The sequence below is a fragment of the Microbispora sp. H10830 genome (assembly GCF_014161375.1).
GTDB classification, from domain to species: domain Bacteria; phylum Actinomycetota; class Actinomycetes; order Streptosporangiales; family Streptosporangiaceae; genus Microbispora; species Microbispora catharanthi.
Genome location: NZ_JABBWX010000003.1, coordinates 1 through 113,054 on the forward strand (window position 1 = coordinate 1; position 113,054 = coordinate 113,054).

The following is a 113,054-nucleotide window of genomic DNA, read 5'->3' on the forward strand; positions in this document are numbered from 1 at the left end:
ACATCGAGGAGCACGAGGTCGACGCCCGCGACACCAAGCTGGGCCCCGAGGAGATCACCCGGGACATCCCGAACGCCTCCGAGGACGCCCTGGCCGACCTGGACGAGCGGGGCATCATCCGGATCGGTGCCGAGGTGGTGACCGGTGACATCCTGGTGGGGAAGGTCACGCCCAAGGGTGAGACGGAGCTGACTCCTGAGGAGCGGCTGCTGCGTGCGATCTTCGGTGAGAAGGCGCGTGAGGTCCGTGACACCTCGTTGAAGGTGCCGCACGGTGAGTCCGGCAAGGTCATCGGGGTGCGGGTGTTCAGCCGGGAGGAGGGCGACGAGCTTCCTCCGGGTGTCAACGAGCTGGTGCGCGTGTATGTGGCGCAGAAGCGCAAGATCACCGATGGTGACAAGCTCGCCGGCCGTCACGGCAACAAGGGCGTCATCTCCAAGATCCTGCCGGTGGAGGACATGCCGTTCCTTGAGGACGGCACGCCGGTCGACATCGTCCTCAACCCGCTGGGTGTGCCCGGCCGGATGAACGTCGGCCAGGTGCTGGAGACCCATCTCGGGTGGATCGCCGCCCGCGGATGGGACGTCAGCGGCCTCGAGGAGGCCTGGGCCGAGCGCCTGCGCGACAAGGGCATGGACAGGGTCGAGCCCTGGACCAAGGTCGCCACGCCGGTGTTCGACGGCGCCCACGAGGAGGAGATCGTCGGCCTGCTCGACAACACCCTGCTCAACAGGGACGGCTCCCGCATGGTGGGGGAGAACGGCAAGGCGCGGCTGTTCGACGGCCGCTCCGGCGAGCCGTTCCCGCACCCGATCTCGGTGGGCTACATCTACATCCTGAAGCTGCTGCACCTGGTCGACGACAAGATCCACGCTCGCTCGACCGGTCCGTACTCGATGATCACCCAGCAGCCGCTGGGTGGTAAGGCGCAGTTCGGCGGCCAGCGCTTCGGCGAGATGGAGGTGTGGGCGCTGGAGGCCTACGGCGCGGCGTACGCGCTGCAGGAGCTGCTGACGATCAAGTCCGACGACGTGCTGGGCCGAGTGAAGGTCTACGAGGCCATCGTCAAGGGCGAGAACATCCCCGAGGCGGGCATTCCCGAGTCCTTCAAGGTCCTCATCAAGGAGATGCAGTCGCTCTGTCTGAACGTCGAGGTTCTCTCCAGCGACGGCATGTCGATCGAGATGAGGGACACCGACGAGGACGTCTTCCGCGCGGCGGAGGAGCTCGGCATCGACCTGTCCCGGCGTCCCCACGAGGGCGCGATGACCGTCGACGAGGTCTGATTCAAAAGGGGATTATCTAGTGCTCGACGTCAACTTCTTCGACGAGCTGCGCATCGGCCTCGCGACCGCCGACGACATCAGGCAGTGGTCGCACGGCGAGGTGAAGAAGCCGGAGACCATCAACTACCGGACCCTCAAGCCGGAAAAGGACGGGCTCTTCTGCGAGAAGATCTTCGGTCCGACCCGGGACTGGGAGTGCTACTGCGGCAAGTACAAGCGCGTCCGCTTCAAGGGCATCATCTGTGAGCGCTGTGGCGTCGAGGTCACGCGCGCCAAGGTGCGCCGCGAGCGGATGGGCCACATCGAGCTTGCCGCTCCGGTCACCCACATCTGGTACTTCAAGGGCGTCCCGTCGCGCCTCGGTTACCTGCTCGACCTGGCCCCGAAGGACCTGGAGAAGGTCATCTACTTCGCGGCGTACATGATCACGCATGTCGACACCGAGATGCGTGACCGCGACCTGCCGTCGCTGGAGGCGAAGATCTCCGTCGAGCGGCAGCACATCGAGCAGCGCCGCGACGCCGACATCGAGGCCCGCCAGAAGAAGCTCGAGGCCGACCTGGCCGAGCTGGAGGCCGCCGGCGCCAAGGGCGACGCCCGCCGCAAGGTGCGTGAGGGCGCCGACCGTGAGATGCGCCAGCTCCGCGACCGGGCCCAGCGCGAGCTGGACCGGCTCGAGGAGGTCTGGAGCCGCTTCAAGAACCTCAAGGTCCAGGACCTGGAGGGCGACGAGCTGCTCTACCGCGAGATGCGCGACCGGTTCGGCCGCTACTTCCGCGGCGGCATGGGCGCCCAGGCCATCCAGGAGCGGCTGACCGGCTTCGACCTGGAGGCCGAGGCGGAGAACCTGCGGGAGACCATCCGCAGCGGCAAGGGCCAGAAGAAGGCCCGCGCCCTCAAGCGGCTCAAGGTCGTCGCGGCGTTCCTCAACACCCGCAACTCGCCGAGCGGCATGGTCCTCGACTGCATCCCGGTGATCCCGCCGGACCTGCGGCCGATGGTCCAGCTCGACGGTGGCCGCTTCGCCACCTCGGACCTGAACGACCTGTACCGCCGGGTCATCAACCGGAACAACCGCCTCAAGCGTCTGCTCGACCTCGGCGCGCCCGAGATCATCGTGAACAACGAGAAGCGGATGCTTCAGGAGGCCGTCGACGCCCTGTTCGACAACGGCCGCCGCGGCCGCCCGGTCACGGGCCCCGGCAACCGTCCGCTGAAGTCCCTCAGCGACATGCTGAAGGGTAAGCAGGGTCGTTTCCGGCAGAACCTGCTCGGCAAGCGCGTCGACTACTCCGGCCGTTCGGTCATCGTCGTCGGCCCGCAGCTCAAGCTCCACCAGTGCGGCCTGCCCAAGCAGATGGCGCTGGAGCTGTTCAAGCCGTTCGTGATGAAGCGCCTGGTCGATCTCAACCACGCGCAGAACATCAAGTCCGCCAAGCGGATGGTCGAGCGGTCCAAGCCGGTCGTGTGGGACGTGCTCGAAGAGGTCATCACCGAGCACCCGGTGCTGCTCAACCGCGCGCCCACCCTGCACCGCCTGGGCATCCAGGCCTTCGAGCCGCAGCTCGTCGAGGGCAAGGCCATCCAGATCCACCCGCTCGTCTGCACCGCGTTCAACGCGGACTTCGACGGCGACCAGATGGCGGTGCACCTGCCGCTGTCGGCCGAGGCCCAGGCCGAGGCCCGGATCCTGATGCTGTCCACGAACAACATCCTCAAGCCGGCGGACGGCAAGCCGGTGACGATGCCCACCCAGGACATGGTCATCGGTCTGTACTGGCTGACCACCCAGAAGGAGGGCGGCGTCGGCGAGGGCCGGGTGTTCGCCACGGTGTCGGAGGCTCTCATGGCCTTCGACCGCCACGAGCTGGACATCCAGGCCAAGGTCCACGTGCGGCTCAAGGACGTCCCGCCGCCGCGCGGCTGGGAGGCCCCCGAGGGCTGGGAGTCCGGCGACCCGATTCGGCTGGAGACCACGCTGGGCCGGTGCCTGTTCAACCAGACGCTGCCCGCCAACTACCCCTTCGTGAACTACCAGGTCGGCAAGAAGCAGCTCTCGGCGATCGTCAACGAGCTGGCCGAGCGGTACCCGAAGGTGGAGGTGGCCAACGCGCTCGACTCGCTGAAGGACGCCGGCTTCTACTGGGCGACCCGCGCCGGTGTCACGATCTCCATCGAGGACGTCGTGGCGCCGCCGAACAAGGCCGAGATCATGGAGTCGTACGAGAGGCGGGCCGACAAGGTCCAGCGGGAGTACGACCGCGGTCTGATCACCGACGAGGAGCGCCGTCAGGAGCTCATCGAGATCTGGACCCACGCGACGGCGGACGTCGAGACCGACATGGTCAACGCGTTCCCGGCGACCAACCCGGTCTGGATGATGGTCAACTCCGGCGCCCGCGGTAACCGCATGCAGGTCCGGCAGATCGCCGGCATCCGCGGCCTGGTGTCCAACACCAAGGGTGAGACGATCCCGCGGCCGATCAAGTCCTCCTTCCGTGAGGGCCTGTCGGTGCTGGAGTACTTCATCTCGACCCACGGTCAGCGGAAGGGTCTGGCGGACACCGCCCTGCGGACCGCCGACTCCGGTTACCTGACCCGTCGTCTGGTCGACGTCGCGCAGGACGTCATCGTGCGCGAGATCGACTGCGGCACCGACCGGGCCGTCCCGCTGCACGTCGGCGAGCGCGACTCCCAGGGCAACCTGGTCAAGGCCGAGAACGCCGAGAGCAACGTGCACGGCCGCATCCTGGCCGAGGACGTCGAGGTGGACGGCAAGCTCATCGCGTCTGCGGGCGTCGACATCAACGACGACGTGGTGACGGCGCTGGTGAACGTCGGCATCGAGACGGTCAGGACCCGCAGCACGCTCGTCTGCGAGGCCAAGATCGGTGTCTGCGCGACCTGCTACGGCCGTTCGCTGGCCACCGGCAAGCTCGTGGACGTCGGCGAGGCCGTCGGCATCATCGCGGCCCAGTCGATCGGTGAGCCCGGCACCCAGCTGACCATGCGTACCTTCCACACCGGTGGTGTGGCGGGTGCGGACATCACCCACGGTCTGCCGCGTGTCCAGGAGCTGTTCGAGGCCCGCATCCCCAAGGGTGTGGCCCCGATCAGCGAGGTCGCCGGCCGGGTCAGGATCGACGAGACCGACAAGACGCGCAAGATCGTTGTCACCCCGGACGACGGCTCCGACGAGGTCGCCTACCCGGTGTCGATGCGGTCGCGGCTGCTGGTCTCCGAGGGGCAGCACGTGGACGTCGGCCAGCTCCTGATCGCCGGTGCGCGCAACCCGAACGAGGTCCTGCGCATCCTCGGCCCGCGCGCCGTCCAGCTCCACCTGGTGGACGAGGTGCAGCAGGTCTACCGCTCGCAGGGCGTGTCGATCCACGACAAGCACATCGAGGTCATCGTCCGGCAGATGCTCAAGCGCGTGAACGTGCTGGAGTCCGGTGACACCGAGCTGCTGCCCGGTGAGCTGGTCGAGCGGCCGCGCTTCGAGGCGCTCAACCGTCAGACCGTGGCGGAGGGCGGCCAGCCGGCCTCCGGCCGTCCCGTCCTGATGGGCATCACCAAGGCCTCGCTGGCCACCGAGTCGTGGCTGTCGGCGGCGTCCTTCCAGGAGACGACGCGAGTCCTCACCGACGCGGCGATCCACGCCAAGTCGGACTCGCTGCTCGGCCTCAAGGAGAACGTCATCATCGGTAAGCTCATCCCGGCCGGTACGGGCATGCCCCAGTACCGCAACATCCGGGTGGAGCCGACCGAGGAGGCCAAGGCCGCGATGTACACGGTCGGCGGCTACGACGGCTCGGCTGCGGACTACACCTTCGGCTCCGGCAGCGGCGAGGCCGTCCCGCTGGAGGAGTACGACTTCGGTCAGTACGGCCGTTGACAGGTCGCCGCGGTGAGCGATCGCCGCGGCGGGGACGTACGGAAGCGGCCCGGGGCATCCCGCCCCGGGCCGCTTTCCGTTGTCCGCGTCCGCGTACGCGCGCGGTGCCGGGCGGGGGGACGGCGTGGAAACCGTGAGAAGCGGCTCGTGCGGACGGTATGATGGGAGGCCGAGTCCTTCGGCGGTCCTGCTTGGGCCGTCGGCGCAGCGACACGTCGAGACAGCGGGGCACGTCCCTCCGGGGCGTCCTCCTCTGTTTTGACGTGTTGTACGGGGGCGGGTAGGCTTTACGTTCGTGCCCGTCTGTGGGCTCGCATGCGTGCGCTTGAATGCCACTTCTCGATGAGAGGGGTGTGCGGGGGCGCCGCGTGACTCCTCCAGATCGACCGGGTCCGCCCGGGTGTGATGCGACTAGAGCGCGACACGCCCGAGCGCGGGGGTCGAAGGGGATGGAAAACCAGCAGGTCATGACACCGGCAGTACCTGCAAGCCTGTGAGAGGCGGCATCGCCACCTCGATCGGGTTCTACGTATCACCGGCTAGGCACGAAACGGAGACGCGGTGCCCACCATTCAGCAGTTGGTCCGTAAGGGCCGGCAGGACAAGGTCAGCAAGACCAAGACTCCTGCCCTCAAGGGGAGCCCGCAGCGGCGCGGCGTTTGCACCCGCGTTTACACGACGACCCCCAAGAAGCCCAACTCGGCGCTGCGCAAGGTGGCCCGTGTTCGGCTCACCAACGGCATCGAGGTCACGGCTTACATCCCTGGGGTGGGCCACAACCTCCAGGAGCACTCGATGGTGCTCGTGCGTGGTGGTCGTGTGAAGGACCTGCCGGGTGTTCGCTACAAGATCATCCGTGGTTCGCTGGACACCCAGGCCGTCCGCAACCGCAAGCAGGCCCGCAGCCGTTACGGCGCTAAGAAGGAGAAGAGCTGACATGCCGCGCAAGGGTTCCCCTGGCCGCCGCCAGCTGGTCGCTGACCCGGTGCACAACTCGCCGCTGGTCACCGCGCTTATCAACAAGGTTCTCCTGGACGGCAAGCGCTCCCTCGCGCAGTCGATCGTCTACGGCGCCCTCGAGGGCTGCAAGGACAAGACCGGCAACGACCCGGTCGTCACCCTCAAGCGCGCTCTCGACAACGTCCGCCCGACGCTCGAGGTGAAGAGCCGTCGCGTCGGTGGCGCCACCTACCAGGTGCCGGTCGAGGTCAAGGCCTCGCGCAGCACCACGCTGGCGCTGCGGTGGATCGTCCAGTACTCCCGCGCGCGCCGCGAGAAGACCATGACCGAGCGGCTCATGAACGAGCTGCTCGACGCGAGCAACGGCCTCGGCGCCAGCGTCAAGCGGCGCGAGGACACGCACAAGATGGCCGAGTCCAACAAGGCCTTCGCCCACTACCGCTGGTAGTGAGCACCGACGACGAGTTAAGGACGCGAAGAAGTGGCCACCACGACCGCTCTTGACCTGGCCAGGGTCCGCAACATCGGGATCATGGCCCATATCGACGCGGGCAAGACCACGACGACTGAGCGCATCCTGTTCTACACCGGCATCAACTACAAGATCGGTGAAGTCCATGAGGGCGCTGCCACCATGGACTGGATGGAGCAGGAGCAGGAGCGCGGCATCACCATCACCTCCGCCGCGACCACCTGCAGCTGGCTTGATCACACGATCAACATCATCGACACGCCCGGACACGTGGACTTCACCATCGAGGTCGAGCGGTCGCTGCGTGTTCTCGACGGCGCGGTCGCGGTGTTCGATGGCGTCGCCGGCGTGGAGCCGCAGTCGGAGACGGTCTGGCGTCAGGCCGACCGGTACGGCGTGCCCCGCATCTGCTTCGTGAACAAGATGGACCGGGTCGGCGCGGAGTTCCACCGCTGCGTCGACATGATGATCAGCCGGCTGGGCTCCTCCCCGGCGGTCATCCAGCTTCCCTGGGGCGTCGAGGCCGACTTCAAGGGCGTCATCGACCTGGTGAAGATGAAGGGTCTGCTCTGGAGCGCCGAGGCGGCCAAGGGCGAGATGTACGACACCGTCGACATCCCGGCCGACCACGCCGACGCGGCCCGCGAGTGGCGCGACAAGCTGGTCGAGACGGTCGCCGAGAACGACGACGAGCTCATGGAGCTCTTCCTGGAGGGCGTCGAGCCCACCGAGGAGCAGCTCGTCGCGGCTATCCGCCGGGCGACGGTCGCCGGCGCGATCAACCCGGTCCTGTGTGGCACCGCGTTCAAGAACAAGGGCGTGCAGCCCCTGCTCGACGCGATCGTCGCCTACCTCCCCGCCCCCACCGACATCCCGGCCTTCAAGGGCCACGCGGTGGGCAAGGAGGAGGAGATCGTCGAGCGCCACGCGGACCCGAACGAGCCCTTCGCGGCGCTGGCGTTCAAGATCATGAGCGACCCGCACCTGGGCAAGCTCACCTACATCCGCGTCTACTCCGGAACGCTCGAGACCGGCACCACCGTGGTGAACTCGGTCAAGGGCAAGAAGGAGCGGATCGGCAAGATCTACCAGATGCACGCGAACAAGCGCGAGGAGCGCCCGTCCGCGACCGCTGGTCAGATCGTGGCCGTCATGGGCCTGAAGGACACCACCACCGGCGACACTCTGTCGGACCCGGTCAAGCAGGTCGTCCTCGAGTCGATGACGTTCCCCGCGCCGGTCATCAACGTCGCGATCGAGCCCAAGACCAAGGGCGACCAGGAGAAGCTGTCGACCGCGATCCAGCGGCTGGCCGAGGAGGACCCGTCCTTCCAGGTCCGCCGTGACGAGGAGACCGGCCAGACGGTCATCTGGGGCATGGGCGAGCTCCACCTGGAGATCCTCGTCGACCGGATGCGCCGCGAGTTCAAGGTCGAGGCGAACGTCGGCCGCCCGCAGGTCGCCTACCGGGAGACCATCCGCCGCAAGGTGGCGAAGGTCGAGTACACGCACAAGAAGCAGACCGGTGGTTCCGGCCAGTTCGCGCGCGTGATCATCGACCTGGAGCCGCTGGGCGAGGGCAACGACGGTTACGAGTTCGAGAACAAGGTCACCGGTGGCCGCATCCCGCGGGAGTACATCCCGTCGGTGGACGCGGGCGCGCAGGAGGCGGCCGAGTTCGGCGTGCTCGCCGGTTACCCGATGGTCGGCGTCAAGGTCACGCTTCAGGACGGTGCCTTCCACGAGGTCGACTCGTCGGAAATGGCCTTCAAGATTGCCGGCTCGATGGCCTTCAAGGAGGCCGCGCGCAAGGCAGACGCCGTACTCCTCGAGCCGATGATGGCCGTCGAGGTCACCACGCCCGAGGACTACATGGGAGACGTCATCGGCGACCTGAACGGTCGTCGCGGACAGATCCAGGCAATGGACGAACGGTCCGGCGCCCGTGTGATCAGGGCGCTCGTTCCGCTCTCCGAGATGTTCGGCTACGTGGGCGACCTGCGCAGCCGCACTCAGGGGCGGGCGAGCTACAGCATGCAGTTCGACTCCTACGCGGAGGTGCCCCCGGGCATCGCCAAGGAGATCGTCGCGAAGGCTCGGGGCGAATAGTTCCGCACCACTGTGGCGGGGCGCCGTAGAGATCGTCGCTCCGTAGCCAGAGGGGCTCGGGACGAATTGTTCCGCTCGGTGCACGGCGGGGGAATGCCTCCGCCGTGCACAGCCTGAGGTAAAAGACGCAAGTCAAGTCAGAATCTCTAAGGAGACAGACCAGTGGCCAAGGCCAAGTTCGAGCGGAACAAGCCGCACGTGAACATCGGCACCATTGGGCACATCGACCACGGCAAGACCACTCTGACCGCGGCGATCACCAAGGTGCTTCACGACCGTTTCCCGCAGCTCAACGAGGCGACCCCGTTCGACAAGATCGACAAGGCGCCCGAGGAGAAGGCTCGCGGAATCACCATCTCCATCGCGCACGTCGAGTACCAGACCGAGAAGCGCCACTACGCCCACGTGGACTGCCCCGGTCACGCCGACTACGTGAAGAACATGATCACCGGTGCCGCCCAGATGGACGGCGCGATCCTGGTGGTCGCGGCGACCGACGGCCCGATGCCGCAGACGAAGGAGCACGTCCTCCTGGCCCGCCAGGTCGGCGTCCCCTACATCGTCGTGGCCCTCAACAAGGCCGACATGGTGGACGACGAGGAGATCCTGGAGCTCGTCGAGCTCGAGGTCCGCGAGCTGCTGTCCGCCCAGGAGTTCCCGGGTGACGACCTGCCGGTCGTGCGCGTATCGGCGCTCAAGGCGCTCGAGGGCGACGAGAAGTGGGGCGACTCCATCATCGAGCTCATGAACGCCGTGGACGAGAACGTCCCCGAGCCCGTTCGTGACACCGACAAGCCGTTCCTCATGCCGATCGAGGACGTTTTCTCGATCACCGGTCGTGGCACCGTCGTCACCGGCCGTATCGAGCGCGGTGTCGTCAAGGTCAACGAGACCGTCGACATCATCGGCATCAAGGAGAAGAGCACCACGACGACCGTCACCGGCGTCGAGATGTTCCGCAAGCTCCTCGACGAGGGCCAGGCCGGTGACAACGTCGGTCTGCTCCTGCGCGGCATCAAGCGCGAGGACGTCGAGCGCGGCCAGTGTGTCATCAAGCCGGGCACGACCACCCCGCACACCGAGTTCGAGGCGCAGGTCTACATCCTGTCCAAGGACGAGGGTGGCCGCCACACGCCGTTCTTCAACAACTACCGGCCGCAGTTCTACTTCCGTACCACGGACGTGACCGGTGTCGTGAACCTGCCGGAGGGCACCGAGATGGTCATGCCCGGTGACAACACCGAGATGACCGTCCAGCTCATCCAGCCGATCGCGATGGAGGAAGGCCTCAAGTTCGCGATCCGCGAGGGCGGCCGCACCGTCGGCGCCGGCCGTGTGACGAAGATCATCAAGTAGTAGCACCGCTGGGCGGCGGTCGGGCCCATGAGGGCCTGACCGCCGCACCACGGAGGGGCCGGAAACGGCCTCCCACGGACGACGAGACCGTGATCTCGCAGTGCTTTCGGCCGCACCTCGACCGAAGCCACTGCCAGATCACGGAACACCGGACGGGATCCGGAACGTCGGTCGCGTGGAAACGACCTGCGGCACCAGGCCGCGTGAAGCTTTATAGGACGACAGCGAAGGACACCGAGGCCATTATGGCGGGACAGAAGATCCGCATCCGGCTCAAGGCGTATGACCACGAGGTCATCGACAGCTCGGCCAAGAAGATCGTCGAGACGGTGACGCGGACCGGCGCCAAGGTCGCTGGCCCGGTGCCGCTGCCGACCGAGAAGAACGTGTACTGCGTCATCCGGTCGCCGCACAAGTACAAGGACAGCCGCGAGCACTTTGAGATGCGTACGCACAAGCGGCTGATTGACATCATCGACCCGACGCCGAAGACGGTCGACTCGCTCATGCGTCTCGACCTTCCCGCCGGCGTGGACATCTCGATCAAGCTCTAAGGAACGCACTGACATGGCTAAGCAGATCAAGGGCGTCCTGGGCAAGAAGCTCGGCATGACCCAGGTCTTCGATGAGGCGAACCGGGTGATCCCGGTCACCGTCGTCGAGGCCGGTCCGTGCGTGGTGACCCGGGTCCGCACTCCGGAGAAGGACGGCTACGCCGCCGTCCAGCTCGGCTACGGACAGATCGACCCGCGCAAGGTGAACAAGCCCCTGGGCGACTACCTGCGCAAGCACGACATCACCCCGCGCCGCTACTTCGCCGAGGTTCGCACCGACGACGCCTCCGAGTACACGGTCGGCCAGGAGCTCCTCGCCGACACCTTCGAGGCAGGGCAGTACGTCGACGTCACGGGCAAGAGCAAGGGCAAGGGCTTCGCCGGTGTCATGAAGCGCCACAACTTCCGTGGTCTGGGCGCTTCGCACGGTACCCAGCGCAAGCACCGCTCCCCGGGCTCCATCGGTGGCTGCGCCACCCCGGGCCGGGTCTTCAAGGGCCTGCGCATGGCCGGCCGGATGGGCAACGTCCGCACGACGGTCCAGAGCCTCAAGGTGCACGCCGTGGACGCCGAGAAGGGCCTCATCCTGATCAAGGGTGCGATCCCCGGCGCCAACGGCAGCCTGGTCCTCCTCCGCACCGCTGCCAAGAAGGGGGTTGCTGCGAAGTGACCACGACCATTGACGTCCTCGACGCCAGCGGCGCCAAGACGGGGACCGTCGACCTCCCCGAGGAGGTCTTCGGGACCAAGGTCAACGTCCCGCTGATCCACCAGGTGGTCGTCGCCCAGCTCGCCGCGCGCCGGCAGGGCACCCACGCCACCAAGACCCGCGGCAACGTCTCCGGCGGCGGCAAGAAGCCGTACCGGCAGAAGGGCACCGGCCGCGCCCGCCAGGGCTCGACCCGCGCTCCGCAGTTCGCCGGCGGTGGCGTCGTCCACGGCCCGCAGCCGCGCTCGTACGAGCAGCGGACGCCCAAGAAGATGAAGGCGGCCGCCCTCAAGGGCGCGCTGTCCGACCGCGCCGGCGGCGGCCGCGTCCACGTGGTGAGCAGCCTGGTCACGGGTGACACGCCCAAGACCAAGGCCACTCTGGAGGCGCTGCGGAAGATCACGCAGGCCCGCAGCGTGCTCGTCGTGGTCGACGAGAACGACGAGGTCACCTGGCTCAGCCTGCGCAACGCGCCCGAGGTCCACCTGCTGGACGCGGGACAGCTGAACACCTACGACGTGCTGTGCCACGACGACGTGGTCTTCACCCGTGAGGCCTACGACCAGGTCGTGGCCCGGCTGGCGAACAGCGGGAAGGAAGAGGCCTGATGCAGAAGATCGCCGACCCGCGTGACATCATCCTCAAGCCGATCGTCTCTGAGAAGAGCTACGGCCTGATCGATGAGCACAACAAGTACACGTTCCTGGTGCGCAAGGGTGCCAACAAGACGCAGGTGAAGATCGCCGTCGAGCAGATCTTCGGCGTCAAGGTGACCGGCGTGAACACGATCAACCGCCAGGGCAAGCGCAAGCGGACCAAGCACGGCTACGGCCAGCGCCCGACCACCAAGCGTGCGATCGTGAGCCTGGCCGAGGGCGAGCGGATCGACATCTTCGGTCAGATCGGCTAGCACACCTGCCGCAGCGGGGAGAGGGGCCCCTCGCCACAGTGCGAGGGACCGGCCCCGAGGAAGAAAGCACCGGGGGGACCGCCGTGAGGCGGACCCCGACCGGTACGAACCGACGAAGGATGAACGAAAAAGATGGGCATCCGTAAGTACAAGCCGACGACTCCGGGTCGGCGCGGCGCGAGCGTCTCGGACTTCGCCGAGATCACGCGCAGCACGCCGGAGAAGTCGCTGCTTGCCCCACTGCACAGCAAGGGCGGCCGCAACGTCCACGGCCGGGTGACCGCCCGGCACCAGGGAGGCGGGCACAAGCGCGCCTACCGGATCATCGACTTCCGCCGCCACGACAAGGACGGGATCCCGGCCAAGGTCGCGCACATCGAGTACGACCCGAACCGCACCTCCCGCATCGCGCTGCTGCACTACGCCGACGGTGAGAAGCGCTACATCCTCGCCCCCGCCGGCCTCAAGCAGGGGGACCAGGTCGAGAACGGCCCCACGGCCGACATCAAGCCGGGCAACTGCCTGCCGCTGCGCAACATCCCGACCGGTACCTTCATCCACGCGGTGGAGCTGCGTCCGGGTGGTGGCGCCAAGCTCGGCCGCAGCGCCGGCGCGCAGATCCAGCTGCTCGCGAAGGAGGGCATGTACGCCACGCTGCGTATGCCGTCCGGAGAAATGCGCCAGGTCGACGTGCGGTGCCGGGCCTCGGTGGGCCAGGTGGGCAACGCCGAGCAGTCCAACATCAACATCGGCAAGGCCGGCCGCAACCGCTGGAAGGGCAAGCGCCCCACGGTCCGCGGTGTCGCCATGAACCCGGTCGACCACCCGCATGGTGGTGGTGAGGGCAAGACCTCCGGTGGTCGCCACCCGGTGAACCCGAAGGGCAAGCCCGAGGGCCGCACGCGGCAGCCGAACAAGCCGAGCGACCGGCTGATCATCCGTCGTCGGAGCAAGAGGAAGAAGCGGTAGGAGCAGCCGATATGCCACGTAGTCTTAAGAAGGGTCCCTTCGTGGACGACCACCTGCAGAAGAAGGTGGACGCCCAGAACGAGAAGGGCACCAAGAACGTCATCAAGACGTGGTCGCGGCGCTCCATGATCGTGCCCGACATGATCGGCCACACGATCGCCGTGCACGACGGCCGCAAGCACGTTCCGGTGTTCATCACCGACTCGATGATCGGTCACAAGCTCGGTGAGTTCGCCCCCACGCGGACGTTCCGTAGCCACGTCAAGGAAGACCGCCGCAGCCGGCGGTAAGCGCCTTCAAGCCAGCAGTTAGAGGAGAAAGCGATGGAAGCCAGGGCACAGGCGCGGTACGCGCGCCACACGCCCCGGAAGGCCCGCCGTGTGGTGGACCTCATTCGCGGGCTGCCCGCTTCGGAGGCGCAGGCCGTGCTGCAGTTCGCTCCCCAGTCGGCGAGCGAGACCGTCTACAAGGTGCTCTCGAGCGCGATCGCGAACGCTGAGCACAATTTCAAGCTCGACCGGGAGACGCTCTTCGTGAGCCGCGCGTGGGTCGACGAGGGGCCGACCCTCAAGCGTTTCCGCCCGCGCGCCCAGGGTCGTGCCTATCGGATCAACAAGCGGACCAGCCACATCACCGTGATCGTGGAGTCCCGCGAGCCGAAGGGAAGGACCCGCTAGTGGGCCAGAAGGTTAACCCGCACGGGTTCCGCCTCGGCATCACGACCGACTTCAAGAGCCGGTGGTACGCCGACAAGCTGTACAAGTCGTACGTCGCCGAGGACGTGGCGATCCGTCGCATGCTGCAGAAGGGCATGGAGCGGGCCGGCATCTCCAAGGTCGAGATCGAGCGCACGACCGACCGCGTCCAGGTCGACATCCACACCGCCCGGCCGGGCATCGTCATCGGCCGCCGCGGCGCCGAGGCCGACCGCATCCGCGGCGACCTGGAGAAGCTGACCAAGAAGCAGGTCCAGCTGAACATCCTCGAGGTGAAGAACCCCGAGATCGACGCGCAGCTCGTCGCGCAGGGCGTGGCCGAGCAGCTGTCCAGCCGCGTCTCGTTCCGCCGGGCCATGCGCAAGGCCATGCAGTCCGCCATGAAGAGCGGGGCCAAGGGCATCCGTGTCCAGTGCTCCGGTCGTCTGGGCGGCGCCGAGATGTCGCGTTCGGAGTTCTACCGCGAGGGCCGCGTGCCCCTGCACACGCTCCGTGCCGACGTGGACTTCGGCTTCTACGAGGCCCGCACCACCTTCGGCCGCATCGGCGTGAAGGTGTGGATCTACAAGGGCGAGGCCCCGACCAGCCGTTCCGAGCGGGAGGCGGCCGCGGCCGGCGCCCGTGCGGGCCAGCGTCGTGAGCGCGACGACCGTCGTGGTGGCGCGGGCGAGCGTCCGCGTCGTGGCGGCGACCGTCCCCGTCGTGGCGGCGCGGGCCGCGGCGACCGTGCACCCAGGAATGAGGCGGCCGCGCAGGCCGCCCCCGAGACCGGCCCGGCGGAGCAGCCGGGTGCTGAAGGGAGCTGACCATGCTGATCCCGCGCAGGGTCAAGCACCGCAAGCAGCACCGGCCCGACCGCAGCGGCGCCGCCAAGGGCGGCACCCGGGTCGTCTTCGGCGAGTTCGGCATCCAGGCGCTTGAGCACTCCTACGTGACCAACCGCCAGATCGAGGCCGCGCGTATCGCCATGACCCGGCACATCCGCCGTGGCGGCAAGGTGTGGATCAACATCTTCCCGGACCGCCCCCTGACGAAGAAGCCGGCCGAGACCCGCATGGGTTCCGGTAAGGGCTCTCCGGAGTGGTGGATCGCCAATGTCAAGCCCGGCCGTGTCATGTTCGAGCTGTCCGGTGTCGCCGAGCCCGTGGCCCGCGAGGCCATGCGGCGCGCGATGCACAAGCTCCCCATGAAGTGCCGTTTCGTCAAGCGTGAAGTGGGTGAGGCGTGATGGCTAAGGGTCTGACCGCCGCGGAGCTGCGTGTCGAGGACCAGGAGGTGCTGGTCCAGAAGCTGAAGGAAGCCAAGGAGGAGCTGTTCAACCTCCGCTTCCAGTCGGCGACGGGTCAGCTGGAGAGCCACGGGCGGCTGCGCGCCGTCCGCCGCGAGATCGCCCGCATCTACACCGTGATGCGCGAGCGCGAGCTCGGAATCGTCACGGTCGAGAAGGAGCCGAGCGATGTCTGAAGCAACCGAGACCCCGACCACTGAGACGCAGCGGAACTACCGCAAGACCCGTGAGGGCCTGGTCGTCAGCGACAAGATGGACAAGACCGTCGTCGTCGCCGTCGAGGACCGCGTCAAGCACCCGCTGTACGGCAAGGTCATCCGCCGTACGACCAAGTACAAGGCCCACGACGAGCAGAACGCCTGCGGCGTCGGCGACCGTGTCCTCCTGATGGAGACCCGGCCGCTGTCGGCCACCAAGCGGTGGCGGGTCGTCGAGATCCTCGAGAAGGCCAAGTAACACCACAGACGCGCCTCGTGGGGGGTGGGAGACCGCCCCCCATGATGGTGTCCAAGGGGCGGGGCCGGCCATCGGTCCCGTCCGCCCGCGGCGGCGGTCGTACGGCTGTCGCCGAGGGAACAAGACCACATCAGGTTCGGCCAGGCTCACCGCGAGGGTGAGAACCGGCACGACACACAGGAGTAGACGTGATCCAGCAGGAGTCGCGGCTCAAGGTCGCCGACAACACGGGTGCCAAGGAGATTCTTTGCATCCGCGTGCTCGGCGGCTCGGGTCGGCGCTACGCGGGAATCGGCGACATCATCGTGGGCACGGTGAAGGACGCCATTCCCGGCGGGGGCGTTAAGAAAGGCGACGTTGTCAAGGCTGTCGTGGTGCGCACCGTGAAGGAGCGCCGCCGCCCCGACGGCTCCTACATCCGCTTCGACGAGAACGCCGCGGTCATCATCAAGGACAGCGGTGACCCCCGGGGCACCCGCATCTTCGGCCCGGTGGGCCGTGAACTGCGCGACAAGAAGTTCATGCGCATCATCTCGCTCGCGCCGGAGGTGCTGTGATGTCGAAGCTGCACGTGAAGAAGGGCGACCTCGTCCAGGTCATCGCCGGCAAGGACAAGGGCGCCAAGGGCCGGATCATCGCCGCCTACCCGCGCGACGAGCGCGTGGTGGTCGAGGGCGTCAACATGATCAAGAAGCACTCCAAGGTCACCAACCAGGGCCCGCGCGGCGCCAAGGAAGGCGGCGTGCAGACCATGGAGGCTCCCATCCACGTGAGCAACGTCAAGAAGCTCAAGGATGACGAGAAGAAGCCCGAGAAGAAGGCCGCCGACAAGGGCGACGCCGAGGCGACGGGTGAGGGTGAGGACAGCTGATGACCACCACCACTACTGCGTCTACTGAGACTGGGCGAGTTGTTCCGCGCCTCAAGCAGCGCTACCGCGAGGAGATCATCGCGAAGCTGCGCGAGGAGTTCGGCATCGAGAACATCATGCAGGTGCCCACGATCACCAAGATCAAGGTGAACATGGGTGTCGGCGAGGCCGCCCGCGACTCGAAGCTCATCGAGGGCGCCGTGCGCGACCTGACCGCCATCACGGGCCAGAAGCCGGCCGTCGCCCGCGCCCGCAAGTCCATCGCGCAGTTCAAGCTGCGTGAGGGCATGCCGATCGGCGCGCACGTGACGCTGCGCGGCGACCGCATGTGGGAGTTCCTCGACCGCCTGCTGTCCCTGGCGCTGCCGCGTATCCGGGACTTCCGCGGCCTGTCGCCGAAGCAGTTCGACGGCAACGGCAACTACACCTTCGGCCTCACCGAGCAGGTCATGTTCCACGAGGTCGACCAGGACAAGGTGGACCGGCAGCGGGGCATGGACATCACGGTCGTGACCACCGCGAAGAACGACGAGCAGGGCCGGGCGCTGCTGAAGCTCCTCGGTTTCCCCTTCAAGGAGGCCTGATCATGGCGAAGACGTCGCTGAAGGTCAAGGCAGCGCGCAAGCAGAAGTTCGAGGTCCGGGCGTACACTCGGTGCTCCCGCTGCGGCCGTCCCCGCGCTGTCTACCGCAAGTTCGGGCTGTGCCGTGTGTGCTTCCGCGAGATGGCGCACCGGGGCGAGCTGCCCGGCATCACGAAGTCGAGCTGGTAAGCCCGCCGCGGGCCAGCCGTACAGAAGTCATATCAACCGGGCGCTGACCGCAGCGCCCACGACCACACCGAAGGTCCCATCGGGAAACCGCGGTGAGGAAGGCCACCGGCCATGACGATGACCGACCCGATCGCAGACATGCTGACGCGTCTGCGTAACGCGAACTCGGCCTATCACGACACCGTGAGCATGCCTTACTCCAAGATCAAGGCACACATCGCGGAGATCCTCCAGCAGGAGGGCTACATCCAGGGCTGGAGCGTCGAGGACGCGAAGGTTGGCAAGAACCTCGTGATGGAGCTGAAGTTCGGCCCCAGCCGCGAGCGCTCCATCGCAGGCCTGCGCCGGGTGTCGAAGCCCGGTCTGCGGGTCTATGCAAAGAAGGACAACCTGCCCCGCGTTCTGGGCGGTCTGGGCGTCGCGATCATCTCGACGTCCGGCGGCCTTATGACGGACCGGCAGGCGAGCAAGCGTGGAGTGGGCGGGGAAGTCCTCGCCTACGTCTGGTAACGAGGGGAGGCACTCAGCATGTCGCGAATCGGACGGCTGCCCATCCCCGTACCGGCGGGTGTCGACATCACGATCGACGGCCGGGAAGTCCAGGTCAAGGGGCCCAAGGGCACGCTCACTCACACGGTCGCCGAGCCCATCGAGGTCTCGCGCGGCGAGGACGGCGCCATCGCCGTCACCCGCCCGAACGACGAGAACAAGGTCCGTGCGCTGCACGGCCTGTCCCGCACACTCATCGCCAACATGGTGGCGGGTGTCACGCAGGGCTACACGAAGACGCTCGAGATCGTCGGCGTCGGTTACCGCGTCCAGGCCAAGGGTCCGACGGAGCTGGAGTTCTCGCTGGGCTTCAGCCACCCGGTGATCGTCAAGGCTCCCGAGGGCGTCAGCTTCCGTGTCGAGAGGCCGACCCTGTTCCACGTGGACGGCATCGACAAGCAGAGGGTCGGCGAGGTCGCCGCCAACATCAGGAAGCTGCGCAAGCCGGACCCGTACAAGGGCAAGGGCGTGCGCTACCAGGGCGAGGTTGTCCGCCGCAAGGTCGGAAAGGCTGGTAAGTAGGCATGGCTGGAAAGACTGCGTTCGGCAAGCACACGGCCGCCCGCACGGTCTCCCGGGCCCGCCGGCACCGCCGTGTCCGCAAGAACGTCTTCGGCACGGCCGAGCGTCCGCGCCTGGTCGTCAACCGGTCCACGCGTCACCTGTTCGTGCAGATCGTCGACGACACTCAGGGCCACACGCTGGTGAGCGCGTCCACGATGGACGTCTCGCTGCGCGGCGCCGAGGGTGACAAGACCGAGAAGGCGAAGAAGGTCGGCGAGCTTCTCGCTCAGCGGGCCAAGACCGCCGGGATCACCGCTGTCGTGTTCGACCGCGGTGGCAACCGCTACGCGGGGCGCATTGCCGCTCTCGCGGACAGCGCCCGTGAAGGCGGGCTGGAGTTCTGATGGCTCCGGTCCATGGGTCGCGACCGGCGACCCGTCCCAAGAGCAACGAGAAGAGGAACCACTGATGGCTGCAGCTCCGCGTCGCGGTGCCGGCGGCGGTGGCGAGCGGCGTGACCGTCGTGATGACCGCCGCGGCGGCGCCGCAGACAAGGGCGTCTCGTACATCGAGCGCGTCGTGAAGATCAACCGAGTGGCCAAGGTCGTCCAGGGCGGCCGGCGCTTCAGCTTCACCGCGCTGGTCATCGTCGGCGACGGCAACGGTCTCGTCGGGGTCGGCTACGGCAAGGCCAAGGAGGTGCCCGCGGCGATCGCCAAGGGCGTCGAGGAGGCCAAGAAGCACTTCTTCAAGGTTCCGCGGATTCAGGGCACCATCCCGCACCCGGTGCAGGGCGAGGACGCCGCCGGCGTCGTCCTCCTGCGTCCGGCCTCGCCCGGTACGGGCGTCATCGCGGGTGGCCCGGTTCGCGCGGTCCTGGAGTGCGCCGGGATCCACGACGTGCTGTCCAAGTCGCTCGGCTCGGACAACCCGATCAACATCGTGCACGCCACCGTGGCCGCTCTGAAGGGCCTCAGCCGCCCCGAGGAGATCGCGGCCCGCCGTGGTCTGCCGATCGAGGACGTGGCGCCCAAGGCGATGCTGAAGGCTCGCGCCGAGGGTCTGGCCGAGGCCGCGGCGGCCGCGAAGGCGGTGAGCTGACGGTGGCTCGACTGAAGATCACCCAGACCCGCTCCAAGATCGGTGGTCAGCAGAACCAGCGTGACTCGCTGCGCTCGCTGGGTCTGAAGCGAATCGGCGACGTCGTCGTCAAGGAGGACCGCCCGGAGATCCGGGGCATGGTCGCCAAGGTGTCGCACCTCGTCGAGGTTGAGGAGGTCGACTAGTCATGACCGAGAACGCTCCGCTCAAGATTCACGACCTCCGTCCGGCTCCCGGTGCCAACAAGGCCAAGACCCGCAAGGGCCGCGGCGAGGGCTCCAAGGGCAAGACGGCCGGCCGTGGCACCAAGGGCACCCGGGCCCGTACGGCAGTGATGCCGGGCTTCGAGGGTGGCCAGGTCCCGCTCCAGCGGCGGCTGCCGAAGCTGAAGGGCTTCTCCAACGCCCTGTTCAAGACGACCTACCAGGTCGTCAACCTGGACAGGCTCGGGGAGCTGTTCCCCCAGGGCGGCGACGTCACGCTCGACGACCTGGTGGCCAAGGGTGCGGTCCGTAAGAACCAGCCCGTGAAGGTGCTGGGCACCGGCGAGATCTCCGTGGCGCTGAACGTGCAGGCGCACGCCTTCTCCGCCAGCGCGAAGGAGAAGATCGCCGCGGCCGGTGGCTCGGTTTCCGAGCTGTAGGCATGACGCTGCACGAGGCGCGGAGGTTCGTTATGAGCCTCCGCGCCCGTAGTGCGTTAGAGTTCGCCTGGCACGGGGCTAAACCCGTGTCCGACCAAGCACTCTGGCAGGAAGACATGTCGATGGACGCCTTGCGGGCCATCGCCGACCGTTACCGCGTCACTGGCGCGCAGGAGGGACCGTGCTGACCGCGATTACCCGGGCGTTCCGGACGCCTGACCTGCGCAAGAAGCTGCTCTTCACACTGGGCATCATCGTGCTGTTCCGGCTTGGCTCGGTGCTTCCCACTCCGGGGGTCAACGCCAAGAACGTGGCCCTGTGTCTGGAGCAGGCCCAGGCGGGAGACGCTGCCAACATCTACGGGATGGTGCAGCTCTTCAGCGGCGGCGCCCTGTTGAAACTTTCAGTGTTCGCGCTCGGCATCATGCCGTACATCACCGCGAGCATCATCCTGCAGCTGCTGACGGTGGTGATTCCCCGGCTCGAGGCCCTGAAGAAGGAGGGCCAGGCGGGGACGGCGAAGATTACGCAGTACACCCGTTACCTGACCATCGGGCTGGCGGTGCTGCAGTCGACCGCGTTCGTCGCGCTGGCCCGCAGCGGGCAGCTCTTCCAGAACTGTAACCAGGAGATCCTGCTCAGCCAGGACGTCTTCCCGCTGGTCACCATGGTCATCACGATGACCGCCGGCACCGCCGTGATCATGTGGCTGGGCGAGCTGGTGACCGACCGCGGCGTCGGCAACGGCATGTCGATCCTGATCTTCACTCAGGTCATCGCGGTGTTCCCGTCGGAGCTCGTGAACATCTTCCGGCAGAGCCCGTTCAAGTTCGTCGTCGTGATGGTCGTCGGCGTCGTGATGATCGGCGTCGTCGTGTTCATCGAGCAGGCGCAGCGCCGCATCCCGGTGCAGTACGCCAAGCGGATGGTCGGTCGCCGTATGTACGGCGGCACCTCGACCTACATCCCGCTCAAGGTGAACCAGGCCGGCATCATCCCGGTCATCTTCGCCTCGTCGCTGCTGTACCTGCCGCAGCTTCTGGTCACGCTGTTCGGCAACAGCCAGAAGCCCAACATGATCGTCGAGTGGCTGGCGCAGAACATGATCAGGGGCGACCACCCGGTCTACATGGCCACGTTCTTCCTGCTGATCGTCTTCTTCACGTACTTCTACGTGTCCATCACTTTCAACCCCCCTGAAGTGGCTGACAACATGAAGAAGTACGGTGGGTTCATCCCGGGCATCCGCCCGGGCCGGCCGACCGCTGAGTATCTGAGCTACGTGCTCAACAGGCTCACGGCCGCGGGCGCTCCGTATCTGGGTGTGATCTCGCTCATCCCGATCATCGCGCTGGCGGTGGCCGGAGCGAGCCAGAACTTCCCGTTCGGAGGGACCAGCATTCTGATCATGGTTGGTGTTGGTCTGGACACGGTCAAGCAGATCGAGAGCCAGCTTCAGCAGCGCAACTACGAGGGCTTCCTGAGATAGTGCGCGTCGTCCTGGTAGGGCCCCCCGGAGCGGGTAAGGGGACGCAGGCCCAGTTCATCGCTTCGCACCTGTCGATCCCGAAAATCTCGACAGGCGACATCTTCCGTGCCAACGTCTCGGGCGGCACGGAGCTCGGCAAGCTCGCCAAGGAGTACATGGACCGCGGCGACCTCGTCCCCGACGAGGTGACCGTGGCCATGGTCCGTGACCGGCTGTCGGAGGACGACGCGCAGGAGGGCTTCCTCCTGGACGGCTTCCCCCGCAACGTGCCCCAGGCCGAGGTCCTCAAGAAGATGCTGGCCGAGTTCGGCACGGGGCTCGACGTGGTCCTCAACCTGGTCGTCGAGGACGACGAGGTCGTGCGCCGCCTGGCGGGTCGCCGTACGTGCCGTTCCTGCGGCAAGGTGTGGCATGTCGTGTTCGACCCGCCCGCCGTGGAGGGCGTCTGCGACGCCTGCGGCGGGGAGCTCTTCCAGCGGGACGACGACCGCGAGGAGACCATCAGGCGGCGCCTGGAGGTCTATCAGGAGCAGACGGCGCCGCTGATCTCGTTCTACGCCGACGAGGGAATCCTGCAGGGGGTCGACGCGACCGGGCCGGTCGAGGAGATCACCCAGCGGGCGATGTCGGCGCTGCGGCGGTTCGCCGACTGATTCGTTACCGCAGCCGGGAACGCCACTCCACTCCATGGGGTGGCGTTCAGGCTTATATGGGACAATTTCGGGAGGGGGTGCGTTACGTGTTCAAAAAGAATCGGCACGGAATTCAGATCAAGAGCGCCGAGCAGCTGGAGAAGATGCGTGCGGCCGGCCTGGTCGTCGGCCGGACGCTGGAACTGCTCCGGACGTCGGTCAGGCCAGGGATGACGCCGCTCGACCTCGACGCCATCGCCGAAGAGGCGATCCGGGGCGAGGGCGCGATCCCGTCGTTCAAGGGCTACCAGGGCTTCCCCGCCACGATCTGCGCTTCCGTGAACGACGAGGTCGTCCACGGCATCCCCACCGACCGCCGCCCGCTCCGCGAGGGCGACATCATCTCGATCGACTGCGGCGCGATCCTCGACGGGTGGCACGGCGACTCGGCGATCACCGTCGGAATCGGCGAGGTCGACCCCGCGCTGACCGAGCTCATGCGGGTGACCGAGGAGGCCATGTGGCGCGGCATCGCCGCCCTGCGGGTCGGCGGGCACCTGTCCGACATCGGCCACCAGGTCGAGCAGTACGTGCGCTCTCAGGGCCGCTACGGCATCCCCCAGGAGTACGGGGGGCACGGCATCGGCACCGAGATGCACATGGACCCCTGGGTGGCCAACCACGGCCGGCCGGGGCGCGGCCCCCGGTTCGAGGTCGGCATGTGCTTCGCGATCGAGCCGATGGTGAACCTCGGCACCGACCGCACCAAGGTGCTGGCCGACGACTGGACGGTCGTGACGCTCGACGGCCGCGCCTCCGCGCATTTCGAGCACAGCGTCGCGGTGACGGAGAACGGCCCCCTGGTTCTCACGGCGCTCGACGGCGGAGCCTCCCGTTTCCCCGGCGTCGGTGCGGAGGCGGGGGAGAGCGCCTCCTGAGCCGGCGCGCCCGTTCCGGCGGCGCGTGAACAATAATGGTCGTATCGCTCGAATGACCGGGAGATGGTGATGGCGGCAGCGCCGGAGATGCGGGCCTCCGACGGCGACCGTGACCGGGTCGCCGCGGCCCTGCGCGAGCACGTGGCCGAGGGCAGGCTCACCATCGACGAGTTCAACGAGCGGCTTGAGCAGGTCTACCAGAGCCGTACGTACGGGGAACTGGCCAGGCTCACCTCCGACCTGCCCGAGATCGATCTGCACCGGCTGCCCGCCGCCAGCGAGTCCGTACGACGGCCGCACCCCGCCCGGCGTGACGAGAAGCCGCGGGGCAGCCTGAAGGGCGCATGGTCCGCCTGGGCGGCCGCCAGCGCCGTGAGCTGGATGATCTGGCTCCTCACCATGGTCACTTCGAGCCATATGATCCCTCCCTGGCCGATGTGGGTCATGGGCCCCTGGGGCGTCATCCTCCTCATCAACACGATTTCCGGCAGGGGTGGACAGTCCCGGCGCGACACCTGAGCGTTCTTTACCGGGGGGCCGCTGTCGTGGGAGCCGCGGGCGGGTAGGTGCCCGGTGTCGCGACGTACGGCCCCGCTCGGGCCGTGCCCCCGCGGTGATCAGGCCGCACCCACCCGCCCCGGCATTTCGGCGGTGCCGGGCGGGCGGGTGCGGCGGCTTCCCCCGGAATCGGCCCGAGGAACGGCCGGCGCCGAATTGGCCGGATGCCCCCGTGGGGGGTACCCTGTGATCTGGTTGTGTCGGGACCCCTGCCGTCGTTTCGCAATTCGGCCCGGGTTGCCGTACACTCCTTTGTCGGTTCACTATGACCTTTGCGCCTAGGCGGCCTCGCTGGTCGCCGCTCTCTGGAAGCGCCCCGAAGGTCGCGGCTGCTTAGTGTTCCGAAACCTCAGACGATCCGATCAGTGAAACGCGAGGGCCATGGCCAAGAAAGACGGCGCCATCGAGATTGAGGGCACTGTTATTGAGTCGCTCCCGAATGCCATGTTCCGGGTGCAACTCGACAACGGCCACAAGGTCCTGGCCCACATCAGCGGGCGGATGCGGATGCACTACATCAGGATCCTGCCCGACGACCGGGTTGTCGTGGAGTTGAGCCCCTACGACCTGAGTCGTGGGCGGATCGTCTACCGGTACAAGTAGCCCCCCCGTCAACGGGACGGGCCGTATGCGGAACGAATAAGGACTATGAAGGTCAAGCCGAGCGTCAAGAAGATCTGCGACAAGTGCAAGGTGATTCGCCGGCACGGTCGCGTCATGGTGATCTGCGACAACCTGCGCCACAAGCAGCGCCAGGGCTGAGCCCAGCTCTCAGTACGTCGCCACCGGGCCCCTGCTGAGTCCGTCCCTGCGGCGGGCTCGACCCGCGTGAGGGCCCGGAACAACGAAATCGCGTGACACACCCGCGCAGGCGGCGAAAGCCGTACCACGCGGGAGACCCCCGGTCGGAGGCCGGGGCCCTCGCCCGGGCATGGGAGGGGAAGTGTCGCGCAAGACCTCCGCCACACTGAAGGAGAATGCCCGACCATGGCTCGCCTGGTTGGCGTCGACCTCCCCCGCGACAAGCGGCTGGAGATCGCTCTCACCTACGTTTTCGGAATCGGCCGCACCCGCGCCAAGGAGATCCTTGACGCGACCGGTATCAGCCCCGACCTGCGCGTCCACCAGCTCACGGACGCCGAGCTCGTCCCGATGCGTGACTACATCGAGGCGAACTACAAGATCGAGGGTGACCTCCGGCGCGAGATTCAGGCCGACATCCGACGCAAGATCGAGATCGGCTGCTACCAGGGCATCCGGCACCGCAAGGGGCTGCCTGTCCACGGTCAGCGGACGCAGACGAACGCGCGCACCCGCAAGGGTAAGAAGAAGACCGTCGCCGGCAAGAAGAAGCCGGGCAAGAAGTAGTCCTTAGCAGCCACATTTCCAGGAGTTAGCGCTTCAATGCCGCCGAAGAGCCGCCAGGGCGCACCGAAGAAGGTGCGCCGCAAGGAAAAGAAGAACGTCGCTCACGGGCACGCCCACATCAAGAGCACGTTCAACAACACGATCGTTTCGATCACCGACCCGAACGGGAACGTGATCTCCTGGGCCAGCGCCGGCCACGTCGGGTTCAAGGGCTCCCGCAAGTCCACCCCGTTCGCCGCGCAGATGGCTGCCGAGAACGCCGCCCGTCGTGCCATGGAGCACGGCATGCGCAAGGTCGACGTCTTCGTCAAGGGCCCCGGCTCCGGCCGTGAGACCGCGATCCGTTCGCTGCAGGCGACCGGTCTCGAGGTCGGGTCCATCCAGGACGTGACCCCGGTCCCGCACAACGGCTGCCGTCCGCCCAAGCGCCGTCGCGTCTGAGCTCAGGAGAGTAGAAAGAAATGGCTCGTTACACGGGTCCGGACTGCAAGCTCTGCCGCCGTGAGAAGACCAAGCTCTTCCTCAAGGGCAAGAAGTGCGAGTCCGCCAAGTGCCCCATCGAGATCCGCCCGTACCCGCCGGGTGAGCACGGCCGCGGCCGTCCGAAGGAGTCGGAGTACCAGCTCCAGCTTCGTGAGAAGCAGAAGACCCGCCGCATCTACGGCGTCCTCGAGAAGCAGTTCCACAACTACTACGAGGAAGCCAACCGCAAGGCCGGCAAGACGGGTGAGAACCTGCTCCAGATCCTGGAGAGCCGTCTCGACAACGTGGTCTACCGCGCCGGCTTCGCCGAGTCGCGTGACGCGGCCCGCCAGCAGGTGCGCCACGGCCACTTCCTCGTGAACGGCAAGAAGGTCGACATCCCGTCGTACCGCGTGCGCGAGCACGACATCATCGAGGTCCGCGAGAAGTCGCGCAACCTGCTTCCGTACGAGGTGGCCCGCGCGAGCGCCGGCGACAAGACCGTCCCGGCCTGGCTGGGCGTCTCCACCGAGAACATGCGCATCCTCGTGCACCAGCTCCCGGTCCGCCAGCAGATCGACACGCTGGTCCAGGAGCAGCTGATCGTCGAGCTCTACTCCAAGTAGTAGGGCCCGGGCAGTTCATGACGCCGTGCGGCCGGTACACTCCCGGCCGTACGGCATCATGGTTGTAGGCGAGCGGCGTCAAATAGCGGGCGTCGCCGTAACCCAGGGACTCCTCGTCCACCGTGACGGGGCCGTCCCGGATCCAGGAGATCCTGATGCTCATCGCACAGCGCCCGAGCCTCCAGGAGGAGTCGCTCGAGGAGCACCGGTCCAGGTTCATCATCGAGCCGCTCGAGCCGGGCTTCGGTTACACCATCGGCAACTCGGTGCGGCGTACGCTGCTGTCCTCCATCCCGGGGGCGGCGGTCACCAGCATCCGCATCGAGGGCGTGCTCCACGAGTTCTCGACCGTGCCGGGGGTCAAGGAAGACGTCACCGACATCATCCTGAACCTCAAGTCGCTGGTCGTCTCCTCCGAGCACGACGAGCCCGTGGTGATGTACCTGCGCAAGCAGGGCCCGGGTGAGGTCACCGCCGCCGACATCGCGCCTCCGGCCGGTGTCGAGGTGCACAACCCCGACCTGCACATCGCCACGCTGAACGGCAAGGCGAAGCTGGAGATGGAGCTGACCGTCGAGCGCGGCCGCGGCTACGTCTCCGCTGCCCAGAACAAGCAGCCTGGCCAGGAGATCGGCCGGATTCCGATCGACTCGATCTACTCTCCGGTCCTCAAGGTCACCTACAAGGTCGAGGCCACCCGTGTCGAGCAGCGCACGGACTTCGACCGCCTGATCCTCGACGTCGAGACCAAGCCGTCCATGAAGCCCCGCGACGCGGTGGCCTCGGCCGGCAAGACCCTGGTCGAGCTGTTCGGCCTGGCCCGTGAGCTCAACGTCGAGGCCGAGGGCATCGACATCGGCCCGTCGCCGACGGACGCGGCTCTCGCGGCCGACCTGGCGCTGCCGATCGAGGAGCTCAACCTCACCGTCCGTTCGTACAACTGCCTCAAGCGCGAGGGCATCCACACCGTGGGTGAGCTCGTCGCCCGCAGCGAGCAGGACCTGCTGGACATCCGCAACTTCGGCGCCAAGTCGATCGAAGAGGTCAAGCAGAAGCTGCACGAGATGGGCCTGGCTCTCAAGGACTCCCCGCCCGGGTTCGACCCCTCCGCCGTCGCCGGCGGCGGGTACGACGACGAGGACGGCGGGTTCATCGAGACCGAGCAGTACTGATCGCCCGTCTTCCAGCAGCGGCACCACCGTCTCGTGCCGCCCGTCGAGGGCGGCATGAGGCGGCGATGACAAGTCACGACCGGTACGCCGGTCGGCCCGACCCCGGTACCTGACACGGCCGGAGCGGGTTATCCATGAGGAGCATGAAATGCCCAAGCCCACCAAGGGCGCCCGCCTCGGCGGCAGCCCGGCCCACGAGCGGCTGATCCTGGCGAACCTCGCCACCTCGCTGTTCCAGAACGGCCGGATCACCACCACCGAGGCCAAGGCCAGGCGTCTCCGCCCGCTCGCGGAGAAGCTGATCACCAAGGCGAAGAAGGGCGACATCCACAACCGTCGCCAGGTGCTGACGGTCGTCCGCGACAAGGGCGTCGTCCACCACCTCTTCACCGAGATCGCCCCGACGTACGCCGAGCGTCCCGGTGGCTACACCCGGATCACCAAGCTCGGCCCGCGCAAGGGCGACGCCGCTCCGATGGCGGTCATCGAGCTGGTCACCGAGCAGCTGAACCCGGTCAGGGTCTCCCGCACGGCTCAGGCCGCGCCCGCCGCCGAGGCCGCTCCGGCCGAGGTCGAGGAGACGCCGGCCGCGCAGGACGAGGCCGCCGAGACGGCGGAGGCTCCCGAGGCCGCCGCCGAGCCGACTGAGGGTGACAAGAAGGACGAGGCCTGATCCCAGGCTCTGTGAGCGGGCTCAGTTTCCCTTCCGGGGATGCTGGGCCCGCTCTTCGTTTGTGCACCGTACGAGGCACCGTACGAGGGATGGCGTGGAGCGAGAACTGCGGCTGAGGCTGGACCTGGGTTACGACGGCACGGACTTCTCGGGCTGGGCGCGCCAGCCGGGACGGCGCACCGTGCAGGGGGAGATCGAGGACGCGCTGGGCCGCATCCTGCGCCTGGACGCCCCGCCGTCGCTCACCGTCGCGGGCCGCACCGACGCCGGTGTCCACGCGAGGGGGCAGGTGGCGCACGTCGACCTCCCGTTCGCCGCGCTGGCCGCCGCCTCGTCCGGGCGTGCCCCCGTCCCCGAGGATCCGGAACAGGCGTGGGGGGAGCGCGGCGCTGAGTGGCTCGCTGCGCTGACGAGGCGGCTGGCGGGGGTGCTGCCCCTCGACGTGCGGGTGCACGCCGTCAGCGTCGCGCCCGAGGGCTTCGACGCCCGGTTCTCCGCGCTGTCGCGCCGCTACGGCTACCGCGTCGGCGACGCCCCCGGCGGGGTGGACCCGCTGCGGCGGCGTGAGGTGCTGTGGTACGCCCGGCCGCTGGACGTGAACCTGCTGAACGCGGCGGCCGCCCGCCTGCTGGGCGAGCACGACTTCGCCGCCTTCTGCCGCAGACGCGAGGGCGCGACCACGATCCGTGAGCTGCAGCGGCTCGACTGGGTCAGGGACGAGGACGGGATCCTCCTCGCGACCGTGGTCGCCGACGCCTTCTGTCACTCGATGGTCCGGGCGCTGGTCGGCTCGCTGCTGACCGTGGGGGAGGGCAGGCGGCCCGTCGAGTGGCCCGCCGAGGTGCTGGCGACAGCGGTACGGGACTCGGGTGTGCACGTCGCGCCCGCGCACGGTCTCACGCTTGAGGAGGTGCGCTACCCCGAGCCGGAGGAACTGGCGCGGCGGGCCGCCGCCACCCGCCGCGTGCGCACACTGAGCACGTGACCCCTGCGCACGTGACCCCTGCGCACGTGACCCCTGCGCACCTGAGCCTTGCGCACCTGCTCCGACGCCCCCTGCTCCGATCGCCGGGGCCGGGGCGGCGCGTGGTCCCCGTGTGGGAGCCACGCGCCGGGATCGTCAGCGTGAGGCGCGCTTCTCGATCACCTTCGCCATGTTGTCGCGGAAGGCGCCGCTGATCGGCGCGAGGTTCTTGTCGTTCGCGTCCGGCGTGTGCCCGTCGGCGTAGGTGGCGTAGCTGAACACGATGTAGCGTCCCCACACCATGCCGGCGGCGTAGCCGCCGGAGATCGACACCTTGTCCGCTCGGCTCGCCTTGTCGCCGTCGAGGCCGCGGAACCAGACGTTCGCGCCGAGATCCTTGGCCTGGTCCACGGCGAGGGCCTCGGTCTTGCCGGGCAGCACGGCGATGCCCGTGGTCACCGCGTACTGGCGCTTGCCGTCCACGTAGGTCGCCCTGAGCACCCTGCGGCACTGCTGCTCGCTGAGGGCCTGCGCGAACGCGCCCGCCGCCGCCTTCCCGCAGTCGTCGGTCACGTCGACCTTGACCCGGCGGTACGTCGTGCCCGCCAGCGTCACCTTCTCGTCCGGGAACGCCTCTCCCGGCTTCAGGGTCTTGGGGTCGGTCTGCTCCGAGTCGAGGATGACGGAGGAGACCGTGGAACTCGGCTGCGGCTCGGCTGAGGGGGGCGCCGTGGTGGCCGCCGGCGTACGGGCGGCCTGATCACCGTCAGGCTCGCCGGAGTACGCGAAGTAGGCCGCGGTGCCGATCGCCCCCACGACGACCACCGCACCGGCGGCCATCAGGATCCGCTTGACCTTCCCGCCGGAGGGGGGAGGGCTGGTGGGGCCCAGCGTCGCCGGGAGGTTGCCCTCCTGGGAGGGGGCGGAGGGGTTCGGCCCGAATCCGGGTGGAGGCGTCGGCTTGCCCGCCTTGGCCGGTGTCACCGGCGTGAACGCGAACGGGGTCTCACCGGTCGGCTGCGAGGGCGAACCGGTCGTGGGAGAGGTTGTCGCCATCTGTCCTGAATTGGGGTCGGGGGAGACCGCCCCGGTGACGCCGTCGCTCGTGGACGGGCCCGGGGGCGGCGTGTCGGATGACGCCGCACTCGGGGGCGCGGCGGATGGCGGGACATCCGAGGGGGACGTCGCGGACGGCGACTGGAACGGGGACTGAGACGCGGTCTGACCCTGTGTCTCGTCCTGTCTCCCCAGCGGTGTCCCGGACGGTGCGCTGTCCTGCGCCTGACCAGGCGCGATCGGTGTCTGCGTGGGCGCTTGGAACGGCTCCTCGGGCTGCGGCGGGAGCAGCGGCTGCGTCGTCCTGTCGTAGGCCGGGTGCTGCGGTTCGCCGTGCGGAGTGCTCTGTGAGCTGTGCGGGGTGCTCTGTTCGGAGTGCGCGAGGGCCTGGCCGGGTTCGTACGGTGCGCCGGGCACAGGGAACCCCTCGATCGGGGTCACCGAATGGGCCATCTCGGTCTCGAAGCCCTCGGGCGGCCCGGCGTGACCCGGAGCGGCAGGGTACGACGCCGGCGCGTCCGGTGAGGGGATGCTCCCCGCGGGAGCGTCCTGTCCGGAAGCGCCCGGCGCGGGCTCGCCGGCGGGTGCGCCCGTCTGTCCTGATCCTTCGGCGGGCGAACCACCGTCGGCAGGCACATCGGCGTGATGCGCCGCGTCCGCGGGCGGGCCGGTGTGGCCGGGCACAGTGGTGTGGCCGGACACAGTGCTGTGGTCGGGCGCGGTGCCGTGCTCGGGCGAAGTGGTGTGGCCGGGCGTGCCGGTGGGAGTGGGCGCGTCGCCGGGCGCGCCGCCTGACTCGGTCGTGCCCGCCCGGTCACCGGGCGGGCCCTCGGCTGCCCGCGCCGAGCCGGGCTCGTCCTGGTAGGCGTTCGTCGGGGGCCAGGAGGTGCCCGCCGGCATCTCCCCCTGCGGGTACGGCTCGCCGGGCAGCCGCGGCGGCCACACGGGCACGTCGCCGGGCTCCCCGGGGCGGACCGCCTCCGGGGACACGGCTCCCTGTGCGTACATCTCCGGCTGGCCGGCCGGGAATTCCGGGCCGGGCTGCGGCACGTACTGGGGGCCGTACTGCGGTGGGGCGGCGGGTGGATACCCCTGGTGGGGCGCCGGCGCCTGGGGCCAGGCCTCTCCGCCGGACGGCTGCCCCGCGGCGGGGGCGGGCCCCCACTCGGGGAACGTCGGCACGCCGGGCGCCGTCTCGCCGGGCTGGGCGGCCCAGGGACCACCGGTGTCCTGCTGATCCGGCCCGTACGAGGCCGGCGCCGCGGGAGGGCCGCCGGGCTGCGACCAGGCAGGGGGCCCGGCCGGGCCCTGCCACGCCCCGCCGTGAGATCCATCGTCGTACGGCGAGGGGGACGCGCCGAAGGCGCCGGGCGCGGCCGGTTCGCCGCCTGGCGGGGCCGGCCACGGGCCAGGGCCGGAGTCGCCTGTTCCGGCCTGAGCGGGGCCCTGCGGCCACTGCGACTCGTGGCCCGGGTGGGGCCAGGAGGTGACGCCGCCGTGCTGGGGGCCTGTCTGGACACCGTGCTGGGGGCCTGTCTGGACACCGTGCTGGGGGCCGTGCTGGGGGCCGGGCTGTGCGCCGGGCTGGGGGCCTGTCTGTGCGCCGGGATCGCCGACGGGGGCGGGCCACATGTGCGGCGCTCCCGCTTCCGCAGAGGGGGGCTGCTGCTGCCACGGCTGCGGGGCCGAGCCCGGAGGCGGTGGCTCCCAGGCCGGCGTTCCGGGGCCATGCGAAGGCCACGGCTGCGCTCCCGTGTCGGCCGGCGGCTGCCACGCGGGGTTGGGCCCGTCCGCGGGCGGCTGCCATGCCGCCGGGTCCGCACCCCCGGCGGGCGGCTGCCAGGGGTGCGTTCCGGGGCCGTACGCGGGCTGCTGAGAGCCGGGCGGCGGGGGAGTCTGGGGGTACGCGGGGCCACCCGCGCTCTGTGCGGGTTGCCAGGGCGGCTGCGCGGGCTGCCAGGACGGCGCGTCCGGGCCCGGGGGGTGCTCCCAGCGCACGGCGTTCGGGTCGGCCGGAGGCTGCCACGAGTGGACTGCCTGACCCTCGGGCTGCATCGAGGGCGCGCCCGGGCCCGGGGCGGGCGGGCGTGGATCGACGTGCTCCGCCGGAGGCTGCCACGGAGGCGTGGCCGGCGCCGGGGGCTGCCACGCGGGCGGGCCGTATCCGGGATGTCCCTGTGCGCCGTGGCCGGGCTGCTGCTGGTCGCCGTGGCCGGTCGGCTGCCACGAGTGGATGCCCTGGCCCTCGGGCTGCGGCCAGGAGGGCGTGCCCGCGCCGTACGCGGGCTGCGGAGGCACGGCTCCGTGACCGGCTCCGTGACCGACTCCGGGGCCGACTCCGTGGCCGGCGCCGGGCTGCGGCTCACCGGGCGCGGGCAGGCCGAGGGCCTCGTCGCCGGGGCGGCGCGGCGCGGGAAGGCCCCCGGCTTCCTCCGATGCTCCGGCATTCCCGGGCACGGCGGCGTTTCCCGCCACGCCGGGGGCGGCGGGCGGAGGGCCGTACGCCGGAACGGCCCTGAACCTGTTCGTGCTCTCCGGGTCGTCATCGGGCCGTTCCGGTGCCCCGAGACCGCCAGGAGGGCCGTACCTCGTCGGGTGGGGCACGGCCGGAAGCCGGTCCGCCGCACCGGCGGCGTCCGGGGCCCAGGCCGTGCCGTCGTCCGCCGGAGGCTGCCCGAACCCGGGCGGCGGGGTCTGGCCGAAGCTCGGAGGTGGCGTCGGAGGTGTCGCCGAGCCCTCGGCGTCCGCCTCGCGGCGGGCCCACGCCGTTTCGTGTTCGTGCTCGGAACCGGAATCCTTGCCACGCATAGCCGGAAGCGTAACGGCGCGGGCGCGATCGGCGTGCCCCTATGGGCGTTTCGGTCCGAGCCGCCCCGGGTCGCCCACCGGCTTTCACCTCAGTGAACGCCTGGCCTCAGCTGGGGCCACCGTTCAGCGAACGGGTGTCGAGGGCAGGGAAAACAGTCGCGTCGGTGACGTCCACCGCGGTCTGGTAGAGCCGTTTCAGCTCGTTCTTGGCTGGTTTGTGGCCGTCCTTGAACTGGAACCAGAGCAGCACCGCATAGTGGCCGTGGGTCCAGCCGCCCGCGTACGCCTCGCCGGTGCCGAGGTGCTTGGTGGCCTCGTCCTTGCCCGGCAGCGGCTTGAGGTAGTCCTTGCGCTCGCCGCCGCCGCCGGCGGAGGCGACCTTCTTGGCCGTGGCGGAGGTTTTGAGGTTGGCGACGCCCACGGTGCCGATGACCGTGCCCTTGGAGTCCGCGAAGCTCGCCCGCAGCAGTTGCGTGCATCCGCCCGCCTTGAGCGCCTTGGTGATTTTGTCGCCGGTGACGCCGTCCGCGCACTTTTTCTCCTTACGGAACGCCGTGCGGACGTACGAACGTTTGTTCTTGACGAATTTGCCCTTGGGGAACAGCTCCCGCAGCGACAGCGGGCTTTTGTCGGTCGTCCGTGAGGCGGTGTAGCCGAACTTGCCGGGGGGCCCCTCGGAGACGAGCTGTGTGGGGCGGGTGGTGGGCGTCGGGGCGGCGACCGGCGGCTTCTCGTTGCGCGCGGCGTACCACAGGCCGGTGAACAGCGCCCCGATGAGGGCCAGCAGGGCGAGGCCGAGGGCCCACGGGCGACGCCACAGAGGTCCCTTCGCGTCCGGATCCCACACGGGCTCCGGCGGCGGAGGCACCGGCGACGCCGTCGGCTGCCGCCGCACGTCCCAGTCGCCGCCCGCCTGACCGCCGGGCGGGGACGCGTACGGGCCCGACGCGAGCTCCTCGACCCGGTGGGGGCTCTCCTGCTCGTACGGCCCGCGTCCGGTGTACGGCTGCTGCTCGGGTTGCTGCGGGTAGGGCTGCTGCGAGTGGGGCTGCTGCGGGTAGGGCTGGTAGGGCGCCTGCTCGCGTTCGTACGGCGATTGCTCGCGGGCGTACGGCGACTGCTCGCGCTGGTACGGCGGCTGCCCCCCGCCGTAGGGCGGCGCGTCGCGACGGCCTGCGAGGGGAGAGTCGTCCCCGCCGGAGTACGGCGGCAGGTCCCGCCTGCGGGGATCGGGGGGATGATGCGGCGGAGGTGGTTGCTGGTCGCCGGGATAACCCATGGCGCTGAGATTAGTCGGCTATCTGGACAGATGAGGAAGCGTCAGGAATACCCGAAGTCCTCGGTCCACCACGGGCCGCCCTCGCCCGTGCTCACGCCGACCCCGGTCGCGACCAGGCGGCAGTCGAGCAGCGTGGCGCGGTCGCTCTGCCCGGCCATCCAGCCGCGTACGACCGCCTCGGCGGTCTGGTAGCCCCTGGCGATCGTCTCGGCCCCGCCGTCGGAGTAGCCCGCCGCGCCCATGCGGTCCCAGGGGGAGGCGCCCCCGGGGGAGCTGTGCCGGAACAGCCTGCTCGACGCCATCTCGTCCGAGTGCGCGCGGGCGGACTCCACGAGGCGGGGGTCCACGCGCAGGGGCCGGCAGCCGTGCCTGCGGCGTTCGGCGTTGACCAGGCGCACGACCTCGGCCTCCATCGAGGCGGACCGCATCGAGTCGGCGTCGTACGTGTCGTCGCCGCCGTCCGTCCCGGGCGTGAGAACGGTGTGCCGCGAGCCGCTGTCGGAGCCGTCGATCAGCGTGGAGGGCGGCCTTTCCTTCCGGGGCCGGCGCTGCGGCACCTGCCGGGGGACGACCGGAGCCACGGTGCGCAGCACGTGGTCGAGGGTGGGCCGGTCGCGCGGCACCGCGCCCGCCGCGCTGACGCTCGGCGACGCGGACGGCTCCGACTTGCGCAGATAGACGTCGTCGACCTCGCTCGACCTGGTGCTCATCCTGCCGATCACGACACCGGTGAGCAGGATGGCCACGGCGCACGCCAGCAGACCCATCTGAGTCCCCCGTAAGGGGCCACGGAAGGTGTGTTTTTTGTGAGGGGTCTGCCACATACCGCAGTCAAATATAGAGATCTGCGCCATGGGGAAGAAGAGGCGAATGGGTATGGATTTGATGAACGTTCAAATGAGTCGTTCCAATGCCCCGCGCCCCTCGCCGTTTTGACCAGGCGCCATCGCGTCGGTAGTCTGCTAGTTCGTTGTGTGTGGATCGGTCTGTCCGCAGACCGGTGCACGGCGCGTCCGGCGTCTTCTCCCGTACATGTGGAGACGGAGGTTGTCGCCGTGCCTGCGCAACCTACCGAGAGTTCACATTCCGACAGAAGGCACTGCCGTGCGCACGTTCTCACCGAAGCCCAACGACGTCGAACGTCAGTGGTACGTCATCGACGCGACCGACGTCGTACTCGGCCGGCTGGCCAGCCAGGTGGCGACCCTGCTCCGCGGGAAGCACAAGCCGATCTTCGCCCCGCATGTCGACACGGGTGACTTCGTCATCGTCATCAACGCCGAGAAGATCGCCCTGAGCGGCAACAAGCTCGAGCAGAAGAAGGCGTACCGCCACTCGGGTTACCCCGGCGGTCTGCGTGCCGTCAGCTACGGCGAGCTCATGGAGAAGCGTCCGGACCGGGCCGTGGAGAAGGCCGTCCGCGGCATGCTTCCCAAGAACGCCCTGGGCCGCAAGATGGCCAAGAAGCTCAAGGTCTACGCCGGCACCGAGCACCCGCACCAGGCCCAGCAGCCGGTGCCCTTCCAGATCACCCAGATCGCCCAGTAATCGCGAGCCAGGAAAGTTAAGAGGAGAACCGTGGCCGAGCCCACCGGTATCGAGACGCTCGTCGAGGGCGAGCCGGAAGACTACACCGCGGAGGAGTTCCCCTCCGAGTACACCACCGAGTCGGCCCCGGCCGGCGAGGGCGCCGTGCGCAAGCCCGTCACCACGGGCAACTCGTACGGCACCGGCCGCCGCAAGGAGGCCATCGCCCGTGTCCGCATCGTGCCGGGCACCGGCAAGTGGACGATCAACGGCCGCTCGCTGGACAGCTACTTCCCGAACAAGGTCCACCAGCAGCTGATCAACGAGCCGTTCGTCGTGCTCGGCGCCGAGGACGCGTTCGACGTCATCGCCCGCATCGACGGCGGCGGCGTGACCGGCCAGGCCGGCGCGCTGCGCATGGGCCTGTCCCGCGCGCTCGCCGTTCTGGACGCCGAGGTCAACCGCCCGCCGCTGAAGAAGGCCGGCTTCCTCACCCGTGACGCCCGCGCCACGGAGCGGAAGAAGTACGGCCTCAAGAAGGCCCGCAAGGCTCCTCAGTACAGCAAGCGTTAATGTCGCAGGAGCCCGTAGGCGCCCCCTCTCGGGGGCGCCTCTTCGGCACCGACGGGGTACGTGGGGTCGCCGGGCGCGACCTCACCGCGGAGCTGGCCATGGACCTGTCCGTGGCCGCCGCGCATGTGCTCGGCGACGCCGGGGCGTTCCATGGCAGTGTCGGGCGGCGCGGCCGCCCGATCGCCGTCGTAGGCCGGGACCCGCGGGCTTCAGGAGAGTTCCTGGAGGCCGCCGTGGTCGCCGGCCTCGCGTCGTCCGGCGTGGACGTCCTGCGGCTCGGCGTGCTGCCCACCCCGGCGGTCGCGTACCTGACCAACGCGCTGGGGGCCGACCTCGGCGTCATGCTCTCCGCGTCGCACAACCCCGCGCCGGACAACGGCATCAAGTTCTTCACCCGCGGCGGCTACAAGCTGCCCGACGCGGTGGAGAACGAGATCGAGCAACGGCTCGGGGAGAAGTGGGACCGTCCGGTCGGCTCGTCGGTCGGCCGGGTCCGTGAGGCGTACGGCGAGGCCGATCGATACGTCTCTCACCTGCTGACCACCCTGCCCCACCGGCTCGACGGGCTGCGGGTCGTCGTCGACTGCGCGCACGGCGCGGCGCACATGGTCGCCCCGGAGGCGCTGCTGCGCGCCGGCGCGGCCGTGGAGACCATCGGCGCCGCCCCGGACGGGTTGAACATCAACGACGGCGTGGGCTCGACCCACCTGGCCGCGCTGCGTAAGGCCGTCGTCGAAGGCGGCGCCGACCTGGGCATCGCCTATGACGGCGACGCCGACCGCTGCCTCGCCGTCACCGGCGCGGGCGAGGAGGTCGACGGCGACCAGATCATGGCGATCCTGGCCCTGTCGATGCACGCCGACGGCCGCCTCGCCAAGGACACGGTCGTCGCGACGGTCATGTCCAACCTGGGGTTCAAGCTCGCCCTGCGGGAGGCCGGCCTGTCCGTGGTGGAGACCGCGGTCGGCGACCGGTACGTCCTGGAGGCTATGCAGGACGGCGGCTACACCCTCGGCGGCGAGCAGTCCGGTCACGTGATCATGCTGGATCACGCCACGACCGGGGACGGCCTGCTCACCTCGCTTCACCTGATGGCCGAGGTGGCCCGCCAGGGCCGCTCCCTCGCCGACCTCGCTTCGGTGATGACGAAGCTGCCGCAGGTGCTCGTCAACGTCCGGGATGTGGCGAAGGCGAAGGCGTCCGCCCCCGAACTGCGGGCGGCCGTCGCCGAGGCGGAGGCCGAGCTCGGGGAGACCGGCCGCGTGCTGATCCGCCCGAGCGGCACCGAGCCCATGATCCGGGTCATGGTCGAGGCCGAGTCGCACGACCAGGCCAAGGCCGTGGCGGACCGCCTCGCGGAGGTCGTCCGCACGGTCTGCGGCTGACGCCCCACGCGTCACCACTCCCGAGGACCCCGCCGGGTGCGCGCCCGGCGGGGTTCCCAATTGGAAGCCCTTCTCAATTGCGTAATATGCGCGTAACACTGATGCATGTCTTATTTGACCGGTGTTCGGTCGGGGGCGTTAAGGGGTCGTGACAAGGAGTCGGACGCGCTGCGCGCACTCGTGGACCGGGCCCGGGCCGGTGCGGGCGGATGCCTGCTCCTCCTTGGTGGACCGGGTGCGGGCAAGACCGCGCTGCTCGACCTCGCCGCCGCGCACGCGGCCGCCGGAACCCCGGACGAGCAGGGGTTCCTCATGCTCCGCGCCCAGGGTGCCAGAGGCGAGACCCACCTGCCGTACGCCGGGCTGCACGCCCTGCTCCGCCCGATAGCGGACCGGCTGGACGCGGCCGATTCGGCGTCGGCGGCCGCCTCGACGATGCTCGTCGAGGCGCTGCGGACCGGCACCGGCACGGGTGGCCTGGCGCTGCCCGCCGCGCTGCTGCGGCTCCTGCAGACGGCCGGGCGCCCCGTGCTGGTGTGCGCCGACGACCTTCAGTGGCTCGACGCCCCCAGCCGGGAGGCGATCTGTTTCGTGGCCCGCCGAGCCGTCGCGGCCCCCGTCGCCGTGCTGCTCACCTCCGCGGAGCCCGGGACGGCGCCCGGCGACCTGCCGTCGCTGCCGCTCGACCCGCTCGACGAGCGGGCGTCCCGGCAGGTGCTCGACGACCTGATCCCCGAAGGTGTTCCCGGGGACCTGCGCGCGGCGCTGGTCCGGGCGGCCCGGGGCAACCCGCTCGCGCTGGCCGAACTCGCCGGCTCGCTGACCGACGCCCACCGCGAGGGCTCGGCGCCGCCGCCGGAGACGCCGCCGCGCGGCGGGCGGTTGTGGCGGGCGCACGCCGACCGGCTCCGCGGCCTGCCCGCCGACACCGCCGACCTCGTCCTGCTGGTCGCGGCCGATCCCGGCATCGACGCGGTCACGCTGGTGCGCGCGGCGGAGTCGCGGTCCGGGCTGGCGGCCCTGGAGGCGGCGGAGACCGCGGGCGTCGTCGTCGAGTCGCCGGACGGCGGTTTCGACCTCGCCGACCCGATCCTGCGGCACGTGGCGTACGCCGAGGCGTCCCTTGTCCGGCGGCGGGCCGCCCACCGCCTGCTGGCGAGCCTTCTCGTTGGGGAGCACCAGCGGCTGCGGCGGGCCTGGCACCGCGCCGCCGCCCTCGACGGTCCCCCCGACAGGCTCGCCGAGGACCTCGTACGCGCGCTCGCGGCGGCGCCGAAGGCGGCGGCCTTCCCCGAGCCGTTCCGCGCCCTCGAACGGGCGGCCGAGCTCACCGGGCAGGGCGAGGCCAAGGCCGCACGGCTGGCCGCCGCCGCCCGGCACGCCTGGCAGGCGGGACAGCCGCAGCGGGCGAGGTCGCTGCTGTCCAGGATCGACACGCTCGCGGCCGGCGCCGAGGTGCGCGGCCGCGCCGAACTGGTCAGGGGCAGCCTGGAGCTGCGCGCGGGCAAGACCGACAGCGCCTGCGACACGCTGCTCGCCGCCGCGGAGCGGCTGCTGCACACCGACCGGGAGCAGGCCGTACGCGCGCTGGTCCGGGCGGGCGAGGCGAGCTACCTGGCGGGGGACAACCGCCGGTTCCTGGCGATCGCGCGGCGGGCCGAGACCCTGCGGCGGCCCGACGACGACCACGTCACACGCCTCGCGCTGGAGTATCTCGCCGGCATGGCCGCGACGTTCCGGGGCCGGCACCGCGAGGCGACCACCTCGCTGCGCCGCGTCGCCACCGAGGTGATGGTGCCGCCCTCGGCCGGTAGCCCCTCGGTGCTCGTGTGGGGCGGCGTCGCGAACCTCCTGCTCGGCAACGGCGCCGACGCGCTCACACTGGCCTCCCGGGCGGTCGAGGTGGCGCGCGCCCACGGCGCGGTCGCCAGCATGCCGCAGATGCTGGAGATCCTGATCCAGGCCCAGCTGTGGAGCGGCCGTTACGACGCGGTCGCGGCCAACGCCATGGACGGCCTGCGCCTGGCGCAGGAGACGGGCCGGGCCACCAGCGGCGCCCAGCATCTCGCCTGGCTCGCGTTCACCGCCGCCGTCGCGGGTGACGAGGAGACCTGCGCCCTGCGGGCGGCGCGGGCCGTCGAGCTGGCCGCCGCCCACGGCGTCAGCGTGGCCGAGGCACTCGGCACGCTGGCCCTGGCCCATCTGGACGTCGCGGCGAACCGCCACGCCGACGCGGTGAACCGCCTGCGTACGGTGGCCCGCACCGGCGACCCCCTCGTCGTACGGGTGATGGCGACGCCGCTGCTCGTCGAGAGCGCCGTGCGCACCGGGGACATCGGTCAGGCAGGGGACGCGCTGGTCATGCTGGAGCGCTGGGCCGACAGCACCCGCGACCCCGACCGGCTGGCGCTGGCGGCCCGGTGCCACGCGCTGCTCGCGCCCCCGGCCGAGGCCGCGGAGCGCTTCACACAGGCGCTGGAACTGCACCGCCAGGGGGCGTGCGCGTTCGAGACCGCGCGCACGCGGCTGCTGTACGGCGGCATGCTCCGGCGGTCGCGCCGCCCAAGTGCGGCTCGCGAGCACCTGCACGGCGCCCTGGAGACGTTCGAGCGGTACGGCGCCCGCCTGTGGAGCGAGCACGCCCGCGCGGAGTTGCGCGCGGCCGGGGAGTCGGTGCGGCCCTCGGGTTCCCGCTCCGAGGCCGGCCGGCTGCTCACGGCGCAGCAGTTCCAGATCGCCACCCTCGTGGCGGAGGGCGCGACGAACCGCGAGGTGGCGGCCCGGCTGTTCATCAGCCCGCGCACGGTCGAGCACCACCTGAGGAACATCTTCGCCAGGCTCGGCGTGCGCTCCCGGGTCGAACTGACCCGCATTCTGTCGTGAGCCAGGCCACGGGCTGGCACACCGGCTGCCGCGCCTCTTGACAGGGAGACGGCCGTACGCCCGTCTGTGCTGTCACGCGTGGGATGGTTAGGCTTGCTCGACGTGTGGGGCTGGCTGTTGTGGGTCGTGCCGCTCATCGTGACCGTGGCTCTGTACGGCCTGGCTCTGCGGCGGACGGCAGGGGTGGCCGCCGCGGGTGTCCTGGTCGTGTTGGCGCTGACGGCGGGAACGGCGGGCGTCCTCGGGGAGTCACCCAGGTCCGTCACCGGTGTGACACTGCTGGTCGCCGGCCTCGCCGCGGTCACCTGGGCCCTGGGCAGGGCGCGCAGGCGCGGACGGGCGGCGCGCCGAGCCGTGGCCGTCTTCCGCGCGGCCGCGCCCGATGTGCCGGGAGTGGCCGCCGAGGCCGAGCGGCACCGGCTCGCCGCCGAACTTCACGACACGGCCGCGCACAGACTCACCGGCATCGTGGTCGGCGCCGCCTCCGCCTTGCGTCTCGCCGACCCGGCTCTTGTGGCGGAGGCGGCCCGGTATGCCGCTGAGACCGGCCGCTTGGCCACTCGGGAACTGGAGCGGCTGACCACCAGCGGCGCCGGCGCCGGCTCGGCCGATCTCGCCGACGTGGACGCCTTGGTCGCCACGTGGCCGGAGCCGCGTCTCACCTACCTCAGAACAGCCGGGAGCGCCCCGCCCGAGATCGCCGCCGTCGCATGCCGGGTGGTTCGCGAGGCGCTGACCAACGCCCTGCGGTACGCGCCGGGAGGCGACGTGCGGGTGGGCGTCGACCGTGAGCCCGGCCGTCTCGTCGTCACGATCGTCGACGATCCCGGCGAGCCGGCCGTGGACAACGCGGACGTGGCACGTGGACTGGGGGGTGGATACGGGCTTGCCGGTCTCAGAACGGCGGTGGCCGCCTGTGGAGGGTTCCTGTCTGCGGGCCCGGAAGGCCGGGGATGGGCCGTGCGCGCCGACCTCCCGCTCGCCCTTGACGACTGCCCGGCATCCACCTCGTACGAATGGCGTGGCCGGCAGGCGTCCGACGCCGCGCTTGCGATCCTCGCGGTGGCGCTGTCCATCGGTACGAGCCTGTTGACGACCGACACGCCCGAGAGCCTCCCCGGAGAGGCCGCCCTGCTGGTGCCGCTCTTCTTCGCGCACGCCCTGCCGCTCGGCCTGCGCAGGCGGGCGCCGCTTTTCAGCCTGACGGCGGCGTTGTCGGTCTATCCGGTCCTGCTCGCCGCCGGACTCGCCGGCTGGACGAGGCAGCCCGCAGGGGACGTGTTCCTGTGGTGCCTGTGGGTCGAGCTGGCGCTGCTCTACGCGCTGGGCGCGTACGGCCCTCGCGAACGCCGGCGGTGGGGGGCTCTCGCCACGGCCGCTGTGGGGGCGGTAGGCGGGCTTGCTCTGGCGTGCGGGCCAGGGATCGTGGGAAACCGGGCAGCCGCATGGGCGGTGCTGGCCCTGGGGGTCGCCGTCCCGTCGGCGGCGGCCTGGGCGCTCGGCCTGACAATGAGGTCAAGACGTGCGCGGCGCCGTGCGGCCGTGGCGCGGGAGCGGGATCTGCTCGGCCGCGAGACGGCGACGGTCGTGCTGGCGGAGCGGAACCGGCTGGCGGCGGGCCTGCGCCGTACGGCCCTGCGACATGCCGGAGCCATCGTGGTCGCGGCGGACGCGGGCCGGCTGGACACTGTGCTGGCCGAGGCCAGGGCCGGGCTGGCCGCGCTCAGGGAGTCGCTCGGCGAACTGCGCAGCCGAAGCGGCGACGACCCGCCCCCGACCATCGCCGGAATCGCCCTGCTCGCCGTGCGGCACCAGGGCACCGTCAGGTATGCCGGAGCCCGCCGCGAAGCGTCCCCCAGCGTGGAGGTCGCCGCGTTCAGAGTGGCCGAGTCGATGCTGCGCGGTTGCATACGGGATGAGCGGGAGATCACCGTGACCTGCCGCGCCGACGGCGTCGCGGTCTCGGGGCCTTCCGCCGCCACGGGCGGGGATCGGCGGGTTCGGGCGCTGGCCGACGCGGCCGGGGGCAGCGTCTCCGGCGCCGGGGACGGGATGGTGAGGGTGTGGCTTCCGGAGGTGCTCCCTTGATCAGGGTGATGGTCGCCGACGACCAGGCGGTGGTGCGGGCGGGCATCGCGGCGGTCCTGGACGCCGAACCCGATCTGAGCGTCGTGGGCCAGGCCGCGGATGGGGAGGCCGCCGTGGCGTTGGCCGTGTCGCTGCGGCCCGATGTGGCGCTCATGGACATCCGGATGCCGGGCCTGGACGGGTTGCGGGCGACCGCCCGGATCGGAGCAGAGGCGCCGGGCACGCGGGTGGTGGTGCTGACGACGTTCGGCCTCGACGAGTACGTGTTCTCGGCGCTGAGAGCCGGCGCCAGCGGATTCCTGCTCAAGGATGCCGAGCCGGAGCGGGTCGCCGACGCGGTCCGGGTGGTGGCCTCCGGAGACGCCCTCCTCGATCCGGGGGTCACCCGACGCCTCATCGATCGGTTCGCGTCCGAGCCGGAACCTCGTGACGCCGCCGTCCTCGGCACGCTCACCCGGCGCGAGACCGAGGTGCTGACGCATGTCGCCCGCGGTCTCACCAACGCCGAGATCGGCGAGGTTCTCCGGATCAGCCCCTCGACCGTCAAGGACCACGTCGCGGTGATCCTCGCCAAGCTCGGCGTCCGCGACCGCCTCCAGGCGACCATCGCGGCATACGAGACCGGCCTGATCCGCCCGGGCATGCGCTGACCCCCGCCGTACGGCGGGGGTGACGACGGTTCCGCGGGAGGAGGTCGACGGGGGTTCGGCTTCCTAGCGTGGCTCGCATGAGATCCAACCTGTTGTCCGGCGGCGCGTTGTCGCTCGCCGGCGTGATCGCGGCAGCCGTGGCCGGGACGGCGGCCTTCGTCGGGACGGCCGCCGCCGTCCCGGCCGTGATGGTGTTCTCCATGGCCGGCGTCGTTGCGGCGGCGGCGACCGCCTGGGTGTTCGGGCGGGCCGCGACAAGGCGGCTCGGCAGCCCGCGGGCGCTGTGGCCGTACGTCGCCGGCGTCGTGCTCGTGACGGCCGGGCCCGCGGCCCTCGCGGTGATGCGCCCCTTCCCCGTGCCGCCGACGGCCGCGGCCCCGCCCGGCGTCTCCCACTGGGACCTGCCCACGGGATCCCGCATCGCCTACGTCAAGATCGCCGCGTCCGGCAAGCCGCGCCCGACACCCGTGATCTTCCTGCACGGCGGCCCCGGGACCCCCGGAGAGGGCGTCCCGGAGGCCGGGCAGGAGCTGGCCGCGGCCGGTTTCGACGTTTACGCCTATGACCAGGTCGGCGCCGGCCGCTCCACCCGGCTGGCCGACGTGACCGGCTACACCGTCGCCCGGCACGTCGCCGATTTGGAGGCGATCCGCCGCGCGATACACGCCGAGAAGGTCATCCTCGTGGGCAGGTCATGGGGCGGGACCCTGTCGGCGGCGTACATGGCCGCCCATCCCAGCCACGTCGCCAAAGCCGTGCTCACCTCACCGGGCGCGATCTGGGAACCGGCCTTCCCCGGCGGGCCTGGCGGTCCCTGGGACCGTCTCCCCCCGGCCCAGGTCGAACGCGCCGATGAGCTGACCTCCGATCCCCGGTTCCTCCTCCAAGCGCTCCTGCTCCAGGTCAACCCGGCTGCCGCGCACGCACTCGTGCCCGACGCCGAGGCCGACGCGTACTTCCGCGAACTGCTGCTCGCGGCGAAGGACTCCACCGGATGCCCCGGAAGCGCGCCCGCCCCCGTCCACGACAATCCGCCCGGCTTCTACACCAATCAGATGACGTCCGCCGACGCCACCACCGTCCCCGACCCGCGTCCGAAGCTGCGGACCGTCCATGTGCCCACGCTCATCGTGCGCGGCGAGTGCGACTACCTGAAATGGGCGGTCACCTACGAGTACCGGCGTACGCTTCCCGAGTCGACCCTCGTCTACGTGCGCGGCGCGGGGCACTCGATCGCGAACGGCCAACCTGACCTCTACCGCGACCTGCTCATGACGTTCCTTCTCGACCGGCCGCTGCCCCTCCCGCCGGTCACGTCGGCGGACGAACCCGCCTGACCCGCGTGGCTCCGGCGAGGTCCACGGGGCGACGGGCGACGAGGGCGTGGACGCTTCGGCGCAGGCGGGCGGCGTCCTGGCTTGGAGGTGCGCCGAACTGGCGGCGATATTCCCGGCTGAACTGTGACGGGTTGTCATAGCCGACGCGCTGGCCGACTCCGGTGACGTCGCCCGGGTGGGTGGCGAGCAGCAGCCGGGCCTCCTGCAGCCGGATCTGCTTCTGGAACTGGATAGGGCTCATCGCGGTCACCGCGTGGAAGTTGCGGTAGAAGGCGGAGACGCTCATGCCGGACAGCCCTGTATCCGCAGGCGCGGATCTCGGCCACGGCCCGGCGGACACGCACGGAGTGGCTCGCCCGGGTCCTGTCCCCGGACTCCGCCGCATAGCGCCGCCGGCGCACCGCGGAGCTAGTCGTCGCCGGTCAGGGAGAGGGAGCGCAGGCGCTGGCCGGTCCAGACGACGGCGCCGATCGTGACGATGACCATCGCCGGTACGGCGAAGCCGAGCGTCACCTCGGTGGAGAAGAAGGGCGAGGAGGAGACCTGGTCGGCGAGCGACTGGGCCCACTGCTGGATGGAGAACTTCCGCGCGCCGGGCACGTAGCCGCCGACCACGCCCTCCCACACGAGGGCGTAGATCACGCCGACCGCGACCGCGTGGCGGGTGAGCACGCCCAGCAGCAGGAACACCGCGGCGTACGCGATGCCGCCGAACAGCGCCCCGAGGGTGAAACCGGTCGCGACGCCCGACTCCGAGCCGGTCAGGAGGTAGGCCGCGGCGTAGGTCGAGACGGCCGCGAGCACCGCGACGAGGGAGGCCGCGACCACGAACTTCGTCACCGCGATCACCGGTCGCGAGATCGGCTTGGCCAGCAGGTGGATGATCGTGCCGTCCTCGATCTCCGGCGCGATCACGCCCGTCCCGGCGATCAGCCCGAGCAGCGGCAGCATCGTGCCGATCGCGAAGCTCTTCATCAGAAGGACGGCCGTCTGCTCGTCCTGGCCGTTGACCAGCCTGAGCAGCGCGGCGAGCGCGACCAGCGCCACCGGCAGCAGAATCAGCAGCCAGATCCGCTTGCGCCCGAGCATGGCCCGGTAGGTGATGTCCGCCACCACCGTGTTCATCGAGAACTCCCGGAAATGAGGTAGGAGAAGACGCTTTCCAGGTCCTCGTCGGTGGGGGAGACCTGCCACAGGTGTACGGCCAGGTCGCGCGCCATCCGCGGCAGCAGCGCGGTGAAGCGCGCGTGGTCGGTCACCTGGACCTCGACGCCCTGCTCGGTCAGCGAGACCGCGCTGGAGGAGGGGTCGCCGATGAGCGCGGCGGCCAGACGCCGGTCGTCGCTCGACCTGACCCGGAACAGATGGGGCCGGTCGGCCATGCGGCGCCGGATCTCGCGGTAGTCGCCCGACGCGGCGTGCCGCCCCGCGACCAGGACCTCGATGTGGTGGGCCACCCGCTCGACCTCTTCGAGGATGTGCGAGCTGAACAGGATCGTCCGGCCCTCCTCGCCCATGCGGCGCACGAGATCCATGAGGTGGAGCCGCTGCCGGGGGTCCATGCCGTTGAACGGCTCGTCCAGGAGCAGCACCTGGGGGTCGTGGACGAGGGCCGCCGCGACCTTGACCCGCTGCCGCATGCCCTTGGAGTACGTCTCGACGCGGCGGCCGGAGGCGTCCGTCATCTCCACCAGGTCGAGGGCCCGCCGGGCCGCGTCGGCGGGCGAGGGCAGGCCGTGCAGCCGGGCCGACGACAGCACGAACTGCCATCCGGTGAGGAAGCCGTACACGGCCTCCTTCTCGGGGACCAGGCCGATCTGCCGGTAGATCTCGTGGTTGTGCCAGATGCGCCGGCCGTCGAGGGTCGCCGTGCCGTTGGACGGCGCGAGGAACCCGGCCATCATGTGCAGCAGCGTCGACTTGCCCGCGCCGTTCGGCCCGAGCAGGCCGGTGACGCCGGGCCCGATCGTCATCGTGACGTCGTTGACCGCCACGACGTTGCCGTACCAGCGGGACACCTGGGCGAGTTCGAGCACGCCCTGACGGGTGGTCACGGGAGAGCTTGTGGTGGTCACGACGCCGCCTTCCGGTAGCGCAGGAGGACGCCCGTCACGGCCAGGACGACCACGGCCAGCAGGATCAGGCAGGACGCGATGCCGGGCGGAGCCATCTCTGTGTTGACGGGCTCGGTGCCGAACAGGGCCGACTGGGCGTAGTCGACGAGGAAGAACGGGTTGAGGAGCAGGGCCCATCCGGCGACATCGTCGCGTCCCGACGAGATCAGCACGCCGGCGAAGATCCCGGAGACGGCGGCGGTGAACATGTAGAACGCGATCACCGACGCGACGCCGAGACCGCGGCGCGGGGTGAACGACGCGAGGGCGATGCCCACGGAGGACAGCAGCACCGCGTGGAGGACCGCGCCGCCCAGGGCGCCGAGGTAATCGGCGGTGTGCGGGGGCCCGGGCAGGTCCACCAGGAGTTCGCCGACGAACTCGATCGTCAGCGGCACGGCCAGCAGCGCGAACACCGCTACCGCGAGCGCGGTCAGCTTCGCCAGGACGTAGTCGGTCACGGTCAGCGGGCGGGACAGATACAGCGGCAGCACACGGAAGCGCAGGTCCGGCGCGACCAGGTACGGCGACTGTGCGGCCAGGAAGACCGCGATCACCGCCTGCATGAAGACCGCGTAGTTCGGATAGGGCATCACGAACTGCTTGGCGAGCGCCATCACGCCGATCGACACGACCGTCGGCATCAGCATGATCGCGGCCAGCAGCAACGGCATGATCTTGGCGCGGACCGTGCGGCCGAGCCCGAACACGCCGCGCAGGCTCTGCACGCCGAGGGCGAGCGTCGCCCGGCCGCGCCCCAGCCGTACGCCGTCGTAGTGGCGGTATCCGATGTCGTGGATGACCGCGGTCGGCTCTGTCGTCATGCCACCGGCTCCTTGAAGACGTCCTCGATGCGGCCCCGGCGCTGCTCCAGCCGCAGGAGGCTGAGGCCGAGGTCGCAGACGGCGTCGCGTACGGCGTCGTAGGTGCGGCCGGGGTCGTCGGCGGACACCTGGACCGTCAGCAGCCTGCCCTGCGCGGCGACCGTCTCGCCGCTCGCGGTCAGACGCTCGGCGAGCCGCTGCTGCCCTTCCTCGACCTCCACCGCGATGGTCTGCTCGGCCCGGGTGAACTCCCGGATCGCCGAGGAGCGCAGCAGCCGCCCGCCGTCGATGACGATGACGTGGTCGCACACCCGCTCGAGCTCGCCGAGCAGGTGGGAGGTGACCAGCACGCTGATGCCGAACTCGGTGCCGACGCGCCGGATCAGCGCGAGCATGTCGTCGCGGCCCTGCGGGTCGAGCCCGTTGGTGGGCTCGTCGAGGAAGACCAGTTGCGGGTCGTGGACGAGGGCCTGGGCGAGCTTGACCCGCTGCCGCATGCCGGTGGAGTAGCCGCCCATCGGGCGGTAGCGCTCCTCGTCCAGCCCGACGTGACGCAGGGTGTCGGCGGCGCGCTCGCGGGCCGCCGTACGCGGCAGCCCGGACATCTGGGCCATGTGCACCACGAACTCGGTCGCCGATATGTCCGGGGGCAGGCAGTCGTGCTCGGGCATGTAGCCGACCACGCGCCGGATCTCCAGGCCCTGGGTGGCCGTGTCCAAGCCGAGCACCGAGGCACGCCCGGAGGTCGGGGGGAGCAGGCCGAGCAGGATCTTGATCAACGTCGACTTGCCCGCGCCGTTGGCGCCCACCAGGCCGGTCACGCCGGTTCCGGCGGCGACCGTGAGGTCGTCGAGCGCCGTGACGCGGGGGAAGCGCTTGGTCAGCCCCTCGGTCGCGAAGCATGGGGTCGCGCTCGCTGTCATGATCCGACCCTACTGGGCGTGACGTCCGCCGGGCCTCCGTCTGATGGAGGAACCCGCCTACGCCTCAGGTATGCCTCGTCGCGCCAGTCGCCCGACCGCCGCCGTACCGGGACCACAGCGCACGCTGGAGGAACAGCGTCAGCGTGCCGGCGACGACCATTCCGGCGATGTTGACGAGAAGCTGCAGCGCCGAGCCGCCGACCTCGTCCCAGCGCCACAGCGCCAGGGCCACGGCCATGTAGCCGGCCGCGGGGACGGTGGTGACGGAGATGAAGACGCCCACCAGCGCGGAGGACTTGCCCGCCGTGATCGACAGCACCCCGGCCGCGCCGGCGAGCAGCGCCACGATGAACGACCACCGGTCGGGCGTCACGATGAAGCGCACCTCGTCGTGGTGCCGCAGGCTGTCGGGGGAGATCCAGCCGAGGCCCCGCGAGACGAGGGCACAGGCCAGGGTGACGGCGATCGCGGCCGCGAAGCCCAGGGCGAGCGTGCGGGCCGCGGTGCCGATGAGCCGCCACCGGCGGCGGAGCAGGCCGAACGAGACGGCCGCCACCGCGCCGAACTCCGGCCCGAGGACCATCGCGCCGACGATCAGGATCTGCGAGGGGATGAGGACGCCGATCGCGGCGATCTGCGTGGCGATGGCGAGGAACGCCAGGAACGCCCACGTGATGCGGCTGTCGAGGGCCACACGCTGCTCGAATTGGTCCCACACGACCGCGTCGTCGCCCTCGCCGGGCGCCCGCTCCTCCGCCTCGGCCGCGCCCCGGGAGATCGACAGCTCGATTTCCTCGGCCGTGATCGAGCCGTCCCGCTCGAGGCCGAGCGCCTTGAGCCGGCCGATGACCGTGTTGGCGGCCTCCCTGGCGACGTCGGCGAGCACGACGTCGCCCTCCGGCTTCCTGGCCGCCTTGGGCAGGAGCACGACGTTCGTGACTCCCGGCGTACGGTCGAACACCTCGACGACCTGGTCGGTCCGCTGGAACGGGGAGATGACCCGCAGATGCAGCACGGCTGCATCCTAGGAGTGTCTGACACGACTTAGGTTCTGCGCAGCCGCACCCGTCTGACGGAGTGGCCGGAGCCCTTGTGCAGGATCAGGCCGGCCCGGCGGCGGGTGGGGGCGATGTTCTCCACCAGGTTGCGTTCGTTGATCTCCCGCCAGACGTTCTCGGCGAACGTCGTCGCCTCCTCGTGCGACAGCGCCGCGATGTGCCGGAAGTAGGACTTCGGGTCGGAGAAGGCGGTGCGGCGCAGCTTGTGGAAGCGCTCCACGTACCAGGTGCGGATGTCCTCCATCCGGGCGTCCACGTAGATGGAGAAGTCGAAGTAGTCGTAGACCGCCAGGGCGTCCGGCGGCGCGGGCTGCAGGACGTTGAGCCCCTCGACGATGAGGATGTCCGGCCGGTCCACCGTCTGCGCGGCGCCGGGCACGATGTCGTACTCCAGGTGGCTGTAGACGGGCGCCTCCACCGAGGGACGGCCCGCCTTCACGTCGGCCACGAAGCTCACCAGCGCCCGCCGGTCGTAGCTCTCCGGGAAGCCCTTGCGGTGCATGATGCCGCGCTCTTCGAGCACCTTGTTGGGGTACAGGAAGCTGTCGGTGGTGATCAGGTCGACCCGGGGGTGCTCCGGCCAGCGGGCGAGCAGCGTGTGCAGCAGTCGCGCCGTGGTCGACTTGCCGACCGCGACGCTGCCCGCGATGCCCAGCACGTACGGCGGAGGCGCGTCCTGCTCGCCGAGGAACGCGCCGACGGCCGCGCCGCGCTGCCGCGAACCGGTGAAGTGCAGGTTCAGCAGCCGGGTGAGCGGCAGGTAGATGTCGGTGACCTCGGACAGGTCGATCGGGTCGTGGACGCCGCGCAGTTCCTCAAGCTCCGCCTCGGTGAGCGTGAGCGGTGTGTTCTTGCGCAGGTCACGCCACTGCTCCCGGCTCAACTCGACGTACGCGTCCCCATCTGCCACGACGGCAAGCGTAGCCATGGCGTTTCCGTGCCCCCACCCGGGGTCGTGCACAGCCTGTGGACAAAAATCGATGGATTACTTCGGTGCGCGGCGGGGAAGAACGTTCACTTCATACCACTGGTCGCGCCGTACGCTGGCGCTGTGATCGTGGGCATCGGGGTGGACGTGGTCGAGGTGGCGCGCCTGGGCGCGGCCCTGGAGCGCACGCCCGCGCTGCGGAGGCGGCTGTTCACCGATGCCGAGGGTGCGCTGCCGCTGGAGTCGCTGGCCGTGCGGTTCGCCGCGAAGGAGGCGGTGGCCAAGGCCCTCGGGGTTCCGCCGGGCCTGCGGCACCTGGACGCGGAGGTCGTGCGCGGCGGGCACGGCCGGCCCGAGCTGAGGATCACGGGCCGGGCGGCCGAGGTGGCCCGCGACCTCGGCGTGCGCAGGTGGCACGTCTCCCTGTCGCACGACGGCGGCATGGCGGTCGCCTACGTCGTCGCCGAGTCCTGAGCAGGAACGCCGGGCGAGGGTCCCGGGGAGTCAGCCGTCCCGGCGCGCGTGGTGGTCCACTATGCGGGTGAGCAACTGGGCGAGCTGGTCGCGCTCGGCCGGGCCGAGCGGCGCGAGCACCTCGTCTTCCAGCTCGGTGAGCAGTTCGTCGAGCCGGGCGAAGCGGGCGCGCCCCCGCTCGGTCATCGTGATGACGTTGCGGCGCCGGTCCGCGGGGTCCGGCGCGCGCTCCACCAGGCCCCGATCGGTCAGCTCGTTGATGACGGAGACCAGGTCGCTGCGGTAGATGCCGGTGCGGCGGCTCAGTTCCGCCTGGCTGGCCGGGCCCGACTCCTTGAGCGTCGCGAGCACCGCGTAGTGCCACTTGCGGGCGTCGGCGGCGGCGAGCCCTTCGTTGACGAGGCGGTCGGAGTGCGTCGCCGCCAGTGACAGAAGCCGGGTCGGCAGGCTCCGCAACCGGGCCGCTCCCGTCCTCCCGTCCATGCGGGGGGCCGTGGGAGGGGCCGTGTCGGGCTCGCTGCTCATGCCCTCATCTTACCGATTGCGTTAGTCCGACTAACGGTCTAATCTGTTCGTGCCACTAACGTTAGTCAGACGAACGGAAAAGTGAGGACCTCCCATGCCCTCGATCGACGTGCTCGACTCGGCGATGTACCACGAGGAGAGCGGCAGCGGTGCTCCCTTCGTCTTCCTGCACGGCAACCCCGCCTCGTCCCACCTGTGGCGCAAGGTCCTGCCCGGGATCCGCGCCGGCGCCCGCCTGCTCGCCCCCGACCTCATCGGCATGGGCCGCTCGGGCAAGCCCGATGTGCCGTACCGATTCGCCGATCACGCCCGTTACCTCGACGCCTGGTTCGACCGGCTGGAGCTGGAGGACGTGGTGCTCGTCGGACACGACTGGGGCGGGGCGCTCGCCTTCGACTGGGCGGCCCGCCATCCCGGCCGGGTCCGCGGCGTCGCCTTCTTCGAGACGATCGTCCGCACGATGTCGTGGAGCGAGCTGGGCGAGGCGCCGCGCGCCCGCGCGCAGGCCATCCGAAGCCCCGAGGGCGAGCCGCTCGTGCTCGACCGGAACTTCATGGTGGAGACCGCCTTCACCGGAGGGGTGCTGACGCCGCTCGGCGAGGAGGACATGCGGCCCTACCTGGAGCCGTACGCCACGCGCGACAGCCGCCGCCCGCTGCTGGAGTGGGCGCGTTCGATGCCGCTCGACGGGGAGCCCGCCGACGTCGCCGAGCGCGTCGGCACGTACGGCGGGTGGCTCGCGAGCAGCCACGAGGTTCCCAAACTGCTGCTCACCTTCGACTCCTCGCCGACCCTGCTCATCGGGCCGGAGATGGCCGCCTGGTGTGCGGCGAACATCGCGGGGCTGGAGGTCGAGCACTGCGGACCGGCAGGCCACCACGCGCCGGAGGACCGGCCGGAGGCCATCGCCGCGGCGATCAACGCGTGGACGGAGCGGCACGGGCTGTAGGCCCGGCGGCATGGCCTGGCCGCGGGAAAGACCGCCGTTTGTGCCGCGGCGGCATTTCCCCGCCGATGCCCGGCGTACGGTGATCGCCATCGCCGACCCGGCAGGCTACCGTCGGACGCATGCGGACCGCCTACACCTCCGACCAGATCCGCTCCGCCGAGCTCGCGCTGATGGCGAGGCTCCCCGAGGGGACGCTGATGGACAGGGCCGCCGCCGGGCTCGCCGCGGTCTGCGCGCACCTGCTCGCCGGCTCCTGCGGCCGGGTGTACGGCTCCCGCGTGGCGCTGCTGATCGGCAGCGGCGACAACGGCGGCGACGCCCTGTACGCCGGAGCCCGGCTGGCCCGCAGGGGAGCGCGGGTGGAGGCGGTCCTCGCCGGCTCGCGCACCCACGAGGGCGGCCTGGCCGCGTTGCGGGAGGCGGGCGGCCGGGCGCATCCCTACGACGCCGCGCGGGCGCGCGCGCTGCTGGCCGACGCCGACCTCGTCATGGACGGCCTCGTCGGCATCGGGGGCAGCGGGGCGTTGCGAGAGCCGTACGGCACGCTCGCCGAGCTGACGGCCGAGGCTGGCGGCCTGGTCGTCGCGGTCGACGTGCCGAGCGGGGTGGACGCGAGCAGCGGACGGGTCGAGGGACCGGCGGTCCGCGCGCACCTGACGGTGACGTTCGGCGCGTACAAGGCCGGTCTGCTGGTCGATCCCGGCGCCGCCCACGCGGGCGCGGTCGAGCCGGTGGACATCGGCCTGGGGCCCTTCCTGCCGGATCCCGAGGTGGCGGCGCTGACCGCCGACGACGTGGCCGACCTGCTGCCCCGCCCGGGCGCGGAGAGCGACAAGTACCGGCGGGGCGTCGTCGGGATCGCCGCGGGCAGCGACAGGTACACCGGGGCCGCCGTGCTCTCGGTCGGCGGCGCGGTGCGCGCCGGCGCGGGAATGGTCCGCTTCGCGAGTTCCGCCGAGCCGGTGCGGCTGGTCAGGGCCCGCTGGCCGGAGGCCGTCACGACCGTGCTCGACCCGTCGCTGGTGCTGAAGAGCTCGCTGGACGAGGTCGGCCGGGTGCAGGCGTGGGTGCTCGGCCCCGGGCTCGGGACGGGCCCGGAGGCGCACGCGGTGGCCCGCGCGGTGCTGTCCACCGGGGTGCCCGTGCTGGTGGACGCCGACGGGCTGACGCTGGTCGCCAAGGACCGCACGCTGCTGCGCCGGGCCGCCCCCACCGTGCTCACGCCGCACGCGGGGGAGCTGTCGCGGCTGCTCGGCGTGCCGCGGGAGCGCATCGAGGCCGGGCGGCTCGAACACGTGCGCAGGGCCGCCGCGGAGCTGGGGGCGACGGTGCTGCTCAAGGGCTCGACCACGCTCGTCGCGGAGGAGCACAGGCCGGTGCGGGTCAACACCACGGGGACGCCCTGGCTGGCGACGGGCGGCACGGGCGACGTCCTGTCGGGCATCGCGGGCGCCCTGCTCGCCGCCGGGCTGACGGGCTACGACGCGGCCTCGTGCGCGGCGTACGTCCACGGGCTGGCGGCGCGGACGGCCGCGGGAGGCGGGGTCGCGGGAGGCGGACAGGCCCCGATCGCCGCCCTCGACGTCGCCCAGGCGCTGCCCGAGGCCCTGCGTACGCTCTGACGTGCGGTGTCAAGGTGGGCGCATCCACCCGGGTCCACCTGACACACTGGAAAAATGAGCTTCTCAACGGTGCGCTCCGCCACCCCGGCCGAGGCACGCGTGGACCTGTCCGCCATCACGCACAACGTGCGGCTGCTCGCCGAGTCGGCCGCGGGTGCCGAGATGATGGCCGTCGTCAAGGCCGACGCGTACGGTCACGGCGCGGCGCCGGTGGCGAAGGCGTGCCTGGAGGCGGGCGCGAGCCGGCTCGGCACGGCCCTCGTACGCGAGGCGCTGGCGCTGCGCGAGGCGGGCGTCACCGCGCCGGTCATGTCGTGGCTCATCACACCCGGCGAGCCGCTGGACGCCGCGCTGCTCGCGGACGTCGAGCTGTCGGCCGGGGCGACGTGGGTCGTGGACGACATCGTCGAGGCCGCCCGGCGCACCGGGCGCACCGCCCGCGTGCACCTGAAGGCCGACACCGGCAACTCCCGCGGCGGCGCGACGGCGGCGGACTGGCCGTCGCTGGTCGAGCACGCGCTCGCCGCTCGGGCGAGCGGGGCCATCGAGATCGCCGGGCTGTGGTCGCACTTCGCCTGCGCGGACATCCCGGGCCATCCCTCGATCGAGAGCCAGCTCGCGGCGTTCGAGGAGGCGCTCGCCGTCGCCGACAAGGCGGGCGTGCCGAGCGACGCGATCCGTCACTTCGCCAACTCGGCCGCGACCGTCACGCTGCCGCGGGCGAGGTACGACATGGTCCGCACGGGCATCGCGGTCTACGGCCTGAGCCCGATCCCCGAGCTGGGCGACTTCGGGCTGCGCCCCGCCATGACGCTGACGGCCAGGCTCGCGCAGGTCAAGCGGGCCGCCCCGGGCTCGGGCGTGTCGTACGGGCACCTGTACGTCACGGAGCGTGAGACGACGCTTGGCCTCGTCCCTCTCGGGTATGCGGACGGCATCCTGCGAAACGCGACCAACCGGGCGGAGGTGCTGGCGGCGGGCCGGCGGCGGCGGATCGCCGGGCGGGTGTGCATGGACCAGTTCGTCATCGACCTCGGTGACGATCCGGCGGAATCGGGGGACGAGGTGATCCTTTTCGGCCCCGGGGACGACGGCGAGCCGACCTGTCAGGAATGGGCGGATTCCCTGGGCACGATTACCCATGAGATCGTGACGAGGATCGGATCCCGCGTGCCTCGTGTCCATACGGATGGACGCTGAGCCGCGGCTGCGAGGAGGGCAGGCATGAGCACACGTCGCAAGGTCGGGATCGCCGGAGCGGTCTTCGGTGCGGCGTCGGCGGGAGTGGCGGCGGCCACGCTCGCCAAGAGGTACGCCGTCGGCCGCATCCGCCTGCGGCCGGACCTGGAGGCGAGTGAGCCCTTCGGCGAGCTGCACGGACGTTCGGTGACGCTCACGACCTCGGACGGCGTGAAGATCCATGCCGAGATCGACGGAGTGGAGGACGCGCCGCTGACCGTGGTGCTGTGCCACGGCTACTGCCTGTCCTCGGACTCCTGGCACTACCAGCGGCGCGACCTGCGCGACTCCTACCGGCTGGTGCTGTGGGACCAGCGCTGCCACGGCCAGTCCGCCCGCGCGCTGTCCAGCGACTGCACGATCGAGCGCCTCGGTGAGGACCTCGCGCTGGTGCTGGAGGAGCTCGTCCCGGGGCCGTGCGTGGTGGTGGGTCACTCCATGGGCGGCATGACGATCATGGCGCTGGCGGAGCGGCGGCCCGAGCTGTTCGGCGACAAGATCCGGGGCGTGTCGCTGATCGCGACCTCGGCGGGCAAGCTCGCCGAGATCACCCTCGGCCTGCCCGCCCTGGTCTCCAAGCTCGTCAACGTCGCGGTGCCGTCGGCCGTCTCGATCATGCGCAGGAGCGGCGCGCTGGTCGACCGGGGCCGCGAGGCCGGCACCGACCTGTCGTTCCTGGCGCTGCGTCACCTCGGGTTCGGCGATTCCAAGAGCGTCAGCCCCACCGTCGTGGACTTCGTCGAGTCCATGATCAGGGCGACCCCCTCCGAGGTGATCGCCGACTTCTATCCGGCGTTGATGACGCACGACAAGCTCACCGCGCTCGACGTGCTCAACAAGGTGCCCACCGCGATAATCGTGGGGGAACGCGACTGGCTGACGCCGCTCGACCACAGCAGGGCGATCGCGGCGGCCGCGCCGACCGCGCAGCTCACCACGGTGCCGGAGACATCGCATCTCGTGCAGCTCGAACGTCCCGACGCCGTGAACGAGGCGCTGCGCGAGCTGCTGAAGCGTGCCGAGAGGGAGAACACGTGACCACGGCCGAGTTCCGGGCCACGACCGCCGAGGAGACGCGGGCGCTGGGCGCGCGGCTGGCCGCGCTGCTCGCTCCCGGAGACCTGGTCGTGCTGAGCGGGCCGCTGGGCGCGGGGAAGACGACGCTGGTGCAGGGCATCGCGGAGGGCCTCAAGGTGCGCGGGCCGATCACGTCCCCGACGTTCGTGATCGCCCGGGTCCACCCGTCCCTGTCCGGCGGGCCCGCGCTCGTGCACGCGGACGCCTACCGGCTGGGCGGCACGCTGGAGGTGGACGACCTCGACCTCGACGCTTCGCTGGAGGAGTCGGTGACCGTGGTCGAGTGGGGCGAGGGCCTGGTCGAGGGCCTGTCCGACGACCGCCTGGAGGTCCACGTCGAGCGGGGCGCCGAGGGCGAGGAGCGCCGCGTACGGGTGACGGGTGCGGGCCCGCGCTGGTCGGGGCTCTCCCTCGCCTGAGCGCCCACCGCCCGGAGCCGCCCGGAGGCGCATAAAAGGCCGCAACCCGGACTCTGACGTGGGAGAAGGACCTGCGGGGACAAGCCGGGCGCCGTCCGTACGCGATCCAGACCGGTCCGCCGCACAGTCCTTGACGCCTGTCCGCGTTCCTGTGGATCATCGAGACGAAGGAAGATCCTCGGCCATGAGTCGGTAAGGATTTTCTGGGTAAGGGACCGGCGTGGAAGAGGTGTGCCGTTGAGCAGGATCACGCAGGTCGCCGTCGGGGGAGCCTTACTGTTCGGCGCGCTGGGCTGCACCGCGTCGGCCGAGACGGTCTCCGCCGACCCCACGATGACGCTGACCCCGGCCCTGCCGACACCGCTCGTCTCGGTCTCGCGGCAGGACGTGCGGGTGGAGCTCGATCCGAAGCGGATCGTCGGCGGGTCGACCAAGAGCATCCACATCACCGCCAGGTGCCCGCTGCCCCAGGGCGGCACGGAATATCGGGCGACCGCCCGATCCGACGCCTTCACCGGGCTCGTCACGCTGGTGGCCCCGGCGCCGCCGTCGGCCACCCCGGCCGCGACCGTGCCGATGGTGCGCGGCAGCGCGACCATCAGGGCCGGGGCCAAGGCGGGCGGCTACCGCGTGCAGGTGCGCTGTGAGGCCACCAACGACATCGGCAGCGCGTCGTTCAGGATCGTCGCGCCGGAGCCCGACCACACCGAGGACCACACGAGGATTCCCACCCGGGCGCCGCACGCGGGCGGCGGCGGCACGGCGGCAGGGGGTCCCGAAGACGAGTCCGGCCTGCCGACGGGTGTCACCGTCGTCGTGCTGCTGGCCGCGCTCGGCGTCGGTGTCGGCGTGGCCCGCAGGCGCTCCGGAGCCTGACCTTGGCGCTGTCCACCCGGGGGGTGATCATCGCCGGGGTGGTCACCGGGCTCGTGTTCGCCGCGGTCGCCGGCGGCAAGGGGATGACGGACCAGCCCGCCGCCAGGTCCTCCGTCGTCCCCAAGCGGATCGACATCCCGGCGCTGCACCTCAAGGCTCCCCTGATGAAGCTCGGCCTGTCCGACGAGGGCGACGTCGAACTGCCGCCGTTCGACAAGCCGTCCACCGCGGGCTGGTACACGGGCAGCGCCGTGCCCGGCGACCCCGGCGCCTCCGTGATCATCGGTCACGTGGACACCAAGACCGCTCCCGCGGTCTTCTACCGGCTGCGCGACCTGCGCGAGGGAGCGGTCGTGAAAGTGGTGCGCAGCGACGGCAAGACCGCCTCCTACCGGGTCGACTCGGTGGAGCGCGTGCCGAAGGACGACTTTCCCGCCGAGCGCGTCTACACCGAGGACGGCCTGCGCCTGATCACCTGCGGCGGGAACTTCGACTGGTCGCGGCACGAGTACCGCGACAACATCATCGTCTACGCCTCCCGCATCCGCGCCGCCTGACGCCGTCGGCGGCCGCGCGGGCCGAGGCCGTCGCGGCGACGGTGATCGAGCGGCCGCAACCGGCCCTGGGCGTGGTCGTCCGCCTCCACACAGCGACTACGCTTGACCTTCGTGCTTGTCTTGGCCTTCGACACCGCCACTCCCGCCGTCACCGCCGCGCTGCACGACGGCGAGCGCGTGGTGGCAGAGTCGACGACGATCGACGCGCGGCGGCACGGAGAGCTCCTCGCACCCGCCGTCGAGCATGTCCTGCGGGAGTCCGGCGCGACGCTCAAGGACGTCACCGCCATCGTCGCCGGGACCGGCCCCGGGCCGTACACCGGTCTGCGGGTCGGCCTGATGACCGCGACGGCGCTGGCCATGACCGCCGGTGTGCCGGCGTTCGGGGTGTGCACGCTCGACGCCCTGGCGTACTCCGCGCGGGAGAGCGGGCCGTTCCTCGTCGCGACCGACGCGCGGCGCAAGGAGGTCTTCTGGGCGCGGTACGGCGACCCGCGCACGCGGCTCGACGGGCCGCGCGTGGACCGGCCGCACGACCTGCCCGGGGAACTGCCCGTGATCGGCGCGGGCGGCGCCATGTACGCCGACGTCATCGGCGCCGACCGGGTGCGCGGTCCCGAGCTTCCCTCGGCCGGCGCGCTCGCGGCCCTGGCGGCCGAACACCTCGCGACGCTGAGCGAGGAGGAGGCGGCGGAGCTCGCCCGGGTGCCCGAGGGACGCGTGGATTCGGTCGAGAAGGCGCGGGAGCTGGCCGTGCTCGGCCCGCCGCGGCCCATCTACCTGCGGCGTCCCGACGCGCAGGTGCCCGGGGCGCCGAAGCGGGTGACGGCGTGATCCGCCGCGGGGGCACGTCGTGAGGCAGGCCGAGGTCGTGCTGCGCCAGATGACCCACGAGGATCTGCCCGTCGTGATGGACATCGAGCGGACCACGTTCCCCGTGGACGCCTGGAGCGAGGCCATGCTGCGCGGCGAGCTGGCCGACCAGCCGCGCACCCGGCACTACGTCGTCGCCGAGGTGGGCGACCGCGTCGTGGGGTACGCCGGCCTGGCGGCGGCGGGTGACCAGGCAGACGTCCAGACGATCGCGGTCCTCGCCGATCACCGGCGCGCCGGCGTCGGGACCGCGCTGATGGACGCGCTGCTCGCCGAGGCCGTACGGCGCGGCGCGGTCTCGGTGTTCCTGGAGGTGCGCGCCGACAACCCGCCCGCGCAGGCGATGTACGAGCGGTTCGGCTTCCGGCGGCTGGGCCTGCGACGGCGCTACTACGACGACGGCACCGACGCCATCACGATGGTGAAGGACCTCGGGCCACGACACGGAGACATGGGGGGCGGGGCATGAGCGAGCGCAGCGAGCCGATCGTGCTGGGGATCGAGACGTCCTGCGACGAGACGGGCGTGGGCATCGTCCGCGGCCACACGCTTCTGGCCAACACCGTCGCCTCCAGCATGGACGAGCACGCCCGCTTCGGCGGGGTGGTGCCGGAGGTGGCCTCACGGGCCCACCTTGAGGCGATGACGCCCACGGTCGAAGGCGCGCTGGCCGCCGCCGGGCTGCGTTTCTCCGACATCGACGCGGTCGCCGTCACCGCGGGCCCCGGTCTCGCGGGTGCGCTGCTCGTCGGCGTGGCCGCCGCCAAGGCGTACGCGCTGGGGCTCGGCGTCCCGCTCTACGGGGTCAACCACCTCGCCGCGCACGTCGCCGTGGACCAGCTGGAGCACGGTCCGCTGCCCAAGCCCTCGATCGCGCTGCTGGTGTCGGGAGGGCACTCCTCGCTGCTCCTGGTGCCCGACGTGGCGCAGGACGTGATCTCGCTCGGGTCCACGGTGGACGACGCGGCCGGGGAGGCGTTCGACAAGGTGGCCCGGGTGCTCGGGCTGCCGTTCCCCGGCGGGCCGCACATCGACCGGGCCGCCCGCGAGGGCTCGGGCACGGCGGTGGCGTTCCCGCGCGGCAAGTACGACGACGGCACCCTCGACTTCTCCTTCTCGGGCCTGAAGACCGCCGTGGCGCGGTGGGTCGAGGCCCACGAGGCGGCGGGCGAGGCGGTGCCCGTGGCCGACGTCGCCGCGTCGTTCCAGGAGGCGGTCGTGGACGTGCTCACCCGCAAGGCCCTGCAGGCGTGCGCCCGCTACGACGTGAAGGACCTGTTGATCGGGGGCGGCGTGGCCGCCAACTCCCGGTTGCGGGCCATGGCCCAGGAGCGCTGCGACGCGGCCGGGGTGCGCCTGCGGGTGCCGCGGCCCGGCCTGTGCACCGACAACGGCGCGATGGTGGCGGCGCTCGGCGCGGACCTGGTGGCGGCGGGCGTGCACCCCTCCACCCTGGAGATCCCGGCCGACTCGTCGCTTCCGATCACCGTCGTCAACGTCTGATCGCGCGCCGGGCGGCGGGGGCGGTTCTCAGTCGGCGTGGCCGCGGGCGGGGCGCAGGAGGACCTCGGCGAGCGCCAGCATGGTCTCCTCCAGCGCGGCGAGCCGCCGGGCCACGTCGCCCCGGGCCGGTTCCATGGCGCGGGTGACCGCGTCCGAGACGGTCTCGGCGATCTGCTCACGGTCCGGCCTGCTGCGCACCGCGTCCGCGAGGGGCACGACGGCCCCCGCCGCCAAGGTGAGGTCGGCGTTCATGCCCGCGATGGTGGTGCTCATCTCGTCCACGCCGGCGGCGACGTCGCCGACGCCGGCGCCCAGCGCGGTCACCCTGGCGTCCATGCCCTCGACCCCGCTCTCCACCGCCTCGATCCGGCCCCCGACCGAGTCCAGCCGTTCGACGACGACGGCCTCAAGCCGCTCGGTGCGCTCGGTGAGCGCGGCGAGGGCCTTGTCGATCCGGGTGAACCGCCCGGCGGCGGCCTCCATGCTCCCCTGGAACTTGCCGAGCCGGTGCGCGACGTCCGCCATCCGGTCGGCGAGGCCCTGGGTGCGGCCGCCGACGTCGTCCACGTGGTCGCGCAGCAGCTCCATGTGCTGGGCCAGCCCCTCCGCCCAGGCGGGCGGCCTGACCGTCATGTCGTCGAGCCGCTGGGTGATCACCTCGAGTGTCATACCGAGGCCGCCCAGCTCGCGCTCGCGCACCTCGCGCAGCAGCCACTCCATGCCCTCCAGCCGCTGGCGGATCTCGTCGAGCACGGCGCCCTGCGTCCGCTGCTCGTAGACGTGGTCCTGGGCCGCCCGGGCGAGCAGTTCGCGCATCCGGTCGGAGATGGCGGTCTGGCTGCCCGCCTGGAGGAGGTTGTGGCTGGAATGCTCCACCGAGAATGCTCCTTCACTCGCCGAAACATCGGTTCGGCCCGGTCTCGCGCAGATGAACGAACAGGCGGACGCCCGACGGTCAACTTTAGGCCCTGACCCGCGGCCATCAGGCGTGGAATGAGAAAGGCGGTAATTGCCAGTGAATTGTTCTGATTTTATCCGTTCGTGCTGGTCACAGGCTGGCAGAGCAGGGCGAACGGCCGTTCCTCGATGCGGGTGAGCACGATCACGACGGAATTGCCGCCGGAAAGCCGCAGATCCTTGCGCAGCCGTTCGACGTCGACGGCGGACCCGCGCTTCTTGATGGTGACCACGCCGACGCGCCGTTCGCGCAGCACCGCTCTCAGCCGTTTGAGCGAGAACGGCATGACGTCGGTCACCTCGTAGCAGGGTGCCCATCCCGTGCGTACGAGACGGTCGCTCGTGATGTAGGCGATCCGCGGATCGACGAGGCGGCCCGACACGAGGGCGGCGACCTCGGCGACCAGATGGGCCCGCACCGCGGCGCCGTCGGGCTCATAGAGGTAGCGGCTCACCGGCCCGGTCTCCGCCTCCGCGCCGGACGCCGTGAGCGTGTCCCCGGACGGCAGTAAGGTGGCGCGCCGGCCGCCGGGCCCCATCCCGGTCCAGATCGCCGCCTCCTTCACCTCGCCCCGGTACGACACCCACTCGGCCTCGGCGCCCTCCGGAATGAACTCGTACGGGATGCCGGGAGCCACCTTCAGGCAGGCCGCCGGGGCGCGGGCCACCAGGTCGAGCACGGCCGGCCACGTGGGGGAGTACGCCATCGGGTCGAAGGTCCGTCCCCTCGCCCCCCTTCTGGCGGGGTCGGCGAACAGCAGGCCGTATCCGCCGGGGTCGGCCAGCGCGGCGTCGCCCGTGCGGACCTCCGCCAGGCGGGACAGGCCGAGCGCCGCCGCGTTGGCACGGGCGATCTCCACGGTCAGCGGGTCGAGGTCCACGGCGTCCACCGGGCAGCCCGCCCTCGCCAGCGCGAGCAGGTCCCCGCCGATCCCGCAGCAGACGTCCAGCACGGCAGGGCCGCCCTCCGGCTCTCCGGCGGCCCGGATTCCGGCGGCCCGGATTCTGGCAGCGCGGTGTGCGGCGACCTCGGGGTGCGTGGCCTGCTCCAGCCCGTGGGGGGTGAAGTACATGACGGCGGCGTCAGGGCCGAACTTGGCCTCGGCCCGCCGTCGCAGCGACGCCTGCGTGAGCGCCGCCGCCGCCAGGTCCGCCGGGTGGCTCCGGCGCAGCGCGCTCGCGGCGGCCACAGGATCGGCGCCGTCGGCGAGTATCTTCACGGCCTCGTCCAGGGCCCCGCGCCCGGCGGGCGTGAGCAGCGTGCGGAAGGCGTCCAGGTCCACGTCCGCGACGCTACCGCCTGCCCGGCGGTCAGCAGGAGCCGACGTCGCCGAGCGAGGTGAGCAGCTTGCAGAGCAGGCCGGACAGCCGCTCCCGGTCCTCGTCGGTGAGACCGGCCAGCAGTCGCTCCTCGTTGGCCACGTGACCCGCCAGCAGGGCGTCGACCACCGCCTGGCCTTCGCCGGTGAGGGTGATCAGGACCATGCGGCGGTTGGACGGCGAGACCTCCCGGTGCACCAGGCCCTTGACGACGAGGCGGTCCACCCGGTTGGTGAGAGCCGCGGAGCTGACCATCGCGGCCGTGGCGAGATCGCTCATGCAGAGCCGGTGATCGGGGTTGGACCGGAAGAGAGTCGCGAGCACGTCGAACTCCCACGGTTCGAGGTCGTGCCCGCCGAAGTACTCCTTGATGCCCTTCTCCAGCAGGCGGGACGCGCGGGAGATCCGCCCGGCCACTCCCATCGCCGAGCAGTCCACGTCCGGGCGCGCCCGGGCCCACTGGCCGAGGATCTGGTCGACGGCGTCGTTGCCGGCGGTGTCGTCGCCGGCGGTGTCGTTCGTGAGGGTGTCGTTCATCGCGCGCGCGGTCCGGGTCCTCCTCGCCGCTCCTCCTCCACCTGCCATCGTATCCGACACTTCGACGTTGAAATGTGAGCCGGAGATGCGATACCTTCTCCGTCGAACAGTAAAACATCGAAGTGTTTGAGGTGAAAGAGATGAAGGTCCTGGTGCTCGGCGCGACGGGGTACATCGGTTCGGCACTGGTGGAGCGCCTCGCCGAACGCGGCCACGAGGTGGTCGCGCTCGTCCGGCCGAAGGCCCGCGACGCCGCCGTACCGGGTGAGGTGCGCCACGGCGACGTCCACGAGCCCGAGACGCTCCGCGAGGCGGTCACGCCGGACATCGACGTCGTCGTGCACGCCGCCAACCCCGTCGGGGACGAGGCGGTGGACGTCGCGGCGATCGAGGCGCTCACCGGGGGCGGCGCGCGGCTCGTCTACATCAGCGGCGTCTGGGTGCTCGGCACCACCACCGAGGCGGCGGGCGAGGACGCGCCGGTGAACCCCATCCCCGCCTCCCGCTACCGTCCGCGCCTGGAAAGGCTCGTGCTGGACGCGGGAGGCGTCGTCGTCAGGCCCGGCATCGTGTACGGCCGGGGCGCCGGCATCCCCACGCTGCTCGCCTCCCCCGGGGGAGAGGGCGGCCGGTACGTCCACGCGGGCGGCCCGGTGCCGACCTGGGCGACCGTGCACGTCGACGACCTGGCGGACCTGCTCGTGGCCTCGATCGAGAAGGCCGAGCCGGGGAGCCTCTTCCACGCGATCGCCGAGGAGGCGGTGAGCGTCGCCGACGTGGCGGCGGCCGCGGGCCGTACGGGGAAGGCCGTGCCGTGGCCGATCGGCGAGGCGAGCGAGGTGCTCGGCCGGCCGTTCGCCGAGGGCCTGGCCCTGAGCCAGGTGGTGAGCGGCGACCTCGCCAGGAAGGTCCTCGGCTGGCAGCCGAGCCGCCCCGGCATCGTCGACGACGTCCGCTCCGGTTCGTACGCCTCCCGCGCCTGACCGTCCCGCGGAGGATGCGGGGCAGGACTGCCGGACCGGCCCCGTGACGTCGATATCCGGATCCCGCCGGGCGGGGTCCGGACCAAACATCCGCCAAGCTCAGGGCACGATTATGCCAAGAGCACCCCAAGACCGGCTCTCTAGCGTCGTCGGCACAAACACGGCACGACGAACGAGGAGAGACGAGCATGCGCAGGATCACGCGAACGGGTGCGATCGCGGCGGTGGCCGCCACGCTGATGGGCCTCGGCGGCCCGGCGCTGGCCGAGACGACGACGGTGATGACGAACGCGACCTCCATCCTTCCGGAGGGCAAGGGCTACGTGAAGGTGCAATGCCCCTCGACGCAGCCGTATCCGGTCACGATCCGGGCCTCGTCCGCGACCAAGGACTCCTACGACTCGCAGTATCTGAACTACGAGGACGTCGCCATCGCCGGGCGTGAGGTGAAGGTGACGTTCACCAACTCCCAGTCGAAGAAGGACCCGCACTCGTACGCCATACCGGTGAGGATCGAGGTGCTCTGCTCGAACGAGCCGCACGAGCTCCCGACCGGCCTGGAGCTCGAGCAGCGCGCCATCATGGCGCCGGGCCACGACGCTCTCGTCACCGTGAGCTGCCCGCCCGCCTATCCGCGTGTCACGCGTCACGAGGAGCGGCACCCCACCGGGGTCGACGTCGTCGACGTCCAGGTGAACGGGCCGACGTACTCCGTCTGGTATCAGAACACGGACTTTCTGGCCCCCGCCTGGGCCACCCTCTACATCACCTGTTCCGCGTAGTCGCCCGCTCGTCCCGCCGGAAAGGGGTGACGGTGACGCCGGCGCGGCGGACGGCTGAACGGGCGATCTCGGGCGCGTTGCCGCCGGATGCGTCTGACCTGCGATGCCGGTTCGTGTTGACTGTCACGCGCCACTTGCATACTGTTTCGTGTTGGCACTCTCCCAGTGAGAGTGCCAATAGCGACGAGACAGGTCTGACACCCGCGACGGCAGGCCGCTGGTCGCCTCTTCAGCTCATTCATCGCAATCTGAAGGGGAGGTCCGATCGTGACGACCGCCACCAAGGTTCCCGTTAAGCCGCTCGGCGACCGCATCGTGGTCCAGCCGCTTGAGGCCGAGCAGACCACCGCCTCCGGCCTGGTCATCCCGGACACCGCCAAGGAGAAGCCGCAGGAGGGCCGTGTCCTCGCTGTGGGCCCGGGCAACTGGGACGAGGACGGCGAGAAGCGCATTCCGCTCGACGTCAAGGAGGGCGACGTCGTCCTCTACAGCAAGTACGGCGGCACCGAGGTCAAGTACGGCGGCGAGGAGTACCTGGTGCTCTCGGCCCGCGACGTGCTCGCCATCATCGAGAAGTAGTAGGCCGCGCCGGCTTGCGGAGCCCCGGGACCACGTGCCCGGGGCTCCGCGCGCTCACAAGGAGACCTGAATGCCGAAGATCCTGGAGTTCGAAGAGGACGCGCGGCGCGCTCTCGAGCGTGGTGTCAACGCTCTCGCCGACGCCGTCAAGGTGACGCTCGGCCCCCGTGGCCGCAACGTCGTCATCGACAAGAAGTTCGGTGCCCCGACGATCACGAACGACGGTGTGACCATCGCTCGCGAGGTCGAGCTGGACAAGCCGTACGAGAACCTGGGCGCCCAGCTCGCCAAGGAAGTGGCGACCAAGACCAACGACATCGCGGGTGACGGCACCACCACCGCGACCGTCCTGGCCCAGGCCATGGTCCGCGAGGGCCTGCGCAACGTGGCCGCCGGCGCGCAGCCGCTCGGGCTCAAGCGCGGCATCGACAAGGCCGCGCAGGCCGTCAGCGAGCGGCTGCTCGGCAGCGCCCGCCACGTCGAGGACAAGAAGGAGATCGCCAACGTCGCGACGATCTCCGCGCAGGACGCGAAGATCGGCGGCCTGATCGCCGAGGCGTTCGACAAGGTGGGCAAGGACGGTGTCATCACCGTCGAGGAGTCCAACGCGATGGGCCTGGAGCTGGAGTTCACCGAGGGCCTCCAGTTCGACAAGGGCTACCTGTCGCACTACATGGTGACCGACTCCGAGCGCATGGAGGCGGTCCTCGAGGACCCCTACATCCTCATCACCCAGGGCAAGATCTCCTCCATCGCGGACTTCCTGCCGCTGCTGGAGAAGATCGCCCAGAGCAAGCGCCAGCTGCTGGTCATCGCCGAGGATGTCGAGGGTGAGGCCCTGGCCGTCCTGGTGACCAACAAGATCCGCGGCACCTTCACCTCCGTCGCCGTCAAGGCCCCCGGCTTCGGCGACCGCCGTAAGGCCATGCTGCAGGACATCGCCATCCTCACCGGCGGCCAGGTCGTCAGCGAGGAGGTCGGCCTCAAGCTGGAGCACGTCGGCCTCGAGGTGCTCGGCACGGCCCGCCGCGTCGTGGTCAACAAGGACACCACCACGGTCGTGGACGGCGCCGGCGACGCCCAGGCGATCGAGGACCGCGTCCGCGAGATCAAGGTGGCGATCGAGCAGTCCGACTCCGACTGGGACCGTGAGAAGCTCCAGGAGCGTCTCGCGAAGCTGGCCGGCGGTGTGTGCGTGCTGCGCGTCGGCGCCGCCACCGAGGTGGAGCTGAAGGAGAAGAAGCACCGCCTCGAGGACGCGATCTCCGCGACCCGCGCCGCGATCGAGGAGGGCATCGTCTCCGGCGGTGGCTCCGCGCTCGTGCACGTGGCCAAGGAGCTCGACGACCTGGGCCTGACCGGCGACGAGGCCACCGGTGTCTCGATCGTCCGCAAGGCGCTGATCGAGCCCGCCCGCTGGATCGCCGTGAACGCGGGCATGGAGGGCTACGTCGTCACCACCAAGATCGCCGCGATGAACGCCGGTGAGGGCCTCAACGCCGCCACCGGCGAGTACGGCGACCTGGTGGCCCAGGGCGTCATCGACCCCGTCAAGGTGACCCGCTCGGCCGTGCAGAACGCCGCGTCCATCGCCGGCATGCTGCTCACCACCGAGGCCCTCGTCGTGGACAAGCCCGAGGAGGAGGCTCCGGCCGCCAACGGCGGCCACGGCCACGGCCACGGTCACGGCCACTGATTCCCGCGCCCTCCGCGCATCGCGCCCCGCGCGCATCGCGCCCCGCGCCCGCCCGCAAGGGCGGACCGCGGGGCGCACCGCTTTTTCGCCCCTTGCCCGTTCTGCGCATGGGGCGGGCCGTCGGGGGGCGAAGCCGGCTCGCGGGCAATGCGAACGAACCGGCATGCTTCTTATTCCCTGTCAAGCCGTCAGGCGTATATCCCTCGTTTTGGGCATTCCGGTTGGAATGTTCCAACGATCGAGTGATCAGTTGATTACGGACCGTTATCGACGCGTCAATGTGACCAATCCGTAGCCGTTAACCATGACGACATGAACGATCGCGACGGGCATCATGCCTAACGTGACCGAGGGATGCGTCGCCGACGCCGCAACTGGGGTAAGGCTTGCGACGAGATCGGATGAGCCCGACCTCAGGGAACTGACCAGCCTTGCCGTAAAGGGAGATCGCACCGCGATCGAATCACTGCTGGGACACCTGCGCCCGATGGTGGTCCGCTACTGCAGGGCTCGACTGGGCAGGGTGTCCGGTCAGTACCACATCGCCGACGACGTGGCCCAGGAGGTGTGCATCGCGGTGCTGTCGGCGCTGCCGCGCTACCGCGACATGGGCCGCCCGTTCGCCTCGTTCGTCTTCGGCATCGCCTCCCACAAGGTGGCCGACGCCCTCCGCAGTTCGGTCCGCTCGGCCGTGCCCACGCAGGACCTGCCGGACGGGCCCGACGAAGGCCCCGGGCCGGAGGAGACGGTGGTGCGCTACATCGAGGCGCAGCACGCCCGCGACCTGCTCGCCCGGCTCCCGGACACCCAGCGCGAGCTCCTCATTCTGCGGGTGGTCTCGGGCCTGTCCGCCGAGGAGACGGGTAATGTACTCGGCATGTCACCAGGTGCCGTCCGGGTCGCGCAGCATCGTGCGCTCGCCAGGCTCCGGCAGCTGGCCGAGCTGGAGTCGATTGCGTGACCACGAAACGTCGTCGTACGGCTCGCCACCTCGGGTCGTACGGCGATGCCGACGTGGAGGGCGAAGTAATGCGGACGGACGCCGTCCTCGACGCGCTCGCCCGCCGCGAGCCGGTCGGCGGCACGGACGCCGCCATCCGGCTGCTCGGCGCGCTCGTCGCCGACGTGGACGGTCAGTGGCTCTCCTCCGTGTCGATCACGCCGTCCACGTAGCCCCGGGCGTACTCCCAGCTGACGTAGTCGGCCGGATCGGGCTGGTAGGCCGGCTCGTGGACCTGAGGCCGACCGTTGTCGATCATCTGGCGCAGGTTGCCGCGCAGCAGGTCCCAGTCGAAGTAGTGCTGTTCGCCGCACTCCGGGCAGTCGAGGACCAGCCCGAGCACGCCCTGGGGTTCGAGCAGGGAACGGAAGACCTCCACGTCGGCGAGATCGGTCAGCGCCTCGTCGCGTTCCGCGAGCGTCAGCGGCTCCACGTCGTCGGGCGCTCCAAGCTCCGACGCGGGGTCGTTGGGGTCATCCGCGAACGGGTCGCGGGGGACGTCTTCCAGCACGCATCCCACCTTATGACCACGGCCCCCTCCACGAGCGAAAGTGCGCCTCATCTGCTCGTCGGGCCGTGCCCCGCGGCGCGGGCGTCACAGCCAGCCGCGGCGGGCCGCCTCCACTCCGGCGTGGAAGCGGGACTGGGCGCCCAGCTCCGACATCGCCTCGGCGAACCTGGCCCGCACGGTGCGTACGGAGACCCCGAGGTGGCGGGCGATGGCGTCGTCGGACAGGCCGTGCGCGGCCAGCCGCAGCACCTGCAGCGCGTTGTTGTGCGGGGAGATCGGCGCGGCCCGGACCCACAGCGCCTCGAACAGCGCCCGCAGCGCCCCCACCGCCACCGGGGCGTGGACCAGGTAGCAGTTGTAGGAGTGCTCGGGCAGCGGGACGCCCCACTCGGCGGGCAGCCCGGCGGTGCCGTCGCCGAGCGCGAAGAACCAGCTCGGCACCGCGTCGAGGGCGCGCAGTCCCGCGCCCGCCGCCGAGAACCGCGCGCACACCTCTCGCATGGCGGGTGCGGACACGGCGTCGAGCGCGACGACCATCCGCGGGCGCAGGATGCCGTCCGCGGCGGCCTGGATCCACTGGCCGCCGTACCCGTCCGCCAACCTGGCCATGGTGCGGCGATCCGGCACGGCCATGAGCAGCTCGGCGGGGGGCGCCTGCAGTGCGAGGCCGATCACGCTCTCGCAGAGCTCGTCCGCGCCGCTCACGGGCTCGACCGAGAACCGCCCGCTGCGCCAGTCGAGGCCCGCGTCGTAGTGGTGGGTCAGGCGTCCCGCCGCCGCGAGCACCTCGTCGATCTGGCGCGTCTCCCGGGCCATGCGGTCCAGCCTCTCGGCCACCAGCCGTCCGATCGCCGCGGCCGGGTGGCGGGCGAGGAACTCCTCCCGCCGCCGGTTCACCGCGCCGAGCCGTACGAGCCCGTTCAGGGCGTTGAGCACGTCCTCGGCGGGCCGGTCGACCGCCTCGGCGAGTTCGGTCAGCGTGGCGCGGTGCAGCCGCAGCATGGCCGTGTAGAGGGCCGCCTGGTCGGGGGAGAGGCCGAGGCTTTCGAACGGGTCGGCCGGGGAGGCGGCGTTGCGCGTCGTACTCATGCTCGCTCCGTCGGTGGTCACACTGGTCGCACGGCGCCGATGGCACCGCACCGGTCGCGCCGCGCTGATCGCATTGGGCGCACTCGATCCACTGGCTCGCCGGCCCCTGGGAGAAAACGTTTCCCGGCGTCCGCTGCGCCGACTTCCGCCCCATCCCCGCCTCGCTTCGGGTCGCGAGAATAGCTCGGATTTTCCGCGCTGTCCGTCCCGTTCACACATTTGGCAGGGCTGAGCGTGGCGGCTTTTGTATGGATGTGAGGGTTCGGCATTTGTTTCGGGCGTAGTTTCGAGAGACAGGAAATGCATCTTTGTGCAGTTGCACGTTACGCCATTGCGCGTGGACGCTGCGTGACGCATTCTTGACCCAGCGTTAGCCGGGAACGCCCCGTCCGCCGGGCGCGGAGGGGGGCTCGACGGGCGTGGCGGGCGCGACGCGGGGAAGTGGGGGGACCGGAAGCCGGTCCCCCCACTTTTTGTGCCCTCCCCCTTGACAGGTCTGCCGGATGCGGTTTGGGGCGCCCACTAGACTGACCTCGGGTCTGGCGAGGGACCCACGCGCGAGGACCCACAGCGCAGGAGGGGTGCAGCAGATGGCCAAGTTCACCGAACCGGGACTCACGTTCGACGACGTGCTACTCGTTCCCGCATATTCGGACCTGCAGCCGGGGGAGGCCGACACGACGACCCGGCTGTCCCGCACCATCACGCTGCGCATCCCGCTGGTGTCGGCCGCGATGGACACGGTCACCGAGGCGCGCATGGCGGTCGCGATGGCCCGGCAGGGCGGCATCGGCATTCTGCACCGCAACCTCTCGATCGAGGAGCAGGCGCAGCAGGTCGACCTGGTCAAGCGGTCGGAGGCGGGGATGGTGACCAACCCCGTCACCTGCTCTCCCGAGGACACCCTCGCCGACGTGGAGCGGCTGTGCGCGACCTACCGGATCTCCGGGGTCCCGGTCACCGACGCGGACGGCGTGCTCGTGGGCATCGTCACCAACCGCGACATGCGGTTCGAGAGCGACCAGAGCAGGGCCGTGCGCGACGTCATGACCCCGATGCCGCTGGTGACGGCGCCGGTGGGCGTCGACCGCGACGAGGCGTTCCGGCTGCTGCGGCAGAACAAGGTCGAGAAGCTCCCGCTCGTGGACGAGGCCGGTCGCCTGCAGGGCCTCATCACGGTCAAGGACTTCACCAAGAGCGAGCAGTACCCGCTCGCGACCAAGGACGCCGACGGCCGCCTGATGGTCGGCGCGGCGGTCGGCGTCGCGGGCGACGCCGAGGAGCGCGCCATGACGCTGATCGAGGCGGGCGCGGACGTCATCATCGTCGACGTCGCGCACGGGCACTCGCGCGGCCTGTGCGACATGATCGCGAAGATCAAGGCCAACGGCCGGGTAGACGTCATCGGCGGCAACGTCGCCACCCGCGCGGGCGCGCAGGCGCTGGTCGACGCGGGCGCCGACGCGGTCAAGGTGGGCGTCGGGCCCGGCTCGATCTGCACCACCCGGGTCGTCGCGGGCGTGGGCGCCCCGCAGCTCACCGCCATCTACGAGGCCGCGCTGGCGTGTGGCCCGGCCGGTATCCCGGTCATCGGCGACGGCGGCCTGCAGTACTCGGGCGACATCGCCAAGGCGCTGGCCGCCGGGGCCGACACGGTCATGCTCGGCTCGCTGCTGGCCGGCTGCGAGGAGTCGCCCGGCGAGCTGATCTTCATCAACGGCAAGCAGTTCAAGTCGTACCGGGGCATGGGATCGCTGGGCGCGGTGCGCAACCGCGAGCGCGGCGGCGCGTCGTTCAGCAAGGACAGGTACGCGCAGGCCGGGGTGTCCGGGGAGGACAAGTACATCCCCGAGGGCATCGAGGGCCAGGTGCCCTACCGCGGCCCGGTCGCGGCGGTGGCCCACCAGCTGGTCGGCGGCCTGCGGCAGGGCATGTGGTACACCGGCTCCCGGACGATCGAGGAGCTGCACGAGAAGGCGCAGCTCATGCCGATCACCGCGGCCGGGCTCAAGGAGAGCCACCCGCATGACATCCAGATGACGGTCGAGGCTCCGAACTACCACGGGCGCTAGGTCGTACCGGAAGAAACGGAAAGAACAGGCGATATGACACAGGTGGAGATCGGGCGCGGCAAGAGCGGGCGGCGTGCCTACGCGCTGGACGAGATCGGCATCGTGCCCTCCCGGCGCACCCGTGACCCGGAGGAGGTGTCGATCTCCTGGCAGATCGACGCCTACCGGTTCGACTCTCCGCTCGTGGCGAGCCCGATGGACAGCGTCGTGTCGCCGCAGACGGCCATCGAGATCGGGCGCCTGGGCGGCCTCGGCGTGCTCGACCTCGAAGGGCTGTGGACCCGCTACGAGGACCCGGCGCCGCTCCTGGAGGAGGTCGCCACCCTCGACAGGGCCGCGGCGACCGCGCGGCTGCAGGAGATCTACACCGCGCCGATCAAGGACGAGCTGATCGGCCGGCGCATCGAGGAGATCCGCGCGGCCGGTGTCACGACCGCCGTACGGCTGTCGCCGCAGCGCACCGTGCAGCACCACAAGGCCGTGATCGACGCGGGCGTGGACATCTTCGTGATCCGCGGCACCACGGTCTCCGCCGAGCACGTCTCCGGCCGGGCCGAGCCGCTCAACCTCAAGCAGTTCATCTACGAGCTCGACGTCCCGGTGATCGTGGGCGGCTGCGCGACGTACACGGCGGCGCTGCACCTCATGCGGACCGGCGCGGCCGGCGTGCTGGTCGGTTTCGGCGGCGGCGCCTCGCACACCACCCGCAACGTGCTGGGCGTGGTCGTGCCGATGGCCACCGCGATCTCCGATGTGGCCGCGGCCCGCCGCGACTACATGGACGAGTCGGGCGGCCGCTACGTCCACGTCATCGCCGACGGCGGCATGGGCGGCTCCGGCGACATCGCCAAGGCGATCGCCTGCGGCGCCGACGCCGTCATGGTGGGCTCGCCGCTCGCGCGGGCCAGCGAGGCCCCCGGCCGCGGGTTCCACTGGGGATCGGAGGCCCACCACCCCGAGCTGCCGCGCGGCAAGCGGGTCGAGTTCGGCACGATCGGCACGCTGCGGGAGATCCTGCACGGCCCGTCGTCGCTGGCCGACGGCTCGATGAACCTGCTCGGCGCGCTGCGCCGCACGATGGCCACCGCCGGCTACTCCGACCTCAAGGAGTTCCAGCGCGTCGAGGTGGTCGTCGCCCCGCCGCAGCGCTGAGCCACTGCCAGGGAGGGCCGGGCCCGGCGGGCCCGGCCTTCGGCTTTCCTGGGATCGGTCAGGGGTGGCGGACCCAGGCGCCGCGCTTCATCACGCCGCCGACGCTCAAGTCGTCGTCGAGCACCACGAGATCGGCGTACTTGCCGACCGTGATCGAGCCGATCTCGCCGTCCAGTCCGAGGACGCGGGCGGGGGTGAGCGAGGCCGTCAGCGCGGCGTCCACCAGCGAGCGCCCGACCTCTCGTACGGTGCGGCGGAAGGCCACGTCCATCGTGAGCGTGCTGCCGGCGATCGAGCCTCCTCCGGGGGTGTCGGAGGCGAGACGGGCCACCCCGTCCACGACGTCGACGGTCATCGGGCCGAGCGGGTAACGCCCGTCGCCCATGCCCGCCGCCGCCATCGCGTCGGTGATCAGCGCCGTACGGCCCGCGCCCGCGGCGTGCATGGCCAGGCGCAGCATCGCCGGGTGGACGTGGACGCCGTCGTTGATCAGCTCGACGGTCACCCGCTCGTCCTGGAGCAGGGCGGCGATCGGTCCGGGTGCGCGGTGGCCGAGCGGCGGCATCGCGTTGTAGAGGTGGGTGGCCACCGTCGCCCCGGCGTCGATCCCCTCGATCGTCCGCTCGTAGGTCGCGTCGCTGTGGCCGAGCGCGGCGACGACGCCCTCGGCGGCGGCGTCCCTGATCACGTCGAGCGCGTTCGGCAGCTCGGGGGCGATCGTCAGCATCCGGACGTGGCCGCGCCCGGCCTTCACCAGCGCCCGGAACTCCGCCACGTCGGGCTCACGCAGCAGCGTGGGCTCGTGCGCGCCGCAACGCGACCTGGCGATGTAGGGCCCCTCGAAGTGGATGCCGGCGAGCAGGCCCTGCTCGCACAGGTCGGCGAGCGCCGAGGCGCACCGCGCGAGCGTGTCGGGCGCGGCGGTGACCAGGCTGGCCACGAGGGTGGTCGAGCCCCGGCTCAGATGAAGGGCCGCGGCCGCGGCGGCGGTCTCCGGGTCGCCGTCGGGGAAGCTCCCGCCCGCGCCGCCGTGGCTGTGGATGTCGACGAAGCCGGGGACGACGGTGCGCCCGCCCAGGCCGAGCCCGTCGCGCGGGGCCTGCCCGCGCCCGATGTGGGTGATCCTGCCGTCCTCGATGGTGAGCCAGCCGTCGTGGACGCCGTCGGGAGTGACGACGCGGGCATCGGAGAGAGTCACGCTCATGCCGCCATCCTCCCGCGTGCGGCGCGTGCCCGCCGCTCCGGGTCCGGCGGCTCCCGCCGTACGAAGGTGTGCGCCAAGCGGACGGTCATCGCAGCAGAAAGCGCCCGTTGGATCGATAAGTCCTCAATGGGCGTGAATAACGGTGGAAAAGCTATAGCACCCTCATGAGGAGAACCGGAAACAGCACGTCACGCAGCCAGGGGGACGGCATGTCACGGCACTCCCGCGCACGTCAAGGGGCATCGATCGGGAAACCCGGATCATTCCCCCGAGAAACCCTGTACATGACAGGTAAGTCAGAGGTAAGAACTAACGGTGGTAAATCCGCGTGCGAACTATGGGGTGGACGCCCCCGGCGTGCTGGCCGGACTGACCCTGGGCGGCATCGCCGAGCTGGCACTCGCCGCCGTGCTCTTCGGAATCGGCTGGCCGATCCCGGCCGTCGTGCTCCTCGTGGGCGGGATCGTGCTGGTCGTGGGCGCGGCGCTGTTCGCGAACACAACCCTTCGCGGCAAGTTCGAGGTCTGGGACGCCGAACTCGACCGGCTCGGGTTGAAGGGGGACGAGCAGGTCCTCGACCTGGGCTGCGGCCGCGGCCTGGTGCTGCTCAAGGCCGCGGCGCGGCTGTCGTCCGGCAGGGCCACCGGCATCGACCTGTGGTCGACCAGGGACCAGTCGGGCAACAACCAGGACGCCACCTGGGCCAACGCGCGCGCGGAGGGGGTCGCCGACAGGGTCGACCTGGTCACCGGCGACATGCGCGACCTCCCGTTCGACGACGCCGCGTTCGACCTGGTCGTCTCCAGCCTCGCGATCCACAACATCCCCCAGGAGGAGGGCCGCGCGGAGGCGGTGCGCGAGGCCTTCCGCGTGCTCAAACCGGGCGGCCTGCTGCGGATCGCCGACTTCCGCAACGCCCGCCGATACGCCGAGGTGCTCACGGAGTGCGGCGCCGCCGACGTCGAGGTCCACGACCTCGGCTGGAGGTTCTGGTACGGCGGGCCGCACGCCCGTACGTCGATGGTCGCCTGCAGGCGACCCTGAGATCAGGGGCCGGTGGGGGACAGCCCGTCCAGCCAGCCGCGTACGGCGGCGAAGAAGTCCCCGGCGTTGCGGTGCAGGTTGAGCGCGTGCCCTGCCCCGGCGAGCACGAAGGTCTCCAGCCGGGCCTCGGCCGGATAGAACCAGCTCTCCCAGGTCTTGACGGCGGCGGCGTCGGTGCACTGCAGGTATGGCCCGTTGCAGAACAGGTCGTCGTGCTGTCCCACCGCGACGAAGACCGGGACGCGGACGGCGCCGGAGATCGCGGGATCGCCTGCCTCCGCGAGCGTCGCCTGCTCGCCACTCGTCATGGTCGCCTTCGTCAGCTCCAGGACCGCGGGCATCGCCGGCGAGGCGTCCGCCGTGTCGAGGAACAGCCCGGCCCTGCTGCCCTGCTGGGTCGTCAGGTATCCCGACGGCGGACGCCTCGGCCCGAGGACCGGGTCGTCCGCGGCGGGCACGATGGCCTGGTTGAGCGCGTCCAGCTTGGGCCCGACCGAGTGGACGAAGCCGCTCGCCACCACCGCGTCGAGGTCGCCGTGCCGGGCCGCGTCGGTCACCAGGACGCTGGAGCCGAACGAGTGGCCCACGCCTGTCACCCGGCCGTAGGCGTGGCCGTCGACCTTCCCCGCCCGCAGCAGGCCCACCACCTCGTGGATCGCCTCGACCTCCGTGCTCAGTGTGACGTCCTGCGCGGGCGGGCGGTCGCTGAGGCCGGTGCCCGGCCGGTCGAGGGCGAGCACGGCGTATCCGGCGTCGGTCATGTAGCGGACGTACGGGGGGGTGTGCGCGTCGGCCGGGGTGAGCCAGTACGCCTGGTCGAAGGTGGCGCCGGCGAGCAGCAGTTGCAGGGCGGCCGGGGCCTGTCCGGACGGGCGGCACAGCGTCCCCCTGAGCGTCGTCTTCTGGGCGGCCAGGGTGACCGGCACGGACACCAGACGGCATCCGGCGGCCGAGGCCTCGGCGGGCCGCGCGGGCAGGCCGGTGAGGAGCAGCAGCGCCGCCCCGGCCAGCAGGGCGCGCACGAACACGTTCTTGGTCATCACAACCCCTAGAGGCTCGGGAGCACCTTGTCCAGGAACCGTTCGAGACTCGCCACGGCGACCTGCCCGGGCACGGCGCCGAAGTCCATCTGCCACAGGAACCCGTCGACGCCCAGCACCTCGGCGATCTCCTCGACGCGCTCGGCGACGGTGGCGGGGGCGCCGACGACGGCGCTGCCCATGGTCCGGAACGTCGCGGGGTCGAGCGCCCGGATGGCCCGGCTCATGCCCGTGTAGCCGGTGTAGTCCGCCGACGCGGCCGACAACCAGGACTCGGTGGCCGACGCCCACACGTCGAGGTAGGCCCGCAGCAGCGGGTCGGCGGTCCGCCACGCCTCCTCGTCGCTGTCGCCGACGTACAGGGGGAGGCTCGCCACCACCTGGGGGGAGCCCGGGTGCCCCGCCTCGGCGTACGCCTCGCGGTAGACGGCGATGTGGTCGCTCATCTCGGCGAGCGGCGTGAGCGCGGGGGTGACGAGCAGGTTGTGGCCGCTCTCGCCGATCCAGGCGAAGCTGGAGCGCGAGCGCACCGCCGCGACCCACACCGGCGGGTGGGGGCGTTGCACCGGCCGGGGCAGGATCGTCACGTTCTCGAACCGGAAGAACGGCGTGTCCACGCTGACCCGTTCCTCGGTCCACAGCCGCAGCACGGTCTCCACCGTCGCGGTGAAGCGCTCCCTGCTGCCGTCCATCGGCACCTGGAACACCTCGAACTCCTGGGGCAGGTAGGCGCGGGCGAAGCCGACGTCGAGCCGTCCTCCACTGATCGCGTCGACCATCGCCGCCTCGGAGGCGAGCCGTACGGGGTGGTGGAAGACCGGCAGCACGCAGCCGGTCATCAGCCGGATCCGCGTGGTGGCCGCGGCCACCGCGGACAGGAACGCCAGCGGGCTCGGGCAGTAGCCGCCGTAGGCGCCGAGGTAGTGCTCGGTCATCTTCACGTGGCTCATGCCGCCCTGGTCGGCGAGGCGGCTCAGCAGCAGCACGTCGCGGAAGTAGTCGTCGGGCGCCTTGGTCGCGGGCGCGCAGTCGGGCAACAGGGACAGGCCGTGGAACATGTGCGGTCCTTTCTCCGAGTCAGGTCACGACGATCGGTCAGGCCACGACGATCGGTCAGGCCACGGCGAACAGGAAGAAGGTGACGTGCGCCACCACGAGGGGGATCAGCACCGGGTAGTGCCAGAACAGGACGCTGTGCGTGACGCCCATCACGATCGCGCCGACCACCGGGAACATCGCGGCGCGCCAGGAGGACATCAGGAAGACCTGCATGACGGTGAAGAGCAGGCAGGAGATCCCGATCGCGAGGACCGGCCCGGCCTCGCGCAGCCACGACAGCACCAGCCCGCGGAAGACGACCTCCTCGCTGCCGACCTGCGTGGCGGTGAGCGCCAGCGCGAGGGGGAGGGAGACCACCTCCATCGTCTTGAGGTGGTGCCTGATCCAGCCGCCGCGCGACAGGCCGAGCCACTGCCGCATGCGCTCCCCGCTCTCCACCGCGCCGTCCACGGCGCCCCCGGCGGTCGCGGGCGCGGTCCGCGCGCCCCTCACCTCGCCCCGCGCCCCGCTTCGCACCCCGTTTCGCACCCCGCCCGCCACGGAACCGGCGCGGCGCCGGCCCGCCGCCTGCACGCCCTCGATCAGCACGCGGCACAGCAGCGACCCGAGCGCCACCTCCCCGACGCCGATCGCCGCGCCGAGCGCGATGAGGCCGGGCCGGTCGAAGCCGGAGGCGAACCGGGTGAGGTCGATCCCGGTGACGAGGACGAGGACGGCGACGACGAGCACGTGGCTCGCACCGGCCGCCGCCAGTTCGAGGACGCTGCCACGCTCGCTGGCGTCCCAGCGGCGGCCGAACGGCAGCAGGTGGGCGGCCCGGCGGCACAGCGCGAACAGCGCGCTCTTGGCGTACTTGTAGTACAGGACGACGAACACCGTCAGAACGAGCGCCTTCAGCGGCCAGGGCAGGTCGTTCATGCGGGCGCCCCCCACATGCCCCGGGCCGGGGTCCGCCGTGCCACCGGCTCGCTTCGCCGGTAGCGCCAGACCCACACGTTGAACACGACGTGGGCGACGACCGCCGCCAGCACGTTTCCGGTGAGCAGCGTCGCCGCGCACGCCGCCGCCGCGAGCGGGGTCTTGGCGAGCACCTGCACCCAGCCGAAGAAGACGTGGGAGCAGGCGAACACCGCCGCCGCCAGGACCAGCGCGCCGGCCTCGAGCCGTACGTCGGGGAGCAGCAGGGCGAGCCGGGTCAGCAGGCCGCGGAAGACCAGTTCCTCCCCGACGGCCACGGCGACCAGCAGTTCGAGCCGGACCCGCAGGTCGCCGCCCGTCGGCGCGTAGTCGTTGCGGGCGCGCACCAGGCCGGTGCGGCGGCGCTCGGACACCCGGGTGCCCGACGCGGCGAACCCCGCCGGGCGCGCCGCCGTCATCCGCTGCGGCGCCGGCCGGGCCGGAGCGGGGCGTGCCGTACGCCAGGCCGTGGTGATCGCCAGGTCGACCCGGACGATCAGCAGGCCGAGCACCGCCCCGAGCACGGCGCCCGCCGGCAGCCCCCACCACCCGGCCGGGTGCCCGGGCACCGGCAGCAGCGCCGAGCCGGGGCCGAGCAGCACCGCCCCCGCGGCCACCAGCGCGCCCATGAGCAGCACATGAACGCCGAGGAGCGGCAGCCGCCGCACCCATGCCCACCGGGTGTGCAGGTGGGCCGCGAGCGTCAGGCACGACAGGGACAGCAGGGCCAGCGCGGTCAGCGCGTACGCCCTGGTGTCGGTGAGGGGGGCGTCAGGGATAGGGGTGGGGGTCATGGCGGCGGAATCCTCCGTACGCGGCGAACCGCGCGTGCGCCGCGGGCGGGGCGCTGGGCAGCGGCAGGGTCACGAGGTCGGGGCACCAGAAGCGGGCGACGACGAACCCGAGGTCGGCGACGTCCACGGTGGTGAAGTCGGCCGCGTAGAGGCGCTTGCCGGTGGCGTGGAAGGCCCGCACGAGGTCGCGCGCACGGGCCCCGGCCGGCCGTTCGTCGTCGGGCGGCAGGTCGTCGGCCGACGCGTCGTCGCAGTCGCCGAACCTCTGCTCGACCACCCGCGCCCCCTCGGGGGTGGCGGCGAGGGAGACGTTGGATTCGAGGTCGAAGATGTCCTCCCGCACGGCGGAGCCCTGCTCGAACCGCTGCTGCAGAGCGGACCAGACCGCCAGGCCCCGGACGCCCGCCGCCTCGAGCAGCGCCCGGTACATGGCCCGTTCGAGCACGCCGTCGATGCCGAGACCGACGGCCACGGCGGGCAGGCGGCCGTCCGCGCTGCGGATCAGGCAGGCGACGGTGAACCCGGGCAGGTCGGCGCTGGGGAGCAGGTGGAACTCCGGCTGGTCGCCCCGCACTTCGAAGGAGCCGCCGATGACCCGTTGCAGCGCCGCGGTCCTTGCCCCCGGCCGGACCCGCGTCGACCGGCTGCCGCCGTACCAGTGGCTGAGCGCCGCGTCGATCTGCACCATTTCCTCAAGAGCGTTGAGCGCGGCGCGGTCGGGGTCGGTGTGCGCGGCGGTGCCGGTGGACACCGCGGGCGCGAGCCAGGGCTCGCCTCTCGTGTCCTGGACGACGTAGCCGACGAGCAGCAACTGGGCCGGGACCCAGCAGTCGCGGCCGTCGTCCAGCCGGGTGGCCCGCACCCAGCCGAGCACGTCGCCGTCCCGCCGGGGCCGGAACGGGAATCCGGGACGGCCGTACTGCTCCGCGCCGTACGGCTCGGCGGGACCGGCGTCCCAGTGCTCTCCGGCCGCGGTCAGCTCCTCGGCCGTCGCGTAGCGGATCGGGAACCGCCCGCTCACCGGGGCGATGTAGCCGCCGTACCGCTCCACCACCTCGCCGAGCGTCCTGATGTGCGACTCGAAGGGGCGCAGGCCGTATCCGCCGATATGGTAGGCGCCGATCTTCGGCGCGGGCAGGCCGCGCAGCACGTGCACGCCGGTGAGCTCGCCTCCCGCCACCATCAGCCGCGGGCCGCCCCGCTGTCGCTGCAGGAAGCCCATGGACGGCATCAGGCCGCACAGCGGGGAGTGCATCCGGGCCCGCAGCCGCGCGGTGAACTGGTCGGGGGCCTCCACGACACGCGGGGCCATCACGTCGGGCGGGGCCATCACACCAGGCGGGGCCGTCACCGATGGGGTCGTCACGTCAGGCATCGATCCACCGCCGCACGTCGAAGTACAGCTCGGTCGCCTCCCGCTCGGGCACCGGCCCGCATGCCCGGCAGCCGGGCAGCCGCAGCACCTCGGAGTACGCGATCTCCATCGTCGGCACGTAGATGCCCAGGACCTTGCCGAGCGTGGTGGTGGTCCCGGTCAGCGCCAGGTTGAGCGCCTCCAGCCCGACGTGCCCGGCGACCAGAGCGCGCAGCGCGTCGAGGGTTGGCGGCTCGCCGGCCCGTATCGACCGCCGGACGAGGGCGTCCTTGTACCGCTGGTAGGCGGCCGACTCCCGCAGGTTCATCAGCACCCGGGTCTCGAAGCAGGCGAAGCAGGCCGAGGCCGGCGGGGAGAACGCGGGGCCGATCAGCAGCATCGGGCCGTCGACGGCCGCCTGGATCCACGGCGTGCGCAGCGCCAGCGCGACCCGGTTGAGCACGCTGAGGCGCAGCGGGTGCGGCTCCTCGGCGACGTGGACCAGCACCTTGCCGCGCCACGGCTCGAACCGCTCGGTGAACCGCTCGAAGGTCAGCCCGTCCTCCAGCGCGACCGGATCGGCCTCCAGCAGGGCGCGGTGCAGCGGGTCGTCCTCACCCGCCACCTCCACACCGCCCGGCAGGCTGCCGTCCAGCACCCGGGCCGTCGCCGCCGCCAGCGCGTAGCCGCCCAGGACGACCACCGGCGGGGCGGGAGCCTCCGTGGTGTAGGCGCCGGTGCTCTCCAGATAGCTGTCCAGCGCGGTCTCCGGCGCTCGCGCGATCACGCCGAGCTGGTCGAGGTGGTCCACGAGGGCCTCGACCTCGGCCCGGGTCACCCCGTTGGCCTTCGCCACGTCGGCCCTGCTGGCGGTGCCGTCGAGGCCGCGGAGCAGGCCGTACAGCCGGCCGGTCCTGGCGTGGTCGGTCAGGGTGTAGGAGCGCACGTTCCAGACGCCGTGGCGCAGTTCGACGGTGTCGGCGTCGTGGGCCACGATGCTGAAGGACGGTTTGATCCTGACGTTCTTGCTCTGTTGCGTCGGCGGTGTCATTCGGGGCCATTCCTCTCTCAGGGTCCGTGCCGTCAGCCCAGCAACGCGGCCGTCCGGGGGAGCTCGGGCGACCCGTGCCCCCCGCCCGCCGCGATCCCCGCGAACTGCAGGTCGATGAAGGCGTCCGCGATCTGGTCGCGGCGCAGCCGCACGCCGTCGGCGTCGGAGCGCACCTCGGCCACCCGTTCCAGGAAGCCGAGCAGGTGACGGCAGGGCCCGAGCGCCAGTACCTCGTCCAGACCGGTTCCCGTGCGCTCCCGCCACAGGTCGCGCGAGGCGCCCTCGAAGGTGGTCAGCGACTGGTAGAGCAGCCGGGCCGCGATGGCAGGCGAGGCGGCGGGGTAGCGCTCGTCGAAGTGCAGCGGGTCCCGGTTGTAGGCGGACAGGAAGCCGCGCCGGTGCGCGAGGTACTCCCCGCCGATCAGCGAGGTGGCGCCGGAGCCGAAGCCGGCCCAGTCCATGCGGAGCTGGAAGTAGGCCAGGTCGCTGAGGCAGCGCCGGTGGCCGAAGTGACTCATCGCGTACTCGGGGAACCCGGCGTCCACGAGCAGCGCGGCGGCCCGCCCGTAGGCCGCCTTCTGCTCGGAACGCAGGATCTCCGTGGTGCCCCGGGTCACCTGCCGGCGCAGCACCGTGCCGTGCGCGGGCCGGTACGGGTAGAGGGCGACGTGCGTGACCGGCAGGTCGAGGGCGGCCCGTACGGAGTCGGCGGCCTCCTCCACGCTCTCGCCCGGCAGCCCGCAGATCAGGTCGATCGAGCGGTCGTCGAAGCCCGCCTCGGCCGCCAGTTCGACGGCGCGCCGCGCCTGGGCCGCGTCGTGGCTGCGGCCCAGTGTGCGCAGCCGCCGTTCGTCGAAGGACTGGACACCGCTGCTCCAGCGCCGGAAGCCCACGTCGCGGAAGGCCGTCAGCTTCTCCGGGGTGAGGCTCTCCGGACTGCACTCGATGGTCGCCTCGTCCATCCCGCCGGACAGGTCGAACACCTCGTGCAGCGCGGCCCCGATCCGCGCGATCTCGTGCTCGGCCAGGATGCTCGCCGTGCCGCCGCCCCAGTACATGATGGCGGGGCGGTAGCCGCGGCCGGTCAGGTCCGCCCCGCGTTCCCTGATCTCCCGGCAGAGCGCGTCGATGTACGCCCGCCTGGGCGTGTCGGCGGGGCGCAGCAGCAGCTCGGCGGTGGGGATCTCGGTGACCCAGTCGCAGAAGTGGCACTTCGAGCTGCAGAACGGGATGTGCACGTAGATCAGCAGCGGCCGGGCGTCGCTCATCCCGGCCATCCGACGAAGATCGTGTGCGCGACGAAGGACAGCACGCCGTCCAGCCCGAGCGCCTCGTTGGTCAGGTCGTCGACGTAGCTGGAGCAGTCGGTGGTGCCCAGGCCGAACCCGGTCGCGGTGAGGTGCATGTTCTGCGCGATGCCGCCGCACTCGTGCAGGGCGAAGCGCATGCCCCGCGGGCCGTACTTGCGCATGGACCGCCAGGGCCGGGCGACGAGGAGGACGACCGCGGCCGCGCTCTCGACGGAGATGATCCCGCCGGGAATCGCGAACGAGTCGCGCAGCCGGTCCGCGGTCGCCCGGTCCCCGGTGCGGACGAGCACGTCCTCGACCGGGCTGTAGCGATAGGTGCCGACGGGCAGCTCCGGCACGTCGAGCGCGGCGAGGTGGATCTCCACGGGATAGAGGCCGCCGCCGCTCGGCACGGCGCGGAACCGATAGGTGGCGGTGCCGCCGCGCATCAGCTCGCCGTCGGCCTCCCCGGTGATCCCGCCGCCGAACCGGATCATCGTGCCGAGCTCGGCGAGGGCCACGGGGTCGCCGGTGTACCTGCGCACGCTCCGCCGCCGGGCGACGGCCTCGTCCAGCGCGATCGGCACCTCCAGCGGTGCGGGCAGCTCGACGACGTCCGCCTCGGGCGCCGACTCGTGGTCGATCACCGACAGCGCGGTCGCCATGACGTCCCCGAAGTAGTCCGCGCCCGAGAGCTGGGCCTCCCGGTCCCAGGGCGCGAACCGGCTGGCGACGATGAAGTCCTCGGCGGGCCGGGGGAAGCGCGCCTCGCCGAGGTTGTCGTAGCGGGCCTGGTGCGTGCGCAGGCCGACCGTCTGCAGGTCCGGGCTGAGCAGCCGGTAGGCGCTGACCCCTGCGCTCGCCTCGGCCAGTTGGGGATCGGTGTGCTCCACGCTCACTCCTGGAAGATCTCGCTGGGCGGGGGGACCTTCCGGTTCAGGGCGATCGACTGGTCGACGAGCTGCTCGGCGGTGACCGGAGTGGCGTACTCGCCCAGCCGGAAGGTCGCGTGCGCCCACTCGCTGAACTCCACGAGCCCGAACCTGTTGCCGTCGGCGTCGGTCACGCTGGCGCCCCGCCCCATGGAGTCGCCGGCGTCCCCCCGGTAGAACGGGCTGTCCCGGAACTGCTCCTGGAACTCCGGCTTGACCTGCTTGGGCAGCGGCAGGTCGTACGGGCCCGCCGTCACCTCGCCGCCGGCCTCCGCGATGGTCTTGAGCATGGCGTCGAGGTCGGCCACGTGGAAATAGACCGTTATCGCCTCGCCGGGAAACCTGCGCTTGTCGACCGTGAGCAGGATGCCGTCGCTGGACACCGGGGCGTGGTAGGAGATCTCGTACGAAAGGGATCGTGCGAGCGGCATTCCGAGCAGTGCCTGGTAGAACTCCACACCGCGCGCCACGTCGTCCACCGGAACGTTGATGAGAACGGGCTTGGGAATGGCGGAAACGTCTATTTCCCGCTTGGCTTCCATGGCTGTCACCGCGCTTTCCTAGGGATTTCTCCGTGGATTCCCGTGAATTCCGGGAGGGCGGGGCCCGGGGCGTGAGCCGCCGGGCCCCGCTTGTCGCTACGGACGCGCGATCGTTCCGCAGGAGCTGGACGTGCAGCCAGCGCAGCAGGACGAGGCGCCCGGGACGACGACGCCGAACCCGGCGCCGGTCAGACCGGCGCCGAGCGGCTGAGCGGTCATGCTCCGGTGGTCGACCGTGGCGGTGCTCTCAAGCTTCATGCCGTAGTTCACCCCCTCTCGGCATGACGGAGACCCGGGAGATCGAAGACGCGGATTAATGCGAGCCCGGGCGCCGCGCTCCGACCCAGCAAAAGGTCCCTTTCTCCGGATCGGACTCACCGATCATCACACGCGAGAATGCGGTGTCAATGATGAGAATCCGCGCGGGCCGATGGTGACAAAACTCACCAGAAAACGGTGCGGAAAAAGTTCTCCCGGAATACGCGCCGGCGTCGTAGCGTGCGTCAGTGGACTTCGCCCCGACGAACCCGTTTTCGGGAGGCCGCGACAGCGATGACGCCTGAGACCCGGCACGTGAACATCAGGGACGTGACCTTCAGCTACGGAGCGGTGCGGGCGCTGGCCGGCGTGACCCTGGGGATATCCGCCGGAGAGGTCGTCGCGCTGCTGGGACCGAACGGCGCGGGCAAGAGCACGCTCACCCACGTCATGCTGGGGCTGCTGACCCCGGGGACCGGCCGGGCCGACCTGTTCGGCATGCGCCCGCAGGACGCCGTCGCGCGCGGGCTGGTGGGAGCGATGCTGCAGGACACCGGGTTGATGGGCCATGTGACCGTCCGCGAGGTCGTCGGCCTCGTCGCGGCGCAGTACCGCAGGGCCGCTCTGACCGGGGAGATCCTGCGCGAGGCCGGGCTGGCGGACCTGGGGGCGCGCCGGGTGAGCAGGCTCTCCGGCGGCCAGCGTCAGCGGGTCAAGTTCGCCCTGGCCATCGCCGGAGACCCGCGGCTGCTCTTCCTCGACGAGCCCACCGCCGCGCTCGACGTCGCGGCCCGCCACGCGTTCTGGGAGGACATCCTGGAACGGGCCGGGCGCGGCCGGACGATCGTCTTCGCCACGCACTACATGGAGGAGGCGGAGGCGTACGCGAACCGGATCGTCGTGCTGCAGGGCGGGCAGATCGTGGCCGACGGCCCGGCCAGGCAGATCATGTCCCGGGTGAGCGACGTCACCCTGCGGTTCACCGGCCCGGAGGCGCGGGAGGAGGAGCTCGCCCGGCTGCCGGGGGTGCTGCGGGTGAAGGGCGACCCGGGGGACCGCTGGGAGCTGGTCACCTCCGACCAGGACGCCACACTCGACGCCCTGTACGGCGCCTCCCGGCGAGGGGTGCGGGATCTGGAGATCATCCGGGGCTCCCTTGAAGACGTCCTCATGGCCCTGGCGAAGGAGACGGGACTGCCATGACCCACTACATCAGGCTCGACGTGGTCAGCATGGTCCGCAGCGGCTACTTCCTGGTCTTCTCCGTGCTGTTCTCGGCCGGCTTCTACGTCATGTTCACGAAGCTCTTCACCGTGTCGGGCTGGACCTCCGCACCGGGGTTCGCGGCGACCTACATGATCGCCCTGGCGGTCTCCGGCGCGTTCTACGCCGCGCTGACCGGCGGCGGAATCCGGCTGGGCGAGGAGCGCGGCAGCGGGTGGGCCCGTCAGCTCACGCTCACCCCGCTGTCCCCCCGGCGGTACGTGCTGGGCAAGCTCGTGGGCGCCTGGCTGCTCGTGCTTCCCGCCCTCGCGGCGATCTTCATCCTGGGCGCCCTGCTCAACCAGGTGCGGATGCCGCCCGATCGCTGGGCGCTGGTGCTCGCCGCCTCCTGGGGCGGCAGCGTCTGCTTCGCGGTGTTCGGGGTGGCGATCGGGCTGCTGGTCGCCGGAGAGGCGACCCAGTTCGCCTGCCTCGGCGTCTTCTTCCCGATGGCGATCCTGGGCGGGCTGTGGTTCCCCACATCGGCGTTCCCGCAGACGGTCAGGCAGGTCAGCGACTACCTGCCCACCAGTGCGCTCTACCACCTGGCGATCACCGCGGAGCGGGGATCCGGAGAGGTCGCCACGCCGCTGCTGGTGCTGGCCTGCTGGACCGCGCTGGCGCTCGTGGTGGCCCTGGCCCGGCTGCGCCCCGAGGCCCTCAGCCCCGCCCGCTGACTCAGAGCCAGTCGTTGGCGGCGGCGATGCGTACGGCCTCGTGGCGGTTGCGCGCGCCGGTCTTGTGGATGGCCCGGGTGATGTAGTTCCGCACGGTGCCGGTGCTGAGGCGCATGGCCCTCGCGATGTCGGCGACCGTGAGGACGTCCTGGGCGTGGCGGAGCACCGCGACCTCCTGCGGAGTGAGCGGGCACGGTTTGGCCAGGGCGATGCGGGCGGCGAGGCGGTCGTCGATGACGAGCTCGCCGACCGCCACCCGCCTGATCGCCGCGACCAGCCGGGCGGTGGAGGTGTCCTTGACGAGGTAGCCGCAGGCGCCCGCGGCGAGCGCGGCGCGCAGGGCGCCCGGCTCGCGGAACGCCGAGAGGATCAGGCACCTGGTGGCGGGAGAGCGTCTGCGCAGCCCCGCGACCACCTCCACGCCGTTCGGGACGTCCTCCTGGCCGGCCGCGCCGTCCGAGGGCAGGTGCAGGTCGACCAGCGCGATGTGCGGGCGCGTCTCGGCGGCCAGCGCCAGCGCCTCCTCGACCCCGCCCGCCGCGCCGACCACCCGCAACCCCGCGTACGCCGAGAGCAGGAGCCCCAGGGCCTCCCTGACGAGGTCCTGGTCCTCGGCGATCAACACGTCCAGTGGCGGTTCAGTCATGCGGGCGTCCCCCTTCGACGAATCTCGCTGTCACGCGTACTCCGCCCTCCCTGGACCGCGAGACGACCAGTTCCGCACCGGCCTGCTCCAGCCGTTCCCGCAGCCCGGTGAGGCCCGCGCCCGGCACCAGGGGCTCCTTCGGCCGTCCGTCGTCCTCGACCGTCAGCCGGTCGGCGCCGAAGATCACCCGGCACGTCCGGGCGCCGCTGTGCTTGGCGACGTTGGTGACGGCTTCGCGCAGGAACCAGGCGAACGGCGCCCTCTGGTGCGCCCTCACCGGACGGCCGAAGACGGCGAGGTCGATCCCGGCCCAGCCCAGCAGCTCCCTGGCCTCCTCCAGCTCCGTCACGATGTCCGGGGAGCGCATCTCCTCGACCACCGCCAGAGTGTTGTTCAGAGCGGTGCGCGCCAGCGCCGCGATGCGGCGCAACTCCTCGCCCGTCGAGGTCTCGGGGTCGTGCTGCGCCGCGACCTCGGCCCGCATGATGAGGGCGACGAGGTCGCGGCCGACCAGATCGTGCAGGTCGCGGGACAGCCTGCGGCGCTCGCGCTCGCCGGCCAGCCGCTCGGACGCCTTCTGGGTCTCCCAGCGGGTGATGGCGAACTCGATGACCTGGTGGATGCCGCTCAACGTCACGGCGAAGACCGCGAGCTGGGTCACCAGGATGGCGAGCCGCATCGGGGCGAGCCCCCGCAGGAGCCCGGCGCACACCATGACGAGAACGAAGCCGCCGGCGGACACCAGCCCGAGCCAGGGGCCCTGAGTGATGACGAGGCAGGTGAGGACATAGAACGGCAGATAATAAATCCAGCTCTCCGGCAGAACCGCCAGGAGGGCGAGTCCGCTGACGACCACGCCCAATAGCGCCCAGGGCGTGTGGAGCCGTTCCGAACGCGGTATCGAGCGGCACACCACCCGGGTGTAGGAAGCCATGAAGACGGCCAGCCCGCACCCCGCGACCGCGCACTTCCACGGCCCGGGCCGGTCCCGCAGGAATTCGGGCGGCAACGTGAGCACGAGCAACAGGAATGCGATCGTGAACAGGCGTATGCCCCGGTAGAGGGCGGCCGAGGGCGCGGCGCCGGTTCGGGAGCGCTCCGCCGCCGCACGCCGGTCGCCGTCTCGCTCACGATGCCCGGTGGAGAAAGCCACCGGATTTCCCTGGAATTTCTTCCCGCGTTCACGTGGCTCCGACCTCGACAACACCCGCCACCACCCGTCACGCGTCGCCACTGCTTGGTGAAGGCGATTCGGCACTTCTCGCCGAGCGCTATTACCGCTTTCGCCGCGCGCGCTGACCCGGACCCCGCGACACGAGTTGATTACATGTCGGAAAGCGTGTCAACCGGCCGTTTTCGCGCAATCACCCGCGTGCCGGACCCACCTGCTGTGATCACACGCCGTCCCGGTCCGGGCACGCACCGTTGGCGGCGCGCCTCGCCGCCGTACGGCGAGGGGGGGCTGCCCCGAAGTGTTCACCGACTATTACGGAGATCCTTGGGAAAGGCGACGGAAAAGATGGATTCGCGGGTAACTACTCACGGGTAGATTTACTCGGAAGAGGCGAAAGCGGTACAGAAGGAGCCATATGACGGCGAGGATGGGGACGGCGAAACTCGGCCCGGCAGAACGTACCGCCGCCCTGGCGCGGATGGAGGCGCAGGAACTCGACGTGGTCGTGATCGGCGGCGGCGTGGTGGGCGCCGGCGTCGCGCTCGACGCCGCGACCCGCGGGCTCTCGGTGGGCCTGGTCGAGGCACGCGACTTCGCCTCCGGCACGTCGTCCCGGTCGTCCAAGCTGATCCACGGCGGGCTGCGTTATCTGGAGCAGCTCAACTTCGACCTCGTCAGGGAGGCCCTGCGGGAGCGGTCGCTGCTGCTCAAGCGGATCGCGCCGCACCTGGTCAGGCCGGTGCCGTTCCTGTTCCCGCTCACGCACGCCGGCTGGGAGCGGCCGTACATCGGGGCGGGGCTCGCGCTCTACGACACGCTCGGGCTGTCCTTCGGCCTCGCCCGGGGCGTGCCGGGGCACCGCCACCTGACCCGCCGCCAGGCGCTGCGGGTCGTCCCCTCGCTGCGCAGGTCGGCCTTCACCGGCGCCGTGCAGTACTGGGACGCCCAGGTCGACGACGCCCGCTTCGTGATGACCACGCTGCGCACCGCCGCGACGTACGGCGCGCACGTCGCCTCCCGGGTGCAGGCGGTCGGCTTCCTGCGCGAGGGGGAGCGGGTCACCGGGGTGCGCGTGTGCGACCTGGAGACCGGCGCCGAGCTGGACGTGCGGGCCCGCCAGGTCGTCAACGCGACCGGCGTGTGGACCGACGACATCCAGCAGCTCGTCGGCGGCCGGGGGCAGATCCACGTGCGGGCGTCCAAGGGCATCCACCTCGTGGTGCCGCGCGACCGCATCCACTCGCTCAGCGGGCTCATCATGCGCACCGAGAAGTCGGTGCTGTTCGTCATCCCCTGGGGCCGGCACTGGATCATCGGGACCACCGACACCCGCTGGAACCTCGACAAGGCCCACCCCGCGGCCTCGCGGGCGGACATCGACTACCTGCTCGACCGGGTCAACTCGGTGCTCTCGGTGCCGTTGACCAGGGACGACGTCGAGGGCGTGTACGCCGGGCTGCGGCCGCTGCTGGCCGGGGAGTCAGAGGAGACCTCCAAACTCTCGCGCGAGCACGTCGTCACCCACCCCGTTCCGGGGCTGGTCATGGTGGCCGGCGGGAAGTTCACGACGTATCGGGTCATGGCGGCCGACGCCGTGGACGCGGTCGCGCACGGTCTCGACCAGCGCGTGCCGCCGTCCTGCACCGACCAGGTGCCGCTCGCCGGCGCGGAGGGCTACCAGGCCCTGTGGAACTCCCGCCACCGCATGGCGCGCTCCTCCGGGCTGCACGTGGCGAGGATCGAGCACCTGCTGGAGCGGTACGGCTCGCTGATCGACGAGGTGCTGGCGCTCATCGAGAAGGACTCCTCGCTCGGCCGGCCTCTCGACGGCGCGGACGACTACCTGCGCGCGGAGATCGTGTACGCGGCGACGCACGAGGGCGCCGGGCACCTCAACGACGCGCTGACGCGGCGCACCCGCATCTCGATCGAGACCTTCCACCGGGGGAGCGCGGTCGCCCAGGAGGCCGCCGAGCTCATGGCCGGCCCGCTCGGCTGGGACGCCGATCAGGTCAAGCGCGAGGTCGAGTACTACACCAAGCGGGTCGAGGCGGAGCGGGCCTCCCAGGAGCAGGACACCGACCAGGAGGCCGACGCCATCCGCCTCGGCGCGCCGGAGATCGTCCCCGTCGCGCCCCCGCGTGACCTCGCGAAGGCGCCGGGGAACATCAGCTGAAGGGGATCCACGCGCGGTCGGCCAGCGTGGCGGCGTCGCTGACCTTCAGGCCGGTGTCGGAGACGGTCCACAGGTCGTCGCCGATGACGAGAGAACGGCGGATGCCCTGGTCGGCGGGGGCGAAGTCGCTCTTCGCGGGTGACCGGGGGTGGGTCACGACGCCCAGCTTGGTGATCTCGCGGTCGCCGACGCGCAGCGCGAGCGCCGCGCTGCCCGCGATCCCGCCCTCGGCCCAGTTCTGGAGCGGAAGCACGGCCAGCCCGGTGGCGCGCCAGTAGAGGAAGGCGTGCGGGTCCCACTCGGCCTCCGAGCCGGACTCCTTCTGGTGGAACCGCGACAGCACCGCGGGCGCGGCCGGGTCGGAGACGTCGAACAGCGAGATCTGCGTGCCGAGCACCCGGCCCTTCTCGCTCGCCTCCTGGCCGATGCCGATGAGCCGCCCCTCGCCCGCCGGGTGGAGATAGGCGGAGAAACCGGTGATCTTCAGCTCGCCGGTGACCTTCGGCGCGGCCGGATCCCGCAGGTCCAGCGTGTACAGGGGGTCGGTCTGGCGGAACGTCACCACGTAGCCGAGGCCGTCCATGAACCGCACCGAGTAGATCCGCTCGCCCTTGCCGAGGCCCGTGACCGAGCCGGTCTGGGCGAGCGTGCCGGCGTCGAGCACGTAGACGCCGCTCTCGCTCGTGCCCGGGCTCGCGTCGAACACCTCGGCGCCGCTGGTCGTCGCCACCCGCAGGTGACCGTCGTATTCCGACAGGGAGTACTGGTTCAGCAGCCGTCCCGGCACAGAGCCCGACGTGACGTAGCGCGGGGCGCCGGGCGCGGAGACGTCGAAGCGGTGCACCTCCGTGCGCTCGGGCGGCACCGCCGGGGTGGCCGTGGCCGCGGCGGCCGACGAGTCGGGCACCGGCACCACGTCGATCGGGCGAGCCGCCCACCAGCGGGGATTGCTGGTGACGTAGAGGCTGCCCGCCGTTCCGTACACGGTGTCGCCGTCGGCCGCGACCGCGATCGGCGTGAGCGAGCCGAACGGCGTGGCGGCGGCCAGGTCGATCGTGTGGATGGTCAGCATCGAGGTGCCGGTGAACCGGTCGGGGTGGCTGACCTGGTCGCAGCCGACCCGCTCGGTGCGGCTCGCGCCGCCCGACTCGACGTCGTACGACGGCAGCCACGCGCCGGAGGGGGCGGACAGCACGGCCTTACGGTTGCCTTCGAGCAGCTCCTTCTCCGATTCGTCCTGCTTCGGCGTCGGGAAGGCGATCTCCGGCTGGGACCGGACGACGAGCCGCACCGTGGAGCCGACCTGCCGGGCGTCGATGTGCTGCCCGCGCACGGTCATCGCGCCGAGGACGCGCGGCTCGCCGGACAGGTCCACGAGCACGTACCTCGGGCCGCTCGGACCCGGCAGGCGCTTGGCCATCGCCCCGAACGGAACGATCCCGCCGCCCTGGAACAGCACGAGCGCGCGGTCGCCGTGCACCAGCAGGTCGGCCTGGGCCCACGACTGGTCCTCGGCGACGAGCCGCAGCGTCCCGGTGACCTTCCGGGTCTTCGCGTCCACGACGCGCAGCACGCCCCGGGTGACCGTGATCACGCGGTCGCCGTCGGTCTTGACCAGGTCGGGCTCGTCCACGCCCGCCTCGTGCGTGTTCGTGGTCGAGTACGACTGCTGCTCGGGCGTCGCCCGCTTGGCCGCGCCGGCGTCGGTGACCGCGTAGAGCATCGCGTCCCCGAAGCCCCAGGGGGTCACGTTCCGCGCGGCCGCCTGCCGCAGCCCCTCCGTCATCTCGTCGCAGTCGGCGTACGCCACGAGCCGCACCTTGCCGGTCAGGTCCGTGGGAGGGGGCGGGAAGTCCTGTGCCGTACGGCCACCCGCGCAGCCCGTGGCTCCCGTGGCCAGCAGCGCGGCGAGAATGCCCGCCGTACGAATCGATGTCCTCATGCCCCCAAGACGGACCGCCGCCGGGGGCGGTTCAGCGCGTGCGGCTCACGAGGGCCTGAACCTCAGGTTGACAATCAGATCGTCCACCGCCTCGTCACTGGCCTGCATGAGCGCGCGCACCATGCCGCCCGTCATGTCGAGGATCACCATCACGTTCTTGTCGCCGTCGCCTTTCTCCCAGCAGACGACGTGCCGCTCGTCATACCAGCCCATGAACCGAGAGCATCCGGACGCGATCCGCAGTTTCTCCCGCCCCGTCGCTTGATCCCAGACGCACAGATCCGCGTCCCCCTGGGGGCAGTCGCTGGCGAACGAGGCTCCGGACGGGGAGAACAGGAACTGGGCGATGTCGTTGAACATGGTCGGGCCGGTGATGTCGCGGACCGCCTTCCCACTCAGGTCGAAAAAGCGCAGGCCCTTGGTCCGGCCACTGCGGAAGAACGCGACCACTCCCTCTTCGTCCGCGTCCCACCCGAACACCGATTCCTTGATGGCCGGGTCGTCGACCTCCACGATCTTCGCGGTCCGCCGGGCGGCGTCGACCACGATGAAGCCGGTGGTGATCTGGTCCTCGCCGGAAGGCTTCCTGATGCTCAGCAGGACCTTGCCGCCGTCCCGGGACCACTGGAAGAAGTCCGCCACCTTGGGCTGGCGCACTGTCTTCACCTTGTGCATCACTCCGGTTCTCAGCTGGATGAGATCAACGGACGATGTGCCCTTGTAGAAGTAGACGGGTATGCCCAGCCCGTACGTGCCGTCCGGCGAGACGGTGTAGTCGAGATAGCCGTCCTTCTTCTTGAACGGTGCGGACATCGAATCCCTGACGTACGTGTACTCCGCCTCGTCCATGGTGAAAGACGCGACCGACACCGGGTCGTCGGGATGCTCGTAGAGAGTGGCCGCCACGCCGGGCAGTTTCGTCTTGGTCAGGCCTGTCCTGGGAACGGTGACGGACGGAGTCGAGGCCGCGGCGGGCGTCGAGCCGCCCCCCTGCGGTGTGCGGGCCGTCGGCGGCGGCGTGAGAGAAGTGACCACCCTGGCCGCCTCGGCGCCCGTGCCGTCCCGGTCGCCGGAGCGGAGCAGAAGGCCGGCGGTGATCGCGGCGATCACGGCGACCGCGGCGGCGACCTTGATCCGGTGGCGACCCGCTCGGCCGCCCGGCTCGACGGCCGATTCAATCTCCGTCTCCCGGCCTCCGCCAACCTCGACCGGACGCGCGCCGGCGTCGGGGGTGTATTGCTCCAACAGGGCCTCGATGACCTGCTGGGCGGTCGGCCGCCGTGCCGGGTCTTTCCGAAGGCAGGAGACGACCAGATCCCGCAACGTGCCGTCGATGCCGCGGATCTCCGGCTCGGCGTTGAGGATCCGGTTGATCACGGCGGGCAGGGATGCGCTGCCGAACGGGGAGTTTCCGGACGCCGCGAACACGATCGTGCTTGCCCAGGCGAACATGTCCGTGGCAGGGCCGATGGTCTTGTTCAGAAACTGCTCCGGCGCCATGTACGCGGGAGTGCCGATGGGCACCGAGGTCAGCGACGAGGCCCATGAGCACGTTCGGCGGCTTGAGGTCGCGATGCACGATTCCGGCTTTGTGAACGGCCGCCAGGGCGGTGGCGACACCGATGGCGAGACGGTAGAGGGCGTTCCCCCTGACGGGACCTGAGGAGGCGACGCTCTGCTGGAGCGAGGGGCCGTCGATGTATTCGCTGACGATGTACGGCCGGTCGGACTCCATGCCGGTGTCGAGGATCTGTGCGGTGCAGAAGGCCGCCACACGTTTGGCCGCCGCGACCTCCCGCAGGAAGCGCTCGGTGGTGACGGCGTCACCGGTCAGATCGGCACGGATCCATTTGACGGCGACGGGTTCGCCGGTCGGCCCGATGGCGTGGTAGACGATGCCCTGTCCGCCCGTACCGAGACGGCCGGTGAGCACGTACTGGCCGATGCGCTGGGGGTCGCCTGGTCGCAGAGGTGAGATGTCCGGCACGTACTCGATTTTGCTGCACCGACGCCACGGCGAGGTTGTTTCCGGCGAGGACGCCGTCCGCCCGGCGCCTCCAATTACCTACCGGTAGCCACGAGCGGGGCTCCGGAATATTCTTCCGCCATGGGTGCCATGAATCGGACGCTCGACGCGGCCATGGTCGACCGGATCCTCACGCACGTCTCCTCCGAGGGCAAGACGAGGGAGATCGTCGCGCCGTTCACCGGCGAGGTCCTGGCCGAGGTCCCGATCTCCACCCCCGCGGACGTCCGCGCGGCGTACGCCAGGGCGAGGGCGGCGCAGGAGGCATGGGCGGCGCTGCCGGTCCGGGAACGCATCACGCCCTTCCTGCGGCTCCACGACGCGATGCTCGACCGCCGCCAGGAGCTGCTCGACATCGTGCAGTGGGAGACCGGCAAGGCGCGGCGTCACGCGTACGAGGAAGTGGCGGACGTGGCGGGCTGCACGCTGTACTACGCGCGGCGGGCGCCCGGGCTGCTGGAGCCGCAGCGCAGGCAGGGCATCTTCCCGATCGCCACCCGTACGGCCGAGCTGCGCCACCCCAAGGGCGTGGTCGCGGTGATCAGCCCATGGAACTACCCGCTGGCCCTCGGCGTCACCGACGTGGTCCCCGCGCTGATCGCGGGCAACGCGGTCGTGCACAAGCCGGACACCCAGACCCCGCTGTCCACGCTGTGGACGATCGACCTGCTGACCGAGCTGGGCATGCCGCGCGACATCTGGCAGGTCGTGCTCGGCGATCCGGAGGACGTCGGCGACCCGCTGATCGACGGCGCCGACTACGTCGCGTTCACCGGCTCGACGCGCGGCGGGCGCAAAATCGCCGAGGAGGCGGCCAAGCGGCTCATCGGCTGCTCCCTCGAGCTCGGCGGCAAGAACCCGATGATCGTGCTCGACGACGCCGATCTCGACGTGGCCGCCCAGGGCGCGATCCGGGCCTGCTTCACCAACGCGGGCCAGCTGTGCATCTCGATCGAGCGCCTCTACGTGCACGAGGCGATCGCCGACGCCTTCCGCGACAAGTTCGTCCGGGCGGTGGAGAACATGAGGATCGGCCCCGGTCTCGACTGGGACGTGCAGATGGGCTCGCTCACGTCCCGGAGGCAGCTCGACGGGGTGTCCGCGCACGTCGAGGACGCCGTCGCCAAGGGCGCCACGGTGCTGACGGGCGGCAGGCCGCGCCCCGACCTCGGCCCGTTCTTCTACGAGCCGACCGTCCTCGACGGCGTCGGCGAGGACATGGCCGTCTGCAGGGACGAGACGTTCGGGCCGGTCGTGTCGCTCTACCGCTTCAGAGACGAGGACGAGGCGGTTCAGGCGGCCAACGACACCGCGTACGGGCTGAACGCCTCGATCTGGACCAGGGACGTCGCGCGGGGCCGCCGCCTCGCCGCCCTGATCAAGGCGGGCACCGTCAACATCAACGAGGGGTACGGCTCGGCGTACGCCTCCTACGACGCCCCGATGGGCGGGATGAAGTCGTCCGGGCTCGGCCGCCGCCACGGGACCGAGGGCCTGCTGAAGTACACAGAAGTCCAGACGGTGGCCAGCCAGGCCACGTGGCTGGGCTTCGAGCCGATCCTCGGCATGACCTACGACAAGTACGCCGACACGCTCGCGGGGCTGCTCAAGACGATGAAGCGGCTGCACCTCAAGTAAGAAAGGCGGGGCGTTGGACTACGACGTCGCGGTGATCGGGTCGGGGTTCGGTGGGAGCGTGACCGCGCTGCGGCTCACCGAGAAGGGCTATTCGGTCGGCGTCCTGGAGGCCGGCCGGCGGTTCGACGAGAAGACCCTGCCGAAGAACTCCTGGCGGGCCGGGGACTTCCTGTTCGCGCCCGCGCTCGGCCTGAAGGGCATCCAGCGCATCCACGTCCTGCGGGGCGCCAACGGCGTGATGGTGCTGGCCGGCGCGGGGGTGGGCGGCGGCTCGCTCGTCTACGCCAACACCCTCTACGAGCCGCTCGACCCGTTCTTCCGCGATCCCCAGTGGGCGCACATCACCGACTGGAAGGCCGAGCTCGCGCCCTACTACGACCAGGCCAGGCGGATGCTGGGCGTGGCGGACAACCCCACGGTCACCGCCGCCGACGAGGTGATGAAGAAGGTCGCCGAGCGGATGGGCGTCGGCCACACCTTCCATCTCGCCCCTGTCGGGGTGTTCTTCGGCGAGCCCGGCGTCGAGGTGGACGACCCCTACTTCGGCGGCGCGGGGCCGCGCCGCCGCGGCTGCACCGAGTGCGGCGAATGCATGACAGGCTGCCGCCACGGCGCCAAGAACATGCTGATCAAGAACTACCTCTACCTGGCCGAGAAGGCCGGGGCGAAGGTCCACCCGGAGACCACCGTGACCGGTGTGCGGCCCATCGAGGGCGGCTACGAGATCACGGTGAGGCGGACAGGACCGTTCGGCCCCACGCGCACGCTGACCGCCGGGCAGGTGGTCTTCGCCGCGGGGACGTACGGCACGCAGCACCTGCTCCACCGGCTCAGGGCCACCACACTGCCCCGGATGTCGCCCCGGCTCGGCGCGCTGACCAGGACGAACTCCGAGGCCCTGCTCGGCTTCGAACGCCTCACCACGAAGGGCGCCAAGCTCAACCGCGGCGTGGCGATCACGTCATCCATCCATCCGGACGCCGAGACGCACATCGAGCCGGTCCGGTACGGCGACGGCTCCAACGCCATGGGACTGCTGCGCACGCTGCTCGTGGACGGGGGCGGGCGGGCTCCGCGCTGGCTGAAGTTCATCGGTGCGGCCCTGCGGCGGCCCCACCTGCTGCCCCGGCTGTTCAACCACCGCAGGTGGTCGGAGCGCACGGTCATCGCCCTCGTCATGCAGGCCAAGGACAACTCGATCACGCTCTCGCTGAAGGGCGGGAAGCTGCGGGCGGGCCCGGGCCACGGTGAGCCGAACCCCACCTGGATCCCCGCCGGGCACGAGGCCGTCCGCCTGGCGGCCGAGGAGATCGGCGGCCTTCCCGGCGGCTCCTGGCTCGATCTGTTCGACATTCCGGCGACGGCGCATTTCCTCGGCGGCTGCGCGATCGGCGACTCGCCCGAGACCGGTGTGATCGACCCCTACCACCGGGTCTACGGCTACGAGGGCCTGCACATCGTGGACGGCTCGGCCGTGTCGGCCAACCTCGGTGTGAACCCCTCGCTCACGATCACGGCCCAGGCCGAGCGCGCGATGGCGCTGTGGCCGAACAAGGGCGAGGCGGACCCGCGCCCCGCCCTCGGCTCCGCGTACGTGCGGCTCGGGCCGGTCGCGCCCGTGCGGCCGGTAGTCCCCGCGTCGGCGCCGGGCGCGCTGCGCCTGCCGATCGTGGGCATCACGTCAGGGGGGACGGCAGCGGACGGCAGTGCACCACGTCGAGACGGGACACCGCGCGGGTGAGCGCGACGTAGAGCCTGCCCAGCCCGCGCTCCTCGGCCGCGACGATCTCGGCGGGCTCGGCCAGCACGACGTGGTCGTACTCCAGGCCCTTGCACAGGGTGGCGGGCACCACGGAGATCCGCACGGACGGGTCGGGCGTGGGGCCGTCGGCGACGGCCAGACCGGCGTCCGTGAGCGCGGCGCGCAGGCGGCCGGCCGACGCGTCGGCGGCGATGACGCCGATCGAGCCCTCGTGGCCGAGCGCCTCGACCACCGCCGTCACGACCGCCGGGTCGTCCCCGCGCAGCATCCGCAACCGGCCGTCGCGGCGGAAGGACCGGGAAGGCGGCACGTCCACCGCGAGCTCGGCCAGCAGGCGGTTGGCGAGCTCGACGACGGCGGCGGGCGTGCGGAAACCGGTGGTGAGCGCCATGACCGCGGTCTCCGGCTTGCCCAGGTGCGCCATCTGCTCGCCCCAGTCGCGGGCGGCCCACGGGGTCGTGCCCTGCGCCAGGTCGCCGAGCACGGTGAGCGAGCCGTGTTCGCTGCGCCGGGCGACGGCCCTGCACTGCATCGGCGACAGGTCCTGCGCCTCGTCGACGATCACGTGGCCGTATCCCCGCGGGCGCTCGACAAGGCCGGCGAGCTCGTCGAGCAGGATCAGGTCGGCCGTCGTCCAGGAGGCGCTCCGGTAGGTGCGCGGCGGTCTCGCCCAGGTGATCGCCGCCCGCTCGGCCGTCGTGAGCACGCCATCGGCGGCCTCCGAGCAATCGCTGAGCACCTCGAACAGCACCTCCTCGGGGCGTACGGCCGGCCAGAAGGCGTCCACGGTGGCGGTGACGGCCCGGGTGGTCCGGCGCGTCCACGCCGTGTCGATCGTCCGGCCGCGGGCCTCCGCCCGGCTCCGCACGAGTGACGCCACGCGGGCGATGACGCGCTCGCGGCCCACGCCGTACGGCACCGCCTCGTGCCGGGTCTCCTCGACCACGTGGCGCAGTTCGTCCTGCGAGACCCGCCAGCGGGAGGAGCCGTCGGCCACGGCGAGCGGCTCCGCGGGCTCGCGGACGTGCCGGTGGAGCGCCCTGCGCAGCACCTCGGCCATGCGCACGTCGTGCTTGACCACGGCGGCGTCCGTGCCGTCGATCCCCTTGACCGCGACCCGGGCGAGGAGCGCGTCCAGCGTGGTCTGTTCGACGTCGACCTCGCCCAGGGCCGGCAGCACGGCGGAGATGTAGCCGAGGAAGGCCCGGTTCGGACCGAGCACGAGCACACCGCCGCGCGACAGCCGCTTACGGTGGGCGTAGAGGAGGTAGGCGGCGCGGTGCAGGCCGACGGCGGTCTTGCCGGTGCCCGGCCCGCCCTGGACGCACAGGGACTCCTCCAGGTCGGCGCGGACCAGGTCGTCCTGCTCCGGCTGGATGGTGGCGACGATGTCGCGCATCGGCCCGACCCGGGGGCGTTCGATCTCGGCCGTCAGGATGCGGCCCGCGCCGCCGCGGTCCACTCCGCGGTCCACTCCGCGGTCCAGCCCGCGATCGAGGTGTTCGTCCTCGAAGCCGGTCAGCTCGCCGCCGGCCCAGCCGAAGCGCCGCCGTACGGTCACGCCCCGGGGATCCCGGGCCGACGCCTGGTAGAACGTCCGCGAGACCGGCGCCCTCCAGTCGATCACCAGAGGCCGGCCGCCGCTGTCGGCGGAGACGTGGCGGCGGCCGATGTGGTAGCGCTGCCCGGCGTGCTCGCTCACGTCCGGGCCGAAGTCGAGGCGCCCGAAGAACGGCGGCCCTCCGTCGTCCTCGCCGAGCTCCTTCGCCAGGCTCTTCAAATGGCGGCCCAGCCGCTCGGCGCTGTAGCGGTCGCCCGCCACGGTCTCCCCGATGACCACGTTGTGCCGGGCGCCGTCCAGCATCCGGCGCAGGCCCTCCCTGCAGCGTTCGACGTACGCCTGCTCCTCCTCCAGCGGGGTCATCCGCCGTCTCCTTCCCCCGGTTGCCGTAGGGGCATGGAACAGCAACTCGGTTAAAAATGCAACCGAGTTAAGTTTTCTTGGCGATGCTGCTAGCCTGTGCGCATGGTCGAGGGGCTGCGGACGCGGAAGAAGGAGCGGACCCGCCAGGCCATATCCGAGGTCGCGATCGCGATGTTCCTGGAACACGGCTTCGACCGGGTGGGCGTGGCCGAGATCGCGGCCGCGGCGGAGGTCTCCAAGCCCACGCTGTTCCGGTATTTCCCCTCCAAGGAGGATCTGGTCCTGCATCGGATCGCCGACCACAGGGGAGAGGCGGCGGCCGTGGTGCGCGCCCGCCCGGCCGGGCGGACCCCGCTGGACGCGCTGCACGACGCCTTCATGGCCGGGCTGGACGCCCGCGAGCCGACCACCGGCCTGTGCGACCACCCGGCGGTGCTGGCCTACCACCGCCTCGTGTTCGACACCCCCAGCCTGGCGTCCCGCGTGGCCGAGTACGCCGCGGCGGACACGGAGGCGCTGGCGCAGGCGATGAGCGAGGCGGCGGGTCCCGTGCCCCGCGCTCCCGGAAGCACGTCCCATCCCGTGCCGCGCCTGACGTCGCGCCTGGTGGCCGCGCAGTACGTCGCCGTCCGGCAGATCCTGGCCAGGGACAACTATGCGGCGCTGGCGTCCGGCCGGACGGCGGGCGAGGTGTACGGCGAGGCCGTCGCCGCCGCCGGCACCGCCTTCGAACTGCTACGGCACGGCGCGCGGGCGCACGGCCTGTGACCCATCGCCAAGATCGCTGAGGCGGTTTACGCTCGACGGGTGCAGACCGAGGGGCCCAGCAGGACCGCGCTCCACACGGCGGCGGCGCGCGCCGCGCACCTGATCGTCGACGGGGAGCCGGTCGTCTTCCGGGACCCGTTCGCGTACGCCCTGCTGGGCGAGTGCGCCGAGCACTACGTGCGCCCGCACCGCGAGATGGGGGACCACCCCGTCGTCGCCGGGCTGCGCGCGGCCGTGGTCACCCGAGGCCGCTACGCCGAGGACCGCCTGGCGGGCGCCGTACGGCGGGGCGTCCGCCAGTACGTGATCCTCGGCGCGGGGCTGGACACCTACGCCTGCAGGTCGGCCTCAGGTCCTGTGGAGGTCTTCGAGGTGGACCACCCGGACACGCAGTGCTGGAAACGGGAGGCGATGGCGCGTGCGGGCCTCCCGGCGCCACACCGCCTCACGTACGTCCCCGTGGACATGGAGGCCGGGGAGTGCCCCGTCGACCGGCTCGTCGCGCACGGGTTCGACCTCGTCCGGCCGGCGTTCGTGAGCTGGCTCGGCGTGACCGTCTATCTCACCCGCGAGGCCGTCGCGCGCACGCTGGCCGGGCTCGGCCGCCTCGCCCCCGGCAGTGAGATCGTCATGGACCACCTGCTGCCCGAGGCCCTGCGCGGCCCGCGTGCCCGGGCGTACGCCGAGACCCTGATGCCGCTGGTGGCGGGCGGCGGTGAGCCCTGGCTGACGTTCCTGAGCCCGCGGGAGGCGGCGGATCTGCTGGAGGAGCACGGCTTCGAGGTGGTCGAGCAGGTGCCGGAGTGCGACGCCGCCGGCCCCGCCCTCCGGGAGCGTCCGGACGCCCTGGCCGGCAGCGGGATCTCGGTGATCACCCACGCCCGCCGGAGGGTCTGACGGGGTCAGTCCCCGGCGCCGGGTGAGCGCAGGGTCTCGCGGCAGGTGTTGTCCCGGACCACGGCGAGCAGCGAGCAGAGCGTTTCCACCTGTTCCGGCGTCAGGCCGCGCGCCAGTCTCCGGTGGACCTCCTCCTCGATGCCGCGTAGCCTCGGGCGCAGGGCGTCGCCCTTCGGAGTCGTGCTGACGATGCTGAGGCGCCGGTTCGTGGCGCACGGCGAACGGCTCACCAGGCCACCGCGCTCCAGGCGCTGAAGGGTCTTGGTCATCGTGGACATGTCGATGCCCAGCTTCGCCGCCAGCTTGTTCTGGAACTGCGGGCCGTGCGCCCACAGCACGTTGAGCACGCGGTCCTGTCCCGGATAGAGATCGATCTCCGCCAGCAGGGCGCCCAGCAGGACCCGGTGCCCCAGCGAGGCCGTGGCCATCAGGCAGCCCAGCGAGTCCTCGACGTCCACGGGCGGCGCGGGGCGTTCCGGGGCGTCCGCGGGGCATTCCAGAGCGTCCTGGGCCGGCGACTCCACCCTCTCCACCATGGGGACCTCCTTAGCCGGTCATCGTACCCTCTCTATATTGGTCGGCCAAGTTCTGGAGGGCGCAGGCTGCGGCACGCCCGGGCGGGCAGCGTCACCGCGCCGATAGACTGGCGTTACCGCCTCGCTGCCTTCATGGGGGTCCTTTCCAGTGTCTGAGTTCGACACGGTCCTCGTCGTGGACTTCGGCGCGCAGTACGCGCAGCTGATCGCACGACGGGTGCGTGAGTGCCACGTCTACTCCGAGATCGTCCCGTCGTCGATGCCGGTGTCGGAGATGCTGGCCAGGAAGCCCAAGGCGATCATCCTGTCCGGCGGCCCTTCGTCGGTGTACGCCGAGGGTGCTCCGCCGGTTCCCGACGGCCTGTTCGAGACCGGGGTGCCGACCTTCGGCATCTGCTACGGCTTCCAGGCCATGGCCCGGGCGCTCGGGGGCGAGGTCGCCAGGACCGACTCTGCCGAGTTCGGCGGGACCGCGCTCAAGGTCCTCCAGGAGGGCCTGCTGTTCGCCGGCCTGCCCGTCGCGCAGACCGTCTGGATGTCCCACGGCGACTCTGTGGTCGGCGCCCCCGCCGGGTTCGCCGTCACCGCCGCCACCGCCGCCACCCCCGTCGCCGCGATGGAGGACCCCTCGCGCGGCCTTTACGGCGTGCAGTTCCACCCCGAGGTGCTCCACTCCGAGCACGGGCAGCAGGTGCTCAAGCACTTCCTCGAGGCGGCCGGCTGCCGCCCCTCGTGGACCATGCTCAACATCGTCGAGGACGCCGTGGAGGCCGTGCGCGCCCAGGTGGGCGACGGCCGGGCGATCTGCGCGCTGTCGGGCGGCGTCGACTCCGCCGTCGCCGCCGCGATCGTCCAGCGGGCCATCGGCGACCGGCTGACCTGCGTCTTCGTCGACCACGGACTGCTGCGCAAGGGCGAGGCCGAGCAGGTCGAGCGCGACTTCGTCGAGGTGACCGGCGTCAAGCTGCGCGTCGTGGACGCCTCCGAGCGCTTCCTCAAGGCGCTGTCGGGCGTCACCGACCCGGAGGAGAAGCGCAAGATCATCGGCCGGGAGTTCATCCGGGTCTTCGAGGACGAGCAGCGCGCGATCCTCGCCGACGGGCCGGTGGACTTCCTCGTGCAGGGCACGCTCTACCCCGACGTGGTCGAGTCCGGCGGCGGCACCGGCACCGCGAACATCAAGTCGCACCACAACGTGGGCGGGCTGCCCGAGGACCTCAAGTTCGAACTGGTCGAGCCGCTGCGCACGCTGTTCAAGGACGAGGTGCGGCGGGCCGGCGAGGAGCTGGGCCTGCCCGCGGCGATGGTCTGGCGCCAGCCGTTCCCCGGGCCCGGCCTCGGCATCCGGATCATCGGCGAGGTCACCCGCGAGCGCCTCGACCTGCTGCGCGAGGCCGACGCCATCGCCCGTGAGGAGCTCACCCGCGCCGGTCTCGACCGCGACATCTGGCAGTGCCCGGTCGTGCTGCTCGCCGACGTCCGCTCGGTCGGCGTGCAGGGCGACGGCCGCACCTACGGCCATCCCGTCGTCCTGCGGCCGGTGACCTCCGAGGACGCCATGACCGCCGACTGGGCGCGGGTGCCGTACGACGTGCTGTCGCGCATCTCCACGCGGATCACCAACGAGGTCCGGGAGGTCAACCGGGTGGTCCTCGACGTGACGAGCAAGCCGCCGGGCACCATCGAGTGGGAGTGACCGCGGATCTCTGATCGGGGATCGGTAAGCGGGGATCAATGAGTGGGGATCAATCGGATTGATCCCGACCGTGCCGGATAGAGTGACGCGGTGTGATTGCCACTCACCCCGTCACCGATCGGTCAGGTGCGAAGGTCACCCGGCTCGCGTGGCTCGACGCCCTGCGAGGGATCGGCGCGATGGCGGTGGTCGCCGAGCACGCGCTGCCCTGGCTCATGCCGTCGCTGCGTCCCTACTGGTTCAGCCTCGGCATGTACGGCGTGCTGGTCTTCTTCCTGGTCAGCGGGTACATCATCCCCGCGTCCCTGGAGAACAGGGGCGACGTCGGAGCGTTCTGGGTCAGCCGGGTGTTCCGGCTGTACCCGCTCTACCTGCTGGTGATCGCCGCCGTGCTCGTCATGGCGTTCTGGGTTCCGGTGCGCCAGGAGGTGCCCCGGCATCCGTCGGCCGTGGCCGCGCACGTGAGCATGCTGCTCGACGTCGTCCACACCGGCGCCCTGGCCGACCCGATGTGGACGCTGTCGTACGAGATGGTGTTCTACCTGCTGGTGACCGCGCTGTTCGTGGGCGGGGCGCATCGGCGCAGCGGGACGCTGGCGATCGCCTTCGGCGTCGTGGCGGTCGCCGCCGGGCTGGTGCTGTCGGCGCCGCTGCTGCCGGGGCCGTGGCCCGCCGTCGCCGCCTGCGTGCTGTTCCTCGCCGGGCTGGCCGGCCTGATCACCGGCCGGTTCCGTACGGTCGCGGCGTACGCGCTGGGCCTGATGGCGCTCGTGCTGCTCGTGTTCGGCAGCTTCGTGCCGTGGTTCGGGGCGGCCATCCTCGCGGTGATGTTCACGGGGACGGCCCTGTACCGCTGGGAGCGGGGCACGGGCGGGCTCGGCCCGGTCGTGGCCGCGGCGGCCCTGGTGGCCGCCGCGCCGGTGTGGTCGATCCAGGCGGGCTGGTGGTGGGTGCAGCCCGACGTGTGGATCACCACCATCGTCCTCGCCGGCGGGACGTTCGCGCTCGGCATGGTGCTGCGCGGGCGGCGCGTCCCCGGCGTGCTGACCTGGCTCGGCCTGATCAGCTACTCGGTCTACCTGGTGCACCACCCGCTGCTCAAGTATCTGAACGCGCTCGCCGGCGACCTTCGGTCGCTCACGCCGACCGGCCAGGCGGCCGTCGCGCTCGGCTATCTCGTGGCGCTGCTCACGCTGAGCTGGCTGACCTATCGCTTCGTGGAGGCGCCGGCCCAGGCGCTGGGCCGCAGGATCACTCGGCGGCGGTCGTCGTCTCCATCCCCGACCGGTCGGGATATACCTGTCCCGGGGTGAGCTCCTGGCCCTCGAGCAGGGTGGACACCGTCACGAAGCTGTAGCCCTCCGCGGTCAGCGTCTGGAGCACCTCGGGCATCGACTCGACGGTCTCCTTGATGGTCTCGTGCATCAGCACGACCTCGCCCTCCCCGGCCACATCCAGGGCCCGGTTGGTGAGAAGGTCCACATGCCGGTAATCCTTGATGTAGTCCTTCGTGGCGGTCGTGCCGGGCACCTGGATGAGCCCGAACTTGGCGGTGATCTCCTCCACGCCGCCGTTGCGCAGCCCGCCCGGCGCGCGGAAGAGCTTCGGCGTCTTGCCCGTCGTCTTCTGGATCAGCCGCTGGGTGTCGCCGATCTTCTTGTTGATCTGGGCGTACGTCAGCTGGGTCAGATAGCTGGCGTCCCACGAGTGGTTGCCGATCTCGTGGCCCGACTTGGCGATCTGCTGAGCGAGCTTCGGGTGCTTGTTCACCTCGGTGCCGATGAGGAAGAACGTCGCCTTCGCCTTGTAGGTGGCGAGGGTCTTCAGCAGGGTCTGCAGGTACGGCCCCGGACCGTCGTCGAAGGTCAGGGCGATGCATTTGTGGGTCGCGCAGTACGGTTCATCGGTCCCGCGAGCTTGCGCAGGGGTGGCGGCGGCCGCGGCGAGGGCGCACGCGACGGCCAGAGGGATCAGACGACGTACAGCCATGGGGTACTCCTCGGGGGGATCTATAACGCGGCATCGTAACGTGCTCCGCGTAACTTCCTCCTCTTCAGTCCGGTTTCGTACTGACCACAAACCTTCGTCCACCTGGGAAGGGAGCGATTAAACCTTCGGCCAAGGAAGGGACTAAGGCCGCCCCCTCGCGAGTGCGGTTCGCGATGCTGGGCCGGTCGGAAGAGGAACCGGGCAGCGTGAGGAGGGCGGGTGACGCGAACCGCCACCCGGTCGGCGTGGGGGACGTGGATCGGGTTCGAGTCCTGTCCCGCGCTGCTCGGCCGCCTCGTCGAGGGCTTCGCCGGTCCCTGGATCCCGCTGGAGGACGTTCCCGTCCCCGATTTCTCTTCAGCTCCGGTGGGCGACGCGGAGGCGAGCCAGGACGCGGCCGAGGAGGCGGTACGGGACGCGGCGCCGGACGGAACCGGCGCGACCGCATGCGTCGTGCTCGCCGCGCGGTCCCCGGCCGACCTGCGCAGGGCGGTACCGCTGCGCGGCCTGCTGCCCACCACGACGCGGGTGCGCGTCGCCGTCGCCGACGTGCCGCCCTGGGCGGCCCAGCCGCTGCCTGTCGCCGCTCCGGGCGCCTGCTGGCGGCACCTGACCGAGATGCGGGTCTCCCGCCGGGGCCGCGGCTGGCATCTGGAGGCCGCCTTCACCGAGCCGGTGCCGGCCGGTGACGTCGTGGCCCACGTCGCGAACGGCCTGTTCGGCGGATGCGAGGCGGCCACTCCTGTGGCGGGACTGGAGGGCGGTGTCACGGCCGACTGGCGGCCCGGCGACCCCAACGTGACGCTGTCGCCGCCCGGTGGGCCGGTGCCGGACCGCCGCGACGCCCCGGGCTGCGACCTGCCGCTGCGCCGGGCGGAGGCGGGCGGCCCTGTGATCGCCGGCCCTGTGATCGCCGGCCCTGTGATCGCCGGCTCTGTTGTCGCCGGCTCGGTGGTCGGCTCGGTGGTCGCCGGCTCCGACGGCTTGCTGCCGCCGCTGGACGAGGCCGTGGTCAACCCCATCGGATTCCGCCAGCATCCCTCGCAGGGGATGGCGGCGCTCGCCGCGCACCGGGACGGGTTCGTCGTCACCCTCGGCGGGAACAGGCTCGTACGGCTTCCGGCCTCTGGACGGGTCACGGACGTGGACGTCGCCCGCCTCCGGGACGTGCGCGGGATCGAGGTGCCCGCGCTCGACCCACAGGCAGGGGAGGGGCGGGCGCGTGAGGTCGCCCGCGTCGTGGCAGCCCTCTCGGCCGCCGGGATCCCGGTGCTCGCCGCGCCCGATCCCGCCCGCGACCGGGCACTGGGCCCCGCCCTCGTCGCCGCGCTCGCCGCCGTGACCGGGGAGGCGCTCGTGTCCGACCTGCGCCGCGAGGAGCTGAGCATCCGGCTGCGCAGGGCCGCGCTGCGCGAGCACGGAGCCGTCGCCCGCTGGCGGCGTCTGGCCCTGGCCGCCGGCCTGCCGGTGCCGCCGGACCCGAAAGTCTCGATCCTGCTGTGCACGCGCCGCCCGGAGATGGTGCCGTTCGCGGTCGAGCAGATGGAGCGCCAGCGCGGCGTGAGCGCCGAGCTGATCGTGGGGCTCCACGGCTTCACCGCGCGCGAGGCGGCGATCCCCCGCACGGGGCTGCCGGTCACCGTGATCGAGGCTCCCGCCGCGACGCCGTTCGGGGAGGTCCTGAACCGGACGGCGGCCGTCGCCTCAGGGTCGTACCTCGCCAAGGTGGACGACGACGACTGGTACGGGCCCGACCACCTCGCCGACCTCCTGCTCGCCCGGCGCTACAGCGGCGCCGACCTCGTCGGCTCGGCCGCGGAGTTCGTCTACCTGGAGCCGCTCGACGTGACGATCAGGAGGTGCATCGGCACCGAGCGGTTCGCGCCGCTGGTGGCCGGGGGCACGATGCTGGTCACCCGGGCGGCGTTCGAGGCGGCCGGCGGCTTCCGGCCCCTGGCGAGGACCGTGGACGGTCAGTTGCTGCAGGCGGTGGAGGCCGTCGGCGGCCGGATCTACCGCACCCACGGCCTCGGCTACGTGCTGCGTCGCCGCAGTGCGTACGGCCACACCTGGCGCCAGCCCGTGCAGTCGTTCCTCGCGTCCTACCAGGAGCAGTGGCGCGGGCTGGTCTTCAACGAACTGATGGAGGACGGTGCCCGATGGCGGGCGGAGGTGAGGACGTGACGGGGGCTACGCGCATCCCGCTCAACGACTACGGGGTGCTCGGAGAGCCGCCCGCGCCGGGGGAGTGGACCCCCACGCTCACGGTGAGCGTGGTGATCCCCGCATACCGCGCGGAGCGCACGCTGCCGCTGACGCTGGCCGGCCTGGCCCGGCAGACCTACCCGGCGCACCTCATGGAGGTCGTGGTGGTCGACGACGGCGAGCGGCCCATGGAGCCGCCGCCCGAGTCGTCGGCCGGGCCGCTGCCGGATCGGCTGCGGGTGGTACGCCCGCGCGGCGGGGCGTGGGGGAGGGCGAGCGCCTGCGCGGCGGGGGCGGAGGCGGCCGAGGGCGAGGTGATCCTCTACCTGGACGCCGACCTCGTGCTGTTCCCCGAGCACGTGGAGGCCCAGATGCGCTGGCACCACCTGGCCGACTACCTGGTCGTGCTCGGGCACCTGCGCTTCGTGCCCGGCCTCGACGAGGTCCCGGCGAGCGAGGTGCTCGCGGCGGTCGAGGCGGGTGCGGTGCCCAAGCTCTTCGCCGAGGAGGACGCCACGCCGCAGTGGACCGAGCGGCGCTGGGACCAGACCGACGACCTGCGGGCGGCCGGTTTCAGCGCGTTCTCCGTCATGGTCGGGGCCACCGCGTCGGTGCCCGCGCGCCTGCTGCGCGCCGCAGGAGGGCTGGACGCCTCGCTGGTCCTCGGCGAGGACACCGAGCTCGGCTACCGGCTGGCCCAGGCGGGGGCCGTGTTCGTGCCCGACCGCCGCAGCCGGTGCTGGCACCTCGGCCGGTCCACCGTCATGCGCCGCGAGCCCGACGTGAAGCGGCACAACTGGCCCCACCTCGCCGAGCGCGTCCCGAGCTTCCGCTGGCTGCGCAGGCACCCCCACCGCACCTACCTCGTGCCGTACGTCGAGGTCGTGGTCGAGGTGGGAGACGCGTCGTTCGAGGAGGTCAGGGCGACCGTCGACGCCGTGCTCGCCGGGCGGCTGCCCGACGTGCGGGTGACGGTCGTCGGGCCCTGGGGACGGCTCGGCGGCGGGCGGCGGGACCCGCTCGGCGACCCCTCGCTCGACCTGCGCCTGGTGCTCGCGTGCTACCAGGGCGAGCCGCGCGTGCGGTTCCGCGAGGCCGTGCCGGACGACTGCTTCCCCGTGCCGTTCCGCTTCCACTGCCCGCCCGGCTGGGTGCCGTCGCGCGGCACCATCGGGTCGGTGGTCAAGCACGCCGACCGGCAGCGGCTCGGGATCGTCTCGCTCGCGCTGGACGAGCGCGAGGACGGCCGCGTCGTGCACGCCCGCCTGGAGCGGACCGCCGCGATGAGCCGCGCCCGCCACTGCGCGGGGCCGGGGGACGACCTCGGCGACCTGGTCCACGAGATGTACGGCACGGTGTGGGACGCGGGCGACAAATGGGGGTTCCTGCCCGCCGCGCTCGCCGCGACGACCGCCCCGCCGGTGCCCGGCCGCGCCTGGACGGACGCCCCCGGAGAGGCCGGGGCCGCGAGGGCGCTCCGCAGTCCCCGCCACCAGGGCCGGCTGAGCCTCTCCGGGGCCAGGCGGCTGCGCCGCACCGCCCGGCTGCTCCGCAGGCGCCTGCGCGCGCTCGTGCGCCCGGCCTGAGCCGCGCGTGTTTCCCGCTTCGCCGACCCTAAGGACCGCCCGTGCCCCGCCTCAGCGTGATCGTTCCGATCTACGACGTGGAACCGTACGTCGCCGGCTGCCTGGCCTCGGTCGCCGCGCAGACCTGGCAGGACATCGAGGTCGTCATGGTCGACGACGGCTCGCCCGACGGCAGCGCCGAGATCGCCGCCGGCTTCGCGGCGCGCGACGGCAGGTTCCGGCTGGTCCGCCAGGCCAACGCGGGGCTCGGGGCGGCGCGCAACACGGGCGTGCGGCACGCGACCGGGGAGCACCTGATGTTCCTCGACGGCGACGACCTGCTGCCGGCGCACGCCCTCGAATGCCTCCTGGCGTCCCTGCAGCGGTCGGGATCGGACCTCGCCACGGGCAACGTGCTGCGCCTCGACGGGCGCGGCGCCCGCCAGTCGGCCATGCACCGGGCCGTCTTCGCCGACGCCGCCGCGGCCACCCACATCACCCGGGCGCACGCGCTCCTGCGCGACCGGCTGGTCACCAACAAGCTGTGGCGCCGCTCGTTCTGGGACGCACACGGGTTCGCCTTCCCCGAAGGCGTGCTCTACGAGGACATCGCGGTGGCCCTGCGCGCCCACTTCCTCGCGCGGGCCGTGGACGTGCTGCCCGCGCCGGTCTACCTGTGGCGGCGGCGCGAGGGCGGCGGCCGCTCGATCACGCAGGACAAGACGCAGGTCGCGCATCTGAAGGACCGGTTCGCCGCCGTCACCGAGGTCCGCCGCTTCCTCAGTGAGCACAACTTCACCGCGCACATCCACGCCTGGGACCACGCCGTGCTCGACGGCGACCTCACGAACTTCCTCGACGTGCTCGACCAGGCCTCCCCGGCGTTCCGGGAGCGCTTCCTCGACCTCGCCGGACTGTACCTGGAGGACGTGGCGCCGCCCGTGCTCGACGGGCTGCCCGCGCTGCGGCGGCTGCAGTGGCATCTGGTGCGCCTGCGCCGCCTGGCCGAGCTGCTGGAGGTCCTGGCCTGGGACCGGGAGGTGAAACCCGACCGGCGGCTCGTCCGCAGGATGGGCGGCCACCACCTGAACGTGCCCCTCGCCCGCTCCGCCGACCGCGAGATCCCCGCCACCGTGACCCGGGCCAGGGACGAACTCGTCCCGCGTCACCGCATCGACGCGGTCCGCTGGGAGAACGGCGTGCTCGTGGTGGAGGGGCGTGCGGCCCCGCCGTACCTGCGCCCCACCCGGCGGGTCCACCAGCAGGTCTTCGCCGCCCTCGTCCACGAGCGGACCGGGCGGCGCGTCCGGGTGCCGGCCTCGGTCACCAGGGCCCGGGTGTCCACGAAGTCGAAGGAGCGCGACTGGGGCGGCTTCCGGCTCGCCATCGACCCCGCGACCCTGGCCAGGCCCGGCCGGCTCGGGCGGTGGCACGTCGAGCTGCGCGTGCTCCACCGGGGCGTCCTGCGGCGCGGACGGCTGACCGACCCGCGCGCCGCCGCCTCGACCGTCGAGCAGGCGGGGTATCGCACCGTGGGCCCCGACCACTACGTCGCGCCGCTGCTCGGGGAGACCGGCGCCCTCGTGCTGCGGGCCGAGCGGGAGACCGCCCGGGTCGTCACGCGGGAGGTGCGCGACGGCCGCCTGCGCCTGGTGGGCCACGTCGTGAACGACCTCGGCCCGAGCCCGGTGCTCCAGGTCACCCGGCGCCCCGGAGGCGTCCCCCGCGCCTATCCCGTGCACGTCGACCGGCGTACGTTCGAAGCCGTCGTCGACCTGCGGGACCTGCTGCCCGCGTCCCGGAGTCCGCGGATCGCCGTGCCGGCGGAGGTCGCCGCGCCCGAGGCGTGGTGGGAGGTCGAGGTGCGGGCCGCCGACGGCACCGTGACGCCCGTGACCGTCGCCGAGGACGTGCCCACCGGCCGGTACGGCCTGGCCGGCCGTGAGATCGTCGTGACCCGCGACCGCACCGGCGGCCTGGTGCTGCGGGACCAGCCCGTCGCGGCGTACGCCGACCTCGCCGAATGGCTGCCCGCGCGCCGAGGGGGAGGCGGCGAGTTGCTCGTCGAGGGCGGTCTCGCGGTGCCGCACGAGATGTCCGCGCTGGTGGTGGCCGCCCTCGACCACGTCGCACCCGGCACCCGCGTGACCCCCCGGCGCGGGGAGTGGCTGCTGCCGATCGAGGGAGCGGGAACCCGCTTCCGGGCGCGGCTGACGCCCGAGCAGGTCGGCTCGCCCGCCGGGCCGCTGCCGCTGCCGCGCGGCCGGTACGCTCTGGCGATCCGGGCACGCGCCGCCGGAGGAGAGTGGACGGACCTGCCGCTGGAGTTCGACACGGACGTGCCGGCGGCCCACCAGACGGCTCGCCGTACGTTCGGGATCGTCACGTCGGGTCCGGGCCGGGCCGTGCTGACCGTGAGCGGCGACCTGACCGCCGACGAGCGCGGCAAGAAGGCCCAGCGGGTGCTGCGCACGAGGACCTATCCCCAGATGAGGGACAGGCCGCTGCGGGACGCCGTCCTGTTCGACGGCGGCGCGGGCACCCGCTTCGGCGGCAGCCCGAGGGCGGTCTGCGAGGAACTGCGCCGCCGGGGGACCGACCTGCCGCTGCTGTGGAACGTGCGGGACGGCCAGGTCGCCCTGCCCGGCGACGTCGAACCGGTGCGCACGCTGGGACGGGAACACTACGAGGCCCTCGCCCGATGCCGTTACGTCGTCACCGACGCGCCGCTGCCGCCGTGGTTCGAGCGCAGGCCCGGCCAGGTGGTCGTGCAGACCTGGCAGCAGCCCGTGTACACGCCGGAGGACGCCGCCGGCGGTTCCGGGGCGGGTCAGTGGACCCATCTCGTCTCCGCGGGCCGGTGGTGGACGCCGCTGCTGCGGCGGACGTTCGGCTTCGAGGGAGAGGTGCTGGAGACCGGCCTGCCCTGCGACGACCTGCTGACCGGACCCGGCGCCCGGGAGCGCGCCGCCGAGGTGCGGCGCCGCCTCGGCCTGCCGGAGCGCGCCCACGTCCTGCTGTACGTCGCGGGGGAGCACGACACGCTCGACGCCGGACGCCTGGCGGCGCGACTGACCGGCGACCACGTCCTGCTGGTCCGTCACCCGGCGGGGGCCGGGACGGACGGCGTCCGCCTGCGGGACGTGAGCGGCCATCCGGACCCGCACGAGTTGTACCTCGCCGCCGACGTCCTGATCGCCGGGGACGTGGCGGCGGTGTTCGACTTCGCCGTGACGGGACGCCCGGTGCTCCTGCACGCCGGCCGGCCGCGGGACCTGTGGCTCCTGCCCGAGGCGCCGGGGCCGGTGCTGCACGGTAACGCCGGGGGCGGCGCCGGTGGAGAGGACGAGGTGCTCGACGCGCTCGCGCACCTCGGCGAGGTCGCGGACAAGCACCGGGACGCGTACGCCGCGTTCCTG

Annotated in this window: 112 protein-coding genes and 2 pseudogenes (1 of these 114 running past the window's edge); 79 read left to right on the forward strand and 35 right to left on the reverse strand. The window is 71.3% G+C overall.

Annotated elements, in window-relative coordinates; translation table 11 throughout:
- The 39 genes and pseudogenes from HHX35_RS09260 to truA form a co-directional block, all read left to right on the forward strand.
- Positions 1–1,286: pseudogene (locus HHX35_RS09260) on the forward strand (DNA-directed RNA polymerase subunit beta); the annotation flags it as partial.
- Between the two features lie 19 nt (positions 1,287–1,305).
- Positions 1,306–5,181 carry a DNA-directed RNA polymerase subunit beta' gene (locus HHX35_RS09265; RefSeq protein ID WP_182898484.1) on the forward strand — a complete coding sequence of 1,292 codons (3,876 nt, stop codon included), beginning with the start codon at positions 1,306–1,308 and terminating at the stop codon, positions 5,179–5,181.
- Positions 5,182–5,742: 561 nt separating this feature from the next.
- Complete coding sequence (rpsL, locus tag HHX35_RS09270; RefSeq protein WP_030508316.1) at positions 5,743–6,117, forward strand: 30S ribosomal protein S12; 375 nt, start codon at positions 5,743–5,745, stop codon at positions 6,115–6,117.
- 1 nt (position 6,118) lies between these two features.
- Complete coding sequence (gene rpsG, locus HHX35_RS09275) at positions 6,119–6,589, forward strand: 30S ribosomal protein S7 (protein ID WP_079319871.1); 471 nt, start codon at positions 6,119–6,121, stop codon at positions 6,587–6,589.
- A gap of 84 nt (positions 6,590–6,673) precedes the next feature.
- Positions 6,674–8,722: an elongation factor G gene (gene fusA / locus HHX35_RS09280; protein WP_220505274.1), complete on the forward strand. Its 2,049-nt coding sequence runs from the start codon at positions 6,674–6,676 to the stop codon at positions 8,720–8,722.
- A 162-nt stretch (positions 8,723–8,884) separates the two neighbouring features.
- Positions 8,885–10,078 (forward strand): elongation factor Tu, encoded by a 1,194-nt coding sequence (gene tuf, locus HHX35_RS09285; RefSeq protein ID WP_036328531.1) that lies wholly within the window; start codon positions 8,885–8,887, stop codon positions 10,076–10,078.
- Between the two features lie 245 nt (positions 10,079–10,323).
- Entirely contained in the window at positions 10,324–10,632 is a 309-nt protein-coding gene (rpsJ, locus tag HHX35_RS09290) for a 30S ribosomal protein S10 (protein WP_012887830.1), read from the forward strand.
- Positions 10,633–10,645: 13 nt separating this feature from the next.
- Positions 10,646–11,302 (forward strand): 50S ribosomal protein L3, encoded by a 657-nt coding sequence (gene rplC, locus HHX35_RS09295; RefSeq protein ID WP_182898486.1) that lies wholly within the window; start codon positions 10,646–10,648, stop codon positions 11,300–11,302.
- Positions 11,299–11,949, forward strand: coding sequence for a 50S ribosomal protein L4 (gene rplD, locus HHX35_RS09300; protein ID WP_182898487.1), 651 nt, complete (start codon positions 11,299–11,301; stop codon positions 11,947–11,949). The genes rplC and rplD overlap by 4 nt, the downstream gene beginning before the upstream one ends.
- Positions 11,949–12,251, forward strand: a complete 303-nt coding sequence (rplW, locus tag HHX35_RS09305; RefSeq protein WP_139573662.1) for a 50S ribosomal protein L23 — start codon at positions 11,949–11,951, stop codon at positions 12,249–12,251. Before rplD ends, rplW begins: the two co-directional genes overlap by 1 nt.
- Before the next feature lie 132 nt (positions 12,252–12,383).
- Positions 12,384–13,220 (forward strand): 50S ribosomal protein L2, encoded by an 837-nt coding sequence (gene rplB / locus HHX35_RS09310; protein WP_111699908.1) that lies wholly within the window; start codon positions 12,384–12,386, stop codon positions 13,218–13,220.
- 11 nt (positions 13,221–13,231) lie between these two features.
- A complete protein-coding gene (gene rpsS, locus HHX35_RS09315) occupies positions 13,232–13,510 on the forward strand; it encodes a 30S ribosomal protein S19 (protein ID WP_182898488.1) in 279 nt (92 codons plus the stop codon).
- 33 nt (positions 13,511–13,543) lie between these two features.
- Positions 13,544–13,897, forward strand: coding sequence for a 50S ribosomal protein L22 (gene rplV, locus HHX35_RS09320; RefSeq protein WP_030508325.1), 354 nt, complete (start codon positions 13,544–13,546; stop codon positions 13,895–13,897).
- On the forward strand, positions 13,897–14,742 hold the full coding sequence (gene rpsC, locus HHX35_RS09325; RefSeq protein WP_182898489.1) for a 30S ribosomal protein S3: 846 nt from the start codon (positions 13,897–13,899) through the stop codon (positions 14,740–14,742). The genes rplV and rpsC overlap by 1 nt, the downstream gene beginning before the upstream one ends.
- Positions 14,743–14,744: 2 nt before the next feature.
- A complete protein-coding gene (gene rplP, locus HHX35_RS09330; RefSeq protein ID WP_030508327.1) occupies positions 14,745–15,164 on the forward strand; it encodes a 50S ribosomal protein L16 in 420 nt (139 codons plus the stop codon).
- Entirely contained in the window at positions 15,164–15,400 is a 237-nt protein-coding gene (gene rpmC / locus HHX35_RS09335) for a 50S ribosomal protein L29 (protein ID WP_030508328.1), read from the forward strand. The genes rplP and rpmC overlap by 1 nt, the downstream gene beginning before the upstream one ends.
- Positions 15,393–15,680, forward strand: coding sequence for a 30S ribosomal protein S17 (gene rpsQ, locus HHX35_RS09340; protein ID WP_079319862.1), 288 nt, complete (start codon positions 15,393–15,395; stop codon positions 15,678–15,680). Before rpmC ends, rpsQ begins: the two co-directional genes overlap by 8 nt.
- Before the next feature lie 188 nt (positions 15,681–15,868).
- Positions 15,869–16,237: a 50S ribosomal protein L14 gene (rplN, locus tag HHX35_RS09345; RefSeq protein WP_030508330.1), complete on the forward strand. Its 369-nt coding sequence runs from the start codon at positions 15,869–15,871 to the stop codon at positions 16,235–16,237.
- Positions 16,238–16,245: 8 nt separating this feature from the next.
- On the forward strand, positions 16,246–16,551 hold the full coding sequence (rplX, locus tag HHX35_RS09350; RefSeq protein ID WP_220505276.1) for a 50S ribosomal protein L24: 306 nt from the start codon (positions 16,246–16,248) through the stop codon (positions 16,549–16,551).
- Positions 16,551–17,135, forward strand: a complete 585-nt coding sequence (gene rplE / locus HHX35_RS09355; RefSeq protein ID WP_182898491.1) for a 50S ribosomal protein L5 — start codon at positions 16,551–16,553, stop codon at positions 17,133–17,135. The genes rplX and rplE overlap by 1 nt, the downstream gene beginning before the upstream one ends.
- Positions 17,136–17,137: 2 nt before the next feature.
- Positions 17,138–17,323: a type Z 30S ribosomal protein S14 gene (locus HHX35_RS09360; RefSeq protein ID WP_030451489.1), complete on the forward strand. Its 186-nt coding sequence runs from the start codon at positions 17,138–17,140 to the stop codon at positions 17,321–17,323.
- A gap of 111 nt (positions 17,324–17,434) precedes the next feature.
- Positions 17,435–17,833 (forward strand): 30S ribosomal protein S8, encoded by a 399-nt coding sequence (gene rpsH / locus HHX35_RS09365; protein WP_139573658.1) that lies wholly within the window; start codon positions 17,435–17,437, stop codon positions 17,831–17,833.
- An 18-nt stretch (positions 17,834–17,851) separates the two neighbouring features.
- Positions 17,852–18,394, forward strand: coding sequence for a 50S ribosomal protein L6 (gene rplF / locus HHX35_RS09370; protein ID WP_142563124.1), 543 nt, complete (start codon positions 17,852–17,854; stop codon positions 18,392–18,394).
- A gap of 2 nt (positions 18,395–18,396) precedes the next feature.
- The gene (rplR, locus tag HHX35_RS09375) at positions 18,397–18,780 is read left to right on the forward strand and encodes a 50S ribosomal protein L18 (protein ID WP_079319860.1); all 384 of its coding nucleotides are present in this window, start codon (positions 18,397–18,399) and stop codon (positions 18,778–18,780) included.
- Positions 18,781–18,844: 64 nt separating this feature from the next.
- The gene (gene rpsE / locus HHX35_RS09380) at positions 18,845–19,477 is read left to right on the forward strand and encodes a 30S ribosomal protein S5 (RefSeq protein WP_030508336.1); all 633 of its coding nucleotides are present in this window, start codon (positions 18,845–18,847) and stop codon (positions 19,475–19,477) included.
- A 2-nt stretch (positions 19,478–19,479) separates the two neighbouring features.
- Entirely contained in the window at positions 19,480–19,662 is a 183-nt protein-coding gene (rpmD, locus tag HHX35_RS09385) for a 50S ribosomal protein L30 (protein ID WP_079319858.1), read from the forward strand.
- A gap of 2 nt (positions 19,663–19,664) precedes the next feature.
- Entirely contained in the window at positions 19,665–20,120 is a 456-nt protein-coding gene (rplO, locus tag HHX35_RS09390; RefSeq protein ID WP_139573656.1) for a 50S ribosomal protein L15, read from the forward strand.
- Positions 20,121–20,301: 181 nt separating this feature from the next.
- Positions 20,302–21,609 carry a preprotein translocase subunit SecY gene (gene secY / locus HHX35_RS09395; protein ID WP_182898492.1) on the forward strand — a complete coding sequence of 436 codons (1,308 nt, stop codon included), beginning with the start codon at positions 20,302–20,304 and terminating at the stop codon, positions 21,607–21,609.
- A complete protein-coding gene (locus HHX35_RS09400; RefSeq protein ID WP_139573654.1) occupies positions 21,609–22,262 on the forward strand; it encodes an adenylate kinase in 654 nt (217 codons plus the stop codon). The genes secY and HHX35_RS09400 overlap by 1 nt, the downstream gene beginning before the upstream one ends.
- 86 nt (positions 22,263–22,348) lie before the next feature.
- Positions 22,349–23,179, forward strand: a complete 831-nt coding sequence (gene map, locus HHX35_RS09405; RefSeq protein WP_182898493.1) for a type I methionyl aminopeptidase — start codon at positions 22,349–22,351, stop codon at positions 23,177–23,179.
- A 69-nt stretch (positions 23,180–23,248) separates the two neighbouring features.
- Entirely contained in the window at positions 23,249–23,698 is a 450-nt protein-coding gene (locus HHX35_RS09410; RefSeq protein WP_182898494.1) for a DUF1707 domain-containing protein, read from the forward strand.
- Positions 23,699–24,118: 420 nt separating this feature from the next.
- Complete coding sequence (gene infA, locus HHX35_RS09415; RefSeq protein ID WP_030508344.1) at positions 24,119–24,340, forward strand: translation initiation factor IF-1; 222 nt, start codon at positions 24,119–24,121, stop codon at positions 24,338–24,340.
- Between the two features lie 45 nt (positions 24,341–24,385).
- Positions 24,386–24,499, forward strand: a complete 114-nt coding sequence (gene rpmJ, locus HHX35_RS09420) for a 50S ribosomal protein L36 (RefSeq protein WP_003956441.1) — start codon at positions 24,386–24,388, stop codon at positions 24,497–24,499.
- Positions 24,500–24,724: 225 nt separating this feature from the next.
- Complete coding sequence (rpsM, locus tag HHX35_RS09425) at positions 24,725–25,105, forward strand: 30S ribosomal protein S13 (protein ID WP_139573651.1); 381 nt, start codon at positions 24,725–24,727, stop codon at positions 25,103–25,105.
- A gap of 36 nt (positions 25,106–25,141) precedes the next feature.
- On the forward strand, positions 25,142–25,546 hold the full coding sequence (gene rpsK / locus HHX35_RS09430) for a 30S ribosomal protein S11 (RefSeq protein WP_020542285.1): 405 nt from the start codon (positions 25,142–25,144) through the stop codon (positions 25,544–25,546).
- 20 nt (positions 25,547–25,566) lie between these two features.
- Positions 25,567–26,193, forward strand: coding sequence for a 30S ribosomal protein S4 (rpsD, locus tag HHX35_RS09435; RefSeq protein ID WP_139573650.1), 627 nt, complete (start codon positions 25,567–25,569; stop codon positions 26,191–26,193).
- A 155-nt stretch (positions 26,194–26,348) separates the two neighbouring features.
- Positions 26,349–27,365: a DNA-directed RNA polymerase subunit alpha gene (locus HHX35_RS09440; protein WP_139573649.1), complete on the forward strand. Its 1,017-nt coding sequence runs from the start codon at positions 26,349–26,351 to the stop codon at positions 27,363–27,365.
- A gap of 148 nt (positions 27,366–27,513) precedes the next feature.
- On the forward strand, positions 27,514–28,038 hold the full coding sequence (gene rplQ, locus HHX35_RS09445) for a 50S ribosomal protein L17 (protein ID WP_182898495.1): 525 nt from the start codon (positions 27,514–27,516) through the stop codon (positions 28,036–28,038).
- Positions 28,039–28,132: 94 nt separating this feature from the next.
- Positions 28,133–29,023 carry a tRNA pseudouridine(38-40) synthase TruA gene (truA, locus tag HHX35_RS09450; RefSeq protein ID WP_182898496.1) on the forward strand — a complete coding sequence of 297 codons (891 nt, stop codon included), beginning with the start codon at positions 28,133–28,135 and terminating at the stop codon, positions 29,021–29,023.
- A 135-nt stretch (positions 29,024–29,158) separates the two neighbouring features.
- Here the strand turns inward: truA and HHX35_RS09455 are convergent, their stop codons facing one another.
- The 3 genes from HHX35_RS09455 to HHX35_RS09465 all read right to left on the reverse strand — a co-directional run bounded on the left by HHX35_RS09455 (position 29,159) and on the right by HHX35_RS09465 (position 34,912).
- Positions 29,159–32,866 carry a hypothetical protein gene (locus HHX35_RS09455; protein WP_182898497.1) on the reverse strand — a complete coding sequence of 1,236 codons (3,708 nt, stop codon included), beginning with the start codon at positions 32,864–32,866 and terminating at the stop codon, positions 29,159–29,161.
- 106 nt (positions 32,867–32,972) lie between these two features.
- Positions 32,973–34,145, reverse strand: a complete 1,173-nt coding sequence (locus tag HHX35_RS09460; RefSeq protein WP_182898498.1) for a hypothetical protein — start codon at positions 34,143–34,145, stop codon at positions 32,973–32,975.
- 41 nt (positions 34,146–34,186) lie between these two features.
- Entirely contained in the window at positions 34,187–34,912 is a 726-nt protein-coding gene (locus tag HHX35_RS09465) for a CAP domain-containing protein (RefSeq protein ID WP_182898499.1), read from the reverse strand.
- A gap of 337 nt (positions 34,913–35,249) precedes the next feature.
- Between HHX35_RS09465 and rplM the strand changes: the two genes are divergently transcribed.
- The 7 genes from rplM to HHX35_RS09500 all read left to right on the forward strand — a co-directional run bounded on the left by rplM (position 35,250) and on the right by HHX35_RS09500 (position 44,588).
- Positions 35,250–35,693: a 50S ribosomal protein L13 gene (gene rplM / locus HHX35_RS09470; RefSeq protein ID WP_139573643.1), complete on the forward strand. Its 444-nt coding sequence runs from the start codon at positions 35,250–35,252 to the stop codon at positions 35,691–35,693.
- Between the two features lie 30 nt (positions 35,694–35,723).
- On the forward strand, positions 35,724–36,245 hold the full coding sequence (gene rpsI, locus HHX35_RS09475) for a 30S ribosomal protein S9 (RefSeq protein ID WP_139573642.1): 522 nt from the start codon (positions 35,724–35,726) through the stop codon (positions 36,243–36,245).
- Positions 36,245–37,630, forward strand: coding sequence for a phosphoglucosamine mutase (gene glmM / locus HHX35_RS09480; protein ID WP_182898500.1), 1,386 nt, complete (start codon positions 36,245–36,247; stop codon positions 37,628–37,630). Before rpsI ends, glmM begins: the two co-directional genes overlap by 1 nt.
- Positions 37,631–37,735: 105 nt before the next feature.
- Complete coding sequence (locus HHX35_RS09485) at positions 37,736–40,513, forward strand: LuxR family transcriptional regulator (RefSeq protein ID WP_182898501.1); 2,778 nt, start codon at positions 37,736–37,738, stop codon at positions 40,511–40,513.
- A 78-nt stretch (positions 40,514–40,591) separates the two neighbouring features.
- Entirely contained in the window at positions 40,592–42,601 is a 2,010-nt protein-coding gene (locus tag HHX35_RS09490; RefSeq protein WP_182898502.1) for an ATP-binding protein, read from the forward strand.
- Positions 42,598–43,251: a response regulator transcription factor gene (locus tag HHX35_RS09495; RefSeq protein WP_259404945.1), complete on the forward strand. Its 654-nt coding sequence runs from the start codon at positions 42,598–42,600 to the stop codon at positions 43,249–43,251. The genes HHX35_RS09490 and HHX35_RS09495 overlap by 4 nt, the downstream gene beginning before the upstream one ends.
- 77 nt (positions 43,252–43,328) lie before the next feature.
- Positions 43,329–44,588 carry an alpha/beta fold hydrolase gene (locus HHX35_RS09500; protein WP_182898503.1) on the forward strand — a complete coding sequence of 420 codons (1,260 nt, stop codon included), beginning with the start codon at positions 43,329–43,331 and terminating at the stop codon, positions 44,586–44,588.
- Here HHX35_RS09500 and HHX35_RS43310 read toward each other — a convergent pair.
- From HHX35_RS43310 to coaA, 7 genes are all read right to left on the reverse strand, one after another.
- A complete protein-coding gene (locus HHX35_RS43310; RefSeq protein ID WP_310738988.1) occupies positions 44,563–44,874 on the reverse strand; it encodes a helix-turn-helix transcriptional regulator in 312 nt (103 codons plus the stop codon). The genes HHX35_RS09500 and HHX35_RS43310 overlap by 26 nt on opposite strands.
- A 122-nt stretch (positions 44,875–44,996) precedes the next feature.
- Positions 44,997–45,713: an ABC transporter permease subunit gene (locus tag HHX35_RS09510; RefSeq protein ID WP_182898504.1), complete on the reverse strand. Its 717-nt coding sequence runs from the start codon at positions 45,711–45,713 to the stop codon at positions 44,997–44,999.
- Positions 45,710–46,663, reverse strand: coding sequence for an ABC transporter ATP-binding protein (locus tag HHX35_RS09515; protein WP_310738989.1), 954 nt, complete (start codon positions 46,661–46,663; stop codon positions 45,710–45,712). The genes HHX35_RS09510 and HHX35_RS09515 overlap by 4 nt, the downstream gene beginning before the upstream one ends.
- Positions 46,660–47,526 carry an ABC transporter permease gene (locus tag HHX35_RS09520; protein ID WP_182898505.1) on the reverse strand — a complete coding sequence of 289 codons (867 nt, stop codon included), beginning with the start codon at positions 47,524–47,526 and terminating at the stop codon, positions 46,660–46,662. Before HHX35_RS09520 ends, HHX35_RS09515 begins: the two co-directional genes overlap by 4 nt.
- Positions 47,523–48,449, reverse strand: coding sequence for an ABC transporter ATP-binding protein (locus HHX35_RS09525; protein WP_182898506.1), 927 nt, complete (start codon positions 48,447–48,449; stop codon positions 47,523–47,525). The genes HHX35_RS09520 and HHX35_RS09525 overlap by 4 nt, the downstream gene beginning before the upstream one ends.
- A gap of 64 nt (positions 48,450–48,513) precedes the next feature.
- Positions 48,514–49,464: a DUF389 domain-containing protein gene (locus tag HHX35_RS09530; RefSeq protein ID WP_182898507.1), complete on the reverse strand. Its 951-nt coding sequence runs from the start codon at positions 49,462–49,464 to the stop codon at positions 48,514–48,516.
- Between the two features lie 29 nt (positions 49,465–49,493).
- Complete coding sequence (gene coaA / locus HHX35_RS09535) at positions 49,494–50,435, reverse strand: type I pantothenate kinase (protein WP_139573635.1); 942 nt, start codon at positions 50,433–50,435, stop codon at positions 49,494–49,496.
- A gap of 123 nt (positions 50,436–50,558) precedes the next feature.
- Here coaA and HHX35_RS09540 point away from each other — a divergent pair, with 123 nt between their 5' ends.
- Complete coding sequence (locus HHX35_RS09540) at positions 50,559–50,909, forward strand: holo-ACP synthase (protein ID WP_139573634.1); 351 nt, start codon at positions 50,559–50,561, stop codon at positions 50,907–50,909.
- A gap of 30 nt (positions 50,910–50,939) precedes the next feature.
- Here the strand turns inward: HHX35_RS09540 and HHX35_RS09545 are convergent, their stop codons facing one another.
- A complete protein-coding gene (locus tag HHX35_RS09545; protein ID WP_259404946.1) occupies positions 50,940–51,434 on the reverse strand; it encodes a MarR family winged helix-turn-helix transcriptional regulator in 495 nt (164 codons plus the stop codon).
- A gap of 94 nt (positions 51,435–51,528) precedes the next feature.
- Here HHX35_RS09545 and HHX35_RS09550 point away from each other — a divergent pair, with 94 nt between their 5' ends.
- The 10 genes from HHX35_RS09550 (at position 51,529) to tsaD (ending at position 60,549) form a co-directional block, all read left to right on the forward strand.
- A complete protein-coding gene (locus HHX35_RS09550) occupies positions 51,529–52,383 on the forward strand; it encodes a haloalkane dehalogenase (RefSeq protein ID WP_182898508.1) in 855 nt (284 codons plus the stop codon).
- Between the two features lie 119 nt (positions 52,384–52,502).
- Positions 52,503–54,005 (forward strand): NAD(P)H-hydrate dehydratase, encoded by a 1,503-nt coding sequence (locus HHX35_RS09555; protein WP_182898509.1) that lies wholly within the window; start codon positions 52,503–52,505, stop codon positions 54,003–54,005.
- A gap of 54 nt (positions 54,006–54,059) precedes the next feature.
- Positions 54,060–55,205, forward strand: a complete 1,146-nt coding sequence (gene alr / locus HHX35_RS09560) for an alanine racemase (RefSeq protein WP_182898510.1) — start codon at positions 54,060–54,062, stop codon at positions 55,203–55,205.
- Positions 55,206–55,229: 24 nt separating this feature from the next.
- Positions 55,230–56,282: an alpha/beta fold hydrolase gene (locus tag HHX35_RS09565; RefSeq protein ID WP_182898511.1), complete on the forward strand. Its 1,053-nt coding sequence runs from the start codon at positions 55,230–55,232 to the stop codon at positions 56,280–56,282.
- Positions 56,279–56,740 (forward strand): tRNA (adenosine(37)-N6)-threonylcarbamoyltransferase complex ATPase subunit type 1 TsaE, encoded by a 462-nt coding sequence (gene tsaE, locus HHX35_RS09570; protein ID WP_139573629.1) that lies wholly within the window; start codon positions 56,279–56,281, stop codon positions 56,738–56,740. Before HHX35_RS09565 ends, tsaE begins: the two co-directional genes overlap by 4 nt.
- Before the next feature lie 237 nt (positions 56,741–56,977).
- Positions 56,978–57,616: a hypothetical protein gene (locus HHX35_RS09575; protein WP_182898512.1), complete on the forward strand. Its 639-nt coding sequence runs from the start codon at positions 56,978–56,980 to the stop codon at positions 57,614–57,616.
- A 2-nt stretch (positions 57,617–57,618) separates the two neighbouring features.
- Positions 57,619–58,173, forward strand: coding sequence for a class F sortase (locus HHX35_RS09580; protein ID WP_182898513.1), 555 nt, complete (start codon positions 57,619–57,621; stop codon positions 58,171–58,173).
- A 111-nt stretch (positions 58,174–58,284) separates the two neighbouring features.
- Positions 58,285–59,007: a tRNA (adenosine(37)-N6)-threonylcarbamoyltransferase complex dimerization subunit type 1 TsaB gene (tsaB, locus tag HHX35_RS09585; protein WP_182898514.1), complete on the forward strand. Its 723-nt coding sequence runs from the start codon at positions 58,285–58,287 to the stop codon at positions 59,005–59,007.
- A 19-nt stretch (positions 59,008–59,026) separates the two neighbouring features.
- Complete coding sequence (rimI, locus tag HHX35_RS09590; protein ID WP_338104521.1) at positions 59,027–59,515, forward strand: ribosomal protein S18-alanine N-acetyltransferase; 489 nt, start codon at positions 59,027–59,029, stop codon at positions 59,513–59,515.
- Positions 59,512–60,549 carry a tRNA (adenosine(37)-N6)-threonylcarbamoyltransferase complex transferase subunit TsaD gene (gene tsaD / locus HHX35_RS09595; protein ID WP_182898515.1) on the forward strand — a complete coding sequence of 346 codons (1,038 nt, stop codon included), beginning with the start codon at positions 59,512–59,514 and terminating at the stop codon, positions 60,547–60,549. Before rimI ends, tsaD begins: the two co-directional genes overlap by 4 nt.
- Positions 60,550–60,576: 27 nt before the next feature.
- Here the strand turns inward: tsaD and HHX35_RS09600 are convergent, their stop codons facing one another.
- From HHX35_RS09600 to HHX35_RS09610, 3 genes are all read right to left on the reverse strand, one after another.
- On the reverse strand, positions 60,577–61,425 hold the full coding sequence (locus HHX35_RS09600; RefSeq protein WP_161627944.1) for a hypothetical protein: 849 nt from the start codon (positions 61,423–61,425) through the stop codon (positions 60,577–60,579).
- Positions 61,426–61,580: 155 nt separating this feature from the next.
- Positions 61,581–62,789 carry a class I SAM-dependent methyltransferase gene (locus HHX35_RS09605; RefSeq protein ID WP_182898516.1) on the reverse strand — a complete coding sequence of 403 codons (1,209 nt, stop codon included), beginning with the start codon at positions 62,787–62,789 and terminating at the stop codon, positions 61,581–61,583.
- Positions 62,790–62,817: 28 nt separating this feature from the next.
- On the reverse strand, positions 62,818–63,363 hold the full coding sequence (locus tag HHX35_RS09610; RefSeq protein ID WP_182898517.1) for a MarR family winged helix-turn-helix transcriptional regulator: 546 nt from the start codon (positions 63,361–63,363) through the stop codon (positions 62,818–62,820).
- A gap of 140 nt (positions 63,364–63,503) precedes the next feature.
- Here HHX35_RS09610 and HHX35_RS09615 point away from each other — a divergent pair, with 140 nt between their 5' ends.
- The 6 genes from HHX35_RS09615 to HHX35_RS09640 all read left to right on the forward strand — a co-directional run bounded on the left by HHX35_RS09615 (position 63,504) and on the right by HHX35_RS09640 (position 68,576).
- A complete protein-coding gene (locus HHX35_RS09615) occupies positions 63,504–64,346 on the forward strand; it encodes an NAD-dependent epimerase/dehydratase family protein (RefSeq protein WP_182898518.1) in 843 nt (280 codons plus the stop codon).
- Between the two features lie 188 nt (positions 64,347–64,534).
- Positions 64,535–65,128, forward strand: a complete 594-nt coding sequence (locus HHX35_RS09620; protein ID WP_182898519.1) for a hypothetical protein — start codon at positions 64,535–64,537, stop codon at positions 65,126–65,128.
- Positions 65,129–65,392: 264 nt separating this feature from the next.
- Positions 65,393–65,707: a co-chaperone GroES gene (gene groES / locus HHX35_RS09625; protein WP_111699864.1), complete on the forward strand. Its 315-nt coding sequence runs from the start codon at positions 65,393–65,395 to the stop codon at positions 65,705–65,707.
- Between the two features lie 70 nt (positions 65,708–65,777).
- Positions 65,778–67,403, forward strand: a complete 1,626-nt coding sequence (gene groL / locus HHX35_RS09630) for a chaperonin GroEL (protein WP_139573621.1) — start codon at positions 65,778–65,780, stop codon at positions 67,401–67,403.
- A 334-nt stretch (positions 67,404–67,737) separates the two neighbouring features.
- Entirely contained in the window at positions 67,738–68,364 is a 627-nt protein-coding gene (locus HHX35_RS09635; RefSeq protein ID WP_139573620.1) for a sigma-70 family RNA polymerase sigma factor, read from the forward strand.
- Positions 68,361–68,576 (forward strand): anti-sigma-D factor RsdA, encoded by a 216-nt coding sequence (locus HHX35_RS09640; protein ID WP_139573619.1) that lies wholly within the window; start codon positions 68,361–68,363, stop codon positions 68,574–68,576. Before HHX35_RS09635 ends, HHX35_RS09640 begins: the two co-directional genes overlap by 4 nt.
- Here the strand turns inward: HHX35_RS09640 and HHX35_RS09645 are convergent.
- Entirely contained in the window at positions 68,537–68,914 is a 378-nt protein-coding gene (locus HHX35_RS09645; protein ID WP_139573618.1) for a DUF5319 domain-containing protein, read from the reverse strand. The two genes, HHX35_RS09640 and HHX35_RS09645, sit on opposite strands and share 40 nt — an antisense overlap.
- Before the next feature lie 84 nt (positions 68,915–68,998).
- Positions 68,999–70,003, reverse strand: a complete 1,005-nt coding sequence (locus tag HHX35_RS09650; RefSeq protein WP_182898520.1) for a LuxR family transcriptional regulator — start codon at positions 70,001–70,003, stop codon at positions 68,999–69,001.
- Positions 70,004–70,593: 590 nt separating this feature from the next.
- On the opposite strand from HHX35_RS09650, the gene guaB reads away from it, so the two are divergent.
- Together guaB and HHX35_RS09660 are read left to right on the forward strand one after the other, a co-directional pair.
- Entirely contained in the window at positions 70,594–72,075 is a 1,482-nt protein-coding gene (guaB, locus tag HHX35_RS09655; RefSeq protein ID WP_139573616.1) for an IMP dehydrogenase, read from the forward strand.
- Positions 72,076–72,108: 33 nt separating this feature from the next.
- A complete protein-coding gene (locus HHX35_RS09660) occupies positions 72,109–73,227 on the forward strand; it encodes a GuaB3 family IMP dehydrogenase-related protein (protein ID WP_182898521.1) in 1,119 nt (372 codons plus the stop codon).
- 58 nt (positions 73,228–73,285) lie between these two features.
- Here HHX35_RS09660 and nagA read toward each other — a convergent pair whose 3' ends face one another.
- Positions 73,286–74,431 carry an N-acetylglucosamine-6-phosphate deacetylase gene (nagA, locus tag HHX35_RS09665; protein WP_182898522.1) on the reverse strand — a complete coding sequence of 382 codons (1,146 nt, stop codon included), beginning with the start codon at positions 74,429–74,431 and terminating at the stop codon, positions 73,286–73,288.
- A gap of 315 nt (positions 74,432–74,746) precedes the next feature.
- Between nagA and HHX35_RS09670 the strand changes: the two genes are divergently transcribed.
- Positions 74,747–75,475, forward strand: a complete 729-nt coding sequence (locus tag HHX35_RS09670) for a class I SAM-dependent methyltransferase (RefSeq protein WP_182898523.1) — start codon at positions 74,747–74,749, stop codon at positions 75,473–75,475.
- A gap of 2 nt (positions 75,476–75,477) precedes the next feature.
- Here the strand turns inward: HHX35_RS09670 and HHX35_RS09675 are convergent, their stop codons facing one another.
- From HHX35_RS09675 to HHX35_RS09720, 10 genes are all read right to left on the reverse strand, one after another.
- Entirely contained in the window at positions 75,478–76,515 is a 1,038-nt protein-coding gene (locus tag HHX35_RS09675; RefSeq protein ID WP_182898524.1) for an alpha/beta hydrolase, read from the reverse strand.
- 8 nt (positions 76,516–76,523) lie between these two features.
- Positions 76,524–77,573 (reverse strand): LLM class flavin-dependent oxidoreductase, encoded by a 1,050-nt coding sequence (locus tag HHX35_RS09680; RefSeq protein WP_139573612.1) that lies wholly within the window; start codon positions 77,571–77,573, stop codon positions 76,524–76,526.
- Between the two features lie 55 nt (positions 77,574–77,628).
- A complete protein-coding gene (locus tag HHX35_RS09685; protein WP_182898525.1) occupies positions 77,629–78,492 on the reverse strand; it encodes a CPBP family intramembrane glutamic endopeptidase in 864 nt (287 codons plus the stop codon).
- On the reverse strand, positions 78,489–79,325 hold the full coding sequence (locus HHX35_RS09690; RefSeq protein ID WP_182898526.1) for a type II CAAX prenyl endopeptidase Rce1 family protein: 837 nt from the start codon (positions 79,323–79,325) through the stop codon (positions 78,489–78,491). The genes HHX35_RS09685 and HHX35_RS09690 overlap by 4 nt, the downstream gene beginning before the upstream one ends.
- Positions 79,303–80,700, reverse strand: a complete 1,398-nt coding sequence (locus HHX35_RS09695) for a YcaO-like family protein (protein WP_182898527.1) — start codon at positions 80,698–80,700, stop codon at positions 79,303–79,305. Before HHX35_RS09695 ends, HHX35_RS09690 begins: the two co-directional genes overlap by 23 nt.
- Positions 80,693–81,730 carry a TOMM precursor leader peptide-binding protein gene (locus HHX35_RS09700; RefSeq protein WP_182898528.1) on the reverse strand — a complete coding sequence of 346 codons (1,038 nt, stop codon included), beginning with the start codon at positions 81,728–81,730 and terminating at the stop codon, positions 80,693–80,695. Before HHX35_RS09700 ends, HHX35_RS09695 begins: the two co-directional genes overlap by 8 nt.
- A 32-nt stretch (positions 81,731–81,762) precedes the next feature.
- A complete protein-coding gene (locus HHX35_RS09705; RefSeq protein ID WP_182898529.1) occupies positions 81,763–82,998 on the reverse strand; it encodes a coproporphyrinogen-III oxidase family protein in 1,236 nt (411 codons plus the stop codon).
- Positions 82,995–83,912, reverse strand: a complete 918-nt coding sequence (locus HHX35_RS09710; RefSeq protein WP_182898530.1) for a SagB/ThcOx family dehydrogenase — start codon at positions 83,910–83,912, stop codon at positions 82,995–82,997. Before HHX35_RS09710 ends, HHX35_RS09705 begins: the two co-directional genes overlap by 4 nt.
- Positions 83,913–83,914: 2 nt before the next feature.
- The gene (locus HHX35_RS09715; RefSeq protein WP_259404973.1) at positions 83,915–84,493 is read right to left on the reverse strand and encodes a VOC family protein; all 579 of its coding nucleotides are present in this window, start codon (positions 84,491–84,493) and stop codon (positions 83,915–83,917) included.
- Between the two features lie 96 nt (positions 84,494–84,589).
- Positions 84,590–84,751 (reverse strand): hypothetical protein, encoded by a 162-nt coding sequence (locus HHX35_RS09720; protein WP_157099475.1) that lies wholly within the window; start codon positions 84,749–84,751, stop codon positions 84,590–84,592.
- 294 nt (positions 84,752–85,045) lie between these two features.
- Between HHX35_RS09720 and HHX35_RS09725 the strand changes: the two genes are divergently transcribed.
- Both HHX35_RS09725 and HHX35_RS09730 read left to right on the forward strand, forming a co-directional pair.
- A complete protein-coding gene (locus HHX35_RS09725) occupies positions 85,046–85,954 on the forward strand; it encodes an ABC transporter ATP-binding protein (protein ID WP_182898532.1) in 909 nt (302 codons plus the stop codon).
- Positions 85,951–86,691 (forward strand): ABC transporter permease, encoded by a 741-nt coding sequence (locus HHX35_RS09730; RefSeq protein ID WP_182898533.1) that lies wholly within the window; start codon positions 85,951–85,953, stop codon positions 86,689–86,691. Before HHX35_RS09725 ends, HHX35_RS09730 begins: the two co-directional genes overlap by 4 nt.
- Before the next feature lies 1 nt (position 86,692).
- Here HHX35_RS09730 and HHX35_RS09735 read toward each other — a convergent pair whose 3' ends face one another.
- Both HHX35_RS09735 and HHX35_RS44565 read right to left on the reverse strand, forming a co-directional pair.
- Positions 86,693–87,337 carry a response regulator transcription factor gene (locus HHX35_RS09735; RefSeq protein WP_139573602.1) on the reverse strand — a complete coding sequence of 215 codons (645 nt, stop codon included), beginning with the start codon at positions 87,335–87,337 and terminating at the stop codon, positions 86,693–86,695.
- Entirely contained in the window at positions 87,330–88,490 is a 1,161-nt protein-coding gene (locus HHX35_RS44565; RefSeq protein WP_182898534.1) for a histidine kinase, read from the reverse strand. Before HHX35_RS44565 ends, HHX35_RS09735 begins: the two co-directional genes overlap by 8 nt.
- A 436-nt stretch (positions 88,491–88,926) precedes the next feature.
- Here HHX35_RS44565 and HHX35_RS09745 point away from each other — a divergent pair, with 436 nt between their 5' ends.
- Entirely contained in the window at positions 88,927–90,687 is a 1,761-nt protein-coding gene (locus HHX35_RS09745) for a glycerol-3-phosphate dehydrogenase/oxidase (RefSeq protein ID WP_182898535.1), read from the forward strand.
- On the opposite strand, the gene HHX35_RS09750 is transcribed toward HHX35_RS09745, so the two are convergent.
- Both HHX35_RS09750 and HHX35_RS09755 read right to left on the reverse strand, forming a co-directional pair.
- Positions 90,680–92,629 (reverse strand): beta-propeller domain-containing protein, encoded by a 1,950-nt coding sequence (locus HHX35_RS09750; RefSeq protein ID WP_182898536.1) that lies wholly within the window; start codon positions 92,627–92,629, stop codon positions 90,680–90,682. The two genes, HHX35_RS09745 and HHX35_RS09750, sit on opposite strands and share 8 nt — an antisense overlap.
- A 45-nt stretch (positions 92,630–92,674) precedes the next feature.
- On the reverse strand, positions 92,675–94,153 hold the full coding sequence (locus HHX35_RS09755) for a protein kinase domain-containing protein (protein WP_310738990.1): 1,479 nt from the start codon (positions 94,151–94,153) through the stop codon (positions 92,675–92,677).
- Between HHX35_RS09755 and HHX35_RS09760 the strand changes: the two genes are divergently transcribed.
- Entirely contained in the window at positions 94,146–94,292 is a 147-nt protein-coding gene (locus HHX35_RS09760; RefSeq protein WP_182898992.1) for a hypothetical protein, read from the forward strand. The two genes, HHX35_RS09755 and HHX35_RS09760, sit on opposite strands and share 8 nt — an antisense overlap.
- Here the strand turns inward: HHX35_RS09760 and HHX35_RS45105 are convergent.
- A pseudogene (locus HHX35_RS45105) lies at positions 94,230–94,616 on the reverse strand (protein kinase); the annotation flags it as partial. The gene HHX35_RS09760 and the pseudogene HHX35_RS45105 sit on opposite strands and share 63 nt — an antisense overlap.
- 120 nt (positions 94,617–94,736) lie before the next feature.
- Here HHX35_RS45105 and HHX35_RS09765 point away from each other — a divergent pair.
- Together HHX35_RS09765 and HHX35_RS09770 are read left to right on the forward strand one after the other, a co-directional pair.
- A complete protein-coding gene (locus HHX35_RS09765) occupies positions 94,737–96,293 on the forward strand; it encodes a succinic semialdehyde dehydrogenase (RefSeq protein ID WP_182898538.1) in 1,557 nt (518 codons plus the stop codon).
- A gap of 13 nt (positions 96,294–96,306) precedes the next feature.
- Positions 96,307–98,034, forward strand: coding sequence for a GMC oxidoreductase (locus HHX35_RS09770; protein WP_182898539.1), 1,728 nt, complete (start codon positions 96,307–96,309; stop codon positions 98,032–98,034).
- Here the strand turns inward: HHX35_RS09770 and HHX35_RS09775 are convergent.
- Positions 97,970–99,979, reverse strand: coding sequence for an AAA family ATPase (locus tag HHX35_RS09775; protein WP_182898540.1), 2,010 nt, complete (start codon positions 99,977–99,979; stop codon positions 97,970–97,972). The genes HHX35_RS09770 and HHX35_RS09775 overlap by 65 nt on opposite strands.
- 102 nt (positions 99,980–100,081) lie before the next feature.
- On the opposite strand from HHX35_RS09775, the gene HHX35_RS09780 reads away from it, so the two are divergent.
- Together HHX35_RS09780 and HHX35_RS09785 are read left to right on the forward strand one after the other, a co-directional pair.
- Positions 100,082–100,747 (forward strand): TetR/AcrR family transcriptional regulator, encoded by a 666-nt coding sequence (locus tag HHX35_RS09780; RefSeq protein WP_182898541.1) that lies wholly within the window; start codon positions 100,082–100,084, stop codon positions 100,745–100,747.
- A 39-nt stretch (positions 100,748–100,786) separates the two neighbouring features.
- A complete protein-coding gene (locus HHX35_RS09785) occupies positions 100,787–101,644 on the forward strand; it encodes a class I SAM-dependent methyltransferase (RefSeq protein WP_182898542.1) in 858 nt (285 codons plus the stop codon).
- A 5-nt stretch (positions 101,645–101,649) separates the two neighbouring features.
- On the opposite strand, the gene HHX35_RS09790 is transcribed toward HHX35_RS09785, so the two are convergent.
- Positions 101,650–102,180: a MarR family winged helix-turn-helix transcriptional regulator gene (locus HHX35_RS09790; protein ID WP_182898543.1), complete on the reverse strand. Its 531-nt coding sequence runs from the start codon at positions 102,178–102,180 to the stop codon at positions 101,650–101,652.
- Positions 102,181–102,328: 148 nt separating this feature from the next.
- Here HHX35_RS09790 and guaA point away from each other — a divergent pair, with 148 nt between their 5' ends.
- Positions 102,329–103,876, forward strand: coding sequence for a glutamine-hydrolyzing GMP synthase (gene guaA, locus HHX35_RS09795; protein ID WP_139573591.1), 1,548 nt, complete (start codon positions 102,329–102,331; stop codon positions 103,874–103,876).
- A gap of 92 nt (positions 103,877–103,968) precedes the next feature.
- Entirely contained in the window at positions 103,969–105,189 is a 1,221-nt protein-coding gene (locus HHX35_RS09800; RefSeq protein ID WP_310738991.1) for an acyltransferase, read from the forward strand.
- Here HHX35_RS09800 and HHX35_RS09805 read toward each other — a convergent pair.
- On the reverse strand, positions 105,128–105,865 hold the full coding sequence (locus HHX35_RS09805; RefSeq protein ID WP_182898544.1) for a polysaccharide deacetylase family protein: 738 nt from the start codon (positions 105,863–105,865) through the stop codon (positions 105,128–105,130). The genes HHX35_RS09800 and HHX35_RS09805 overlap by 62 nt on opposite strands.
- Positions 105,866–106,084: 219 nt before the next feature.
- Here HHX35_RS09805 and HHX35_RS09810 point away from each other — a divergent pair, with 219 nt between their 5' ends.
- The 3 genes in view from HHX35_RS09810 to HHX35_RS44570 are tightly spaced (at most 41 nt apart) and all read left to right on the forward strand, a layout consistent with a single transcriptional unit that may run on beyond the window.
- Positions 106,085–108,049: a glycosyltransferase family 2 protein gene (locus HHX35_RS09810; RefSeq protein WP_182898545.1), complete on the forward strand. Its 1,965-nt coding sequence runs from the start codon at positions 106,085–106,087 to the stop codon at positions 108,047–108,049.
- The gene (locus tag HHX35_RS09815; protein ID WP_182898546.1) at positions 108,046–109,656 is read left to right on the forward strand and encodes a glycosyltransferase; all 1,611 of its coding nucleotides are present in this window, start codon (positions 108,046–108,048) and stop codon (positions 109,654–109,656) included. Before HHX35_RS09810 ends, HHX35_RS09815 begins: the two co-directional genes overlap by 4 nt.
- A gap of 41 nt (positions 109,657–109,697) precedes the next feature.
- Positions 109,698–113,054, forward strand: partial view of a glycosyltransferase gene (locus tag HHX35_RS44570; protein WP_182898547.1) — the 5' portion only. Its footprint extends 66 nt past the window's final position; the window shows 3,357 of its 3,423 coding nt (coding positions 1–3,357); it begins with the start codon at positions 109,698–109,700; its stop codon lies off the right edge, out of view.

Excerpts from the sequence above, each read along its gene's own strand:
- fusA (WP_220505274.1), top strand. The coding sequence starts at position 6,674 with ATGGCCCATATCGACGCGGGCAAGACCACGACGACTGAGCGCATCCTG.
- HHX35_RS09805 (WP_182898544.1), bottom strand. The coding sequence starts at position 105,865 with ATGGCTGTACGTCGTCTGATCCCTCTGGCCGTCGCGTGCGCCCTCGCC.
- rplC (WP_182898486.1), top strand. The coding sequence starts at position 10,646 with ATGGCTAAGCAGATCAAGGGCGTCCTGGGCAAGAAGCTCGGCATGACC.
- guaB (WP_139573616.1), top strand. The coding sequence starts at position 70,594 with ATGGCCAAGTTCACCGAACCGGGACTCACGTTCGACGACGTGCTACTC.
- rplR (WP_079319860.1), top strand. The coding sequence starts at position 18,397 with ATGGCTGGAAAGACTGCGTTCGGCAAGCACACGGCCGCCCGCACGGTC.
- rpsE (WP_030508336.1), top strand. The coding sequence starts at position 18,845 with ATGGCTGCAGCTCCGCGTCGCGGTGCCGGCGGCGGTGGCGAGCGGCGT.
- HHX35_RS09675 (WP_182898524.1), bottom strand. The coding sequence starts at position 76,515 with ATGACCAAGAACGTGTTCGTGCGCGCCCTGCTGGCCGGGGCGGCGCTG.
- coaA (WP_139573635.1), bottom strand. The coding sequence starts at position 50,435 with ATGGCTACGCTTGCCGTCGTGGCAGATGGGGACGCGTACGTCGAGTTG.
- HHX35_RS09510 (WP_182898504.1), bottom strand. The coding sequence starts at position 45,713 with ATGAACACGGTGGTGGCGGACATCACCTACCGGGCCATGCTCGGGCGC.
- HHX35_RS09790 (WP_182898543.1), bottom strand. The coding sequence starts at position 102,180 with ATGGTGGAGAGGGTGGAGTCGCCGGCCCAGGACGCTCTGGAATGCCCC.
- tsaD (WP_182898515.1), top strand. The coding sequence starts at position 59,512 with ATGAGCGAGCGCAGCGAGCCGATCGTGCTGGGGATCGAGACGTCCTGC.
- rpsS (WP_182898488.1), top strand. The coding sequence starts at position 13,232 with ATGCCACGTAGTCTTAAGAAGGGTCCCTTCGTGGACGACCACCTGCAG.
- HHX35_RS09720 (WP_157099475.1), bottom strand. The coding sequence starts at position 84,751 with ATGAAGCTTGAGAGCACCGCCACGGTCGACCACCGGAGCATGACCGCT.
- HHX35_RS09440 (WP_139573649.1), top strand. The coding sequence starts at position 26,349 with ATGCTCATCGCACAGCGCCCGAGCCTCCAGGAGGAGTCGCTCGAGGAG.
- HHX35_RS09465 (WP_182898499.1), bottom strand. The coding sequence starts at position 34,912 with ATGGGTCTGCTGGCGTGCGCCGTGGCCATCCTGCTCACCGGTGTCGTG.
- rplQ (WP_182898495.1), top strand. The coding sequence starts at position 27,514 with ATGCCCAAGCCCACCAAGGGCGCCCGCCTCGGCGGCAGCCCGGCCCAC.
- rplO (WP_139573656.1), top strand. The coding sequence starts at position 19,665 with ATGACCGAGAACGCTCCGCTCAAGATTCACGACCTCCGTCCGGCTCCC.
- HHX35_RS09765 (WP_182898538.1), top strand. The coding sequence starts at position 94,737 with ATGGGTGCCATGAATCGGACGCTCGACGCGGCCATGGTCGACCGGATC.
- HHX35_RS09410 (WP_182898494.1), top strand. The coding sequence starts at position 23,249 with ATGGCGGCAGCGCCGGAGATGCGGGCCTCCGACGGCGACCGTGACCGG.
- rpsQ (WP_079319862.1), top strand. The coding sequence starts at position 15,393 with ATGTCTGAAGCAACCGAGACCCCGACCACTGAGACGCAGCGGAACTAC.
- nagA (WP_182898522.1), bottom strand. The coding sequence starts at position 74,431 with ATGAGCGTGACTCTCTCCGATGCCCGCGTCGTCACTCCCGACGGCGTC.
- HHX35_RS09620 (WP_182898519.1), top strand. The coding sequence starts at position 64,535 with ATGCGCAGGATCACGCGAACGGGTGCGATCGCGGCGGTGGCCGCCACG.
- HHX35_RS09615 (WP_182898518.1), top strand. The coding sequence starts at position 63,504 with ATGAAGGTCCTGGTGCTCGGCGCGACGGGGTACATCGGTTCGGCACTG.
- rplW (WP_139573662.1), top strand. The coding sequence starts at position 11,949 with ATGCAGAAGATCGCCGACCCGCGTGACATCATCCTCAAGCCGATCGTC.
- rplV (WP_030508325.1), top strand. The coding sequence starts at position 13,544 with ATGGAAGCCAGGGCACAGGCGCGGTACGCGCGCCACACGCCCCGGAAG.
- HHX35_RS09650 (WP_182898520.1), bottom strand. The coding sequence starts at position 70,003 with ATGAGTACGACGCGCAACGCCGCCTCCCCGGCCGACCCGTTCGAAAGC.
- HHX35_RS09725 (WP_182898532.1), top strand. The coding sequence starts at position 85,046 with ATGACGCCTGAGACCCGGCACGTGAACATCAGGGACGTGACCTTCAGC.
- HHX35_RS09550 (WP_182898508.1), top strand. The coding sequence starts at position 51,529 with ATGCCCTCGATCGACGTGCTCGACTCGGCGATGTACCACGAGGAGAGC.
- HHX35_RS09745 (WP_182898535.1), top strand. The coding sequence starts at position 88,927 with ATGACGGCGAGGATGGGGACGGCGAAACTCGGCCCGGCAGAACGTACC.
- rpsK (WP_020542285.1), top strand. The coding sequence starts at position 25,142 with ATGCCGCCGAAGAGCCGCCAGGGCGCACCGAAGAAGGTGCGCCGCAAG.
- HHX35_RS09520 (WP_182898505.1), bottom strand. The coding sequence starts at position 47,526 with ATGACGACAGAGCCGACCGCGGTCATCCACGACATCGGATACCGCCAC.
- HHX35_RS09525 (WP_182898506.1), bottom strand. The coding sequence starts at position 48,449 with ATGACAGCGAGCGCGACCCCATGCTTCGCGACCGAGGGGCTGACCAAG.
- rpsD (WP_139573650.1), top strand. The coding sequence starts at position 25,567 with ATGGCTCGTTACACGGGTCCGGACTGCAAGCTCTGCCGCCGTGAGAAG.
- HHX35_RS09685 (WP_182898525.1), bottom strand. The coding sequence starts at position 78,492 with ATGAACGACCTGCCCTGGCCGCTGAAGGCGCTCGTTCTGACGGTGTTC.
- rpsG (WP_079319871.1), top strand. The coding sequence starts at position 6,119 with ATGCCGCGCAAGGGTTCCCCTGGCCGCCGCCAGCTGGTCGCTGACCCG.
- HHX35_RS09610 (WP_182898517.1), bottom strand. The coding sequence starts at position 63,363 with ATGAACGACACCCTCACGAACGACACCGCCGGCGACGACACCGCCGGC.
- rplB (WP_111699908.1), top strand. The coding sequence starts at position 12,384 with ATGGGCATCCGTAAGTACAAGCCGACGACTCCGGGTCGGCGCGGCGCG.
- HHX35_RS09775 (WP_182898540.1), bottom strand. The coding sequence starts at position 99,979 with ATGACCCCGCTGGAGGAGGAGCAGGCGTACGTCGAACGCTGCAGGGAG.
- HHX35_RS09735 (WP_139573602.1), bottom strand. The coding sequence starts at position 87,337 with ATGACTGAACCGCCACTGGACGTGTTGATCGCCGAGGACCAGGACCTC.
- HHX35_RS09500 (WP_182898503.1), top strand. The coding sequence starts at position 43,329 with ATGAGATCCAACCTGTTGTCCGGCGGCGCGTTGTCGCTCGCCGGCGTG.
- HHX35_RS09705 (WP_182898529.1), bottom strand. The coding sequence starts at position 82,998 with ATGAGCGACGCCCGGCCGCTGCTGATCTACGTGCACATCCCGTTCTGC.
- rpmC (WP_030508328.1), top strand. The coding sequence starts at position 15,164 with ATGGCTAAGGGTCTGACCGCCGCGGAGCTGCGTGTCGAGGACCAGGAG.
- alr (WP_182898510.1), top strand. The coding sequence starts at position 54,060 with ATGAGCTTCTCAACGGTGCGCTCCGCCACCCCGGCCGAGGCACGCGTG.
- HHX35_RS09635 (WP_139573620.1), top strand. The coding sequence starts at position 67,738 with ATGCCTAACGTGACCGAGGGATGCGTCGCCGACGCCGCAACTGGGGTA.
- HHX35_RS09460 (WP_182898498.1), bottom strand. The coding sequence starts at position 34,145 with ATGGGTTATCCCGGCGACCAGCAACCACCTCCGCCGCATCATCCCCCC.
- HHX35_RS09565 (WP_182898511.1), top strand. The coding sequence starts at position 55,230 with ATGAGCACACGTCGCAAGGTCGGGATCGCCGGAGCGGTCTTCGGTGCG.
- HHX35_RS43310 (WP_310738988.1), bottom strand. The coding sequence starts at position 44,874 with ATGAGCGTCTCCGCCTTCTACCGCAACTTCCACGCGGTGACCGCGATG.
- HHX35_RS09730 (WP_182898533.1), top strand. The coding sequence starts at position 85,951 with ATGACCCACTACATCAGGCTCGACGTGGTCAGCATGGTCCGCAGCGGC.
- HHX35_RS09760 (WP_182898992.1), top strand. The coding sequence starts at position 94,146 with ATGGGCACCGAGGTCAGCGACGAGGCCCATGAGCACGTTCGGCGGCTT.
- rplF (WP_142563124.1), top strand. The coding sequence starts at position 17,852 with ATGTCGCGAATCGGACGGCTGCCCATCCCCGTACCGGCGGGTGTCGAC.
- infA (WP_030508344.1), top strand. The coding sequence starts at position 24,119 with ATGGCCAAGAAAGACGGCGCCATCGAGATTGAGGGCACTGTTATTGAG.
- HHX35_RS09695 (WP_182898527.1), bottom strand. The coding sequence starts at position 80,700 with ATGCCTGACGTGACGACCCCATCGGTGACGGCCCCGCCTGGTGTGATG.
- HHX35_RS09455 (WP_182898497.1), bottom strand. The coding sequence starts at position 32,866 with ATGCGTGGCAAGGATTCCGGTTCCGAGCACGAACACGAAACGGCGTGG.
- rpsM (WP_139573651.1), top strand. The coding sequence starts at position 24,725 with ATGGCTCGCCTGGTTGGCGTCGACCTCCCCCGCGACAAGCGGCTGGAG.
- groL (WP_139573621.1), top strand. The coding sequence starts at position 65,778 with ATGCCGAAGATCCTGGAGTTCGAAGAGGACGCGCGGCGCGCTCTCGAG.
- rpmJ (WP_003956441.1), top strand. The coding sequence starts at position 24,386 with ATGAAGGTCAAGCCGAGCGTCAAGAAGATCTGCGACAAGTGCAAGGTG.
- HHX35_RS09680 (WP_139573612.1), bottom strand. The coding sequence starts at position 77,573 with ATGTTCCACGGCCTGTCCCTGTTGCCCGACTGCGCGCCCGCGACCAAG.
- HHX35_RS09545 (WP_259404946.1), bottom strand. The coding sequence starts at position 51,434 with ATGAGCAGCGAGCCCGACACGGCCCCTCCCACGGCCCCCCGCATGGAC.
- HHX35_RS09485 (WP_182898501.1), top strand. The coding sequence starts at position 37,736 with ATGTCTTATTTGACCGGTGTTCGGTCGGGGGCGTTAAGGGGTCGTGAC.
- HHX35_RS09700 (WP_182898528.1), bottom strand. The coding sequence starts at position 81,730 with ATGACACCGCCGACGCAACAGAGCAAGAACGTCAGGATCAAACCGTCC.
- rplP (WP_030508327.1), top strand. The coding sequence starts at position 14,745 with ATGCTGATCCCGCGCAGGGTCAAGCACCGCAAGCAGCACCGGCCCGAC.
- HHX35_RS09690 (WP_182898526.1), bottom strand. The coding sequence starts at position 79,325 with ATGACCCCCACCCCTATCCCTGACGCCCCCCTCACCGACACCAGGGCG.
- glmM (WP_182898500.1), top strand. The coding sequence starts at position 36,245 with ATGTCGCAGGAGCCCGTAGGCGCCCCCTCTCGGGGGCGCCTCTTCGGC.
- HHX35_RS09715 (WP_259404973.1), bottom strand. The coding sequence starts at position 84,493 with ATGGAAGCCAAGCGGGAAATAGACGTTTCCGCCATTCCCAAGCCCGTT.
- HHX35_RS09750 (WP_182898536.1), bottom strand. The coding sequence starts at position 92,629 with ATGAGGACATCGATTCGTACGGCGGGCATTCTCGCCGCGCTGCTGGCC.
- HHX35_RS09660 (WP_182898521.1), top strand. The coding sequence starts at position 72,109 with ATGACACAGGTGGAGATCGGGCGCGGCAAGAGCGGGCGGCGTGCCTAC.
- rpsJ (WP_012887830.1), top strand. The coding sequence starts at position 10,324 with ATGGCGGGACAGAAGATCCGCATCCGGCTCAAGGCGTATGACCACGAG.
- HHX35_RS09360 (WP_030451489.1), top strand. The coding sequence starts at position 17,138 with ATGGCGAAGACGTCGCTGAAGGTCAAGGCAGCGCGCAAGCAGAAGTTC.
- rpsH (WP_139573658.1), top strand. The coding sequence starts at position 17,435 with ATGACGATGACCGACCCGATCGCAGACATGCTGACGCGTCTGCGTAAC.
- rplE (WP_182898491.1), top strand. The coding sequence starts at position 16,551 with ATGACCACCACCACTACTGCGTCTACTGAGACTGGGCGAGTTGTTCCG.
- HHX35_RS09780 (WP_182898541.1), top strand. The coding sequence starts at position 100,082 with ATGGTCGAGGGGCTGCGGACGCGGAAGAAGGAGCGGACCCGCCAGGCC.
- HHX35_RS09555 (WP_182898509.1), top strand. The coding sequence starts at position 52,503 with ATGCGGACCGCCTACACCTCCGACCAGATCCGCTCCGCCGAGCTCGCG.